The sequence below is a fragment of the Candidatus Blastococcus massiliensis AP3 genome, assembly GCF_000582785.1.
Taxonomy (GTDB): domain Bacteria; phylum Actinomycetota; class Actinomycetes; order Mycobacteriales; family Geodermatophilaceae; genus Blastococcus; species Blastococcus massiliensis.
Genome location: NZ_HG931175.1, coordinates 16,787 through 131,240 on the forward strand (window position 1 = coordinate 16,787; position 114,454 = coordinate 131,240).

General features: G+C 73.2%; 113 protein-coding genes, 2 tRNA genes and 1 pseudogene (1 of these 116 only partly in view). 54 read left to right on the forward strand and 62 right to left on the reverse strand.

The features are described from left to right. From BN344_RS20365 to BN344_RS14260, 6 genes and pseudogenes are all read left to right on the forward strand, one after another. Positions 1–231: pseudogene (locus BN344_RS20365) on the forward strand (murein biosynthesis integral membrane protein MurJ); the annotation flags it as partial. Then, positions 224–1,396, forward strand: coding sequence for a glycosyltransferase family 4 protein (locus BN344_RS14240; RefSeq protein WP_040339306.1), 1,173 nt, complete (start codon positions 224–226; stop codon positions 1,394–1,396). The pseudogene BN344_RS20365 and the gene BN344_RS14240, both read left to right, overlap by 8 nt. After that, positions 1,393–3,780: an alkaline phosphatase family protein gene (locus BN344_RS14245; protein ID WP_040339307.1), complete on the forward strand. Its 2,388-nt coding sequence runs from the start codon at positions 1,393–1,395 to the stop codon at positions 3,778–3,780. Before BN344_RS14240 ends, BN344_RS14245 begins: the two co-directional genes overlap by 4 nt. Next, entirely contained in the window at positions 3,755–5,491 is a 1,737-nt protein-coding gene (locus tag BN344_RS14250) for a CTP synthase (protein ID WP_051515956.1), read from the forward strand. The genes BN344_RS14245 and BN344_RS14250 overlap by 26 nt, the downstream gene beginning before the upstream one ends. Next, on the forward strand, positions 5,491–6,081 hold the full coding sequence (locus BN344_RS14255; RefSeq protein ID WP_040339309.1) for an NUDIX domain-containing protein: 591 nt from the start codon (positions 5,491–5,493) through the stop codon (positions 6,079–6,081). Before BN344_RS14250 ends, BN344_RS14255 begins: the two co-directional genes overlap by 1 nt. A 131-nt stretch (positions 6,082–6,212) precedes the next feature. Then, on the forward strand, positions 6,213–7,682 hold the full coding sequence (locus BN344_RS14260) for an HNH endonuclease signature motif containing protein (protein ID WP_040339310.1): 1,470 nt from the start codon (positions 6,213–6,215) through the stop codon (positions 7,680–7,682). 12 nt (positions 7,683–7,694) lie between these two features. Here the strand turns inward: BN344_RS14260 and BN344_RS14265 are convergent, their stop codons facing one another. After that, a complete protein-coding gene (locus tag BN344_RS14265; RefSeq protein ID WP_051515957.1) occupies positions 7,695–8,348 on the reverse strand; it encodes a hypothetical protein in 654 nt (217 codons plus the stop codon). A 230-nt stretch (positions 8,349–8,578) separates the two neighbouring features. On the opposite strand from BN344_RS14265, the gene ald reads away from it, so the two are divergent. From ald to scpB, 6 genes are all read left to right on the forward strand, one after another. Beyond that, a complete protein-coding gene (ald, locus tag BN344_RS14270; RefSeq protein WP_040339311.1) occupies positions 8,579–9,694 on the forward strand; it encodes an alanine dehydrogenase in 1,116 nt (371 codons plus the stop codon). A gap of 11 nt (positions 9,695–9,705) precedes the next feature. Then, positions 9,706–10,689, forward strand: coding sequence for a site-specific tyrosine recombinase XerD (locus BN344_RS14275; protein ID WP_040339312.1), 984 nt, complete (start codon positions 9,706–9,708; stop codon positions 10,687–10,689). Between the two features lie 212 nt (positions 10,690–10,901). Beyond that, positions 10,902–11,807, forward strand: a complete 906-nt coding sequence (locus BN344_RS14280) for a ParA family protein (protein ID WP_040339313.1) — start codon at positions 10,902–10,904, stop codon at positions 11,805–11,807. Beyond that, positions 11,804–12,331 (forward strand): hypothetical protein, encoded by a 528-nt coding sequence (locus tag BN344_RS14285; protein WP_040339314.1) that lies wholly within the window; start codon positions 11,804–11,806, stop codon positions 12,329–12,331. Before BN344_RS14280 ends, BN344_RS14285 begins: the two co-directional genes overlap by 4 nt. A gap of 73 nt (positions 12,332–12,404) precedes the next feature. Next, positions 12,405–13,283, forward strand: a complete 879-nt coding sequence (locus tag BN344_RS14290; RefSeq protein ID WP_081788649.1) for a segregation and condensation protein A — start codon at positions 12,405–12,407, stop codon at positions 13,281–13,283. Further along, the gene (scpB, locus tag BN344_RS14295; RefSeq protein WP_040339315.1) at positions 13,280–14,116 is read left to right on the forward strand and encodes an SMC-Scp complex subunit ScpB; all 837 of its coding nucleotides are present in this window, start codon (positions 13,280–13,282) and stop codon (positions 14,114–14,116) included. Before BN344_RS14290 ends, scpB begins: the two co-directional genes overlap by 4 nt. A gap of 18 nt (positions 14,117–14,134) precedes the next feature. Here scpB and BN344_RS14300 read toward each other — a convergent pair whose 3' ends face one another. Then, positions 14,135–14,560, reverse strand: a complete 426-nt coding sequence (locus tag BN344_RS14300) for a DUF6281 family protein (protein ID WP_040339316.1) — start codon at positions 14,558–14,560, stop codon at positions 14,135–14,137. 156 nt (positions 14,561–14,716) lie between these two features. Between BN344_RS14300 and BN344_RS14305 the strand changes: the two genes are divergently transcribed. From BN344_RS14305 to der, 4 genes are all read left to right on the forward strand, one after another. Beyond that, entirely contained in the window at positions 14,717–15,562 is an 846-nt protein-coding gene (locus BN344_RS14305) for a pseudouridine synthase (RefSeq protein WP_081788650.1), read from the forward strand. A gap of 96 nt (positions 15,563–15,658) precedes the next feature. After that, the gene (aroH, locus tag BN344_RS14310; RefSeq protein WP_040339317.1) at positions 15,659–16,021 is read left to right on the forward strand and encodes a chorismate mutase; all 363 of its coding nucleotides are present in this window, start codon (positions 15,659–15,661) and stop codon (positions 16,019–16,021) included. After that, a complete protein-coding gene (gene cmk / locus BN344_RS14315) occupies positions 16,018–16,719 on the forward strand; it encodes a (d)CMP kinase (protein ID WP_040339318.1) in 702 nt (233 codons plus the stop codon). Before aroH ends, cmk begins: the two co-directional genes overlap by 4 nt. Then, positions 16,716–18,062, forward strand: coding sequence for a ribosome biogenesis GTPase Der (der, locus tag BN344_RS14320; protein ID WP_040339319.1), 1,347 nt, complete (start codon positions 16,716–16,718; stop codon positions 18,060–18,062). Before cmk ends, der begins: the two co-directional genes overlap by 4 nt. A 35-nt stretch (positions 18,063–18,097) precedes the next feature. Here the strand turns inward: der and BN344_RS14325 are convergent, their stop codons facing one another. Beyond that, on the reverse strand, positions 18,098–20,251 hold the full coding sequence (locus BN344_RS14325) for an MMPL family transporter (protein ID WP_051515958.1): 2,154 nt from the start codon (positions 20,249–20,251) through the stop codon (positions 18,098–18,100). Between the two features lie 211 nt (positions 20,252–20,462). On the opposite strand from BN344_RS14325, the gene BN344_RS14330 reads away from it, so the two are divergent. Next, positions 20,463–20,536, forward strand: a tRNA-Pro gene (locus tag BN344_RS14330). Between the two features lie 214 nt (positions 20,537–20,750). Here the strand turns inward: BN344_RS14330 and BN344_RS14335 are convergent. Further along, positions 20,751–20,954: a hypothetical protein gene (locus tag BN344_RS14335; RefSeq protein WP_040339320.1), complete on the reverse strand. Its 204-nt coding sequence runs from the start codon at positions 20,952–20,954 to the stop codon at positions 20,751–20,753. A 54-nt stretch (positions 20,955–21,008) separates the two neighbouring features. Here BN344_RS14335 and BN344_RS14340 point away from each other — a divergent pair, with 54 nt between their 5' ends. The 13 genes from BN344_RS14340 (at position 21,009) to gcvP (ending at position 33,368) form a co-directional block, all read left to right on the forward strand. After that, positions 21,009–21,542: a DUF2243 domain-containing protein gene (locus BN344_RS14340; RefSeq protein WP_040339321.1), complete on the forward strand. Its 534-nt coding sequence runs from the start codon at positions 21,009–21,011 to the stop codon at positions 21,540–21,542. Positions 21,543–21,605: 63 nt separating this feature from the next. Next, on the forward strand, positions 21,606–21,806 hold the full coding sequence (locus BN344_RS14345; RefSeq protein ID WP_040339322.1) for a DUF1918 domain-containing protein: 201 nt from the start codon (positions 21,606–21,608) through the stop codon (positions 21,804–21,806). Positions 21,807–21,815: 9 nt separating this feature from the next. Further along, a complete protein-coding gene (locus tag BN344_RS14350) occupies positions 21,816–23,894 on the forward strand; it encodes an elongation factor G-like protein EF-G2 (protein ID WP_040339323.1) in 2,079 nt (692 codons plus the stop codon). Between the two features lie 84 nt (positions 23,895–23,978). After that, positions 23,979–24,638, forward strand: coding sequence for a CDP-alcohol phosphatidyltransferase family protein (locus BN344_RS14355; RefSeq protein WP_081788651.1), 660 nt, complete (start codon positions 23,979–23,981; stop codon positions 24,636–24,638). Next, positions 24,635–25,546 carry a DUF881 domain-containing protein gene (locus BN344_RS14360; protein ID WP_051515959.1) on the forward strand — a complete coding sequence of 304 codons (912 nt, stop codon included), beginning with the start codon at positions 24,635–24,637 and terminating at the stop codon, positions 25,544–25,546. The genes BN344_RS14355 and BN344_RS14360 overlap by 4 nt, the downstream gene beginning before the upstream one ends. A gap of 3 nt (positions 25,547–25,549) precedes the next feature. Continuing rightward, complete coding sequence (locus BN344_RS14365; RefSeq protein WP_040339324.1) at positions 25,550–25,882, forward strand: small basic family protein; 333 nt, start codon at positions 25,550–25,552, stop codon at positions 25,880–25,882. Next, a complete protein-coding gene (locus BN344_RS14370) occupies positions 25,879–26,709 on the forward strand; it encodes a DUF881 domain-containing protein (RefSeq protein WP_081788652.1) in 831 nt (276 codons plus the stop codon). Before BN344_RS14365 ends, BN344_RS14370 begins: the two co-directional genes overlap by 4 nt. 86 nt (positions 26,710–26,795) lie before the next feature. Continuing rightward, complete coding sequence (gene gcvH / locus BN344_RS14375; RefSeq protein ID WP_040339325.1) at positions 26,796–27,200, forward strand: glycine cleavage system protein GcvH; 405 nt, start codon at positions 26,796–26,798, stop codon at positions 27,198–27,200. 260 nt (positions 27,201–27,460) lie between these two features. Further along, complete coding sequence (gene odhI / locus BN344_RS14380; protein ID WP_040339326.1) at positions 27,461–27,979, forward strand: oxoglutarate dehydrogenase inhibitor Odhl; 519 nt, start codon at positions 27,461–27,463, stop codon at positions 27,977–27,979. A gap of 39 nt (positions 27,980–28,018) precedes the next feature. Next, positions 28,019–28,750 carry a transcriptional regulator FtsR gene (gene ftsR, locus BN344_RS14385; RefSeq protein WP_040339327.1) on the forward strand — a complete coding sequence of 244 codons (732 nt, stop codon included), beginning with the start codon at positions 28,019–28,021 and terminating at the stop codon, positions 28,748–28,750. A gap of 121 nt (positions 28,751–28,871) precedes the next feature. Next, complete coding sequence (locus tag BN344_RS14390) at positions 28,872–29,372, forward strand: bifunctional nuclease family protein (protein WP_040339328.1); 501 nt, start codon at positions 28,872–28,874, stop codon at positions 29,370–29,372. 250 nt (positions 29,373–29,622) lie between these two features. After that, the gene (locus BN344_RS14395; protein ID WP_040339329.1) at positions 29,623–30,195 is read left to right on the forward strand and encodes a MerR family transcriptional regulator; all 573 of its coding nucleotides are present in this window, start codon (positions 29,623–29,625) and stop codon (positions 30,193–30,195) included. Between the two features lie 152 nt (positions 30,196–30,347). Beyond that, entirely contained in the window at positions 30,348–33,368 is a 3,021-nt protein-coding gene (gene gcvP / locus BN344_RS14400) for an aminomethyl-transferring glycine dehydrogenase (protein WP_197022337.1), read from the forward strand. Positions 33,369–33,404: 36 nt separating this feature from the next. Here the strand turns inward: gcvP and BN344_RS14405 are convergent, their stop codons facing one another. Then, positions 33,405–33,608, reverse strand: coding sequence for a DUF5999 family protein (locus BN344_RS14405; RefSeq protein ID WP_040339330.1), 204 nt, complete (start codon positions 33,606–33,608; stop codon positions 33,405–33,407). Positions 33,609–33,784: 176 nt separating this feature from the next. After that, positions 33,785–34,738 (reverse strand): type I pantothenate kinase, encoded by a 954-nt coding sequence (gene coaA, locus BN344_RS14410; protein ID WP_051515961.1) that lies wholly within the window; start codon positions 34,736–34,738, stop codon positions 33,785–33,787. A 123-nt stretch (positions 34,739–34,861) separates the two neighbouring features. Between coaA and BN344_RS14415 the strand changes: the two genes are divergently transcribed. Then, positions 34,862–35,671 (forward strand): GNAT family N-acetyltransferase, encoded by an 810-nt coding sequence (locus tag BN344_RS14415; protein WP_040339331.1) that lies wholly within the window; start codon positions 34,862–34,864, stop codon positions 35,669–35,671. A gap of 9 nt (positions 35,672–35,680) precedes the next feature. On the opposite strand, the gene BN344_RS14420 is transcribed toward BN344_RS14415, so the two are convergent. Next, entirely contained in the window at positions 35,681–36,226 is a 546-nt protein-coding gene (locus tag BN344_RS14420; RefSeq protein ID WP_040339332.1) for a YbhB/YbcL family Raf kinase inhibitor-like protein, read from the reverse strand. Between the two features lie 175 nt (positions 36,227–36,401). On the opposite strand from BN344_RS14420, the gene BN344_RS14425 reads away from it, so the two are divergent. Both BN344_RS14425 and BN344_RS14430 read left to right on the forward strand, forming a co-directional pair. Beyond that, the gene (locus BN344_RS14425; RefSeq protein ID WP_231486873.1) at positions 36,402–37,145 is read left to right on the forward strand and encodes an HAD family hydrolase; all 744 of its coding nucleotides are present in this window, start codon (positions 36,402–36,404) and stop codon (positions 37,143–37,145) included. Continuing rightward, on the forward strand, positions 37,142–39,499 hold the full coding sequence (locus BN344_RS14430; RefSeq protein ID WP_040339333.1) for a glycoside hydrolase family 65 protein: 2,358 nt from the start codon (positions 37,142–37,144) through the stop codon (positions 39,497–39,499). The genes BN344_RS14425 and BN344_RS14430 overlap by 4 nt, the downstream gene beginning before the upstream one ends. 15 nt (positions 39,500–39,514) lie before the next feature. On the opposite strand, the gene BN344_RS14435 is transcribed toward BN344_RS14430, so the two are convergent. From BN344_RS14435 to BN344_RS14445, 3 genes are all read right to left on the reverse strand, one after another. Then, positions 39,515–40,219 (reverse strand): M50 family metallopeptidase, encoded by a 705-nt coding sequence (locus BN344_RS14435; RefSeq protein WP_040339334.1) that lies wholly within the window; start codon positions 40,217–40,219, stop codon positions 39,515–39,517. Between the two features lie 74 nt (positions 40,220–40,293). Continuing rightward, positions 40,294–40,485, reverse strand: a complete 192-nt coding sequence (locus BN344_RS14440) for a hypothetical protein (protein ID WP_040339335.1) — start codon at positions 40,483–40,485, stop codon at positions 40,294–40,296. A gap of 65 nt (positions 40,486–40,550) precedes the next feature. After that, a complete protein-coding gene (locus BN344_RS14445) occupies positions 40,551–41,198 on the reverse strand; it encodes a response regulator transcription factor (protein WP_040339336.1) in 648 nt (215 codons plus the stop codon). Positions 41,199–41,209: 11 nt separating this feature from the next. Between BN344_RS14445 and BN344_RS14450 the strand changes: the two genes are divergently transcribed. Beyond that, positions 41,210–41,827, forward strand: coding sequence for a hypothetical protein (locus tag BN344_RS14450; RefSeq protein ID WP_051515962.1), 618 nt, complete (start codon positions 41,210–41,212; stop codon positions 41,825–41,827). A gap of 447 nt (positions 41,828–42,274) precedes the next feature. Here BN344_RS14450 and BN344_RS19955 read toward each other — a convergent pair whose 3' ends face one another. Continuing rightward, positions 42,275–43,150 (reverse strand): aminoglycoside phosphotransferase family protein, encoded by an 876-nt coding sequence (locus BN344_RS19955; protein ID WP_208091993.1) that lies wholly within the window; start codon positions 43,148–43,150, stop codon positions 42,275–42,277. Next, a complete protein-coding gene (locus BN344_RS14460; protein WP_051515963.1) occupies positions 43,135–43,509 on the reverse strand; it encodes a hypothetical protein in 375 nt (124 codons plus the stop codon). Before BN344_RS14460 ends, BN344_RS19955 begins: the two co-directional genes overlap by 16 nt. Before the next feature lie 174 nt (positions 43,510–43,683). Here BN344_RS14460 and BN344_RS14465 point away from each other — a divergent pair, with 174 nt between their 5' ends. After that, on the forward strand, positions 43,684–43,917 hold the full coding sequence (locus BN344_RS14465; RefSeq protein ID WP_040339337.1) for a hypothetical protein: 234 nt from the start codon (positions 43,684–43,686) through the stop codon (positions 43,915–43,917). Positions 43,918–43,945: 28 nt separating this feature from the next. On the opposite strand, the gene BN344_RS14470 is transcribed toward BN344_RS14465, so the two are convergent. Next, positions 43,946–44,347 (reverse strand): hypothetical protein, encoded by a 402-nt coding sequence (locus BN344_RS14470; protein WP_231486875.1) that lies wholly within the window; start codon positions 44,345–44,347, stop codon positions 43,946–43,948. Positions 44,348–44,465: 118 nt separating this feature from the next. Between BN344_RS14470 and BN344_RS14475 the strand changes: the two genes are divergently transcribed. Together BN344_RS14475 and BN344_RS14480 are read left to right on the forward strand one after the other, a co-directional pair. Next, positions 44,466–45,239, forward strand: coding sequence for a glycerophosphodiester phosphodiesterase (locus BN344_RS14475; protein WP_040339338.1), 774 nt, complete (start codon positions 44,466–44,468; stop codon positions 45,237–45,239). 215 nt (positions 45,240–45,454) lie between these two features. After that, the gene (locus tag BN344_RS14480) at positions 45,455–45,799 is read left to right on the forward strand and encodes an RNA polymerase-binding protein RbpA (protein ID WP_040339339.1); all 345 of its coding nucleotides are present in this window, start codon (positions 45,455–45,457) and stop codon (positions 45,797–45,799) included. Positions 45,800–45,884: 85 nt separating this feature from the next. On the opposite strand, the gene BN344_RS14485 is transcribed toward BN344_RS14480, so the two are convergent. The 3 genes from BN344_RS14485 to BN344_RS14495 all read right to left on the reverse strand — a co-directional run bounded on the left by BN344_RS14485 (position 45,885) and on the right by BN344_RS14495 (position 50,578). Then, positions 45,885–46,382, reverse strand: a complete 498-nt coding sequence (locus BN344_RS14485) for an FxsA family protein (RefSeq protein WP_040339340.1) — start codon at positions 46,380–46,382, stop codon at positions 45,885–45,887. Positions 46,383–46,405: 23 nt separating this feature from the next. Next, positions 46,406–48,025: an apolipoprotein N-acyltransferase gene (gene lnt, locus BN344_RS14490; protein ID WP_040339341.1), complete on the reverse strand. Its 1,620-nt coding sequence runs from the start codon at positions 48,023–48,025 to the stop codon at positions 46,406–46,408. A 546-nt stretch (positions 48,026–48,571) separates the two neighbouring features. Then, positions 48,572–50,578, reverse strand: coding sequence for a glycosyltransferase family 2 protein (locus BN344_RS14495; protein ID WP_231486878.1), 2,007 nt, complete (start codon positions 50,576–50,578; stop codon positions 48,572–48,574). A gap of 142 nt (positions 50,579–50,720) precedes the next feature. On the opposite strand from BN344_RS14495, the gene BN344_RS14500 reads away from it, so the two are divergent. Together BN344_RS14500 and BN344_RS14505 are read left to right on the forward strand one after the other, a co-directional pair. Further along, entirely contained in the window at positions 50,721–51,821 is a 1,101-nt protein-coding gene (locus tag BN344_RS14500; RefSeq protein ID WP_051515965.1) for a glycoside hydrolase family 26 protein, read from the forward strand. A 46-nt stretch (positions 51,822–51,867) separates the two neighbouring features. Beyond that, entirely contained in the window at positions 51,868–52,404 is a 537-nt protein-coding gene (locus BN344_RS14505; protein ID WP_231486880.1) for a GNAT family N-acetyltransferase, read from the forward strand. A 7-nt stretch (positions 52,405–52,411) separates the two neighbouring features. Here BN344_RS14505 and BN344_RS14510 read toward each other — a convergent pair whose 3' ends face one another. Further along, on the reverse strand, positions 52,412–53,272 hold the full coding sequence (locus tag BN344_RS14510) for a lysophospholipid acyltransferase family protein (RefSeq protein ID WP_051515966.1): 861 nt from the start codon (positions 53,270–53,272) through the stop codon (positions 52,412–52,414). Between the two features lie 311 nt (positions 53,273–53,583). On the opposite strand from BN344_RS14510, the gene BN344_RS14515 reads away from it, so the two are divergent. Beyond that, a complete protein-coding gene (locus BN344_RS14515) occupies positions 53,584–54,405 on the forward strand; it encodes a hypothetical protein (protein WP_231486881.1) in 822 nt (273 codons plus the stop codon). A 9-nt stretch (positions 54,406–54,414) separates the two neighbouring features. On the opposite strand, the gene BN344_RS14520 is transcribed toward BN344_RS14515, so the two are convergent. Genes BN344_RS14520 through BN344_RS14530 form a run of 3 tightly spaced genes read right to left on the reverse strand, consistent with a single transcriptional unit; the run spans position 54,415 to position 58,249 of the window. After that, positions 54,415–56,601 carry an intein-containing Rv2578c family radical SAM protein gene (locus BN344_RS14520; RefSeq protein ID WP_231486883.1) on the reverse strand — a complete coding sequence of 729 codons (2,187 nt, stop codon included), beginning with the start codon at positions 56,599–56,601 and terminating at the stop codon, positions 54,415–54,417. Between the two features lie 30 nt (positions 56,602–56,631). After that, complete coding sequence (locus BN344_RS14525) at positions 56,632–57,048, reverse strand: Lrp/AsnC family transcriptional regulator (RefSeq protein ID WP_040339929.1); 417 nt, start codon at positions 57,046–57,048, stop codon at positions 56,632–56,634. Between the two features lie 46 nt (positions 57,049–57,094). Then, positions 57,095–58,249 (reverse strand): M24 family metallopeptidase, encoded by a 1,155-nt coding sequence (locus BN344_RS14530; RefSeq protein ID WP_051515967.1) that lies wholly within the window; start codon positions 58,247–58,249, stop codon positions 57,095–57,097. A 76-nt stretch (positions 58,250–58,325) separates the two neighbouring features. On the opposite strand from BN344_RS14530, the gene BN344_RS14535 reads away from it, so the two are divergent. After that, complete coding sequence (locus BN344_RS14535) at positions 58,326–59,243, forward strand: 5'-3' exonuclease (protein WP_040339930.1); 918 nt, start codon at positions 58,326–58,328, stop codon at positions 59,241–59,243. Positions 59,244–59,255: 12 nt separating this feature from the next. Here BN344_RS14535 and BN344_RS14540 read toward each other — a convergent pair whose 3' ends face one another. The 8 genes from BN344_RS14540 to BN344_RS14575 form a co-directional block, all read right to left on the reverse strand. Beyond that, entirely contained in the window at positions 59,256–59,615 is a 360-nt protein-coding gene (locus BN344_RS14540; protein WP_040339345.1) for a DUF4333 domain-containing protein, read from the reverse strand. Between the two features lie 35 nt (positions 59,616–59,650). Continuing rightward, a complete protein-coding gene (locus BN344_RS14545; protein WP_040339346.1) occupies positions 59,651–62,488 on the reverse strand; it encodes a DEAD/DEAH box helicase in 2,838 nt (945 codons plus the stop codon). A gap of 62 nt (positions 62,489–62,550) precedes the next feature. After that, entirely contained in the window at positions 62,551–63,438 is an 888-nt protein-coding gene (locus BN344_RS14550) for a diacylglycerol/lipid kinase family protein (protein WP_040339347.1), read from the reverse strand. A 3-nt stretch (positions 63,439–63,441) separates the two neighbouring features. Then, entirely contained in the window at positions 63,442–64,350 is a 909-nt protein-coding gene (gene tatC, locus BN344_RS14555; RefSeq protein ID WP_040339348.1) for a twin-arginine translocase subunit TatC, read from the reverse strand. A gap of 24 nt (positions 64,351–64,374) precedes the next feature. Beyond that, positions 64,375–64,704, reverse strand: coding sequence for a Sec-independent protein translocase subunit TatA (tatA, locus tag BN344_RS14560; RefSeq protein ID WP_040339349.1), 330 nt, complete (start codon positions 64,702–64,704; stop codon positions 64,375–64,377). Positions 64,705–64,768: 64 nt separating this feature from the next. Next, a complete protein-coding gene (locus BN344_RS14565; RefSeq protein WP_040339350.1) occupies positions 64,769–64,975 on the reverse strand; it encodes a hypothetical protein in 207 nt (68 codons plus the stop codon). Positions 64,976–64,984: 9 nt separating this feature from the next. Then, complete coding sequence (locus tag BN344_RS14570) at positions 64,985–65,977, reverse strand: helix-turn-helix transcriptional regulator (protein ID WP_197022339.1); 993 nt, start codon at positions 65,975–65,977, stop codon at positions 64,985–64,987. Further along, positions 65,974–66,954: a helix-turn-helix transcriptional regulator gene (locus BN344_RS14575; protein ID WP_040339351.1), complete on the reverse strand. Its 981-nt coding sequence runs from the start codon at positions 66,952–66,954 to the stop codon at positions 65,974–65,976. The genes BN344_RS14570 and BN344_RS14575 overlap by 4 nt, the downstream gene beginning before the upstream one ends. Positions 66,955–67,018: 64 nt before the next feature. On the opposite strand from BN344_RS14575, the gene BN344_RS14580 reads away from it, so the two are divergent. After that, positions 67,019–68,137 (forward strand): DUF3866 family protein, encoded by a 1,119-nt coding sequence (locus BN344_RS14580; protein ID WP_040339352.1) that lies wholly within the window; start codon positions 67,019–67,021, stop codon positions 68,135–68,137. Positions 68,138–68,143: 6 nt separating this feature from the next. Here BN344_RS14580 and BN344_RS14585 read toward each other — a convergent pair whose 3' ends face one another. From BN344_RS14585 to dop, 10 genes are all read right to left on the reverse strand, one after another. Continuing rightward, a complete protein-coding gene (locus BN344_RS14585) occupies positions 68,144–68,974 on the reverse strand; it encodes an aminoglycoside adenylyltransferase domain-containing protein (protein ID WP_051515968.1) in 831 nt (276 codons plus the stop codon). Beyond that, entirely contained in the window at positions 68,971–69,717 is a 747-nt protein-coding gene (locus BN344_RS14590) for an SDR family oxidoreductase (RefSeq protein WP_040339353.1), read from the reverse strand. Before BN344_RS14590 ends, BN344_RS14585 begins: the two co-directional genes overlap by 4 nt. 40 nt (positions 69,718–69,757) lie before the next feature. Further along, positions 69,758–71,116 carry a Pup--protein ligase gene (gene pafA, locus BN344_RS14595; RefSeq protein WP_040339354.1) on the reverse strand — a complete coding sequence of 453 codons (1,359 nt, stop codon included), beginning with the start codon at positions 71,114–71,116 and terminating at the stop codon, positions 69,758–69,760. Positions 71,117–71,171: 55 nt separating this feature from the next. Further along, the gene (locus tag BN344_RS14600; protein WP_040339355.1) at positions 71,172–71,519 is read right to left on the reverse strand and encodes a hypothetical protein; all 348 of its coding nucleotides are present in this window, start codon (positions 71,517–71,519) and stop codon (positions 71,172–71,174) included. Positions 71,520–71,528: 9 nt separating this feature from the next. Further along, on the reverse strand, positions 71,529–72,188 hold the full coding sequence (locus tag BN344_RS14605) for a Type 1 glutamine amidotransferase-like domain-containing protein (protein ID WP_040339356.1): 660 nt from the start codon (positions 72,186–72,188) through the stop codon (positions 71,529–71,531). A gap of 49 nt (positions 72,189–72,237) precedes the next feature. Continuing rightward, positions 72,238–73,113: a proteasome subunit alpha gene (gene prcA / locus BN344_RS14610; RefSeq protein WP_040339357.1), complete on the reverse strand. Its 876-nt coding sequence runs from the start codon at positions 73,111–73,113 to the stop codon at positions 72,238–72,240. Between the two features lie 4 nt (positions 73,114–73,117). Beyond that, positions 73,118–73,975 (reverse strand): proteasome subunit beta, encoded by an 858-nt coding sequence (gene prcB, locus BN344_RS14615; RefSeq protein WP_197022340.1) that lies wholly within the window; start codon positions 73,973–73,975, stop codon positions 73,118–73,120. Beyond that, entirely contained in the window at positions 73,972–74,736 is a 765-nt protein-coding gene (locus BN344_RS14620; protein ID WP_081788657.1) for an endonuclease VII domain-containing protein, read from the reverse strand. The genes prcB and BN344_RS14620 overlap by 4 nt, the downstream gene beginning before the upstream one ends. A gap of 25 nt (positions 74,737–74,761) precedes the next feature. After that, positions 74,762–74,971: a ubiquitin-like protein Pup gene (locus tag BN344_RS14625; protein ID WP_040339358.1), complete on the reverse strand. Its 210-nt coding sequence runs from the start codon at positions 74,969–74,971 to the stop codon at positions 74,762–74,764. Positions 74,972–75,059: 88 nt separating this feature from the next. Then, positions 75,060–76,565 carry a depupylase/deamidase Dop gene (dop, locus tag BN344_RS14630; protein WP_040339359.1) on the reverse strand — a complete coding sequence of 502 codons (1,506 nt, stop codon included), beginning with the start codon at positions 76,563–76,565 and terminating at the stop codon, positions 75,060–75,062. An 83-nt stretch (positions 76,566–76,648) separates the two neighbouring features. On the opposite strand from dop, the gene BN344_RS14635 reads away from it, so the two are divergent. Further along, entirely contained in the window at positions 76,649–77,224 is a 576-nt protein-coding gene (locus BN344_RS14635; protein WP_040339360.1) for a dienelactone hydrolase family protein, read from the forward strand. Between the two features lie 48 nt (positions 77,225–77,272). Here the strand turns inward: BN344_RS14635 and arc are convergent, their stop codons facing one another. Together arc and BN344_RS14645 are read right to left on the reverse strand one after the other, a co-directional pair. Next, positions 77,273–79,054, reverse strand: a complete 1,782-nt coding sequence (gene arc, locus BN344_RS14640) for a proteasome ATPase (RefSeq protein WP_051515969.1) — start codon at positions 79,052–79,054, stop codon at positions 77,273–77,275. A 132-nt stretch (positions 79,055–79,186) separates the two neighbouring features. After that, on the reverse strand, positions 79,187–80,011 hold the full coding sequence (locus tag BN344_RS14645) for a tRNA (adenine-N1)-methyltransferase (RefSeq protein WP_040339361.1): 825 nt from the start codon (positions 80,009–80,011) through the stop codon (positions 79,187–79,189). 200 nt (positions 80,012–80,211) lie between these two features. Here BN344_RS14645 and BN344_RS14650 point away from each other — a divergent pair, with 200 nt between their 5' ends. Next, positions 80,212–81,165, forward strand: a complete 954-nt coding sequence (locus BN344_RS14650; RefSeq protein WP_155858904.1) for a RecB family exonuclease — start codon at positions 80,212–80,214, stop codon at positions 81,163–81,165. A 2-nt stretch (positions 81,166–81,167) separates the two neighbouring features. Here BN344_RS14650 and BN344_RS14655 read toward each other — a convergent pair whose 3' ends face one another. The 4 genes from BN344_RS14655 to BN344_RS14670 all read right to left on the reverse strand — a co-directional run bounded on the left by BN344_RS14655 (position 81,168) and on the right by BN344_RS14670 (position 83,801). After that, entirely contained in the window at positions 81,168–81,383 is a 216-nt protein-coding gene (locus BN344_RS14655) for a DUF4287 domain-containing protein (protein ID WP_040339362.1), read from the reverse strand. A 74-nt stretch (positions 81,384–81,457) separates the two neighbouring features. Further along, complete coding sequence (locus BN344_RS14660; RefSeq protein WP_231486887.1) at positions 81,458–82,207, reverse strand: HAD family hydrolase; 750 nt, start codon at positions 82,205–82,207, stop codon at positions 81,458–81,460. 47 nt (positions 82,208–82,254) lie between these two features. Then, a complete protein-coding gene (locus BN344_RS14665; RefSeq protein WP_051515970.1) occupies positions 82,255–82,944 on the reverse strand; it encodes a class F sortase in 690 nt (229 codons plus the stop codon). Between the two features lie 80 nt (positions 82,945–83,024). Beyond that, positions 83,025–83,801: a hypothetical protein gene (locus BN344_RS14670; RefSeq protein ID WP_040339364.1), complete on the reverse strand. Its 777-nt coding sequence runs from the start codon at positions 83,799–83,801 to the stop codon at positions 83,025–83,027. Positions 83,802–84,145: 344 nt separating this feature from the next. Between BN344_RS14670 and BN344_RS14675 the strand changes: the two genes are divergently transcribed. Beyond that, on the forward strand, positions 84,146–84,709 hold the full coding sequence (locus BN344_RS14675; RefSeq protein ID WP_051515971.1) for a copper resistance CopC family protein: 564 nt from the start codon (positions 84,146–84,148) through the stop codon (positions 84,707–84,709). Then, entirely contained in the window at positions 84,706–86,121 is a 1,416-nt protein-coding gene (locus BN344_RS19155) for a CopD family protein (protein ID WP_051515972.1), read from the forward strand. Before BN344_RS14675 ends, BN344_RS19155 begins: the two co-directional genes overlap by 4 nt. A gap of 41 nt (positions 86,122–86,162) precedes the next feature. On the opposite strand, the gene metH is transcribed toward BN344_RS19155, so the two are convergent. Further along, entirely contained in the window at positions 86,163–89,978 is a 3,816-nt protein-coding gene (gene metH, locus BN344_RS14685; protein WP_040339366.1) for a methionine synthase, read from the reverse strand. A gap of 212 nt (positions 89,979–90,190) precedes the next feature. Here metH and BN344_RS14690 point away from each other — a divergent pair, with 212 nt between their 5' ends. The 3 genes from BN344_RS14690 (at position 90,191) to BN344_RS14700 (ending at position 93,303) form a co-directional block, all read left to right on the forward strand. Then, the gene (locus BN344_RS14690; protein ID WP_040339367.1) at positions 90,191–91,054 is read left to right on the forward strand and encodes a PAC2 family protein; all 864 of its coding nucleotides are present in this window, start codon (positions 90,191–90,193) and stop codon (positions 91,052–91,054) included. A gap of 115 nt (positions 91,055–91,169) precedes the next feature. Further along, on the forward strand, positions 91,170–91,394 hold the full coding sequence (locus tag BN344_RS14695) for a tautomerase family protein (protein WP_040339368.1): 225 nt from the start codon (positions 91,170–91,172) through the stop codon (positions 91,392–91,394). A gap of 100 nt (positions 91,395–91,494) precedes the next feature. Then, positions 91,495–93,303: a BTAD domain-containing putative transcriptional regulator gene (locus tag BN344_RS14700; RefSeq protein ID WP_040339369.1), complete on the forward strand. Its 1,809-nt coding sequence runs from the start codon at positions 91,495–91,497 to the stop codon at positions 93,301–93,303. A gap of 26 nt (positions 93,304–93,329) precedes the next feature. Here the strand turns inward: BN344_RS14700 and BN344_RS14705 are convergent, their stop codons facing one another. The 7 genes from BN344_RS14705 to BN344_RS14735 all read right to left on the reverse strand — a co-directional run bounded on the left by BN344_RS14705 (position 93,330) and on the right by BN344_RS14735 (position 99,426). Then, entirely contained in the window at positions 93,330–94,364 is a 1,035-nt protein-coding gene (locus BN344_RS14705) for an HD domain-containing protein (protein ID WP_040339939.1), read from the reverse strand. Further along, on the reverse strand, positions 94,364–95,656 hold the full coding sequence (gene mshC, locus BN344_RS14710) for a cysteine--1-D-myo-inosityl 2-amino-2-deoxy-alpha-D-glucopyranoside ligase (RefSeq protein ID WP_040339370.1): 1,293 nt from the start codon (positions 95,654–95,656) through the stop codon (positions 94,364–94,366). The genes BN344_RS14705 and mshC overlap by 1 nt, the downstream gene beginning before the upstream one ends. 183 nt (positions 95,657–95,839) lie before the next feature. Beyond that, complete coding sequence (locus BN344_RS14715; protein WP_040339371.1) at positions 95,840–96,226, reverse strand: VOC family protein; 387 nt, start codon at positions 96,224–96,226, stop codon at positions 95,840–95,842. 88 nt (positions 96,227–96,314) lie between these two features. Further along, on the reverse strand, positions 96,315–97,064 hold the full coding sequence (locus tag BN344_RS14720) for an SCO1664 family protein (protein WP_040339372.1): 750 nt from the start codon (positions 97,062–97,064) through the stop codon (positions 96,315–96,317). Between the two features lie 13 nt (positions 97,065–97,077). Beyond that, positions 97,078–97,629 carry a DUF3090 family protein gene (locus BN344_RS14725; protein WP_040339373.1) on the reverse strand — a complete coding sequence of 184 codons (552 nt, stop codon included), beginning with the start codon at positions 97,627–97,629 and terminating at the stop codon, positions 97,078–97,080. 59 nt (positions 97,630–97,688) lie between these two features. Next, positions 97,689–98,387, reverse strand: a complete 699-nt coding sequence (locus BN344_RS14730) for a histidine phosphatase family protein (RefSeq protein ID WP_040339374.1) — start codon at positions 98,385–98,387, stop codon at positions 97,689–97,691. 157 nt (positions 98,388–98,544) lie between these two features. Further along, entirely contained in the window at positions 98,545–99,426 is an 882-nt protein-coding gene (locus tag BN344_RS14735) for an undecaprenyl-diphosphate phosphatase (protein WP_231486891.1), read from the reverse strand. A gap of 138 nt (positions 99,427–99,564) precedes the next feature. Between BN344_RS14735 and BN344_RS14740 the strand changes: the two genes are divergently transcribed. Both BN344_RS14740 and BN344_RS14745 read left to right on the forward strand, forming a co-directional pair. Further along, positions 99,565–100,545, forward strand: a complete 981-nt coding sequence (locus BN344_RS14740) for an aldo/keto reductase (RefSeq protein ID WP_040339376.1) — start codon at positions 99,565–99,567, stop codon at positions 100,543–100,545. Continuing rightward, positions 100,542–102,494, forward strand: coding sequence for an AAA family ATPase (locus BN344_RS14745; protein WP_040339377.1), 1,953 nt, complete (start codon positions 100,542–100,544; stop codon positions 102,492–102,494). The genes BN344_RS14740 and BN344_RS14745 overlap by 4 nt, the downstream gene beginning before the upstream one ends. A 143-nt stretch (positions 102,495–102,637) precedes the next feature. Here BN344_RS14745 and BN344_RS14750 read toward each other — a convergent pair whose 3' ends face one another. The 4 genes from BN344_RS14750 to BN344_RS14765 all read right to left on the reverse strand — a co-directional run bounded on the left by BN344_RS14750 (position 102,638) and on the right by BN344_RS14765 (position 106,469). After that, the gene (locus BN344_RS14750; protein ID WP_040339378.1) at positions 102,638–103,567 is read right to left on the reverse strand and encodes a glycine betaine ABC transporter substrate-binding protein; all 930 of its coding nucleotides are present in this window, start codon (positions 103,565–103,567) and stop codon (positions 102,638–102,640) included. A gap of 97 nt (positions 103,568–103,664) precedes the next feature. Then, complete coding sequence (locus BN344_RS14755; RefSeq protein WP_197022341.1) at positions 103,665–104,648, reverse strand: ABC transporter permease; 984 nt, start codon at positions 104,646–104,648, stop codon at positions 103,665–103,667. Further along, complete coding sequence (locus tag BN344_RS14760; RefSeq protein WP_051515973.1) at positions 104,641–105,870, reverse strand: quaternary amine ABC transporter ATP-binding protein; 1,230 nt, start codon at positions 105,868–105,870, stop codon at positions 104,641–104,643. The genes BN344_RS14755 and BN344_RS14760 overlap by 8 nt, the downstream gene beginning before the upstream one ends. Positions 105,871–106,205: 335 nt before the next feature. Continuing rightward, complete coding sequence (locus BN344_RS14765) at positions 106,206–106,469, reverse strand: hypothetical protein (RefSeq protein WP_040339942.1); 264 nt, start codon at positions 106,467–106,469, stop codon at positions 106,206–106,208. Between the two features lie 131 nt (positions 106,470–106,600). Here BN344_RS14765 and BN344_RS14770 point away from each other — a divergent pair, with 131 nt between their 5' ends. Then, the gene (locus tag BN344_RS14770; protein WP_040339379.1) at positions 106,601–106,804 is read left to right on the forward strand and encodes a DUF5703 family protein; all 204 of its coding nucleotides are present in this window, start codon (positions 106,601–106,603) and stop codon (positions 106,802–106,804) included. 56 nt (positions 106,805–106,860) lie between these two features. Here the strand turns inward: BN344_RS14770 and BN344_RS14775 are convergent, their stop codons facing one another. After that, on the reverse strand, positions 106,861–107,817 hold the full coding sequence (locus tag BN344_RS14775; protein ID WP_040339380.1) for an NADPH:quinone oxidoreductase family protein: 957 nt from the start codon (positions 107,815–107,817) through the stop codon (positions 106,861–106,863). A 121-nt stretch (positions 107,818–107,938) separates the two neighbouring features. Between BN344_RS14775 and BN344_RS14780 the strand changes: the two genes are divergently transcribed. Further along, complete coding sequence (locus tag BN344_RS14780; RefSeq protein ID WP_040339943.1) at positions 107,939–108,514, forward strand: class I SAM-dependent methyltransferase; 576 nt, start codon at positions 107,939–107,941, stop codon at positions 108,512–108,514. Here the strand turns inward: BN344_RS14780 and BN344_RS14785 are convergent, their stop codons facing one another. The 3 genes from BN344_RS14785 to BN344_RS14795 are packed head-to-tail and all read right to left on the reverse strand — an operon-like array spanning position 108,515 to position 111,103. Then, the gene (locus BN344_RS14785) at positions 108,515–108,955 is read right to left on the reverse strand and encodes an SRPBCC domain-containing protein (RefSeq protein ID WP_040339381.1); all 441 of its coding nucleotides are present in this window, start codon (positions 108,953–108,955) and stop codon (positions 108,515–108,517) included. A 2-nt stretch (positions 108,956–108,957) separates the two neighbouring features. Then, entirely contained in the window at positions 108,958–109,764 is an 807-nt protein-coding gene (locus BN344_RS14790; protein WP_040339382.1) for an SDR family oxidoreductase, read from the reverse strand. 19 nt (positions 109,765–109,783) lie between these two features. Then, positions 109,784–111,103 (reverse strand): M20/M25/M40 family metallo-hydrolase, encoded by a 1,320-nt coding sequence (locus BN344_RS14795; protein WP_040339383.1) that lies wholly within the window; start codon positions 111,101–111,103, stop codon positions 109,784–109,786. Between the two features lie 118 nt (positions 111,104–111,221). Between BN344_RS14795 and BN344_RS14800 the strand changes: the two genes are divergently transcribed. Further along, a tRNA-Leu gene (locus BN344_RS14800) sits at positions 111,222–111,306 on the forward strand. A 101-nt stretch (positions 111,307–111,407) separates the two neighbouring features. Here the strand turns inward: BN344_RS14800 and BN344_RS14805 are convergent. Both BN344_RS14805 and BN344_RS14810 read right to left on the reverse strand, forming a co-directional pair. Next, on the reverse strand, positions 111,408–112,610 hold the full coding sequence (locus tag BN344_RS14805) for a tyrosine-type recombinase/integrase (RefSeq protein WP_051515974.1): 1,203 nt from the start codon (positions 112,608–112,610) through the stop codon (positions 111,408–111,410). 1,148 nt (positions 112,611–113,758) lie between these two features. Beyond that, positions 113,759–114,454, reverse strand: partial view of a DUF262 domain-containing protein gene (locus BN344_RS14810; RefSeq protein ID WP_040339384.1) — the 3' portion only. The gene runs 399 nt beyond the window's last position; 696 of the gene's 1,095 nt are visible here — the last part of the coding sequence; its start codon lies off the right edge, out of view; the stop codon is at positions 113,759–113,761.

Here is a 114,454-nt window from a genome sequence, read left to right on the forward strand (position 1 = left end):
CTCGCCGGGGCGCTGGCCGGCGCCGCCGCCGGGTTCGCCCTCGGCCGCGCGCTGGGCGTCGACCCCGTACCCGAACCGGGAGTGCTGACGGCCATCGGTGCCGGCGCCCTGGTGACGGTCCTCGTGCTGGTGGTGGCGCTGGCGGTCATGATGGGGACCGCGCGCGGCCCGTTGACCGACGCGTTGCGCGCGCTGCGCGCACCCGACCGGCAGGAGGTGCCCAGTGTCTGAGCAGCCCCCGCTGTCGGGCCGACGCGTCGTCGAGGTGCTGGCCACCAGCGCCGGCGGGGTCGGCACCCACGTCCGCGCCCTGGTGGCCCCGCTCCACGAGGCCGGCGCCGACGTGGGCGTCTGCGGGGCACCGGCCACCGAGGAGCTGTTCGCGTTCACCGCGACCGGCGCGGACTTCACCCCGGTCGGCATCTCCTCCGGCATGGCCCCGCTGGCCGACGCCCGGGCGGTCCTGCAGCTCCGCCGGGCGATCGCCGGAGCGGACCTGGTGCACGCCCACGGCCTGCGCGCGGGGCTCGTCGCGGCGGCCGCACTCCGTCTCCCAGGGCAGGGTGGCCCGGGACGTCAGGGGTTCCCCGGGTCCCGGCCCCCGCTGGTGCTCACGCTGCACAACGCGCTCCAGGAGGGCGGCGGACGACTGCGCTCGGCGTGGCAGGCCCTGGAGCGGGTGACCGTCCGGGGCGCCGATCTCGTGCTCGCCGTCTCCAGCGACCTGGCCGCGAACGCCCGCAGCGCCGGCGCCCGTGACGTCCGGGTGGCCCCTGCGCTTGCGCCACCGCTGGCGCCCGCCACCCGGGGCCGGGACGAGGTCCGCGCGGAGCTCGGTCTCCCCGAGGGCCGCCCGCTCGTGGTGGCCGTGGGCCGGTTGCACCCGCAGAAGGGCTACGACACCCTGCTCGACGCCGTCCGGCGCTGGACGGAGCGCGAGGCCCCGCCGCTGGTCGCGATCGCCGGCGACGGGCCGCTGCGGGACGAGCTCGCGGCCCGCATCGCCGCCGAGCGGCTGCCGGTCGTGCTGCTCGGCCGACGCGGCGACGTCGCCGACCTGCTCGGCGCGGCCGACGTCTGCGTCCTGCCCTCCCGCTGGGAGGGCAGTCCCTTCACCGCCCAGGAGGCCCTGCGCGCCGGCACGCCGCTGGTCGCCACCCGCGGGGGAGGCACGCCCGAGCTGGTGGGGGAGGCGGCCGAGCTGGTGCCGGTCGGTGACGACGCCGCGCTGGCCGACGCGCTGGAACGCGTGCTCACCGATCCGGATCGCGCGGCGGCGCTGGCCGAGGCCGGCCGCCGCCGGGCCGAGGAGTGGCCGGACGAGGCCGGTGCCGGTCGCCGCGTGGTCGCGGTCTACCGCGAGCTGCTGGGACCGCCGGCAGCCCCCCTCCCGTGAGCGCCGTCCGGCGGTGGGCGCTCCTGCCGGTGCTCGTCCTCGCCGTGCTGCTCGGGTGGACCCAGCCGGCCGGGGCCGCCGACGACGACACCGCCTCGGCGCAGCGCGTGCTCGTGGTGGGCGTGCCCGGGCTGGTGTGGAGCGACGTCGACCCGGGGACCACCCCCGCCCTGTGGGCCCTGGCGGAGCAGGGCTCGATCGGCGCCCTGTCGGTGCGGGCGGCCCGGAGCACCACCTGCCTGCTCGACGGCTGGGCCACGCTGGGCGCCGGGAACCGCGCCCGGTTCCCCGGGCCGGACGAGGGCCTGCCGCCGGTCCCGCTGCCCACCGTGCCCCTCCCCGAGGAGGGCCCCGGCGCTCCGCTCCCCGAGGCCCCGGAGGACGGGACGGACCCCGGCGGCGAGGAGGAACCGCGGGTGGACACCTCGCTGTCGCACTGCGGGCTCCAGGAGCGGATCGCCACCGTCGCTCTCGACGATCCGGCGGCCACGGTGCAGCGCACCGCCGACGACGGGGGCACCGCCCGTTTCGGGGCCGAGCCGGCGGCGCTCGGCGCAGGGGTGGGTTGCGCGTCGGTGGCCGGCCGGGCGGCCGCGCTCGCCGCGGCCGCGCCCGACGTGCGCCTGGACCGCAGTCCCGCGCTGCCGGTCGAGCCCGCGGCGCTCACGGCTTTCCTCGAGGGCTGCCCGCTCTCCCTGGTGTCGCTGGACCAGCTGACCGTGGCGGGCCGTCCGGGCGCCGAGCAGACCGACGACGGCACCGACCCGGAGCCCCGCGCCGGCGCGCTGAGCCGGATCGATGCCGACATCGACCGCCTGCTGGGCGCAGTGGAGACGCTGCCGGGGGAGACCCTGGTGCTCCTCGCGGGCATCTCCGAGGTCAACGACGGCCGGCCGCAACTGCACGTCGGCATCGCGGCCGGCCCGGGCTTCGACACCGGCGGGTGGCTGCGCTCGGCCAGCACCGGACGGGCGCCCTACGTCCAGCTGATCGACCTCGCCCCGACCGCGCTGTCCGCCCTCGGACTCGACGTGCCCGCCTCCATGAACGGCCAGCCGGTCCGGGTCTCCGGGGACCGGCCGGCGCTGGACGCGGCGGTCGAGGACCTGGTGGACATGAACGTGGCCGGGACGGTGCACCACCGCAACGTCACGGACTTCTTCTGGCTGGTCGTGACTGTCGGCGCCGTCGTCGTCGCGCTCGGCATCCTCGTGCTCGGCCTGCGCCGGGGCGGCGACGGGCCCCTGGGGCGGGTGCACGGGGCCCGCGCGGCGCTCCGCGTGCTCTGCCTGGTGGCCGCCTCGCTGCCCGTGGCCACCTTCCTCGTCAACGTCGTGCCGTGGGAGCGGTCCGGGGAACCGCTGCGCACGCTGGCCCTGGCGATCGTCGGGGTCGTCGTCCTGCTCACCGCGGCCGCGTCGCTGGGCCCCTGGCGAGAGGCGCGGCTAGGACCGCCGCTGTTCCTGCTCGTGGTCACCCTCGGCACGCTCGTCGGTGACGCGCTGACCGGTTCCCGGCTGGAGCTCAACGGCCTCCTCGGGTACAGCGCGATCGTCGCCGGCCGCTTCACCGGTTACGGCAACCTCAGCTTCGGGCTGCTGTCGGTCAGCGGGCTGCTGATAGCCGCGTTGGCCGCCACCGCCGTCGGTCGCCGCGTGGCGCCGGAGCGGCAGCGCGTCGCGACGGCAGCCGTTGTCGTCGTCGCCGGGGTGCTTCTCGTGTACGTCATCGGTGCCCCCGCGCTGGGCCGTGACTTCGGCGGGGTCCTGGCGTCCCTGCCCGGTGTCCTGCTGCTGGCGATGCTCCTCGCCGGCGTGCGCGTGACGGTCGTCCGGCTGGTCGCGATCCTGGCCGCCGCGGTCGTCGCCGTCGGCAGCCTCGCCGTCCTGGACTGGGCGGGCCCCGCCGCCGAACGCAGCCATCTCGGCCGATTCGTCGAGCAGGTGCTCACCGGCGAGGCATGGACGGTGGTCGCCCGCAAGGCGCAGGCCAACCTCAACATCCTGCTGGGCAGCCCGCTGGCCTGGATGCTCCCGGTGGCCCTGGTCGCCGCGGTCTGGTTGCTCCGGCCCGGCGGTCCGCTGCGCACCGCCGGCGGCGTACCGCCCGGCGGACTCCCCCCGGCCGACGCTGCGGTGCTGCGTGCCGGCCTGCTCGCCACGGCGCTGAGCCTGGCCGTGGGAGCCGCGGTGAACGACTCCGGTGTGGCACTGCCGGCGACGGCCGCCGCGCTGCTGGTCCCGCTGCTCGTCTGGCTGGCCGCTGCTCCCGCGAACTCCCCCGGGAAGGGGGAGGACGCGGGTGGCGCCGCTCACTCCGGCCCGGTGGACGACCCGGACCGTGTTACGGTCGTCTCCCGTGGATCGACCGTCTGGAACGCCTGAATCCGTCGCGTCACGCGGCCTCCTCCGCAACTCCCAGCCGACGAAGTTCGTCTTCGTCACCGGCGGGGTTGTCTCCTCCCTCGGCAAGGGCCTGACCGCGAGTTCGCTGGGGGCGCTGCTGTCCGCCCGCGGCCTGCGGGTGACCATGCAGAAGCTGGACCCCTACCTCAACGTCGACCCCGGGACGATGAACCCGTTCCAGCACGGCGAGGTGTTCGTCACCGAGGACGGCGCCGAGACCGACCTCGACGTCGGGCACTACGAGCGCTTCCTCGACATCGACCTGTCGGGCCGGGCCAACGTCACGACCGGCCAGGTGTACTCGGACGTGATCGCCAAGGAGCGGCGCGGCGAGTACCTCGGCGACACTGTGCAGGTCATCCCGCACATCACCAACGAGATCAAGTCGCGGATCCTCGCTGGGGCGGAGGGCCCGGACCGGGTCGACGTCGTCATCACCGAGATCGGCGGCACGGTCGGCGACATCGAGTCGCTGCCCTTCCTCGAGGCCGCCCGTCAGGTGCGGCACGAGATCGGCCGGGACAACTGCTTCTTCCTGCACATCTCGCTGATCCCATACATCGCGCCGTCCGGTGAGCTGAAGACCAAGCCGACCCAGCACTCGGTCGCCCAGCTGCGCAGCATCGGTATCCAGCCCGACGCCCTGGTCTGCCGCTCGGACCGGGACATCTCCGAGGGCCTCAAGCGCAAGATCAGCCTGATGTGCGACACCGACGTCGAGGGCGTCGTCTCCTGCCCCGACGCGCCGTCGATCTACGACATCCCGAAGGTGCTGCACAGCGAGGGCCTGGACGCCTACGTCGTCCGGCGGCTGGGGCTGCCCTTCCGCGACGTCGACTGGACGGTGTGGGGCGACCTGCTCGACCGGGTCCACGCGCCGAAGCAGACGGTCACCATCGCGCTCGTCGGCAAGTACATCGACCTGCCCGACGCCTACCTGTCGGTGACCGAGGCCCTGCGCGCCGGCGGGTTCGCCCACCGCAGCCGGGTGCAGATCCGCTGGGTGCCGTCGGACGACTGCGAGACACCGGAGGGCGCCGCGAAGGCGCTGTCCGGCGTCGACGGCGTCTGCATCCCCGGCGGCTTCGGCGTCCGCGGCATCGAGGGGAAGCTCGGCGCGATCCGGCACACCCGGGTCAACGGCATCCCGACCCTCGGGCTGTGCCTGGGCCTGCAGTGCATGGTCATCGAGTACGCCCGCCACGTCGCCGGGCTGGAGAAGGCGAACTCCACCGAGTTCGACCCGGAGACCCCCGAGGCCGTCATCGCCACGATGGCCACCCAGGTCGACGTCGTCTCCGGGGAGCGCGACATGGGCGGCACCATGCGCCTGGGCAGCTACCCGGCCACGCTGCAGCACGGCTCGGTGACCGCCGGCGTCTACGGCTCCACGGAGATCACCGAGCGGCACCGGCACCGCTACGAGGTGGCCAACGCCTACCGCGACCGGCTGTCCGAGGCCGGTCTGGTCTTCTCCGGCACGTCGCCGGACGGCACGCTCGTCGAGTTCGCCGAGCTGCCCCGGGACGCGCACCCGTTCTTCGTCGGCACCCAGGCGCACCCGGAGCTGAAGAGCCGCCCGACCCGCCCGCACCCGCTGTTCGCCGGGTTCGTGCAGGCCGCGGTCGACTACCAGGAGTCCGCCCGGCTGCCGGTCGTCGTCGACGAGGCGGAGAAGGTCGGCATCTGATGCCGGACGCCCACGACTACCGCGTGCTCGCCAGCGAGACAGTCTTCGAGGGGCACGTCATCTCGCTGCGCCGCGACACCGTCGCGATGCCCGGCGGTGGCGACTCGGTGCGCGAGGTCGTGGCGCACCCGGGCGCGGTGGCCGTGGTGGCACTCGACGACGACGACCGGGTGGTGCTGCTCCGGCAGTACCGGCATCCGGTCGGCGGCTACCTGTGGGAGCTGCCCGCCGGCCTGCGGGACGCCGACGGCGAGCCACCGCTGGAGACGGCGAAGCGCGAGCTCGCCGAGGAGGTCCAGCTCGCCGCCGACCGCTGGTCGCTGCTGACCACCACGTACAACTCCCCGGGCTTCTGCGACGAGCTGGTGCTGGTCTACCTCGCAGAGGGCCTGCGCGACGCGCCCCGGCCCGACGGGTTCACCGCCGAGCACGAGGAGCTGGACATGACCGTCGAGCGGGTGCCCCTCGAGGACGCCGTGCAGCGGGTCTTCGACGGCGACATCCGCAACGCCGCGGCCGTGATCGGGCTGCTGGCCGCGGCACAGGCGCGGTCCGCCGGTCCTCGGCTGCGACCGGTCGACGCGACCTGATCCGCGCGGGCAGGGTGCCCGCGAACGAGGACTCATCGCGTGGGAATCGGCTGGTGGGACGCCGGTGTGGTCGGGCGGACCACTCGCCGGACGGCCGGGAAGTGTCAGTGGTCGCCCGTAGGTTCGGGGCCATGCAGCGGCTGGCGGGCACCTCCGTGGTGGAGGGATTGCTGATCGACTGGGTGTACGCCCAGCCGGAGCCGCGTGCGCTGCCGCCGGTCGAGTGGCTGGACGACGTGCAGGTCGCTGCGGAGCTGGCGCGGATCCAGCGCGACCGGGCGAGAGAGACCGCGCGGGAAGCGGAGCTCATCCTGCGGCTGGCCGAGCTGCGTCCTGACGTGGACGATCCGGCACCGGGTGCACCCGGTGCGCGGCGGCGGAGCTGGCGGAAGACGGATCCGGAGTTCGCCGGGGTCAGCGAGTTCTTCCCCGACGAGGTGGCGCACGCGATCAACCTCGGCCGTGGGACGGCAGCGTTCCGGGCGCGGCGGGCCTTCACCTGGCGGGACAACCTCCCGGCCACGTTCGCGGCGCTGCGGCGAGGGCAGATCGACGAGCGGCGCGCGGGGGTGCTGGCCGACGCGCTGCAGTCCACGACGCCGGAGCTGGCGCAGGCAGTCGAGGCGCTGCTCCTGCCCGAGGCGGGGGAGTCGTCGCCCGCCCGCCTCCGGGACCGGGCTCTCGAGCTGCTGGCCGAGCTGGACGCGACCGCGGTCGATCAACGGCGGGCCGAGGCCCAGCGGGCCGCGGACGTGCGCACCTACCCGACTGCGGACGGGATGGCGGCGCTCACCGCCGAGATGAGTGCGGAGGACGCGGCGGCCTGCTACGCCGTGATCGACCAGCTGGCGGCGAATGCGAAGGCTGACGGCGACGAGCGGCCGATCGGTCAGATCCGATCGGCGATCCACTCGATGCTCGTCCTGCGTCCCGCTGATCACGGCCTGGGCGGGGTGGCGGTGCAGCTGACCGTCAACGCGGCGCTGGACGGGCTCGAAGGGGTCAGCGATCGAGGTGGCGACGTCGCAGGGCTCGTGATCACCGCCGAGCACCTGCGCGAACTGCTGCGACGGGTGGAGGCGCTGGGGCTGACCGCACCGGCCGGTGGATCGCTCACCTTCGCCCTCACCGACGATCGCGGGCAACTGCTGGCCACGGTGACCACCGCCGAGCTCGAGCGGCTCGCCGCAAAGGGCTGCCCTCAGCACTCGGATGCGGGCTGCGACTGCCCGGTTCTCGGCATGCCGGCTCACACCGACAGGTACGAGCCGGGGGCCGGCCAGCGGCGGTTCGTCACGACCCGGGACCGGCGCTGCCGGATGCCGAACTGCGGCCAGCGGGTCGGCCTGGCCGACCTCGACCACGTGGTCGCGCACGCGGACGGCGGGCGGACGACGTGTACGAACCTCTGCTGCGCCTGCCGCTCCCACCACCGGCTGAAGACCTTCGCCCGCGGCTGGGCCTTCCGCATGGATACCGACGGCACGCTCCACGTCACCAGCCCGTCGGGCATCACCCGGACCACCCGCCCTCCCGGGTTGCGACCGCGGGAGTCCACCGCGTCGCCGCCCGATCCGGGGGACGACCTACCACCGTTCTGATTCCCGTCCGGGTCATCCGTGCTCCGGCCACGAACGCGGTCGGTCCGGGCGCGCGCTCGTGCCGTCCAGCCGCAATCCGAGGCGGGCCAGCTCCAGCTCGGCGAGTGCACGGGTGGCCGCGGGGTCGCCGGCGCGCCAGGCGGCACCGGTGCCGGTCGGCAGTGCGGCCAGCCGGGGGAGGGGAGCGGTGGCCAGCGCGCGGGCGGCCAGCAGCTCGACGTCGGGCGACGGCCCCGCGAGCAGCCGGGTGGCCGCACCGGCCTCGCGCACGTAGCGCAGCCGCCACGGCAACCAGCGCAGCAGCATCCAGCCGACCGGCAGCACGACCAGCAGCACCGCGAGGACGGTGGCCAGCGTGTCGACGGCGTCCTGCGCGGACTGACCGGCGCCCCGCACCGACCCGCTCGCCTCGGCCAGCGCGTCGAACGGGGCGGACAGCTCGTCGCCCACCACCGGCAGGTCCTCCGCCACGCCCGCGGCCGACTCCATGGAGCCGCCGACCGACCGGCCCAGGTCCTCGACCGCCCGGCCGGGCTCGGCCAGGACCAGCACGGCTCCGTGCGCCGCTCGTGCGGCGAGGATCCACAGCAGGGTCCAGGCGAGCATGCCGACGTCGGCGACGGCCTGCCGCAGGCGGAGCGCGGGATGCTGGGCGTAGGGGCGCATCGGCCCATCCTTCGATCGGCCACGCCCGGCCGCAGGTCGAAGGCCCGACACGGGCCGCCGCCCGCTCCGAAACGCACCACCGGACGGCGAGGGTCCACCACCGGGCCCCGCCCGCCCGGAGAGATCTGCCGGTCGACCGGCAGATGAGCACCTGTTCGCGGGGTGTCCGTGCCTAGACTCCGGCCGCAGGGCCGCTGCGACCGGCGCGGCCGCGGACAGGAGCGCAGGCGTTGAAGATCGGGGTGCCCCGAGAGATCAAGGACGGCGAGTACCGCGTCGCGCTCACGCCGGCGGGCGTGACCGAGCTGGTGCGCGCCGGGCACGAGGTGCTCGTCGAGAGCGGTGCCGGCGATGGCTCCTCGATCCCGGACGACGACTTCACCGCCGCGGGCGCCCGCATCGCCGGCTCGGCCGACGACGTGTGGGCCGACGCCGACCTGCTGCTCAAGGTGAAGGAGCCCGTCGCGGCGGAGTACGGGCGGCTGCGCACCGGGCAGACGCTGTTCACCTACCTGCACCTGGCCGCCTCGAAGGAGTGCACCGATGCGCTGGTCGCGTCGGGCACCACGGCCATCGCGTACGAGACCGTGCAGACGGCGGACGGCGCCCTCCCGCTGCTGGCCCCGATGAGCGAGGTGGCCGGCCGGATGGCACCCCAGGTCGGCGCGCACGCCCTGGAGCGGGGACACGGTGGCCGGGGCGTGCTGCTCGGGGGCGTGTCCGGGGTGTACGCCGCGAAGGTCGTCGTGATCGGTGCCGGGGTCTCGGGGATGAACGCCGCCGCGATCGCCCTCGGCATGCAGGCCGAGGTGGTCGTGCTGGACCGCGACATCGACAAGCTCCGCGCCGCGGACCGGATCTACCAGGGACACCTGCAGACGGTCGCCTCCACCGCCTACGAGGTGGAGCGGGCGGTCCTGGACGCCGACCTGGTCATCGGCGCGGTCCTGGTTCCCGGAGCCAAGGCGCCGATGCTGGTGAGCAACGACCTGGTGAGCCGGATGAAGCCCGGGTCGGTGCTGGTCGACATCGCCGTCGACCAGGGCGGCTGCTTCGAGGACACCCGGCCCACGACCCACGCCGATCCGACCTTCGGCGTCCACGGCTCGGTCTTCTACTGCGTGGCGAACATGCCCGGCGCGGTCCCCAACACCTCGACCCACGCCCTGACCAACGTGACGCTGCCCTACGTGATGGCCCTGGCGAACGAGGGGACCGTGGCCGCGGTGCGCTCGGACCCGGCGCTCGCCCGCGGGGTCAACGTCGTCGCCGGCGAGGTCGTGCTGCCCGAGGTCGCCCGGGCGCACGGCATGAGCGCCGTCCCGCTGGAGAGGGTGCTGTCCTGACCCTCGCCGACGTGCCGCCCCGGACCGCCGGGCCCGACAGCACCACCGGGAGCATCGCCCGGGCGGTCACCGGGTACCTGGACCACCTCACCGTCGAACGCGGTCTCGCGGCCAACACCATCGCCTCCTACCGCCGCGACCTCCGCCGCTACACCCAGTACCTGGCGGCCACCGGGGTCCGAGGCCTGGCCGAGATCTCCGAGTCCGACGTCGCCGGCTTCCTCGCGGCGCTGCGCCGGGGGGACGACGACCACCCGCCCCTGTCGGAGACGTCGGCCGCGCGGGCCGTCGTCGCGGTGCGCGGTCTGCACCGCTTCGCGCTGCTCGACGGGCTGGTCCCCGACGACGTCGCGCACGAGGTCCGCCCACCCACCCCCGCGCGACGGCTGCCCAAGGCGGTGCCGGTGGAGTCCGTGGTCGCCCTCATCGAGGCGGCCGGCTCGGGGGTGGAGGGCCCGCGGGGGCTGCGCGACCGCGCGCTGCTGGAACTGCTGTACGGCACGGGCGCCCGCATCTCGGAGGCCGTGGGACTGGCCGTCGACGACGTCGACCGCGGGCAGGCCACGGTGCGGCTGGCCGGCAAGGGCGGCAAGGAACGCATCGTCCCGGTGGGCAGCTACGCGCTGCGGGCGGTCGAGGAGTACCTGGTGCGGGCCCGGCCCGCGCTGGCCGGCAAGAGCAAGGCCGGAGTGCGCGGGGGAGCGCTGTTCCTCAACGTGCGCGGCGGCCCGCTGTCCCGGCAGAGCGCCTGGCAGATCCTCCGGACAGCAGCGGAGCGTGCGGGCGGCACGGGCGGCGACCTGGCCCGGTCGGTGTCCCCGCACACCCTGCGGCACTCGTTCGCCACGCACCTGCTCGATGGCGGCGCCGACGTGCGCGTCGTCCAGGAACTGCTGGGTCACGCGTCGGTGACCACGACGCAGGTCTACACGTTGGTCACGGTGGATCGACTGCGCGAGGTCTACGCCACCAGCCATCCGCGCGCGCTGAGCTGACAGCCCCTCAGGGCGACTGTTGGCAGATTATGGCCTCGGCTCGGCTGTAGCAGTCACATGCGTTGTCAGTCGTCGCCATGTCGACAAGTGTCCGGCGCGTCCGCTTGGGCGAGTGCGCCACTCTTCGTAGCGTTCTCATCACCCGAGCGGGCAGGACGGCTGACCGCATCCGGAACCACCGGGATCGGGCACGAGCTGGAGGCGACAGACCCATGGCGATCCGAGCGGACGCGGCCTCTGCCGTCGCGCGCCCGCACGACACCGACCCCGAGATGGGTGCCGCCGCCTCGCGGCTGGACCCCGCGCGTGCCCGGCAGCGCCCGCTGCCGGACCCCAAGCCGCTGACCCAGCACGGGCCGGCGCACGTCATCGCGATGTGCAACCAGAAGGGCGGCGTCGGCAAGACGACGTCGACGATCAACCTGGGTGCCGCGCTGACCGAGTTCGGCCGCAAGGTGCTGCTCATCGACCTCGACCCGCAGGGTGCCCTGTCGGTCGGGCTCGGGATCCCGGCCCAGAACATGGACCGGACGATCTACAACGCCCTGATGGAGCGGAAGACGACGCTGCGGGACGTGCGGGTCCACACCGACATCCCCGGCCTGGACCTGGTGCCCAGCAACATCGACCTGTCGGCCGCCGAGGTGCAGCTGGTCAGCGAGGTCGCCCGCGAGCAGACCCTGCTGCGCGTGCTCGCCGACGTCCGCGACGAGTACGACTACATCCTCATCGACTGCCAGCCCTCGCTCGGTCTGCTGACGGTCAACGCCCTCACCGCCGCCCAGGGCGTGATGATCCCGCTGGAGTGCGAGTTCTTCTCGCTGCGCGGGGTGGCCCTGCTCGTCGACACCATCGACAAGGTCAAGGAGCGGCTCAACCCGCAGCTGGAGATCTCCGGCATCCTCGCCACGATGTACGACGCCCGGACCGTGCACTGCAAGGAGGTGTTCAGCCGGGTGGTCGAGGCCTTCGGCGACACCGTCTTCCAGACCGTCATCCAGCGCACCGTCCGCTTCCCGGAGACCACGGTGGCCGGCCAGCCCATCACCACCTGGGCACCCACCTCGTCGGGCGCCGCGGCCTACCGCGACCTCGCCAAGGAGGTGATCGCGCTGTGACGCGCCGACCGGTGCTGCCCGGCGCCTCGGAGCTGTTCCGCCGCACGGACGCCGCCTCCGCGGAGGCCGAGGTCACCGAGCTGCCCAGCCTCACCACCACGACCAGCTCGCCCGCCCTGCGCGGTGCGACGGCCGGCCGGCGTGCCGAGGAGCCGGCCGCCGAGTCCGCGTCGAACATGCCGCTCACGCTGGTGCCCGGCGGCGCCACCACGTCGTCCTCGGCCGACGACGACCTGGCCGCTTTCCGCGGCACACCGGCCCCGGCTCCCGTGCTGCGGCCCAACGTGCCCACGCGGGGCCGTCCCGCGCGCGGACGCGAGCGGCCCAAGCACGACGAGAAGATCACCGTCTACATCTCGGCCGACGAACTGCTGGCCCTGGAGAGCGCGCGGGTGACCCTGCGCGGCTCGCACGGGGTCGCCGCCGACCGCGGCCGGATCGTCCGCGAGGCGATCTCGGTGATCCTCGCCGACCTCGTCGAGCGCGGCGAGGACTCGGTGCTCGTCCGTCGGCTGAAGGCGTAAGGACCCTCCTGCCCCCCGCCACTCGCACGCTCGCGGCGGGACCCTGCAGGAGAGCCACCCTTAGGCTGCGGTCGTGACGGAGGTGCAGGCGAGCGCGCGCTTCACGGTCCGCCTGACCAACTTCGAGGGCCCGTTCGACCTGCTGCTGCAGCTCATCGGCAAGCACAAGCTCGATGTCACCGAGATCGCGCTGTCGCAGGTCACCGACGAGTTCATCGCGCACCTGCGGGCACTGGGTGGCGAGCTCGACCTCGACCAGGCCAGCGAGTTCCTCGTGGTGGCCTCCACGCTGCTCGACCTGAAGGCCGCGCGGCTGCTGCCGGCCGCCGACGTCGACGACGAGGACGACCTCGAGCTGCTCGAGGCCCGGGACCTGCTCTTCGCCCGCTTGCTGCAGTACAAGGCCTACAAGCAGGCCGCCGCCTTCCTGCGCGAGCGGGAGGGCGAGGCGGCCCGGCGCTTCCCGCGGGTCGTCGGGCCGGAGCCGCGGTTCGCCGACCTGGTCCCGGAGGTGGTGCTCGACCTCGGGCCGGAGGAGTTCGCCCGGCTGGCCGCGCGCGTGCTGGCACCGAAGGCCCCCGAGGTGGTCAGCGTCTCGCACCTCCACGCGCCGCCGGTGAGCGTCAGCGAGCAGTTGATGGCCGTGCGCAACCACCTCGCCCGGGCGGGCACCGTCTCGTTCCGGGCGCTGACCGCCGACTGCTCGCACACCCTCGAGGTGGTGGCCCGGTTCCTGGCACTGCTGGAGCTGTACCGGCAGCAGCGGGTGACCTTCGAGCAGCTGACCCCGCTGGGGGAGCTGCACGTGCGCTGGGCCGGGGGAGCCCTGCCCGGGCCGGTGGACGTGGACGGCGCGCTGCCGGGCGACGCGACCGGCGACGCGACCGGGGACGCCCCACCGGGGAACGACGACGGCGAGCCGGACCACGACATCGACGAGGAGTACCGGTGACCAGCGACCAGGACCGGCCGACCGACGAGCGGGCGCCCATCTCCTGGGACGCCCTCGCCGCCGAGCTCGAGGCCACGCGGCAGGAGGCCGAGAGCCGGGGGGACGCCGACCCCGTCGCGTGGGACGCCGTCGCCGCGGAGCTGGCCGCCCGGGTCTCCGAACGCCCGGCGGAGGAGATCGCGGTCCTGGCGGTGCCGGTCGAGGACGACGTCGCGGCCGCGCCGCCGTCGGTCTCCGAGCCCGAGGGCGAGCCCGAACCGGTCTTGGAGCCGCTGGAGCCGCTCGACCCGGTGGAGCTGCGCGGCGGCCTGGAGGCGCTGCTGTTCGTGATGGACGACCCGGTCGACGAGGACACCCTCGCCGGGGCGCTGCGCTGTGACGTCGACCAGGTGCGCACCGGCCTGGCGGAGCTGGCCGAGGGCTACGACACCCGTTCGGCCGGGATCACGCTGCGCCGGGTGGGGGAGGGGTGGCGCCTCTACACCCGCGAGGAGCACGCCGCCGTCGTCGAGCGGTTCCTGGTCGACGGCCAGCGCAGCCGGCTCAGCCAGGCAGCGCTGGAGACCCTCGCGGTCATCGCCTACCGGCAGCCAGTCACCCGGGCGCGCGTGGCCGCGATCCGCGGGGTCGGCGTCGACGGCGTCATGCGCACGCTGCTCAGCCGCGGGCTCGTGCACGAGGTCGGCAGCGACCCCGACAGCGGGGGAGGGCTCTACGGGACCACGCCGCTGTTCCTGGAGCGGCTCGGGCTCACCGGCCTGGCCGACCTGCCGGAGCTCGCGCCGCTGCTCCCGGAAACCGCCACGATGCTCGAGGAGCACCCGGACAGCTGAGGCGGCCGCTCCCCGCTGTCAGTCCGAGAAGGCGTCCTCCGTGTACGGGCCGCTGCCCGGTTCGACGAGCCCCGAGCGGGCGATCTCGCGCCGCACGTCCTCGGGGACGTCCTCGGCGAACAGCACCGCGGTCGTGTCGTTGATCCGGGCCGCCAGCACCTCAGCGGGGTCGTGGCCCTGGAACTGCGCGACGGCCACCTGTGGCGGGTCGTCGGCGAAGCAGGCGCCTCGTGCGGACGGACCCGTGTCGTCGCAGGAGGCGAGGTCGGCCCCGCCCAGCGGCTCGACGGACAGCGCGGAGGTGCCGCCCTCGACGTAGAGGGTGTCCTGATACCGCACGGCCGTCGCGCAGTCCGCCGTCGACGCCGCCCCGGCGCACGGGGCGTCCCCCGAGCAGGCGGCCGACGCCACCGCCGTCACCAGTGCACAGGCCCACCGCAGCACGGCTGTCCCTTCGGGTTCGTGGGTGCTCGTCCGCGGACCGTACTGCCGAACGGGCGCCGGACCTGTGCGATCGGCCACCCCGGCGCGCTCGTCGTTCCCCTGTTCAGGGGTAGCGACGGTCGGGGGAGTGGCACAGCGGTGGGAGACTGGACGGCGATGAGCGCTGCGACACCGAACGACGAGAGCACCACCGCAGCCGGCGAGGGCTGGTCCGAGGACATGGAGCTCGCGCCGGTCCACCCGAGCGACCGGGCCCCGGAGCCCGGGGACGCCGACCGCCAGGGCGAGCGGCTGCAGAAGGTGCTGGCCCGCGCCGGCGTCGCCTCCCGGCGGGTCGTCGAGGAGATGATCGACGCCGGGCGGATCAGCGTGAACGGCTCGCAGGTGCGGGTGCAGGGCATGCGGGTCGACGCCCACGTGGACAAGATCGCCGTGGACGGCGTCCGGCTGGAGATCCGCGACGACCGGATCACCTACGCGCTGAACAAGCCGCCGGGCGTGATCACCGCCATGAGCGACGACCGCAACCGGCCGACCGTCGGCGACATGGTCGGCGACCTCGCGCCCGGGCTGGTGCACGTGGGGCGGCTCGACCAGGACACCGAGGGCCTGCTCCTGCTCACCACCGACGGCGAGCTGGCCCACCGGCTGGCGCACCCGTCGTACGGCGTGCGCAAGACCTATCTGGCCCAGGTGTCCGGCTCGGTGCCCCGCGACATGGCCAAGCGGCTGCGCGGCGGCATCGACCTGGACGACGGGCCGGTGAAGGTCGACTCGTTCCGGGTCGTCGACACCCACGCCGGTCAGTCGGTGGTCGAGGTCGTGCTGCACGAGGGCCGCAAGCACATCGTGCGCCGGCTGCTGGCCGAGGTGAAGCTGCCGGTGTCGCGGCTGACCCGCACCGCCGTCGGGCCCGTCGAGCTGCGGGCCATGCGCTCGGGCACCATCCGCAAGCTCTCCCGCCAGGAGGTCGGCGCGCTCGAGGAGCTCGTCGGCCTGTAGCGGCGGCCCTCCTGCAGGGGCCGGGGGCAGAAGGGTCCCTTATCTAGACTTGCGCAGGCTCCGTGATGCGGATGCCGCGACGAACGAGGAGTGTGCATGGCCGTCCGAGCCATCCGGGGCGCGACGCAGGTCGACGCCGACGACCGGGAGCAGGTGCTCGAGGCGACCCGCGAGCTGGTGAGCGCCGTGCTGGAGCGCAACGCCCTGGCGCACGACGACGTCATCAGCGTCCTGTTCACCGCCACGCCCGACCTGGTGTCGGAGTTCCCGGCCCTCGCCGCCCGCGAGCTCGGCATGGGCGACGTGCCGCTGATGTGCGCCACCGAGATCGCCGTTCCGCACGCGCTGCCGCGGGTGCTGCGGCTCATGGCGCACGTGGAGACGATGCGGCCGCGAGCCGAGATCCAGCACGTGTACCTCCGCGGTGCCGCGGCTCTGCGCCGGGACATCGCCCAGTGAACCGGCGGAACCCCTTCCGCGGGGCGGTCACGCTCGACGGCCCGTCGGGCACCGGCAAGTCGAGCGTCGCCCGCGGCGTGGCCGTCGCGCTGGACGCCGCCTACCTCGACACCGGTGCGATGTACCGCGCCGCGACCGTCGCGGTCCTGGACGCGGGAGCCGATCCCGAGGACGCCGCGGCGGTCGAGCGGATCGTGGCCGGAGCCCGCATCGAGGTGGGGACCGAGGCCGGTACCGAGCGCGTCGAGGTCGACGGGGTCGACGTCGCCGTCCGCATCCGGAGCGCCGAGGTGACCCGGGCGGTCTCCGCGGTCTCCGCAGTCCCCGCCGTCCGTCGCCGGCTGGTGGACCAGCAGCGCGCACTCGTGGCCGGCGCCGAGGCCGTCGTCGTCGAGGGCCGCGACATCGGCACCGTCGTCCTTCCCGACGCCACGCTCAAGATCTACCTGACCGCGGCCCCCGAGGTCCGGGCGCAGCGGCGCGCCGGCCAGCTCGGGATCACCGACGCCGCGGCGATCGACGACCTGGCCGCGGACCTGCGCCGCCGGGACGAGTACGACAGCAGCCGCGCCGACAGCCCGCTGCGGCCGGCGGCCGACGCCGTCGTCGTGGACAGCAGCGACCTCACCCAGCAGGACGTGGTGGACCACATCGTGGCGCTCGCCCAGGCGCCACTCATGACGGGGGACCGCACGTGACCGAGAGCCAGACCGGGCCGCTGCCGGTCGTCGCGATCGTCGGGCGACCCAACGTCGGCAAGTCCACGCTGGTCAACCGCATCCTCGGACGGCGGGCCGCCGTCGTCCAGGACACCCCGGGGGTGACCCGGGACCGCATCTCCTACGAGGCGCTGTGGAACGGCAAGCGCTTCACCGTCATGGACACCGGCGGATGGGACCCGAGGGCCACCGGCATCGGCGCGTCGATCACCCGCCAGGCCGAGTACGCGATGCGGACCGCCGACGTCATCGTCCTCGTCGTCGACAGCCAGGTGGGTGCCACCGACACCGACCTGGCCGCCGCCCGCGTCCTGCGCCGCAGCGACCGCCCGGTGATCCTGGTGGCCAACAAGGTCGACGACGAGCGCAGCGAGGCGAACGTCGCCGAGCTGTGGAGCCTCGGCATGGGGGAGCCGCAGCCGGTCAGCGCACTGCACGGGCGGTCCAGCGGTGACCTGCTCGACCTGATCCTGGACTCGATGCCCGAGGCACCGCGCGAGCAGGAGCACGAGGAGGGTCCGCGCCGGGTCGCCCTGGTCGGTCGGCCGAACGTCGGCAAGTCCAGCCTGCTCAACCGGCTGGCGAAGGACGAGCGCTCCGTGGTCGACTCCGTCGCCGGGACGACCGTCGACCCGGTCGACTCGATCGTCACCATCGGCGGCGAGGAGTGGCGCTTCGTCGACACCGCCGGCCTGCGCCGCAAGGTGAACACCGCCAGCGGCATGGAGTACTACGCCAGCCTGCGCACCGAGGCCGCCATCCAGGCCGCCGAGGTCTGCGTGGTCCTGCTGGCCGCGGACGAGGTCATCAGCGAGCAGGACCAGCGGGTCATCACCCAGGTCGTCGAGGCCGGTCGCGCCTTGGTCCTGGCCTTCAACAAGTGGGACACCCTCGACGAGGACCGGCACGACCAGCTCGAGCGCGAGATCGATCGCGACCTCAACCACGTGAAGTGGGCGACGCGGGTGAACATCTCCGCCACCACGGGCCGCGGCGTCGGCAAGCTGGCCGATCACCTGCGCGCCGCCCTGGCGTCGTGGGAGCAGCGGGTGCCGACCGCCGAGCTCAACCAGTTCGTCCGGGCGCTGGTGCAGGAGACCCCGCCGCCCGCGCGGGGTGGCCGCGCGCCCAAGATCAAGTACGTGACGCAGGCCGACGTGCGCCCGCCGCGGTTCGTGGTGTTCTCCACCGGCTTCCTCGAGGCCGGCTACCGGCGCTTCCTGCAGCGCAAGCTGCGCGAGCAGTGGGGCTTCGCGGGCACGCCGATCGAGATCTCGGTCAAGGTCCGTGAGGGCCGGGACAGGGACGCCAAGCGGAGCTGAGGGGGAGGGCCGGTGCGTGCCGGCCCTCCCCGCGGTCAACTCGTGGGTCGGACGTCCTGCGGGGCGTCCTGCCGGGTCCGCGGCGTGGGCACCCGGACGACGTCGTCGCCTCCTGCCGTGTCGGGCTCGTCCCGCACCTGCGCGAGCCGGCTGGGCCACCACATCCACCGGCCGAGGTCGAGGTTCAGCGCGGTGACCAGCACCGACCGCACCACGATCGTGTCCAGCAGCACCCCCAGCGCGACGGCGATGCCGAGCTGGGTGAGGAACGTCAGCGGCAGCGTGCCCAGCACCGAGAACGTCGCGGCGAGCACGAGACCGGCCGAGGTGATGACGGCGCCGGTCGCGCCGAGGCCGATCACCGCCGCCCGTCGGGTGCCGTGGTCGAACGCCTCCTCCCGCACCCGGGTCATGAGGAAGATGTTGTAGTCGATGCCCAGGGCGACGAGGAACACGAACACGAACAGCGGGAACGAGCTGTCCGTCGTCCCGACCCCGAGCGTCCAGTCGAAGATCAGCGCGCTGATACCCAGCGCGGCGCCGTAGGACAGCACCACCGTCGCGATGAGGATCAGCGGTGCGACGACCGCCCGCAGGAGCAGGCCGAGCACGAGCAGGACCACCACCATGATCAGCGGGATGATCACGCGGTTGTCGCGCTGCGAGGCGGTCTGGACGTCGAGGTTGACGGCGGTGTTGCCGCCGACCAGGGCCTCGCCGTCCCCGACGTCGTCCAGGCCGGCGCGCAGCCGGTCGATGGTGTCGTAGGCGGCCTGGCTGTCCGCGGGGTCGGCGAGCGCCGCCTCGATCAGCGCCGCGTCGCCGGTGACCTCGGGTGGCTCGACCGCGCCGATGCCCTCGGTGCCGGTCACCGCGTCGGCGACCTCGTCGGCGTCGGCTGCACCGGCCAGGACGTAGACCGGGTTGCCGGCGGTGGCCGGGAAGTGCCGGGCGGCGACCTCCTGGCCGGTGATCGACTCCGGGGTGCCGCGGAAGCCGTCGGCCTGGCTGAGACCCTTGGCGTTGAGCCCGAACATGCCCAGGCAGGCCGCCAGGAGCAGCAGGCTGGTGACCACCCACACCGCGCGCGGACGGGGCCTGATCAGGCCTCCCACGCGAGCCCAGAAGCCGGTGGCGCTGGGTTCCGGGCTGCCGAACTTCGGGCGCACGGGCCAGAACACCCAGCGGCCGCAGATGACCAGCATCGCGGGCAGCAGCGTCATGAGGACGACGAGGCTCACGCCGACGCCGATCGCCGCCACCGGGCCCAGCCCGGCGGTGGAGTTCATCGTCGCGAAGACGAGGCAGAGCATGCCGAGGATGACCGTGCTCCCGCTGGCCAGCACTGCCGGACCCGCCCGGTGGACGGCCTCGGTCATCGCCTCGTGCCGGTCTCCGTGCAGTCGCAGCTCCTCGCGGTAGCGGGCGACCAGCAGCAGTGCGTAGTCCGTCCCGGCCCCGATGACCAGGACGGTCAGGATGCTGGCGCTCTGCGCGTTGACGGTGAGATCGGCGTGGCGGGCGAGCAGGGTGATCAGCGCCTGCGAGCAGAACAGCGCGACGACCGCGGAGAAGATCGGCAGGATCCACAGGACCGGGCTGCGGTAGGTGAGCAGCAGGATGAGGATGACCACGCCCAGAGCGGCGAACAGCAGCGCACCGTCGATGCCCTCGAACGCCTCGGAGGAGTCGGCGGCGTTGCCGGCCGGGCCGGTGATCCAGGTCTCCAGGCCGGCGGGACCGTCGGTGGCGACGTCCCGCATGTCGTCGACCAGCGGGGCGATCGCCTCCCAGCCCCCGTCACCCATGTCCAGCGGCACCACGAGCTGCGCGGCCTGCCCGTCCTCGGACGGGATCGGGCCGGTGACCTCGCCGGAGAGCGCGTCGATCCCGTCGAACTGCGCGCGGTCGTCCTCGATGGCGGCGAGGTCGGCGGCGGTGAGGCCGTCCTCCCGCTCGTAGACCACCACGGCCGGGATCAGGTCCGGATCGGAGCCCAGTGCGGCCTGCTGCTCGAGCGCCCTCGTCGACTCGGCGTCCGCGGGCAGCCACGACGAGATCTCGTTGTCCTGCTCGTCGGTGAGCCCCCCGGCCAGCGGTCCCGAGGCGGCGGCGAGCACCAGCCAGAAGACGAGGATGACCCACTTGAATCGACGGTGGCTGACTGTGGATGCGTACGTCCTGCCCATGACGCAGTCCCTCCGGCACCTCGGTGCCCTGGTCGAGGAGGATGGCGACGGCCCGTGCGGAAGAGGCTGGCACCGCCGTCGTCAGCTGTCACCGGGTTCGACTCCGCGGTCGCGCGGAACTGAGCGGGGGTCGCCGGATGGTCGGCGGGGGTGCGGTAACCTTCCGGGGCGGTCGTCGCGCTGCCGGAGAACCGGCGAGGCGGACGGCACGCGGGCTGTAGCGCAGCTTGGTAGCGCACTTGACTGGGGGTCAAGGGGTCGCAGGTTCAAATCCTGTCAGCCCGACAGCGTGATGTCCCAGGGCATCCCGGAGGCCCGGACCCACGGATCGTGGGTTCGGGCCTCCGTCATGGGCGGTGTGCGCACGCGCGCCATTCGAGGCGCAGCCACGCCGCGCCCGCGCACGACGACGCGACGATCCGGCGACGACCGTTATCCCCAACAGCAGCGTCCGAACGGATGACCGGAAGACTCCGCGCCGGAGCGCCGGGGAACCGGCTCAGGACTCGGCGATGCGCCGGCACTCAGGGCAGGGGGCGGACGAACCGAGACCGCGTGGGCCGTTCCACTTCCCCTGGACCACGTCGACCGACACACCGCAGATCGCGGCCCAGGGCGCCGGCAGATCCGCGGTGGATGCGAGGACGGCGTGTGCCACCCCGGTGCTCTGCTCGCGGCCGGCGGCGTGGTCGACGGTGCTCATGGGCACAGCATGCGCGCGCGGGTGCGCGCCCTGCCGGTGGGGTAGCGGTGGGTCGTGGCGACGACGGCAGGCACAGCGGTGGGGGAGCGGCTTCCCTCGCGGGCGGCCGGGCTGCTCTACGGCATCGGGTTCGGCGGCTTCGTCGACGGCATCGTGCTGCACCAGATCCTGCAGTGGCACCACATGACCAGCGCCGTCGAGGGGCGCAGCCCACGCACGCTGGCCGGGCTCGAGGCCAATACCGTCGCGGACGGGTTCTTCCACCTGGGGACGTGGGCCGCCGCCGTGGCCGGGATGGTCACGATGCTGCTCGCCTGGCGGCAGGGCCGGGTCGCCCCGAGCTGGAGCTTTCACGCCGGGCTGGTGCTCGCCGGGTGGGGAGTCTTCAACCTCGTCGAGGGGCTGATCGATCACCAGATCCTCGGTGTCCATCACGTCCGTGACGATCTGGGCGCGCCGCTGAGCTGGGACATCGCCTTCCTGGCCTCCGGCGTCCTCCTGACAGCCGTGGGCTGGTGGATGCACCGGCGCGGGCTGCGGACCATGGCGGGGCGGGCCGTGCGCCCGATCCGGGCCGAGGGCCCTTGATCGAGCCGGTGCGGCGCGGCAGGCTGTGACTCAGACCACAGTTCCGCCCCGCAGGAGGTCGCCATGGAAGCGCACGTGGGGGACCGCATCGTCGTCCGCTCCACCCACCAGGGGGAGCCCGACCGCATCGGCGAGGTCGTCGAGTGCCACGAACCCGGCGGGGGACCGCCGTACCGCGTGCGCTGGGAGGCCGACGGTCATGTGGGCCTGTTCTTCCCTGGAGGCACCGTCACGGTGCTCCACGCCGCGGGCTCGCAGAGCTGAGCCGGGTAGATGGCGAAAGAAGCGTCTCCCGCACCGGCCCCGCGACCGGCGGAGCGGGTGCGCAACGTCGCCCTGGTCGGCCACTCGGGGGCGGGCAAGACCACTCTCGCCGAAGCGCTGCTCGTCGCCACCGGGGCCGTGCCCCGTCCCGGTCGGGTCGAGGACGGCACCACCTGCCTGGACACCGAGGACGTCGAGATCCGTCAGCGGCGCTCGGTCTCGTTGGGCGTGGCGACGGTCGAGCACGCCGACCACCGGATCACCCTGCTCGACACCCCCGGTTCGCCGGACTTCGTCGGGGAACTCCGCGCCGGGCTGCGGGCCGCCGACGCGGCCCTGTTCGTCGTCTCCGCCGTCAACGGGGTGGACGCCACCACGGTCCAGCTCTGGGAGGAGTGCGCGGCCGTCGGGATGCCGCGGGCGGTGGTGATCACGCAGCTGGACAAGCCGCGCGCCGACGTCGGGGAGGCGGTGCGGTTGTGCCAGATGCTGCTCGGCGACGGGGTGTTCCCCGTGCACCTGGCCGACCGCGGCCCCGACGGCTCGGTGCGTGGCCTCGCCTCGCTGCTCGATCCGGCGGCCGCGCCCGGGCCGGCGGACGACGAGGCCGACCGGCTCCGGTCCGAGCTGATCGAGGGCATCATCGGCGAGAGCGAGGACGAGGCGCTGATGGAGCGCTACCTCGCCGGTGACCTGCTGGTCCAGGCCGACCTGATCGCCGACCTCGAGACCGCCGTCGCCCGCGCGCACTTCCACCCGGTGCTCCTGGCCGCGCCGCTGACCGGGGTCGGCATCGCCGACCTGCTGGAACTGATCGTCGCCGGCTTCCCCAGCCCGCGGGAGCACGGCTGCCCGCCCGTGACCCGGCCGGACGGCTCGCCGGCACCGCCGCTGGCCTGCGACCCGGACGGGCCGCTCGTGGCGGAGGTGGTCAAGACGACGACCGACCCCTACGTCGGGCGGGTGTCCCTGGTCCGCGTCTTCTCCGGCACGCTGCAGCCCGACGTCGCCGTCCACGTCTCCGGGCACGGGCTGGCCGACCGCGGCCACCCCGACCACGACGTCGACGAGCGGATCGGCGCGGTCAGCGCCCCGCTCGGGCCGACCCTGCGGCCGGTGGCGGCGTGCCCGGCCGGCGACATCTGCGCCATCGCCCGGCTGACCAGCGCCGAGTCGGGCGACACGCTCTCCTCGCCCGACGACCCCCGGCTGGTGCCGCCGTGGGAGCTGCCCACGCCGCAGCTCCCGGTGGCCGTGGAAGCGGCGTCCCGGTCGGACGACGACCGCCTGGCCACGGCGCTGTCCCGGCTGGTCGCCGAGGACCCCACCGTGCGGCTGGAACGCCGTGGGGAGACCGGGCAGCTGCTGCTCTGGTGCGTCGGGGACGCGCATGCGGAGGTGCTGCTGGAGCGACTGCGCACCCGGCACGGCGTCACCGTCGTCCCTGTCCCGGTACGGGTGCCGCTCGTGGAGACGCTGGCCGGCCCCGCTCAGGTCACCGCCCGCCACGTCAAGCAGTCCGGCGGACACGGGCAGTACGCCGTCGTCGTGGTGGAGGGGGAGCCGGGCCCGCCCGGGAGCGGCATCGTCTTCGAGCAGCGCATCGTGGGCGGCACGGTGCCGAGCCAGTTCCACGGCAGCGTGGAGAAGGGCATCAGGGCGCAGGCCCAGCGGGGCATCAGCGGGGACCGGTCCGTGGTCGACGTCCACGTCACCCTCGTCGACGGCAAGGCGCACTCCGTGGACTCCTCCGACGCCGCCTTCCAGGCGGCCGGGGCCCTGGCCCTGCGCGAGCTCGCCGCCGCGGCGGGCACCCGCGTCCTGGAGCCGTGGTGCGAGGTCGCCGTGCAGGTGCCGGCCGAGTACGTGGGACCGGTGATGAGCGACCTGTCCTCCCGACGGGCCCGGGTGACCGGCACCGAGGCCGACACCGGTCGCGACCGGACGACGGTCCGCGCCGAGGTGCCCGAGGCGGAGCTGCTCACCTATCCGGGCGCGCTGCGCTCGATCACCCACGGCACGGGTTCCTTCGATCGCCGCCCGCTGGGCCACGAGCCGGCGCCCGCCAGCGTCTCGGTCCCCGCCTGAGGCTCGCCGCGAGCCTTCGAGCGGTGAGGAGGACGGGGTCCTTCGACTAGCCTCGGCCCAGGTGATCAGCGGGCTGGAGGGATCGTGACGTCGTCGAACGGGCCGTCGGCCGAGGCGACGGCGTCGGGCAGGCCCGACTTCGTCGGGCGCGACGACCTGCCCGACCGGATCTGGACGGTCCCCAACGCGCTGTCGGTGCTCCGCCTGCTGGGCGTGCCGCTGTTCCTCTGGCTGCTGCTGGGCCCGGAGGCCGACGGCTGGGCGGTGATCGTCCTGATGATCTCGGGCATCACCGACTGGGCCGACGGCAAGCTCGCCCGCTGGCTGGACCAGAGCAGCCGGCTGGGGGCCCTGCTCGACCCGGCGGCCGACCGGCTCTACATCGTCTGCACGCTGGTGGCCCTCGCGCTGCGCGACATCGCGCCCGTCTGGCTGGTCGCGCTGCTGGTCGGGCGCGAGCTCGTCCTCGGCGTCATGCTCCTGGTCCTGCGCCACCACGGCTACCCGCCGCTGCAGGTGCACTACCTCGGCAAGGCCGCCACGTTCCTGCTGCTCTACGCCTTCCCCGGACTGCTGCTGGCCGACGGAAGCGGCTGGCTGGCCACGGCGATCGAACCCTTCGCCTGGGCGTTCACCATCTGGGGCACCGCTCTCTACCTGCTGGCCGGCATCCTCTACGTCGTCCAGGTGCTGGGCATCGTGCGGGCAGAGCGGGCCGCCTCCACGGTCGGCCCGGTGCGGTGAGCGAACAGCCCCCGGGCGGGGGCCCACGGTCGCTGGGTGCCTCGCTGCTCGACGACGTGCTCGCCGAGACCCTCGATCCCGCCTACGTCCAGGCCGCGCAGGCCCGGGCGGCCGCGACCGACAGCGCTCCCCGGCGACGGTGGAAGGGGCGGGTGCTGGTCGCGCTCACGATGGTGGTCGCCGGTCTCCTCGCTGCCGTGACCTACGACCTGGCCGCCGCGCGCGTGCAAGGGCGGCAGGAGATCCGCGAGGCCCTGGTCGCCGACATCCGGGCCGAGTCCGAGGTCAGCGACGAGCTCGCCGCCGAGCTCGAGGAGCTGGGCGCCGAGGTCACCGTCGCCCGCGACGAGCTGCTGGCCTCCTCCACCACCGGCCAGCGGGCGCTGGATGCGCTCGCCCGTGCCGAGGAGGCCGCGGCCGCGGTGCCGGTCACCGGCCCGGGTCTGCTCGTCACGCTCGCCAACGCCGCGCCGAACGCCGACGACGACCCCGTCGGCGGCGGCACCGAGGCCGACCCCCGCGGCCGCGTGCGGGACGGCGACCTGCAGCAGGTGGTGAACGCGCTCTGGGCCGCCGGCGCGGAGGCGATCAGCATCAACGGCCAGCGGCTGGGCCCGACCAGCGCCATCCGGTTCGCCGGCGAGGCCGTCCTGGTCGACTTCCGCCCGGTCACGAACCCCTACGAGGTGCGCGCGATCGGTGCCCCCGACACCCTGTCCGGCGCCTTCCTGGCCAGCCCCGAGGTGCGTGCCCTCGCCCTCGTCTCGGAGTCCTTCGGGCTCCGGTTCGACTTCTCGCGGAAGGACGAGCTGACCCTTCCCGCCGCGACCACCCCTGAGCTGCGCTCGGCCCAGCCGGTCACCGACGAGGACCCCGTCCTGCCGTCCGACCCCGCTCCCGGAGACTGACCCGTGATCCCCATCCTCGGCCTGGTAGCCGGAGTCCTGCTCGGTCTGCTGTTCGATCCCACCGTGCCGCTGGGCCTCCAGCCGTACCTGCCGATCGCGGTGGTCGCCGCCCTCGACGCGGTCTTCGGCGGTCTGCGCGCCCGGCTCGACGGCATCTTCGACGCCAAGGTCTTCGTCATCTCGTTCGTCTCGAACGTCGTCGTCGCGGCCCTCATCGTCTTCCTCGGTGACCAGCTCGGCGTGGGGGCGCAGCTGTCCACCGCCGTCGTCGTCGTCCTCGGCATCCGCATCTTCGGCAACGCCGCGGCCATCCGCCGGCACGTCTTCCGCGCATGACCATGCCGCCGGAGGACACCGGGCCGCCGGAGGGCACCCGGCCGTCGGAGGACACCCGGCCGTCGGACGAGGGCGACCCGGCCGCCGCGCCCGAGGTTGGGGCCGCCGCGCCCGAGGTCGGGGCCGCTGCGCCTGGACCGCGGCGCCGCGACCCGCTCGCGGCCGCCCTGATCGGCGTGCTCACCCTGCTGCTCGGCTTCGCCTTCACCGTCCAGGTGCGCAACGCCGACGACGACCAGCTGCTGGCCGGGGCGCGCGAGGAGGACCTCGTGCGCATTCTCGACGAGGTCAGCTCCCAGGGCGCCCGGCTCCGCCAGCAGATCGCCGACCAGCGCGCCGCCCTGCGCGAGCTCACCAGCTCCGACAGCCGGTCGGCCTCGGCGCTCCAGGAGGCCAGGGACCGGGCGGCGTCGCTCGGCGTCCTCAACGGGACCGACGCCGCCCAGGGTCCGGGTCTGCGCATGACCGTGCGGGATCCCGACGGGGAGCTGCGGGTCGCCGACCTGCTCGACGTGATCCAGGAGCTGCGCGGCGCCGGCGCCGAGACGATGCAGATCGACGGTGTCCGCGTCGGCCTCACGACGGCGGTCACGGGCACGCAGGGCGAACTGCTCGTGGACGGCCGGCCGATCACGGCCCCCTACGAGTTCCTGGTGCTCGGCTCGCCGCAGAACATCGAGACGGCCCTCAACATCCCCGGGGGAGTGGTGCAGCACGTCGCCGGCCGGGGCGGCTCGGTGGTCGTCGAGCAGGTGCCCGATCTCGTCGTCGACGCGTTGCGGCCCCTGCCCGAGGCTCAATACGCTGCGCCGGACGTCGACGACTGATGAAGGACCTCCCTGCCCCCCCCGCCACTCGCACGCTCGCGGCGGGCCCCTGCAGGGAGGCCGTCACCACCATGGAGACTCTCCGTATGAGCACGCCTGATGACCGCCGCTACACCGACCAGCACGAATGGGCGCTGGTGCAGGGCACCGACGGCACGTCGACGGTCGTCCGCGTCGGCATCACCGACCACGCGCAGGACGCGCTCGGGGACATCGTCTTCGTGCAATTGCCCGCCGTGGGCGACGAGGTGACGCCCGGGACGCCGATCGGCGAGGTCGAGTCCACCAAGTCGGTGTCCGACGTCTACGCACCGGTGGCGGGGGTCGTGGCCGCCGTGAACGAGGCGCTGACGGACGCACCGGAGACGGTCAACGCCGATCCCTACGGTTCCGGCTGGCTGGTCGACATCAGCGTGCCGGCCGAGGGCGGCGACCCGATCGGCCAGCTGCTCGACGCCGACGCCTACCAGGCGCTCGTGGCGGGTTCGTGACGGCCCTGCCTGACAGGCTGTCGACGACGCCGCTCACTATGATCACGACAGGACACGGGGTCCGCTTCTGCCCATCGCGGAACTCTCGTCCCTGACCCTGCACGCGTGGTTGACCCTCGGGTCCACCGCTGGTTCCATGACCACGGCCCGCCGCACCCGCGGTGGCCGACACTCGACGGGCCGTCCGGTCCGTCGTCAGCCGGCCGCCCGCGGCCCGTCAAGGCTCGCGGCGACGCCCCTCGCACCGGAGGAGACGCAACGTGCACTGCACTCGATGTGGACACGAGAACCCCGAGGGCAGTCGCTTCTGCGCGCAGTGCGGCTCGGCGCTCTCCCCGGAGCGGGTCGGTGAGTCGACCAGCGTGATCCCCAAGGTGGGGGGCGAGGACTCCGGGGACCAGCCGGAGGTCGCCGAGGCCGCGGCCGACGCGCACGCCGGGGCCGTCGAGTCCCTGCCGGCCGGGTCGGCGCTGCTGGTGGTCAAGCGTGGCCCGAACGCCGGCAGCCGGTTCCTGCTCGACCAGGACGTCACCACCGCCGGACGCCACCCCGACAGCGACATCTTCCTCGACGACGTGACCGTCAGCCGCCGGCACGTGGAGTTCCACCGCGAGGGTGGCGGCTTCTCGGTGCACGACGTCGGCAGCCTCAACGGCACCTACGTCAACCGCGAGCCGGTCGACGTCGCCTCCCTCGCCGGAGGCGACGAGGTGCAGATCGGGAAGTTCCGCCTCGTCTACCTGACCGGTCCGCGCACCGGCGAGCCGGCCGCTCGCTGATGGTGGCGCGTGCCGTGCACGCGCCGGCGTGAAGGAGGCATGACCGCGGTGCCCGAGCGCGAGAGCGCGCTCGGGGACGCCGTCGACCAGCACACGCCTCGGCTGACCATCGGCGAGGTGCTGGCTGTGCTGCGCGACGACTTCCCCGACGTGACCATCAGCAAGATCCGCTATCTCGAGTCCGAGGACCTCGTCCACCCGCAGCGCACCCCCTCGGGCTACCGCAAGTTCTCCCGGGCCGACGTGAGCCGGCTGCGGTACGTGCTCGCGGCCCAGCGCGACCACTACCTCCCGCTGAAGGTCATCAAGGAGCACCTCGAGGCGCTCGACCGGGGCGAGCCGGTCCCGGGGACCGGCGGCCCGGCTGCCGTGCCCCCGCCCGCACCGGAGGGCGGGACCGAGACCCCGCTGACCCCCGAGCAGTTCGCGCGGGCCGCGGGACTGGAACCCGAGCAGCTCGCCGACTGCGTGCAGTTCGGTCTCCTGGCCACCGACGCCGAGGGCCGGCACCCGGTAGCCGACCTCGCCGTCGCCCGCGCGGCGGCCGGACTGGCCCGCCACGGGATCGAGCCGCGGCACCTGCGGGTCTACCGCAGCGGCGTGGAGCGGGAGGCCGGGCTGGTCGAGCAGCTCGTGGCGCCGGTCCTGCGGGCACGCTCGGAGGAGGCGCGGACCCGCGCGACCGAGAAGCTGCGGGAGCTGGCCGGCCTGTCCGCCCAGCTGCACACCGCACTGCTCGAGGCTCGGCTCCGGGACCTGCTGCGCCCCTGACTCCGGGCGTACGGTGAACCTGTCGCCGTCCCGGCGCCCGCCGCCCGCATCCGACCAGACATCGCCCCGCCCGACCGCCTCCCGGGACGGTCGCCGGGGCCGCAGCCGAGGGAGCCGTACCGTGCAGGAGCTTCGAGTCGTCGGTGTCCGCGTCGAGCTGCCGGGCAACCAGCCGATCCTCCTGCTCAAGGAGACGCAGGGGGAGCGCTACCTGCCGATCTGGATCGGCGCGGTCGAGGCCGCGGCGATCGCCTTCGAGCAGCAGGGTGTGCGGCCCGCCCGCCCCATGACCCACGACCTCCTCCGCGAGGTGATCACCGCGCTGGGAGCCGAGCTCGAGGCGGTCAACATCACCGAGATGCGCGACGGCATCTACATCGCCGAGCTCGTCCTGGGGGAGGAGCGGGTGGTCAGCGCCCGCCCGTCGGACGCGGTGGCGCTGGCCGTGCGCACCGGGGCACCGATCTTCGGCGCGGACGACCTGCTCGACGAGGTGGGCATCGAGATCCCCGACGAGCAGGAGGACGAGGTCGAGAAGTTCCGCGAGTTCCTCGACCAGATCTCCCCGGAGGACTTCGGCGCCGGTTCGGGTTCGGGCGGCGGCTCCGGCGGACCCGCCTGAACCCGGCCAGAGGAGACTTTCGGCAGGGCCGGGCGGCACTCCACTCGAAATGATGAGCGGGGCGACACGCCGCCCTGCTCAGTTGACCGACCACCGGGCCCGGCTTACGGTCGGCGAACAACAACGGTGTGACACCTGAGGTCAGCGGGCGCGAGTCCCGCCGACATGCGAGGCCCGTCGCGGGCGGAGCACAGGGAGAAAGCCGTCGACCGGACCGCGCGAGCGGTCCGGGACAGAGGAGGACGCTGACGTGAGCGACGAGGACCTGAGCTCCCAGGGTCAGCTGTTCAGCGACGCCGCGGTCGGCGCCCCTGCCTACGACGAGGTGGACACCGACCTCGTCGGCTACCGCGGTCCCACGGCCTGTGCGGCAGCCGGCATCACCTACCGGCAGCTCGACTACTGGGCCCGTACCGGCCTGGTCGCGCCCTCGGTCCGCAGCGCCACCGGCTCGGGTACGCAGCGGCTGTACTCCTTCCGCGACATCCTGGTCCTCAAGGTCGTCAAGCGACTGCTGGACACCGGCGTCTCGCTGCAGAACATCCGCAAGGCCGTCGACCACCTGCGCAACCGCGGCATCAGGGACCTCGCCAACGTCACGCTGTTCTCCGACGGTGCCACGGTCTACGAGTGCACCTCCGCGGAGGAGGTCGTCGACCTGCTCGCCGGCGGGCAGGGCGTCTTCGGCATCGCCGTCTCCGGTGCGCTGCGCGAGCTCTCCGGTGAGCTCGCCGAGCTGCCGGCCGAGCGCCTCGACGGCGCGCCCATGGCCGCTGCCGACGACGAGCTGTCGCTGCGCCGCCGTCGCCGCGCCGCCGTCTAGCCTCCGCGCGGTCGCGCCGAGTGGGCCCCGGAGGGGTCCGCGCAGGCGCGACGACGGGGCTCCACCCTGTGGGGGACGGCACCTGATCGCGTTGTCGTCCGGCAGGACGACAATGTTGTAGCGTTCTGCCAGTGGCAGACCGTGCTCAGTCCGTGGCCGCACCGGTAGGGGAGTCCCTCCCGCCGTTCGCCGGGCCGCTTCCCTCGCTCACTTCGCTGAACCCTGCCGGCTCCTTCGCCGCCCGCCACATCGGGCCTCGGGCCGGGGACACGGCCGCGATGCTGGCCACCGTCGGCTATCCGACGCTGGAGGCACTGGCCGACGCCTGCGTGCCCGAGCAGGTCCGCGACCGGACGCCGCTGGCCGTGCCTGCTGCCGCGGACGAGGCCGCCGTCCTGGCCGAGCTGCGCGAGCGCGCCGCCCAGAACGACGTCTTCACCTCGATGATCGGCCTGGGCTACTACGGCACCGTCACGCCGGCCGTCATCCAGCGCACCGTGCTGGAGAACCCGGCCTGGTACACCGCGTACACGCCGTACCAGCCCGAGATCAGCCAGGGCCGGCTCGAGGCGCTGATCAACTTCCAGACGATGGTCGCCGACCTCACCGGCCTCGACGTCGCCGGGGCCTCCATGCTCGACGAGGCCACCGCCGCGGCCGAGGCGATGACCCTGGTCCGCCGGGCGGGCCGGACGAGGACGGACGCCGTGTTCGTCGTCGACGCCGACACGCTGCCGCAGACGCTGGCCGTCCTCGAGACCCGCGCCGAGCCGCTGGGCATCGCGCTGCACGTGGCCGACCTGTCGCAGGGCTGGCCCACCGATCTGCCCGACGCCGGCGCCTTCGGCGTGCTGCTCTCGTACCCGGGCGCCAGCGGCGCCGTCCGCGACCACCGCGCCCTCGCCGCGGCCGCGCACGAGGCCGGTGCCTCGGTCGTCGTCGCCGCCGACCTGCTGGCCCTCACCCTGCTGGAGGCGCCGGGGGAGTGGGGCGCCGACGTCGCCTGCGGCACCACCCAGCGCTTCGGTGTCCCGATGGGCTACGGCGGCCCGCATGCCGGCTACCTGTCCGTCCGCGAGGGCCTGGCCCGGCAGCTGCCCGGCCGGCTGGTCGGTGTCTCGGTCGACGCCGACGGCGACGTCGCCTACCGGCTGGCGCTGCAGACCCGCGAGCAGCACATCCGCCGCGAGAAGGCGACCAGCAACATCTGCACCGCCCAGGTGCTGCTGGCGGTCATGGCCGGCGCCTACGCCGTCTACCACGGCCCCGAGGGGCTGGCGGCGATCGCGGCCCGCGTGCACCGGAGCGCGCTCGCGCTGGCCGCCGCCCTCCGGGCGGGTGGGCTCACCCTGGCCTCCGAGCACTTCTTCGACACCCTGACCGTCGCGGTGCCCGGTCGCGCCGCCGACGTGGTGGGCGCGGCGGCCGAGCGGCGGATCAACCTGCGGCTGGTCGACGCCGACACCGTGTCGGCAGCCTGCGACGAGACGACGACGCCGGACACCTTGCGGGCCGTCGCCGAGTCGTTCGGCGTCGCCTTCGACGACGCGGCGCTCGACGACGAGGGCAGCGACGCGCTCCCCGCCGACCTGCGCCGGCAGACCGCCTACCTGACCCACCCCGTCTTCTCCGCGCACCGTTCCGAGACCGCGATGCTGCGCTACCTGCGCATGCTCAGCGACAAGGACCTGGCGCTGGACCGCACGATGATCCCGCTCGGCTCGTGCACGATGAAGCTCAACGCCGCCACCGAGATGGCCGCCATCACCTGGCCGGAGTTCGCCGGCCTGCACCCGTTCGCCCCGGCCGGGCAGGCCCAGGGCTACACCCGGCTGATCGACGAGCTGTGCGGCTGGCTGGCCGAGGTGACCGGCTACGCCGCCGTGAGCGTGCAGCCCAACGCCGGGTCGCAGGGCGAGTTCGCCGGCCTGCTCGCCATCCGTGGCTACCACCGCTCCCGCGGCGAGGACCAGCGTGACGTCTGCCTGATCCCCAGCTCCGCCCACGGCACGAACGCCGCCAGCGCGGTCATGGCGGGCATGCGGGTCGTCGTCGTCGCCTGCGACGAGGCCGGCAACGTCGACCTCGGCGACCTGCGGGCCAAGGTGGACCAGCACGCCGACCGGCTGGCGGCGATCATGCTGACCTACCCCTCGACGCACGGCGTGTACGAGACCGAGGTGCGGGAGATCTGCGCCGCGGTGCACGACGCCGGGGGACAGGTCTACGTGGACGGGGCCAACCTCAACGCGCTGGTCGGCCTCGCCCGTCCGGGCCGGTTCGGGTCCGACGTCAGCCACCTGAACCTGCACAAGACCTTCTGCATCCCGCACGGCGGCGGCGGTCCCGGCGTCGGCCCGATCGGCGTCGCCGAGCACCTGGTGCCCTTCCTGCCGGGTCACCCGCTGGTCGACACCGGCACGGCGGGTCCGGCGGTGTCCGGCGCCCCGTACGGGTCGGCGGGCATCCTCCCGATCTCCTGGGCCTACGTCCGGCTCATGGGCCCGGACGGCCTCACCAAGGCCACCGAGCACGCCATCCTGGGCGCCAACTACCTGGCCACGCGGTTGCGCGAGCACTTCCCGGTGCTCTACACCGGCGCGGGCGGCATGGTCGCCCACGAGTGCATCCTCGACATCCGCCCGCTGACCAAGGCGACCGGGATCACCAACGACGACATCGCCAAGCGGCTCATCGACTTCGGCTTCCACGCGCCGACGATGAGCTTCCCGGTCGCCGGCACGCTCATGGTCGAGCCGACCGAGAGCGAGGACAAGGCGGAGCTGGACCGCTTCGTGGAGGCGATGGTGACCATCCGCGGCGAGATCGAGAAGGTCGCCACCGGCGAGTACGACGCCACCGACAACCCGCTGCGCAACGCTCCGCACACCCTGGCGATGCTGGCGGGGGAGTGGGAGCGGCCCTACCCGCGCACGACGGCGGTCTACCCGGTGCGTGGCTTGCAGGGGCGGGGCTACCTCAGCCCGGTCCGGCGCATCGACCAGGCCTACGGGGACCGCAACCTGGTCTGCGCCTGCCCGCCGATCGAGGCGTTCGCCGAGCACGACTTCGGAGAGCACGCGCCGCAGGAGAACGGGTCGACCCCGGACCGGTCGACCGGAGCACCGGACGACCTGGGGACGACGGCCGACGTGGTCGGCGCCCAGGCCTGACTCCCGGCCGTCGGTGCCGGGGCGCGGGCGGGTCGCTCAGGCGCTGAGGGGTTCGGGGGTCAGCCAGGTGTGCGGGTCGGCGAAGGCGCGGCCGTCGGGCAGCAGCTCGCCGTCGTCGTCGAAGAGGACGACGCCGTTGCACAGCAGGCTCCAGCCCTGTTCGGGGTGGCTGCTGACGACGGCGGCGAGGTCACGCGCCTCGCTGGAGACGTCGGGGCACGGGGTTGCGTGAGCGCACATGGGATGGATCCGTCCGTCTGGGTCGGCAGGAGCCGGCTGTAGCTGATGGTGAGCGTCCGATTACCGAACGCTGCCTAGTGTGCGCGCCGATCGACCACTCGGATAGTGATGCAGGTCACCAGATCACTCCGAGGAGTGGTGCAGAGTTGCCAGTGCCCGTCGGCGGACCGGATGGGTCAGAGCTTGCGCAGCAGGATCCGCCGGACGGAGTGGTCGGCGGCCTTCTGGAGCACCAGTCGGGCGCGTGACCGGGTCGGCGCGATGTTGGTGCGCAGGTTGGGCCCGTTGACCGCGGTCCAGATGCCCAGGGCCGTCTCCTGGGCCTGCTCGTCGGTCAGGTCGGCGAACCGGTGGAAGAACGCGGAGGTGTCCGCGAACGCGGTACGCCGCAACGCGAGGAAGCGCTCGACGTACCACCGCTGGATGTCGGCCTCGGCAGCGTCGACGTAGACGGAGAAGTCGAAGAAGTCCGAGGCGAACACCTCGGGAGCGGTGCCGTCGGCACGACGACCCGCCTGCAGCACGTTGAGACCCTCGACCACGAGGATGTCCGGACGGTCCACGGCCTGCCGCCGGTCCGGGACGATGTCGTAGGCGCGGTGGTCGTAGACCGGCGCGAACACCTCTTCCCGCCCGCTCTTCACATCGGCGAGGAAGCGCAGCAGCGCCCGCCGGTCGTAGCTCTCCGGAAAGCCCTTGCGCGACATCAGACCGCGGGCCTCGAGCACCGCGTTGGGGAGGAGGAACCCGTCGGTGGTGACGAGGTCCACCCTCGGCGAGCCGGGGCTGGCCGCGAGCAGCGTCTGCAGCAGCCGCGAGGTGGTGCTCTTGCCCACCGCGACGCTGCCGGCGACCGCGATGACGAAGGGCACCTTGGCCGTCGAGTCGCCCAGGAAGTCGCTCTGTGCTGCCCAGAGGCGCTTGCTGGCGGTGACGTGCAGGCCGAGCAGCCGGGCCAGCGGCAGGTAGACCGTGGCCACCTCGTCCAGGTCGATCCGGTCGCCGAGCGAGGCGAGCGCCGAGAGGTCCGCCTCGTCCAGGGGTAGCCGGGACCCGGCGGCGAGCGCCCGCCACGAGTCGCGGTCGAACACCGCGTAGGGCGAGATGGAGCCGCGTGTCCCTGCCGTCACGCCCCCATCGTGCCGTCCGGCCCCCGGGCCTCCTACGCGCGGGTCACCCATGGGGGTGGGCCGGGACCCGCGGGGACGTCCGCGCGACCGTTCCCCGGACAGGGGCGGTCTAGGGTTCCCGGTGTGTCAGCCCGCCCGGGACTGCTCGAGTGCATCGAGCGCTACTACGCCGCCGCGCCGCTGCCGGACGCGCGGATCGAGCGCGCGGGCGCCCTCGACGTCCCCGTGGCCGATCCCGCCTGGCCCTACCCCGCGCGCCCGGCACGGGGGAGCGACTCCCGGGTGACCGTGGCCGACGTCCGCCGCGCCGTCGAGCTCCAGCAGGCCGCCGGGCTGCCGGCCGCCCTGGAATGGATTCCGGAGTGCACCCCGGAGGTGGCGGGCGCCGCCCGCGCCGCGGGGCTGGTCGTCGAGGAGCTGCCCCTGCTGGTGGCGGACGAACCGGTCGAGCTGCTCTTCCCCGCCGGGGTGCGGCTGTACCTGGTGGGCGCCGAGGACCCCGAGCTGCCGCACTACCTGGCGGTGTCGGCGGTCGCCTTCGCCCACCCCGGGGGGCCGGCCGACGTACCCGCCACCGTGCCCGCCCCGGAGCCGGAGAGCGGCCCCGGGACGGCGGCCCTCCGCGAGCGGATCGCGTCCGGCCGGACCGTGATGATGGTGGCGATCGAGCGTGGCGTCCCCGTCGCCGTCGGGCTGCACCAGCCCGTCGACATCGACGGCGCGGTGGTCAGCGAGATCGTCGGCCTGGCCACCACGCCGCGCCTGCGCGGCCGGGGGCTCGGCGCCGGGATCGCCTCCGCGCTCGTCGCGCACGCCCGGGAGACCGCGGACCTGGTGTTCCTGGCGGCCGGCGACGACGACGTCTCCCGGGTGTACGAGCGGATCGGCTTCGCCCGCGTGGCGACCACCGGCGCCGCCGGACCGCCCGAGTAGGTCGTCCGGCTACCGCTGCTCGTAGGTGGCGACCAGGGTGGCCCGGGCCACGGTGTGGAAGAACAGGTTGAAGCCCAGGACGGCGGGTCGGGTGTCGCCGTCGACGTCGAGCGTCTCCGTGTCGACGGCGTGGACGACGACGAAGTAGCGGTGCGGGCCGTGGCCGGACGGCGGAGCGGCACCCACGTACCCGGCGAAACCGCCGTCGTTGCGGAGCTGGACCGCGCCCGCGGGCAGGTCGGGGGAGTCCTTGCTGCCCGCATCGGCGGGCAGCTCGGTGACCGTGGCGGGGATGTTGGCCACGGCCCAGTGCCAGAAGCCGCTGGCGGTCGGCGCGTCGGGGTCGAAGACGGTCACCGCGAAGCTGCGGGTGCCCTCCGGGAAACCGGACCACGACAGCTGCGGCGAGCGGTCCTCTCCGCCGGCACCCATCACGCCGCTGACCTGCGGCATGGACAGGGAGGCGCCGTCGGTGACGTCCCCGCTGGTGACGGTGAACGACGGCACCCGCGGCAGGAAGTCGTACGGGTTGGGCGGCAGCGGCCGGTCGGCCATGTCGGTCCTCTCGACGCAGGGGCGGGAACGGACGCCGTCCGCGCAGGGCAGGCGTCCTCGTCGCGACACTAGGCAGGAGCGGTGCGCCGCGCGCGTCGGCATGCGAGCGACCCGGTACACGAGCGACCCGGCGTCGGAACGGTGCTGCAACGGCCGCGCCGGTAGCGTCGTCGCCGTGCCTGTATCCGGCCTGGGGCTGCCCGAGTCCATCCGCGCCTGCCTCTTCGACCTCGACGGTGTGCTGACCCGCACCGCCACCGTGCACATGGCCGCGTGGAAACGCACCTTCGACGAGTTCCTGGATCGCTTCGACCCCGGACAGCCGGAGTTCAGCCAGTCCGACTACAACAGCTTCGTCGACGGCAAGCACCGGGCCGACGGCGTGCGCGGCTTCCTGGCCAGTCGCGACATCACCCTCCCCGAGGGTGGCCCCGAGGACCCGCCCGACGCGGCGACCGTCCAGGCGATCGCGAGCCGCAAGAACGAGCTGGTGCTGCGCGAGCTCGAGGAGCACGGCGTGGAGGTCTATGCCGGCTCGGTCCGCTACCTCCGCGCGGTGAAGGAGGCCGGTCTGCCGGCCGCGGTGGTGACGGCGTCGGCCAACGGTGAGCAGGTGATCGCCGTCGGCGGGTTCGCCGACCTCATCGATGCGCGGGTGGACGGCGTCGTGGCCTCGCGCGAGGGGCTGCGCGGCAAGCCCGAACCCGACACCTTCCTCGCGGGGGCCCGGCTGCTCGGGGTCGAGCCCGCCGAGGCCGTCGTCTTCGAGGACGCGCTGTCCGGCGTGGCCGCCGGGCGCGCGGGCGGCTTCGGCTACGTGGTCGGCGTCGACCGGGTGGGGCAGTCCGACGCGCTGGCAGAGGCCGGCGCCGACATCGTGGTGGACGACCTGGAGCTGCTGCTGGAGGACGCGACGTGACCGAGGGACGTCCGGCTTTCCCCGTCGAGCCGTGGTCGCTGACCGAGATCGGGCTGGACCATTCCTCCCTCGGCGTGCACGAGTCCCTCTTCGCGCTGGCGAACGGGCACATCGGCATGCGCGGTTCCTTCGACGAGGGGGAGCCCGTCGTCTTCCCGGGCACCTACCTCAACGGGTTCTTCGAGGAGCGTCCGCTGCCCTACGCGGAGGCCGGCTACGGCTATCCGGAGCAGGGCCAGACGGTCGTCAACGTGACCGACGGCAAGCTCATCCGGCTGCTGGTCAACGACTCGCCGATGGACCTCAACTACGGCGAGATCCTCTCGCACCGGCGCACCCTCGACCTGCGGGCAGGGGTGCTCCGGCGGGTCACCGAGTGGCGCTCGCCGGGCGGGCGCTGCGTCCGGGTGACCAGCACCAGGCTGGTGTCCCTGACCCGGCGGTCCATCGCGGCCATCGAGTACCAGGTCGAGGTCATCGACGACGAGGGCGACCTGTACGTCGCCCTCCAGTCCGATCTGCTGGCCAACGAGGTCAACCGTTTCGACACCGGAGACCCCCGCGCGGCCGCGGCCCTCGACCGGCCGCTGCAGGCCGAGTTCTCCGTCGGCCGCGGTCGGCACGCCGTCCTGGTCCACCACACCGCCCGCAGCCGGCTCCGGATGGCCGCCGGCATGGACCACCTCGTCGAGATCCCGGACACCAGCACCGAGGACATCGAGGCCAACGGTGACCTCGCCCGGTACACGCTGGCCGCGCGCATCCCGCCGGGCGGTTCCCTGAAGCTGGTGAAGTTCCTGTCCTACGGCTGGTCGTCGCGCCGCTCGGGTGCCGCCCTGCGCGACCAGGTCGACGCCGCGCTCGCCACCGCCAAGCTGGCCGGTTTCGAGCGGCTGATGCGCGAGCAACGCGACCTGCTCGACCGGCACTGGGACGACGCGGACGTCGAGATCGAGGGCGACGACCAGCTGCAGCAGGCGGTCCGGGTGGGCATGTTCCACGTCCTGCAGGCCGGTCTGCGCGCCGAGCGGCAGGCGATCGGGGCCAAGGGGCTGACCGGGCCCGGGTACGACGGGCACAGCTTCTGGGACACCGAGACCTACCTGCTCCCGGTGCTCACCTACACCGTGCCGCGGGCCGCCCGCGACGCCCTCCGCTGGCGTCACTCGACCCTGGAGCTGGCCCGCGAGCGGGCGCGCGTGCTCGGCCTGCGGGGCGCGGCGTTCCCCTGGCGGACCATCCGCGGCGAGGAGACCTCCGGGTACTGGCCGGCCGGGACGGCGGCCTTCCACATCAACGCCGACATCGCCGACGCCGTCATCCGGTACTACAACGCCACCCTGGACGAGGACTTCGACCGGGACATCGGCGCCGAGCTGCTCATCGAAACCGGGCGGCTGTGGGCGGCGCTGGGTCACTTCGACCCCGAGCACGGCTTCCGCATCGACGGCGTGACGGGTCCGGACGAGTACACCGCGGTGGTCGACAACAACGTCTACACCAACCTCATGGCCCAGCGGAACCTGCGCGAGGCGGCCCGGGCCGTGGGCCGGCACCCCGACGTCGCCGCCCGGCTCGGGGTGGACGACGACGAGGTGGAGATCTGGCTGCGGGCGGCCGCGCTCATGGCGGTGCCCTACGACACCCAGCGCGGCGTGCACATGCAGTCCGACGGCTTCACCCACCACGAGGAGTGGGACTTCGCGGGCACCCCGGCCGACCACTACCCGCTGCTGCTGCACTACCCGTACTACGACATCTACCGGAAGCAGGTCGTCAAGCAGGCAGACCTCGTCCTGGCCCTGCACCTGCGCGGGGACGCGTTCACCCTCGAGGAGAAGATCGCCAACTTCGCCTACTACGAGGCGCGCACCACCCGGGACTCGTCGCTGTCGGCCAGCGAGCAGGGCGTCGTCGCGGCGGAGACGGGGCACCTGGACCTCGCCTACGACTACTGGGCGGAGACCGCGCTCACCGACCTGCAGAACCTGCACCAGAACTCGGGCCACGGGCTGCACATCGCCGCACTGGCCGGCAGCTGGACGGTCGCCGTCGCGGGATTCGGCGGGCTGCGCGACCACGACGGGGAACTGATGTTCGCCCCGCGTCTGCCACCCCGGATCGACCGCCTGCGCTTCCGGGTGGTCTACCGGGGCCGCAAGCTGGTCGTGTCGGTGACGCCGTCGTCGGCGATCTACCGGCTGGCCGACGGCGAGCCGCTCGAGATCCTCCACCACGGTCGCCGGGTGACCGTCGACCAGACCGACCTCGAGCTCGACGTCCCGGCGGCGCCACTGGCGAAGCCGGTCCGGCAGCCGTCCGGCTGCGAACCCCGTCGGCGGGAGCGGATCTGAGCCCGAGGAGCGGGGTCAGGCCAGCAGCCAGCGGCCGCCCAGCACCAGGGCCCCGACGTCCACGACGAGGAAGAACCCCACCCACAGCACCGCCGGGAGCCGCGTCAGGCGGGCCAGCTGATCGGCGTCGGAGTCGCGGGCCCCGCGACGACGGCGGGCCGCCTGCAGCTCCAGCACGGTGCGGGGCGCCGCGAGCAGCAGGAACCAGGTGGCGACCGCCGCGAACGCGGCCTGCCCGCCGGGCGGCAGCCACCACGTCGCGGCGAGCACGGGTCCGCCGGTGAGCAGCACCGACCACAGGCCGTACCAGTTGCGGATCTGCACCAGCAGCAGCGCCAGGAGACCCAGCAGGGCCCAGAGCAGCCCGATCGCATGGCCGGCGGCGAGCAGTGCGGCGGCACCGAGGCCGAACAGCGCCGGACCCGTGTAGCCCGCGGCGCAGGTGAGCACCATGCCGAGCCCGGTCGGCCGCCCCGAGGACAGGGTGAGCCCGGAGGTGTCCGAGTGCAGCCGGATGCCCGACAGCCGGCGCCCGACCGCGAGCGCGACCAGACCGTGCGCGCCCTCGTGCGCGATCGTCACCGCGTGGCGGGCCCGCCGCCACGCGGGAGGCCAGAGGACCAGCAGGGCGGCGACCGCCGCGGTGCCGACGAGCAGCTCGGGGGAGAGGTCGGGAACCGGGGCGGTGACGCGCTCCAAGAACCGCTGCAGCCCCGCCACGTCGGGCAGTCAACCGTACGGTCCCGGGAACGCCCCGCACGTGCCGGCGACGGCGGGGCGACCCCGGCGCCGGGTCAGTTGCCGGGCTTGACCGCCCTGCCGCGCTCGCGCTCGTCCTCGTCGGCCTCGTAGGCGCCGGGTACGGGGGTGGCCGCGCCGGCGTCCTCGCCGGGGGAGAGCGGCTTGCGGATCAGGTTGCCCTGGCCGTGCGACGGCGAGCCGCCCGGCTCGTCCTTCTCGTCGGTGTCGGGACGCGGATCTGCCACGGGGTCCTCCTGGGGTCGTCGTCCTCGGCCGCTACCCGTCGACCGGGGATCGAAGCCGCGGAGCCTCACACCAGTCCGGCGTCGTGCACCACCAGCGCCACCTGCACGCGGTTGGCCGCCGCGAGCTTGGTGAGCAGCCGGGACACGTGCGCCTTCACCGTCGCCACGCTCATGTAGGCCTCGGCGGCGATCTGCGCGTTGGACAGCCCCCGGCCGACGGCGAGGGCCACCTCGCGTTCCCGCTCGCTGAGCCGTTCCAGCAGCGCCAGCGCGGCGGCCCGCCGCTCGTCGGGTTCCGCGGTCGGGCCCTCGGCGTCGGCGACGTGCGCCATCAGCTGGCGGGTCACCGTGGGGGAGAGCATCGGCTCGCCCGCCGCCACCCTGCGCACGGCCTCGACGATCGCGGCCGGCGGGGTGTCCTTGAGCAGGAAGCCACTGGCACCGGCCCGCAGGGCCCGCAGGACGGAGGCGTCGGCGTCGAAGGTGGTGAGCACGATGACCTCGGGCCCGTCGGCGCGCGCCCGCAACCGCTCGGTGGCGGTCAGGCCGTCGACGCGCGGCATCCGGATGTCCATCAGGACGACGTCGGGTGCGTGCTCCGCGACCGCGGCCGGCACCTCCTCGCCGTCGGCGCCCTCGCCGACCAGCACGCAGTCCCCGGACCCGCCGAGGACCATGGCCAGCGCGGCCCGCACCACCGGATCGTCGTCCACGACGAGGACCCTTGCTCTTCGCCGAGGAACCGGACAAGACCTTCGCCATGTTCTTCGCCACGACGCAGCTGCCCGTCGGGATGCTGCTGCCCGTGGTCGGCATCCTGCTGGTGACCAGCGAGTGGTCGCAGCGCACCGCGATGACGACGTTCGCGCTGGTGCCGGCCCGCTCGCGGGTGCTCACCGCCAAGGTGCTCGCCGGCGTCGTCCTCGGCCTGCTCGGGGTCGCGGCAGCCGCGGTCGCGTCGGCGCTCGGGGCGTTGCTGACCCCGGTGTTCACGAGCGACACGTCGGACTGGGGGGTCTCCGGGGACCACGTCGTGCAGGCCGTGCTCGTCCAGGTCGTCACGATCCTCATCGGCATCGCGTTCGGCATGCTGCTGTTGAGCTCGCCGCTGGCGATCGTCCTGTACTTCGTCCTGCCGACGATCGTGACCATCGTCGCGAACACCGTCGGCGCCCTCAGCTGGATGCGCGACTGGCTGGACCTCAACACGACCCTGGCGCCGATGTACGACGGCTCGCTGGACGGCCAGGGCTGGGCGCAGGTCGGGACGTCGGTGGCGCTGTGGGGAGTGCTGCCTCTCGTGGCGGGCTGGATCCGCATCGAGCGCAGCGAGATCGGCTGACGTCGTCCTACCGCGCTATCCGGTGGCGCACCCGGACGGCGGACGATCCGTCACAGTGACGTATTGAGCCGGGTTTGGCTGGGTGGACCGCCGTCCATCGGGGACGCGCATCAGCGCGATGCGGCAAACGGCGGGGGATGCGTCACAGTGACGCAATAGGGCCAGCCGGCCCCGGCCGGCGAGAGGGGCCCGGTGGCGGCCCGGCCGGACGGCCGACGGTTCGCCGCGGGGTCGGCCGACCGGGGCGAGGTGGCGGTGCGACGACGACACGGCGGTGCCGGCTCGACGGGCTTCGGGAGACGTCGTCGACGTCGCGGTGAGGGTCGGTCGCGGGCGATGTCGTCGGCGGGGAGGGCTCCGGGCCGTCAGGAGCGGGGCACCCCTCGGCTACTTGACATAATGTGCATTATCGGCGCACGACCCAGGTGGGTGGGCGCTGCTGCGGGATCAGCTCACGTCCCCGCTCGCCGGGTGCAACGCCCGCAGCAGGTGGTGCCCGAAGCGCTCGAAGTCCTCGGCGCCGACCTCGTAGGCCCAGACGGCCGTGCCGACGGCTTCCCCGACGAGACTCCGGCGCCACTCCTCGGGGTCCCGAGGGTCCCCGCCGTACCCGTCGAAGAACGCCGCCTCCAGTCGTGGGTCGCGCGCGAAGTCCTGCCGCGCCAGCCGCACGAAGTCCTCGGTCGGCGGCCGCAGGTCGGCCCGCCCGAGGTCGATCACCCGGACGACCCCGTCGTCGATGAGCCAGTTGCGAGGCTGCCAGTCGCCGTGCGTGGGGACGACGGTCGCGCCCCCGCCCGGCCAGGTCGAGACCTCCGCGCGCAGCACCCGTTCGATCTGCGGGTCGATCCGGTGCGGCTCGTCGAGACGGCGCTGGACCCGTGCCCGCAGCTTGTCGTGCCATCCGGGGTCGTGTGCCTGCGTCTGGCCGTGGAACCGGGCCAGCAGCGCCCCCGCCAGGCGGTAGACCTCCGGGTCGTCCTGGGCCGGCGTCCCCTCCAGGAGCCGGCCGGGCAGGTACCGGGTGACCAGCACCTTGGCCGGTCCGTCCGCGTGGAGCAGTGCCGGGGCATGGCCGGTCGACACCCAGGGGGCCAGCCACTCCCTGTGCGCCCGCAGTTCGCGCGCGATGTGACTGTCCGCCGGTCCCCCGGCCTTGACGATCAGCCGCCCCTGTTCGCTCTCCACCTCGAGGACGACCGTCTCGACCAGGCCCCAGCTGTGGTCGGCGATGACCCGTGCGTCAGGGATCCACCCCGCCACCAGGTGACGCTGCTCGGGTCGCAGCCGGTCCAGTCCCGAGCGGTTCACCGGCTCAGCCACCGGGCCGCCGCGTCGAAGGTGCCGTCGGGTGTGCTGTTGAAGGCGATCGCCGCCGTGGGCGCCGCGCGGTGCACGAGGTTGAGGACCCGCTCGAACAGGTCCAGGTCGTTGCGGACCCCGCCGCCGATGACGACGACCTCCCAGGGCCGGCTCGTGACCGCCCGGGTCACCACGTCCTCGATGTCGTCGCTGCCGTCCAGCCCGACCAGGCAGCTCTCCGCGCCGACCCCGGCGTCGGCGAACCGGGCCATGCCTGCGGCGATGCCCTCGGCGACGGGTGCGGGGTCCCACGGCCCGGGCACCCGGTACGGGTCGAGACCGATCACCAGCACGCGGGGCCCGTCGACGACGTCGTGCACCGGGCGACCGTAGCGCCCGGGACGGTCCCGAGTCCCACGACGACTCCCCTCGTCCCCGGATTCCCCTCCTGCCCCATCCGGGCACACCGGCGGCATTACGTAACAGTGACGCAAGGCGGGTGTTCGTCGCCGATTCGACGGGCGGGCACGACGAGGTCTTCGTAGGGTCGAGGCATGGAGATCCGACGCCCGCTCGCCGCGTTGTTCGCCGCTCTGACCCTGTTCGGCGGAGGCGCCACGCTGACCGCCTGTGGCGACCCGACGACGCCGAACGAGGGGACGACGGACGACGACAGCGAGAACACCGGCGGCAGCGAACGCGGCGAGGACGAGCGCGGCAACCTGCCGGACAACACCGACCCGGAGAACGAGGACGACGGGGACGAGGACACCACCGATCCGGACTGATTCCCGGTGACGCCGGCCGGCGTGGCGGTCAGCCGCGTTCGGTGACCCACAGGCGGTCCAGGCGACCGGTCGAGTGGACCAGGTCGGCCAGTGACCGCTCGAGCTCTGCCTTCGTCGGCTTCTCGGTGAGCAGCGTCTGGACGTCCTCGAGGGCGCAGCGCAGCTGGTAGAGCCGGTCCTGCAGGCCGTCGAGCTCGGCACGCGAGACCAGGACGACGTCGTCGGGCAGGCCGGCCTTCGCGGTGGCGGAGCGCTGCTCGTAGGCGCGTTGCCGGCAGGCCTGGCCGCAGTAGAGCCGCGGCCGCCCCACGCTGCCCTGCTCGGGCAGCACCCGGCGGCACCAGCCGCAGCGACGCTCCTCGCCGCTCCCCCGGTTGGGTGCGGGGGAGAGCCGGGTCTGCGTCACCGTGCCGGTCGCGTGCTGTGCCACGTCCGGCACGCTAGACGCCGACGGCGACAGGACCGACGGAACACGCCCGGAACACCTCTCGATCGACACCGGCCGACCCGACCCGACGGCCGTCCGGGCGCCTGACTAGCGTGTTCCCGTGGCCCCCGCGCGCTTCGCCTTCCTCGATGCGCCCACCCCGCTGGCCATGGCCCACCGCGGTGGGGCGATCGAGCACCTCGAGAACACGATGCCGGCGTTCCAGGCGTGCGTGGACCTCGGCTACCGCTACATGGAGACCGACGTCCAGATCACCGCCGACGGAACCCTCGTGGCCTTCCACGACACGGTGCTGGAGCGCGTGACCGACCGCAGCGGCCGGGTGGACGCCATGACCTGGCGGGAGCTCTCCGAGGCCAGGATCGGCGGGCGCGAACCCCTCGTGCGGCTGGAGGACCTGCTCGGTGCCTGGCCCGACGTCCGGTTCAACCTCGACATCAAGACCGCGGGTGTCCTCGCCCCGCTGGTGAAGCTCGTCCGCCGGATGGGCGTGGTCGACCGCATCTGCCTCGCCTCGTTCTCCGACGCGCGCATCGCCGCGGCCCGCCGGCTGCTGCCCGACGTCTGCACATCACTCGGCCCCCGCGGGGTGGCCGCGCTCCGGTTGTCCTCCTACTCCCCCCGTGCGGCCGGTCTCGTGCGCATCCAGGCCGGCTGTGCCCAGGTGCCGCTGCAGCTGGGCGGCCGGGCGCTGGTGGACGAGCGGTTCCTCGCTGCCGCGCACGCCCGGGGCCTGCAGGTGCACGTCTGGACCGTGGACGACCCCGACGAGGCGCGGGCGATGCTGGACCTTGGCGTCGACGGGATCATGACCGACCGTCCGGCCATGCTGCGGGAGGTCCTGGAGCAGCGCGGGCAGTGGTCGCCGGGCTGATGTCGGGCAGCCCTGACGGGCGGCTCAGCTGGCGGCTCACCCCTCCGAGGGGTGGAGGAGGCCAGGACACCCCCCCATGCGATGATGGGAAGCCATTTCGGCGGAATCTCTTCGCCACATCTGTCGTTCATCTCTGTGACTCCTCGGTACGTGGGTATGGGCCCGCTACCGGCGTCGAGTCCCGACCGACACCACGTACGAGAGGACGGTGTGCAATGGGCGAGCGTTCACTGCGCGGCAGCCGACTGGGCAGCGTCAGCTACGAGACCGAACGGAACACCGCGCCCATCGAGCGCCAGTACGCCGAGTACCGGTGCCCGTCCGGCCACCTGTTCACGGTGCCCTTCGCTGACGACGCCGAGCTCCCCGACACCTGGGAGTGCAAGTTCGACGGCGCCGCCGCGAAGCTGGTCGGCGGCTCGGAGCCGGCTCCCAAGAAGGTCAAGCCGCCGCGCACCCACTGGGACATGCTGCTCGAGCGTCGTTCCGTGGAGGACCTCGAAGAGGTCCTCGCCGAGCGCCTCGAGGTGCTCCGCGGCCGGCGGACCCGCGCCAGCTAGACGAAGGACCGCCTCACGGAGGCGGGCCGAGTGCGAACGGCCCCGGTGGGATCTCCCACCGGGGCCGTTCGACGTCTTCCGGAGTTCAGCTCAGCGGGCGCCCGTCCGGGCCGCGGAGCACCTCGCCCTCGATCACCAGGGGTGTCGTGCCGACGTCGTCGCGCTGCGGCATCTCCGCCGTGCGGACGCTGTCCACCCGCACCGGCGGGCGCAGCCCGCCCGGCAGCCGCGAGGCGATCAGCGCGGTCAGTCCCGCGCGGACCAGCGAGCGGGTGCCCGGCAGGAGGCACAGCAGGCCCAGCAGGTCGCCGATGAACCCGGGCAGGACCATGAGCAGACCACCGACGGCCACGAGGCCGGCGTTGCCGAGCTCGCGTCCGGCGGCGCGGCGCGTGCGCGCGCTCTCCCGAAGCTCCAGGAGCGCCTTGGTTCCCTGCCGGGCGAGCAGCGCCCAGCCCAGCACGGTGGTGGCCAGCGCGGCGAGCACCGTGACCCCCGCGCCGACCCACTGGGCGACGAGGACGAACACGACGATCTCGGCCAGCGCGAACAGGCCTGCGGCGATGCGTATGCGACGTCCCACGCCGGTTCCAACGCTCCGGGAGCTCATCGTGCTCCCGATGCGGGCTGCGACTTCCGCCGCAGCCGCACGGCGGCCCCGACGGCGAGGACGCCCACAGCCGTGAGCAGCCACTCCGGACCGGCTCCGAGCCGGCTCGCCACGCTGCGCGAGTCCCGCTGCGCGATCTCCTCGACGAGGACGTCCGGGGTGAACAGCTCGGAGGAACGGACGATCGTGCCGTCCGGCGCCACGATCGCCGAGATGCCGCTGGTGGCCGCCACGGCGACCGTGCGGCCGTGCTCCACCGCCCGCAGCCGGCTCATCGCCAGCTGCTGCTCGCTCTCGTCGGTGTAGCCGAAGGTGGCGTTGTTGGTCTGCACGACCAGCATGCCGGCTCCGGCCACGTCGGAGACCAGCCCGTCGTAGACGACCTCGAAGCAGATGAGGTTGCCCACGCTCGTCCCGCCGAGCTCCAGCACCCCCGGGTCCTCCCCCGCCCACTGGTCGCTGACCCGGTCGACGAGCGGGCTGAAGAAGCGGAAGAAGCCGCGTGCGGGCACGTACTCGGCCAGCGGGACGGGGTGCCGCTTGACGTAGGTGTCGCCCGGGCCCTCGTCGGGGTCCCAGACGACGGCGGTGTTGCTGATGTACCGGCCCGGACCCTGGACGATGGCCCCGACCAGGATGGGGGCGTCGATCGCCCGGGCGGCCCGCTCGATCTGCCCGGCGGCGTCGTCGTTGGTGTACGGGTCGATGTCGCTGCTGTTCTCCGGCCACAGCACCAGGTCCGGCTGCGGCTCCTCCCCCGCTGCCACCGCGTCGGCCAGTTCCAGCGTCCGCTGCACGTGGTTGTCCAGGACGGCCCGGCGCTGGGCGTTGAAGTCCAGACCGGCCCGCGGCACGTTGCCCTGGATCACCGCGACCATGGAGGTCGGACCCCCCTCGGCCAGGGACGGCCCGGGCAGGGGCAGCCAGGCCACGGCGCCGACGAGCGGGATCGCGACGAGCCCGGTGAGGGCCCCGGCGAGGGGACGCACGGCCCGGCGTCGCTCCGGCCCGGTCGAGCGGACGAGGCGGACGAGGGCGAGCGCCGCCGCGGCGAGCAGGGTGCCCAGGAGCGCGACCGAGAAGCTGACGAGCGGTACTCCCCCGTAGGCAGCCAGGGCGAGCAGCGGGCCGTCGGTCTGGCTGAAGCCCAGCCGTCCCCAGGGGAAGCCGCCCAGGATGAAGCGGCCGCGGAGCGCCTCGTCGGCCACCCAGAGGGCCGCCGCCCACAAGGGCCACCACCGCAGGCGGGACGTCAGGGCCGTGGCGGCCCCGAGGACGGCGAGGTGCAGCGCCTCGAACACCGCGAGCGCCAGCCACGGGAAGGGACCGACGTAGATGCCGGTCCACGACAGCAGCGGCACGAAGAAGGCCAGGCCGAGCACCAGGCCCAGCCAGAGGCCCGACCGCACCCGCTGCCCGTGCACCGCCAGCGCGAGGGCCGCGGGTCCGAGGACGGCCAGCGGGAGGACGCCGTAGCCCGGGAAGGACAGCATCATGGCCACGCCCCCGAGGACGGCGAGCAGCGTGCGCCACGGCAGGCGCGGCGAGGGCCGGCCGGAGGGTCGGCTGTCGGGCTCGGGAGCCGCTCGGAGCAGCGCGCCGGGTGCTGCCGCCACGCGTGCCCTCCCGGAGGACGTCGTCCCGGTCGCGTGGGGCGTGCCCTGCGGGACCGGTGGTCTTCCCCCGGCCCGGTCGGACGGGGGGTCGGGGCCGCGGCACTCGCCGCTGCGGCCCTGACCAGCATCCCACTCCCGGGCACTCCGGGGACCGGCTGCATCGCTGCGGGCCCCGGACGTGCCGGAGTGCTCCTCCCCCGGTGGCGCCGGCGGACTGCCCGTGCGGCTCGGCGTCTTCGGGCCGGACGGCCGGTCGTTGGGTGCGACCGGCGCGACCGTTGTCTGATGACGCGGTCCTCGCGGGCTCCGCCGGGGTGGCCGGACGCTCCCCCGGTCTCCCGTCGGCCCCCGCGGCCCGGTTGTGCACGGCGCGGCCCCTGGCCGCACCGTGCCGGCCGGAGGGCCCGCACGTTCGATCCGGAGAGGCACGCCGCGGTGCTCCCGGTGTGGAACTGACAGGGACTGTAAGAACAGTCAGCGCCCGTTCAGGTACTTACGGTGACCATGAGAGGGACTGTGACCTGATCGTTACATTCGGTCCGGAGGTCACGCCGGCTGCGGTTCCAGCTGCGCGCGCCGGGGTCCCGGGAGCAGGCCCCTGCCCGCCTGGTCAGGGGTGATGAAGCCTTCGACCACCGCGAGCTCGCCGAGCGGCAGCCAGCCCTCCTCGCGCACGGCCTGGAGGTCCAGCAGGTGGCGGAGCTGCTCGCGCGTGAGCACGCCCTTGGCCACCAGCACCTCGCCGATGCGGCGGGCCGGCACGACCGGAGCCCTGGTGACGCTCCGCCCCGACAGGGCGTGGACCAGGGCGATGACCGTGACGTGGGTGAGCGGCGCGAGGCTGATCAGCGCCGTGACGGCCGCCCACACGTACAGGGCCGGGTAGTGGTGGTCGAGCAGGACACCGGCGGCCATGGCTCCCAGCGCCGTCCCGGCCCACAGCAGATGCGGCCGGAAGGTGCGCCAGGTGTCGCGGGTCGCCGCGCTGCCCTTGGCGGTCACCACGTACACCAGCGGGCGGCCGGCGAGCTGGGCCGCCGCGGCCGCCACGTAGACCGGCGCCGTGACGAGGTCGAGCGCCAGCCCCGAGAGCCCCCACGACCGGCGCTCGTGCTCGACCAGGTTGAAGCGGCGCATGCCGACGGTGAACGCCAGACCCAGCGCCATGTTCGCGGCGAACAGCAGGCTCCACTGCACCAGCGGCAGATGCGTCACCGTGACGCCGCCGACCAGGTACAGGACCGAGAGCAGCACGCCCCCCACCCACACGAACGCCGTCGTCGGGTAGTGGCTCTGCAGGGCCAGGAAGGAGCGGCGCTGCTGCGGCGAACCGAGCAGCGGGAGGACGCGCGGCGAGTGCTGGCGGGCGATCTGCCAGATGCCGTAGGCCCAGCGCTTCTGCTGGCTGAAGAAGTCCGAGTAGGTGGCGGGCCCCTCCCCCACGGCCACGATGTCCGGGGTGTAGACGCCCTTCCAGGTGCGGCCGGTCTCCGGGTTGGCCGCCGCGTACAGGGCCATCGACGTCAGGTGGTCCTCGATGATGCTGTCCTGGTAACCGCCGATCTGCCGGAAGGCGGTGGGCCGGTACAGGTGGTTCGTCCCGATCAGCAGCGGGGCGTCGTGCCCGTTGCCCCCGCGCTGGATGACCCCGTGGAAGAGGTAGGCGAGCTCGGCCGCGCCCCGCACCACGAAGGACTCGTCGAGATTGCCGTAGACCTGCGGTGCGACGACGAACGCGACGTCAGGATCGGCGAAGTAGCCGAGCGTCCGCTCGAGGAAGTTCGGGAACGGCACGTGGTCGGGGTCCATCTGCGCCACGACGTCGTAGTCCAGTTCGTGGTCGGCCCGCCACGAGTTGTGGTTGCCGTGCTTGGTCCGGGCGCGGTACGGCCCACCGGGCCGGTTCCACTCGAACCGCCCCTTGCGACTGAAGTGCCGGACGCCGAGCTCCTCGCATCGGCGGCGGATCTCCGGGTCGTCGCCCTCGTCCAGCAGCCAGACGTCGAGCACGCCGTCGTGGCGGATCCGCCGCATGGCGCGCAGCGTCGCCATGACCAGCTCGACCGGCTCCTTGCCCGGGACGATCGTGGTCAGCACCGCCACCCGCAGGCCGGCCGGTGGGCGCATCGGGATCGGGTCGAGTGCCCGCCCGGCGTGGTACGCGATCGTCCAGGTCCGCCACGCGGCGACCAGCTGCAGCAGGACCATGACGACCACCCCGCCCACGGCGAGGGCGTCGACGAGCGGAGCGCGTCCGAGCAGCGGCAGGTTCTGCGGCAGCAGGACGACGACGGTGAGCGCGAGCGCCGCCGTCATGTGCGTCCCGCCGAGGGCCAGGACGCCGAACCGCTGCCGGGGGGTGAGCGCCTCGCGGTACCGCACCCGGTCGCCGGTCGGCTGGAGAGGACCGGTCACCTCGGTCGCGGTGCGCCCGTACAGGCGGCCGCTCTCCCGCCGCTCGTAGGCGGGCGCGCGACCGGTCGACGGAACCGGCACCTGCGGCGTCCCCTCGCCCGGACGCGCGGTGCGCCCGGACGTCTCCGCAGCGGTCACGACGTCCACTCTCCGGGCACTCCTCGCGCGCGAACAGGACGAACGGGGGCGGCACCACCCCAAAGGGGGCCAAGGACCGGCCCTACGGGCCGTTCGGGGCGCTTCGGCTCATGTCCACCCCCGGGGGTGCCGATGGGGCAGCGTGGACACCCGCGCCTCCCGTGCCCGGCGGCGGCCGTACCGACGCCGGCCCGGCCGGCTGCTCACCGGGTCCGTCGTCGCCCTGGCGAGCCTGGTCACCTACGTGGTCGTCGCCTCCGGGCGGGTGCCGGACCCGGTGGCCGCTGTCCCGGCCGGGCCCTCGGTCGTCGAGCCCGGTCCGCCGCCGGCCGTCGTCCCGCCGGAGATCGTCCGGACACCGGTGCTCGGGCTCTCCACGCCGACCATCGCGGAGCTGGACGACTTCATCCGCACGACCGGCACGGTCCCGGAGGTGTTCGACGTCTTCGAGTCGTGGAGCCGGAACCGACCCCTGGACCCGGTCGTCGCCGACGCCGTGGCCGCCCGGGGGGCGAAGCTGTCGATCACCTGGGAGCCGTGGGACCCCGACGTCGACGATCCGCGGCAGCCGGACTACGCGCTGAGGACGATCCTGCGCGGCGAGCACGATGCCTACATCGACAGGTTCGCCGACTCCGTGGCCGCCTACGGCCGGCCGGTCACGATCCGGCTCATGCACGAGATGAACGGCAACTGGTACCCCTGGAGCGGCACGGTCAACGGCAACCGGGTCGCCGAGTTCCCCGCTGCCTGGCGGCACGTGCACGACCGGTTCACCGCCCGCGGGGTCACCAACGTCGAGTGGCTGTGGGCGCCGAACGCCGTCTACACCGGCAGTGCTCCGCTCGCGCCGCTCTACCCCGGCGACGAGTACGTCGACGCTGTCGGGGTCAGCAACTACAACTGGGGCGACGACCGCCGTGACGGCTGGAACACCAGCTGGGCGGCCTTCGGGGAGCTGTTCGACCAGTCCTTCGCCGAGCTGCGCACGATGACGACCCGGCCGATCTGGGTGACCGAGACGGCCAGCTCCAACCGCGGCGGGAACAAGGCCGAATGGCTCGCCGCCATGCTCGTCGAGGCCTCCGCGCGGCCCGACCTCGCCGGGATCATCTGGTTCGACCACGTCGACAAGGCCCGTGGCGTCGACTGGCGGATCGAGGACGAGCCCGACGCCGTCGAGGCGTGGCGGCGAGGGTTCGAGGCGCGTCCCGCCGTCACCGGTCCCGTCGTCCCTGACTGACGGTTTCCGCGTGTCCTGCCCCCCGCTCCCGGGGTAGCCCTTCCCCGTGCGGGCGAGGGTGGAGGAACTGCTGCGGACCGAGCGGTTGCTGCTGCGCGCCTGGACCACCGACGCGGCCGACCTGGCGCGGCTGGCCGACATCTACGGCCGGCCGGAGGTCACCCGCTGGCTGGGCGGGCCGCCGAGCGTCCCGCCCGACGAGCTCGTGGCCCGCTGGGCAGAGGTCCACGCTGCGGACGACCGCTTCGGCTGCTGGGCGATCCAGCCGGCGCCCGGCGAGGCGGGGCCCGCGGGCACCCTGCTGCTCAAGCCGCTGCCCAACGGTGTGGGTGAGGTCGAGGTGGGCTGGCACCTGCATCCGGACTCCTGGGGACGCGGGTACGCCACCGAGGCCGCCGCCGCCGTGATCGACCGCGCGTTCCAGCGCGGTCTGCCGGAGGTCTACGCCGTCGTGCGGCCGGCCAACGAGCCCTCCCTGGCCGTGTGCCGCCGGCTGGGCATGGCGCCCCTGGGCCGGATGACCCGCTGGTACGGCGTCGAGCTGGAGGCGTTCCGGCTCATGGCGCCGGTGGTGGTCGAGTAGCGCGGGCTCAGCGGCGGCGCAGCAGGCCGGTGACGCGCTGCCCGAGGGACTTCTTCGGCGCGGTCGGTCCGTGCCCCGCGGCCCGCACGGCGTCGGTGACGGCGGCCTCCTCCGGGGTGGGGGCGGTGCCGCCGAGGTGGACGGGGAGCCACCAGCGGTCGTCCGGCCCGGCCGGCTGGTCGGGGTAGGCCTGCTGGGCCTCGTCCAGCAGGGCCTCCATCGCAGCCCGGGTGCGGCGGAGCAGCGGCTGCACCTTCTCCCCCGGCTCCGGGACGATGGGCTCACCGAGGAACACCATGACCGGAACTCCGCGGCGCAGCTGCACCTTGTGGCCCTTGGTCGCCACCCGGTGCCCGCCCCAGACGGCGGCCGGGATGATCGGCACCCCCGCGTCGATGGCCATGCGCGCCGCACCGGCCTTGAGGTCCTTCACCGTGAAGCTGCGGCTGATGGTCGCCTCCGGGAAGACGCCGACCACCTCGCCGTCCTTGAGGGCGCGCACGGCGGCCTCGAAGGCGGCGGACCCTGCCTTGCGGTCGACGGGGATGTGCTTCATGGCGCGCATGAACGGGCCGGCGAACCAGTGGCCGAAGACCGCCGACTTGGCCATGAACCGCACCAGGCGGTGCTGGGAGATCGCGCCCAGGCCCAGGAAGGTGAAGTCGAAGAAGCTGACGTGGTTGCTGCAGATGATGGCGCCACCGCTCGCCGGCACGTGCTGGCCACCGCGCACGTCGAAGCGGAAGCGGAACAGGTGGAAGACCACGAGGGTCAGCCGGATCACGAACCGGTAGGGCCGGTCGCTCCGGCTCGGGGAGGCGCCGAAGAGGTCACGCCGTACGACATCGCCCCAGCCCGCGGTGTACATGAGCGGACCCTAACCGGCCTGGCCGGCAGCCGCGCCCCCGGTGCCGCGGATGGCGCAGGGGCGACCGTCCTCCTCGTCCCCTCATGAGCCGTTATGCCCAAGGCGCCTGCGGGATGGCGGCATCTGCGGGTGCCGCCATTCCCTCTGCTCCCCGTCCGACATCCCTCGCGGGGCCGGCTGTTGCTGCGTGGCCGCCCGGAGGGCGGCTGGGCATTCGTTCGGCGAGTGACCACACATCAAACGCGCACCATTGTTGGGGATAACGGTAGTGTCACGTCATGAATGGTGTGTGGCAGCAGCCATTGCCCGACATGCCGGTCCCCCCGCCGGAGCGTGCGTGGCGCCGATGGTCGCCGCCGCCCGGGTACGAGACGCAGTGGCGCCGCCTGGCAGAGGCCGCACTCGAGCTGGATCTCGGGCCCGATGCGCTCGCCGAGACCGGGCTGGAACCGATCGCCACCGCGCGGGACTGGAAGCCGGCGACGGTGGCGCTGTACAGCAAGGTCGCCCGGTACGGCGGCCTGGCGCTCCCCCGAGTCCCGACGCCGGAGCCGGACCCGCCCGAGCTGGATCTGCGGCCGCTGACCGAACTGCGTGCCTCGGATCCCGAGCACGTCCGGGCCGTGGCCTGGTGCGCGCTCGCGCTGGCGTGGCCCGCGCCGGTCGGGATGTTCCGCTCGCTGCGTCGCGACCAGGTCCACGCCGGGGCCCGGCGTCTGGTCGTGCGTACCGACGAGGGCGAGTGGGCGGTGCCCGGTGCCCGAACCGCCTGGTTCGCCTGGGAGGCGGTGCGCGAGCGGTACCCGGCGCTGGCGGTCAGCCCGTGGGTGCTGCCGGCGCTGCGTCGCGGGCCCGGGCTGGACTCGCGGATCGGCGGCCGGCTGTCCAACCAGGCGCTCCAGGTGACGTTCGCCAAGCACGCGGGGCGCACTGCCCAGTACCTGCGGGCGACCGCTCCCCCGACGCGGGAGGAGGCAGCGGCCGGGCTCGCGGCCGCCTACCGCGAGCTCTCCTACGACTCCTTCCGCCGGCTGGCCCTCGCTGCCGGGGCGCCGCCGGTGGCCGCACGCGGCGTCGTGCGCGCCGCACGGTCCGTGGCCCGTACGGCGCGCGCTCCGCGCCTGGCGGGCTGATCCCCGGCGTCAGAGCAGCGAGAGCTGCTCACCGGTGGCGCTGGACGGCTCGGGCTCGACCGCCGTCGCTGACCGCTCCCCCTTCGGCCGCACCCCCGGCATACCCCCGGTCGGCAGGCTGCCGGCCGGGAAGCCGACCTCCTCGTCCCCGGGGACGCCGGTGGCGATGCGGCCGTCCGCTCCCCGTGCCGCTCCCCCGGACTGCCGGTCGAGCCCGTGCCGGGCGAGCAGCGGCGCGACGCGTCCCGCGAGCCAGGTGCGGTACTCGGCGGAGACGTAGGCCCGGCGCGCGTACATGCGCTCGTACCGAGGCACCAGTTCGGGGTGGGCGCTCCGGAGCCAGGCCATGAACCATTCCCGCGCGCCGGGTCGCAGGTGCAGCGGGATGACCGTGACCCCGCTCGCGCCGGCGGCCGCGATGGCGGCGAGGGCCGCGTCCAGGGAGGCCTCGTCGTCGGTGAGGCCGGGCAGGACCGGAGCGAGGAACACTCCGCACGGCAGCCCGGCGTCGGCCAGCGCACGGACGAGGTCCAGCCGGGCCCGCGGTGTGGGGACGCCCGGCTCGAGCGCGGCGTGCAGGTCGTCGTCCCAGATGGCCACGGACACCCCGAGGCCGAGCGGGACGTCACGGGAGGCCTCCGCCAGCAGTGGGACGTCACGGCGCAGCAGGGTGCCCTTGGTGAGGATCGAGAACGGCGTCCCGGAGTCGGCGAGCGCCCGGATCACTCCCGGCATGAGCCTGTAACGGCCCTCGGCGCGCTGGTACGGGTCGGTGTTCGTGCCCAGCGCGACGTGCTCCCGCTGCCACGACGGGCGGACCAGTTCGCGGCGGAGCACCTCCACCAGATTGGTCTTCACGACCACCTGGCTGTCGAAGTCCTTGCCGGAATCGAACTCGAGCCATTCATGCGTCTTGCGAGCGAAGCAGTTGTGGCTCACCACCCCGTTCGCGACGAAGTCGCCGGTGCCCGTCGTGATGTCGTACATCGGCATCTCGAGGCCGAGCGACTCGATGGAGCGAACGCGGAGGTCGGCGTCGCTCTTGATCGCCATGCCGGTGACCGAGCACTTCCTGCGGATGGCCGGATCGACGAGGTGGACGAAGCGCAGGTGCTCCCGCAGCCCGCCGCGCAGGCGAACGGCGCAGACCCTCGTCGGAAGTCCGCGGTCCTCGAGAACGGCATCGAAGTCGAAGGATGCGAACGCCTGGCGGGTGTACGTCAGCATCTCGGTGTCCGCATTCGAGATGCGGAGGACGCCGCAGCTCCGACTTCCCTCCGCGTCGAAGATTCCGGCGAGGAAACCGCGTCTCCAGGCACTGGACACATCGTCCGGCCATTCGACGATCCGTCGTATCGCAGCCACTCGGGCAGCTGACTGCGTGCGGATGCCGGTCATTGCTCGTCGCCGGTCGGTCGCGGGCGAGAAGTCGAAGCGGTCGGTGGGGATGCCCTCCATCGCGAGGTACGCCTGGGTCCGGGTCAGCGCATCGATGTCCGCGAGCGCCAGACGGAAGCGGTGCACATCGCCAGGATTTCGGTCGACGCGCTCGTACCGGTAGGTCTTCAGCAGCGCATCGCCACGGATCATCCCGGTCAGGTATCCCCGTCGGTAGTCAGCGCAGGCGCCGAGCGACTCCACGGTTCGTCCGAAGCCGAGCAAGGTGTCGTTGGTGGTGAGGTACGGACGCTGGTGTGCGCCACTCATCGCACCGCTGACGTGCTTCCAGCCTCGTCCGGTGAGGAACCGGTGGTCGCCGCTGGCCACGAGTGTCGTTCCGTCAGCGAGCGTGACCCGATGGGCCGGTTTCACCGACGACCAGTGGGCCTGTACCTCCGTCTCGACGTAGTGGCGGTAGGAACCCCGGCGCTCCGTGCCGATGATCCTGTCCCCGACGCGCAGGTCCGCGATCGCCTTCTGCCGGCCGTCCGCCATCAGCACGCGGGTGTCGCCCGCCAGGCAGTACACGCACGAATGACTACAGCCCCTGTAAGGATTGATCGTCCAGGGGAACGGCATCGCGGAGTCGCCCGGCACGTGGTTGAGGGCGCTGCGCGCCCTGACCTCGTGGAACGTCAGCCCCGGGAACTCCGGCACCTGCACGCTGCGCAGCAGGCCACGGATGCTCGGCATGCCCGGCAGTGCCGACGGGTCCTCGAGGTCGAGCTGCTGCGCTTCCCACCGCATGACGCTCATACGAACACCTGTTCGAACAGATGTCCAGTCTCAGACGGGTGGGCGGCCCTCGTAGCTCGTGGAGAGGACCACCGTCGTCCGGGTGGAGACCTGTGCGGTGGCCCGGATCTCGCGGAGCAGCTCCTCGAGCGCGTCCGGCGAGGGGACGCGGACCTTGAGGATGTAGCTCTCCTGCCCGGCCACCGAATGGCACTCCTCGATCGCCGGCAGGTGCGCGAGCAGGGCCGGCGGGTCCTCCGACTGGACGCCGATGGGGGTGATGGAGACGAAGGCGGTCAGCGGCAGACCGAGCAGCTTGGGATCGAGGGTCGCCCGGTATCCGGTGATCAGGCCGCGCTGCTCCAGCCGCCGCACCCGCTGGTGCACGGCGGAGACCGACAGACCCACCTTCTCCGCCAGTTCCGTGTAGCTCGCCCGCCCCTCGCGGGCCAGAGCGGCCAGGAGCATGCGGTCGACGTCGACAGCAACCGGAGCGGCGGTGACGCCTCCCGTCTCAGCCCGGGAGTTCGACGAGCTCACGGGGACCGAGGTTCAGCGAGCGGACGCCGTCGTCGGTACAGACGACGATGTCCTCGATGCGGGCGCCACAGCGCCCCGGCAGGTAGATGCCCGGTTCGACCGAGAAGGCCATACCCGGCACGAGCGGCAGGTCGTTGCCCTCGACGATGTAGGGCGCCTCGTGGGAGTCCAGCCCGATGCCGTGCCCGGTGCGGTGGATGAAGTGCTCGCCCCAGCCGGCGTCGGCGATCACCTGACGCGCGGCGGCATCCACCTGCTCGGCGGTGACGCCGGGACGCACCACCGCGACGGCCGCCTGCTGGGCGGCGTGCAGGACGCCGTACCACTCGGCCACCTCCGGCGACGCGCTGCCGCCGACGACGTAGGTGCGGGTGCAGTCCGACCGGTAGCCGGTCGCCGTCTCCCCGCCGATGTCGATGACGACGACGTCGCCGGCCTCCACCGTGCGGTCGGACAGCTCGTGGTGCGGGCTGGCGCCGTTCGGGCCGGAGCCGACGATCGTGAAGTCCACGCCGACGTGCCCCTCCTCGAGGATCGCGGCGGCGATGTCGGCGCCCACCGCGGCCTCCGTGCGCCCGACGGCGAGGAATTCGGCCATCCGGGCGTGCACGCGGTCGATCGCCGCCCCGGCCGACGCCAGCTCCTCGACCTCCGCGGCGGACTTGACCATGCGCAGCCGGTCGAGGACCGGTCCGGCGAGCTCCAGCGCCGCTCCCGGCAGCGCCCGCTGGACCCCGAGCGCGTGCTCGGCCCACGTGCGGGCGCTCACCGCGACCCGGGACGGGGCCGAGCCCAGCCGCCCGAGCGCGACATCGGCGAGCAGCGCGAACGGGTCGTCGGTCTCGTCCCACGCCAGGACCTCGAGGCCGAGCGCACCGGCGGGGCTCACCTCGACCATGGGCGCTTCCAACCGCGGGACGACGAGGAACGGCTCGCCCCGGCTGGGGACGGCCAGCGCCGTCAGCCGTTCCATGGCGTGCGCGTCGTACCCGGTGAGGTACCGCAGGTCCGATCCCGGCGTCAGCACCAGCAGGTCGGCACCGGTCTCCGCGGCGAGGGACCGGGCGGCGTGCACCCGGTCCACGGTCACGAGCGGGCCGGTCCGCACGGGCGCTGTGTCGGTTCCCACTCGGGCAGACTAGCCAGCGGGGCCGTCGCTGCCCGCATGCGTGCGCCGACCGCTAGCGTCCGCTCCCGTGACGACCATGCTGCTGGACGCCGCCTCGCTGTACTTCCGCGCCTTCTACGGCGTACCGACCAGCGTGACGACCCCGGACGGACGGCCGATCAACGCGGTGCGCGGGTTCCTCGACATGACCGCGCGGCTGCTCACCGCCCACGGCCCCGACCGGCTCGTCGCCTGCTGGGACGACGACTGGCGCCCCGCCTTCCGGGTCGAGGCCCTGCCGTCCTACAAGGCACACCGCGTGGCGCCCGAGGGCGGCGAGGAGACCCCCGACGAGCTGGGTCCCCAGGTGCCGATCCTGGTCGACGTCCTCGCCGCGACGGGCATCGCACGGGTCGGCGCACCGGGCTACGAGGCCGACGACGTCATCGGGACGCTCGCCACCCGGGCCCGCGGACCGGTCGACATCGTCACCGGTGACCGCGACCTGTTCCAGCTGGTCGACGACGGTCGCGGCCTCCGGGTGCTCTACACCAACCGGGGCATCGCCGACATCGAGACCGTCGACGAGGCCGCCGTCGCCGCCAAGTACGGCATCCCAGGGCGCGCCTACGCCGACTTCGCGGTGCTGCGCGGCGACCCGAGCGACGGGCTCCCCGGCGTCGCCGGTGTCGGCGCCAAGACAGCCGCGGCGCTGATCAACGAGTTCGGCGACCTGGCCGGCATCCGCGCCGCGGCCGCGCGCACCGTCGTGCCCCGTGCTCCGCTGACCGCGGCGGTGCTGAAGAAGCTGCACGCGGCGGAGGACTACCTCGACCGCGCGCCGGTCGTCGTCGCCGTCGCGACGGACATCGACATGCCCGCCGTGGAGGGCCCGCTCCCCCGCTCGCCGGCCGACGCCGGCGCCCTCACCGACCTGGCCGAACGGCACGGGCTGCAGTCGTCGCTGCGGCGGCTGGGCGCCGCGCTCGGCTGGCCCGCCGACGCCGCCGGCTGACCTGCCGACGGCTCACTCGACGTCCCACACGTAGGCGGGGGGCTCCTCGTCCGTGATCGTGAGGACGAGGGTGAGCTCCTCGTCGTCGGTGACCGCCTCGCACTCGTACTCCCGGCCCTCGATCACACCCATGCCGCGGGGACAGTCGACGTCCACACCGATCTCGTAGCGCTCCTCGAACTGCTCGGCGATGTCGCTCTCCACCCGGGCCCGGTCCAGGAACGTCGGGCCCAGGCCGGCCCATCGGGCGACCGCCAGTCCGGCGACGACCACGGCCACCAGCAGCCACCCGTAGAGCGGGCGGAGGCGGCGCCGCGCCCTCGGCGGAGCCGCCGGCGGGGACTCGGAGCCCGCCATGTCCGGGTCGCTCACGCCGGTCCCTCCCCGCCCCTGCGCACGTTCATCGGTCAGCCGCCCACCGCGACGGCGACCACGCCGCGCCGGACCCGGCCCACCGCGGTCCGCGCCACCGCGGCCACGTCGTCGTCGGCCACCTTCCCCACCTGGTCGAGCAGGTCGATCAGCTGGCGCATCCAGCGGACGAAGTCCCCGCCGGAGAGCTCGGTACCGGCCTGCTCGGCGCCGGCGAGCACCCGGTCGAGGCTCTGCCCGTCGGCCCACCGGTAGGCCGCCCAGGCGAATCCGAGGTCGAGGTCGCGGGTCGCCCGGACCCCGTGCGCGGCCTCGACGTCCTCCAGGCGGGCCTTCACCTGGCGCATCTCCGCCACGGCCGCCGTGACCTTGCCGGTCGGGATCGCCGGCAGCGCGGGCAGATCCCGCCGAGCCTCGAAGACGACGGTGGAGACGGCGGCGGCCAGTTCGGCGGCGTTCAGCCCGCGCCACGCACCGGCACGCAGGCACTCGGCGACGAGCAGGTCGGCCTCGGACCAGATCCGGGCGAGGCGCCGTCCGTCGTCGGTGATGAGCGGCAGGTCGTCGGCCACCCCGATCACCGCGGTGTCCGCCGGCACCAGCGGGGCCGGCTCGGGCACCAGGTAGCCGAGCTCCTCGAGGACGTCGCAGGTCGCATCGAACTGCTGGGTGAGCGAGCCGGTCCGCTCGGCCATCGTCCGGTGCAGCGCCTCGGCCTCCCGTACCGAGCGCAGCCAGCGCTCGGCCACCCGCACCCGTTCCTCGCGGTCGGGCAGCGCGTGCACGGGGTGGCGGCGCAGCAGGGCGCGCAGATCGGCCAGCACCGGGTCGTCGGCGGCGGCGGACCGGCCCTTGGCGATCCGCCGCGCCCCGAGATCGTTCTCCACGCGGGCGTTGCGCAGGGTCGAGGCGAGATCACGGCGGGCGTGCGGGCTGCGGTGGTTGAAGTTCTTGGGCACCCGCACGCGGGCCAGCGCGGACACCGGCGTCGGGAAGTCGGCCGACCCCAGCCGGCCGGCCCACTTGTCCTCGGTGAGGACGAGCGGACGCGGGTCGGCGAGGTCGGTGACGCCGGGGTCGAGGACGACGGCCAGGCCCTGCCGGCGTCCTGACGGCACCCGGATGACGTCGCCGGGCCGGAGGGCGGCCAGCGCGTCGGCGGCGTCCATCCGGCGCTTGGCCTGCGAGTCGCGGGAGAGCTCCTTCTCCCGGTCGGAGATCTGCCGGCGCAGCAGTGCGTACTCCCCCACGTCGCCGCGTTCGGACCGCATGTCGGCGGCGAACTTCTCGGCCTCCCGCTCGTGCCGGGCCGCGGCCCGCGCCAGGCCGACCACCGACCGGTCGGCCTGGAACTGGGCGAACGACGAGGCCAGGAGCTCGCGGGCGCGCGCCCGGCCGAAGGAGCTGACCAGGTTGACGGCCATGTTGTAGCTCGGCCGGAAGGAGCTCTTCAACGGATAGGTGCGGGTGCTGGCCAGCCCGGCGACGACGGAGGGGTCCATGCCCGGCGCCCAGATCACCACCGCGTGGCCCTCCACGTCGATGCCCCGGCGTCCGGCCCGCCCGGTGAGCTGGGTGTACTCCCCCGGCGTGACGTCGACGTGCGCCTCGCCGTTCCACTTCACCAACCGCTCGAGGACGACCGTGCGGGCCGGCATGTTGATGCCCAGCGCCAGCGTCTCGGTGGCGAACACCGCCTTGACCAGACCGCGGACGAAGCACTCCTCGACGGTCTCCTTGAAGGCGGGGACCAGCCCGGCGTGGTGGGCGGCGAGCCCGGCGAGCAGCCCTTCGCGCCACTCCCAGAACCCGAGGACGTGCAGGTCTTCCTCCGGCAGCGACCCGGTGCGCTCGTCGATGATCGCCGCGATCTCGGCGCGCTCGGCCTCGTCGGTCAGCCGCAGTCCGCTCAGCAGGCACTGGTGGACGGCGGCGTCGCAGCCGTTGCGGCTGAACACGAAGGTGATCGCCGGCAGCAGCCCGGCCTTGTCCAGCCGCTCGATGACGTCGGAGCGGGCCGGGGGCCGGTGGCGGGGCCGGAAGCCCGAGTCGCGGCGGCGGTCGCCGCCCCAGCCCTCGATGCGCCTCTCGTGCTCGCGGACGTAGCGCACCAGCTCGGGGTCGACCACCGAGGCGCCCCGCTCCCGGGTGGTCAGCTGGCGCGGTGCGTCGCCCTGGGCGTCGGAGTGCGCGGCCGGGCGGAGGGCGAACAGGTCGAACACCCGGTTGCCCACCAGCATGTGCTGCCACAGCGGGATCGGGCGGACCTCGCTGACGACCACCTCGGTGTCCCCGCGGACGGTGACCAGCCAGTCGGCGAACTCCTCGGCGTTGCTGACCGTCGCCGACAGCGAGACCAGCGTGACCGATGGCGGGAGGTGGATGATCACCTCCTCCCAGACGGCGCCGCGGAAGCGGTCGGCCAGGTAGTGGACCTCGTCCATGACGACGTAGCCGAGCCCGGTGAGCGCCGGCGACTCGGCGTAGAGCATGTTGCGCAGCACCTCGGTGGTCATCACGACCACGGGGGCGTCCCCGTTGACCGCGTTGTCACCGGTGAGCAGGCCGACCCGCTCGGGGCCGTAGCGCTGCACCAGGTCGTTGTACTTCTGGTTGGACAGCGCCTTGATCGGCGTCGTGTAGAACGCCTTGCGGCCCTCGGCCAGTGCCTTGTGCACGGCGAACTCCCCGACGACGGTCTTGCCGGCGCCGGTGGGTGCGCACACCAGGACTCCGGAGCCCTCGTCGAGGGCTTCGCAGGCCTCGACCTGGAACGGGTCGAGGGAGAAGCCGAGCTCCGCGGTGAAGTCCGCCAGGGCCGGGTGGGCGGTCCGGCGCCGGGCGGCGGCGTACCGCTCAGCGGGGCTGGACATGCCCCCACGTTATGCCCGCGATCAGGGACTCGCCGGGAGGGGCCACGACGGCCGTTTCGGCCCTAGGCGCGGGCGGTGCCGACGACGGTCAGCGCGCCGGGGACGCACTCGACGACGACGGGCAGCGGGGCCACCGGCTCGCCGTCGGCGTACGTGGTGACGCCGGGGCACGCCAGCTCCACCCGCGAGGCCCGGAACACCGACACCGACGGGTGCTCGACGTGCGTGCCGTCGGCCAGCCGGGGCCGGGTGCGGATCAGCTCGCCGCGGCTGGTCGGCCCGACGACGGTGACGTCGAAGAGCCCGTCGGCGGGGTCCGCTCCCGGGCAGATCCTCAGGCCGCCGCCGTACCAGGCGGTGTTGCCGACGGCGATCATCGTGGCGGGCACCGTGCGGACCTCGCCGTCCAGACCGAGGGTGATCTCGTACGGGCGCAGACGGGCCAGTTCCAGCAGCACCGCCACGTCGTAGCGACGGCGTCCGCGCGGCCAGCGCAGCCGGTTGGCGCGGTCGGTGACCGCGGAGTCGAAGCCGCAGCAGAGCACCGTGGCCCACCAGCGCTCGCCCACCCGGCCGGCGTCGAGGGTCCGGGCCGCGCCGGCTCGCAGGTCGTCGGCGAGCGCCCGGGTGGCCGCCCGTGCGTCCGCGGGGACGCCGAGGGCGAGAGCCAGGTCGTTGCCGGTGCCGGCGGGGACCAGCCCCAGCGGGGTGCCCGTCCCGGCGATCGCCTGCAGCGCGGCGTGGGCGGTGCCGTCACCACCGACCGCCACGACGGCCGCCGCGCCCCCCGAGACCGCCGCACGCGTCTGGACCTCGGCCTCGGCGCCGGTGACGGCGGGCAGCACCTGCGGGCGCAGACCCGCCGAGGTCAGCTCCGCGAGCACGACGTCCGCCCACCCGCGAGCCCGGCCACGGCCCGCGGCAGGGCTGACGAGAACGGCGACGTCCACCGGTCAGCCGCGGGTGGGCGCCGCGGTGGAGCCCTGTGGTTCGTCGAGCGTGGACGGGCGGGCGTCGAGGGGCGAGGCGTCGTCGTCGGACAGGTCGTGGAAGTGCTCTGCGGCCTCACGCCGGGCACGGCGCCGGTCGACGAACCGGGCGATCTGGATGGCGATCTCGAACAGCAGGATCATCGGACCGGCCATGAACAGCATCGTGAACGGGTCCTGCGTCGGGGTCACGAACGCCGCGAAGACGATCGTCAGGAAGAAGATCCAGCGCCGGCTCCTGCGCAGCACGTCGTAGCTGAGGATGCCCACGAGGTTGAGCGCCACGGCGATCAGCGGGATCTCGAAGCTGGCGCCGAAGGCGATCAGCAGCGAGATCATGAAGCCGATGTAGTCGGGTGCGGTGAGCGCGATGATCGTGCCGTCGCCGGCGAGCGACAGCAGCAGCTCGAGGCCCTTGGAGAGCGCGACGTAGGCGAGCACCGCTCCCGCGACGAAGAGCAGGCTGGAGACGGCGACGAACGCGATGCCGTAGCGCTTCTCGTTGCGCTTGAGGCCGGGCGTGATGAAGGCCCAGAGCTGCCAGAGCCACAGGGGTGCGGAGAGCACGGCTCCGGCGAGCATCGAGACCTTGAGCCGGATGAAGACTCCGCCCCACACGTCGGTGATCAGCAGGCCGCACTCGGTGTCACCGCCGCCGTAGCGGAGCTCGGGGTCCAGGTTGCAGTAGGGGGCGCGGATGAACTCACCGAGACCGTGCTCGTACCACCAGAACGCGATCACGGTGCCGACCAGCAGGGCGAGCAGCGCCTTGCCGATCCGGTTGCGCAGCTCGGTGAGGTGGGCGACCAGGCTCATGGTCGCCGTCGGGTCACGCGGCTTGCGCCGCCGCCGCCGGACCGCCCCCTCGCTCACGCCTGGACTTGTTCTCGGGAGAGGTCAGCGGGGGCCGTCGGCCGCGCGCGCACGCTCGGCCTGGGCGCGCAGCTCGGCAGCGCGCAGCTCGGCCGCGCGCGCCTCCGCCTCGAGCTCGGCGGCGGCGTCGACCGGCGTCACGATCTCGCCGCGCACCGGCGTGGTGCGGGCAGCCTCCTTCGCGCGGAGGTCGACGGCCGCGGCGTCGTCGTCCTTCATGCCCTTCATCTCGCCCTTGAAGATGCGCAGGGAGCGGCCCAGCGATCGGGAGGCGTCGGGCAGCTTCTTGTAGCCGAACAGCAGCAGGATGACCACAAGGATCACGATCAGTTCCGGTGCGCCGAGTCCGAGCATCAGGGGTCCTCCAAGGTCGTGGCACCGGCGATGCTACGCCGGAGGGGGGCGTCGCCCCCGTCCATCAGCGGCTGCCGACGGGCCCGTCGTCGGTGCCCGCGGCCCGGCCGGTGGCCCGTTCGAACTGCTCGAGCACGGGGCGGACCTCGCGGTCGAACGCCGCGACCTCGCGGGCCAGCCGCGCGCGGGCGCCGAGGACGCCGTACGCGAGGGCACCCAGCACGACGACGGCCAGGGCCACGACGACGATCCACACCACGAGCAGCAGCACGGCCCGACCCTAGCCGGTGCCCTCCGTGGCGGACGGCACCTCGACGCCGTAGCGGGCCAGCGCGGCCCGGGCGTCGGAGGCGACCTGCGCCGCGAGCTCCGCCGGCTCGTCGACGGTCGCGCCGCCGCCGAGCGAGGCCACCAGCCGGCGCGCCCAGGCGAGGTCGGCGGTGCGCAGGGTGACCGCCAGACCGCCGGGCGGGTCGTCGACCGGGCTGGTGGTGTCGACCGGGTAGTAGTCGGCCACCCAGCGCGCGCTGCGGTCCAGCCGCAGCCGGACGGCCGGTGAGCCGGCCTCGGGCTGGTAGATGCCGTTCTGCACGTCCCGCTCGTGTGCCTGGGGTGGCGGCGCGGCCGGCTCGTCGAGGACAGCGACGTCGTCGACCCGGTCGAGGCGGAACAGCCGCACGCCCTCGGACCGGCGGCACCACGCCTCCAGGTACCAGCGGCCCTCGACCAGCAGCAGCCGCATCGGGTCGACCGTGCGCTCGGTGCGCTCGTCCCGGGTGGGCACGTAGTAGTGCAGGTGCAGCGCCCGCTTCCGCTCCAGCGCGTCGCGGACGACGGCGAGGGTCTCCTCGCGGGCGTCGACGCTCACCGCCACGGGGGTGACCTCGGCGGCGTGCCCGGCCGCGGCCGACACCTTCGCCAGGGCGGTGGACACCGCCGCGCGCTCGGCCAGGCCCGGCAGCTCCAGGAGGGTCCTGAGGGCCACGACCAGGGCGACGGCCTCGTCGGTGGTCAGCCGCAGCGGGCGCACCATGCCGGCGGTGAACGTGACCCGCACGCGGTCGCCCTCGAAGGAGAGGTCGATGAGATCGCCCGGTCCGTGGCCGGGCAGACCGCACATCCAGAGCAGCTCCAGGTCGTTGCGGAGCTGCCGCTCGGTCACCGAGAAGTCGCGGGCGGCCTCGGCCAGGGCCACGCCCTCGGGGCGGGCGGTGAGGTACGGGACGAGCGCGAGCAGGCGCGTCATCCGGTCGGTCGTGCCGGTGACGGTCACGCGGTCTCCCCCATGGCGGCCAGGCGGGTGAGCCGGGCGATCACCGCCTCGCGGATCTCGGCGGGCGACTCGACCAGCACGTCGGCCCCGTGGCCGGCCAGCCGGTCGGCCAGGGACCACGGCTCGGTGGTGCGCAGCTCCAGCCGGTCCTCCTGCCCGTCGTCGGTCGGTCCGAGCGGCGTGGCCCAGCGGCGCAGGCCGATCGCCGTGCCGGGACGGGCGCGGACGACGACGACGTGCTCCTGGCCGCCGTACTGGCCGGCGACCATTGCACCCAGGTCGAGGTCGGCGGGCGGCTCGAACGCCCCGGCGGGGCCGGTGATCTTCGGGGTGCCGACCACCCGCGAGAGCCGGAAGACGCGGGGCTGCTGCCGGTCGAGGTCCTGGCCGCCCAGGTACCAGCGCCCGTGCCAGGCGACGACGCCCCAGGCCTGGACGTGCCGGCGGGTGGGTGCGTCCTCGTCGGGGCGCCGGTAGTCGAACTCGACGACCCGGCGGTCCCGGGCGGCGGCGTAGCAGGGGTCGAACGCCGGCTCGCCCGCATCGAGCCGCGGCTGGAGCGGGATGCCGCGGGAGGAGTCGACGTCCACGCCGGCGGCCTTGAGCTTGACCAGGGCGCTGTGCGCGGCGCCGGCGAGCTGCGCCGACTCCCAGAGCCGCAGGGCCAGGCCCACCGCCGCTGCCTCCTCGCCGTTGAGCTGGATCTCGGGCAGCTCGTAGTCGGCGCGGGCGATGCGGTAGCCGTCCTCGGTGTCGAACACGCTGGTGCGGCCGGTCTCCAGCGGCACGCCCATCTCGCGGAGCTCCGCCTTGTCGCGCTCGAACATCCGCTTGAACGCCTCGTCGGCGCGCTCGGTGCCGTCGTCGGCCTCGTATCCGGGGACGGTGGACCGGATGCGCGCGGCGGTCACGAACTGACGGGTGCTCAGCAGCGCGATGACCAGGTTCACCAGTCGTTCCGCCCGCTTGGCCGCCATGGGCACCAGGCTATCCAGGTTCGGCCGGACAGCCGTCCCCCGGGACGCTGGATAGCCTGCGGACATGAGCTCCTCCCCCTCGTCCCGCATCCGCTGGCGACGTGGGGAGGTGACCGCGGTCGGCCGCGCCTGGCGCGACGCGCTGGAGCTCACGGTGGCGGTGCCCGACGACGGCGACGTGCGCGCGCTGGCCTACCCGTCGCTGGTCGGCGTCCCCGAGGTGGGCGACTCGGTGCTGCTGAACACCACGGCGTGGGCGCAGAACCTCGGCACCGGCGGCTACGCACTGGTGGTCGCCGTCCCCGACCGGCTGCCCGAGGACCCCACCGGCCCGGGCCACCTCGTGAAGGCCCGGTACACGCCGCTGCAGGTGACCGTCCAGGGCGTCGACGAGCAGGACACCGAGCACCACGCGACGCTCGCCGAGGCCGACTCGCTGGACGGGATGCCGGTGGTCGTCGCGGACCTGCACTCCGCGCTGCCCGCCGTCCTCATCGGCGCGCTGGCGACCGACCCCGACCTCAAGGTTGCCTACGTGATGACCGACGGCGGCGCGCTGGCGGCCGGGTTCTCCCGGACGATCGACGCGCTGAAGCGGTCGCTGGCGGGTGTGATCACGGTGGGGCAGGCCTTCGGCGGCGACCTGGAAGCGGTGACCGTGCACACCGGGCTGCTGGCCGCCAAGCACGTGCTGGGCGCCGACCTGGCCATCGTCACGCAGGGACCGGGCAACCTCGGCACCGGGACGCCGTGGGGTTTCTCCGGTGTCGCGGCCGGCGAGGCCTGCAACGCGGTGAGCGTGCTCGGCGGGATCCCGGTCGGCGCGCTGCGCATCTCCGACGCCGATCCGCGGCCGCGCCACCGGGGCGTCTCGCACCACTCGCTGACGGCGTTCGGGCGGGTGGCGCTGGGCGGGGTCACGCTCGTGGCGCCGCGCGGCCTGGGCTCGGAGCTCGGGGCGCAGGTCGACGAGGACCTGGCCGGCCAGCCCCAGCGCAACCCGGTCGTGTGGGTGGACACCGACGGGCTGGAGGCGGCGCTGGGCCTCTCCCCCGTGCCGCTGCGGACGATGGGCCGCGGTTTCCCGGAGGAGCGCGCCTACTTCCTCGCCGCCGCCGCGGCCGGCCGGTACGCGGCGCTGGAGGTCCCGGTGCCCGCGGAGGCCGGGAGCGACGGCTCCTGACCCGGCTCAGCGGTCCCGCCGAGGCAGCGTCGGGGCCGCGGCGAGCTCCTCGGCGTAGCGCGCGAACCGCAGCGTCTCGGCCACGCTGCCGGGCCGCGGCGGGGCGTCCCACGGCAGCGGACGGTCCTCGAGGACCTGGGTGAGCAGCGGCTCCCACCCCGGGTCCAGTGCTTCCCGGCCCCACAGCAGCGCCGCCCGCTTGGACGTGACCCTGCCGGAGTGCAGGGTCTGCAGCATCCGGCAGTAGGTGGCCACGGCGTAGCGCTGCGCCCAGGCGATGTCGAACGTCGTCCAGGTCTGCAGCTCGGTCAGGAACCGCGGGATCTCGGTGCGCATGCGCGCCCGGAGGAGGTCGCCGGGTACCTCGTCGACCAGGGTGCGCGGGTCGGGCCCGGCCAGGGTGATCCCCCGCTCGCGCAGGATCCACCGGACGACCTCGGTGTTGCAGTGCGTCGACCACTGCATCTCCCGGGAGCCGCGGTCGATGTACAGCCACGGCCGCCCGAGGCTGCGCACGCTGCGCAGCTCGGTCTCCTCCGGGTAGGAGCCCTCCAGCTCGGTGGACCACTGACCCAGGCGGGTGGGGATCTCGTCGTGCAGCCGTCGCAGGCCCGCCTCCTGCTCGGGGTCGATCGGCCCCCGGACCGGCACGAGGAAGTCGCAGTCGCTGGCCTCGTCGAGGTCGCCCAGGGCGGCGGATCCCTGCAGGTAGGCGCCGACGAAGCTGCTGCCCAGGATCTCCCGGGCGCGCTCGACGAGCTCGACCACCAGGGCGTCGAGCTCGGGGAACGGGGTGGGGTGCTGCTCGACGGGGCCCCACGGGTCGCGGTGGGTCATCGGCGGAAGCCGCCCTCGGCGTCGATCGTCTGGCCGGTCACCGACCGCGCGTCCGGCCCGGTCAGCCAGGCGACGACGGCGGCGGCCTCGTCCGGGGTGCCCCAGCGGCCGCGAGGCAGGGCGCCGGCCAGCGCGGCAGCCAGGTCCGGCGTCGCCCAGCCGGTATCGGTGGGTCCGGGATTGAGGCAGTTCACGGTGATGTCCCGGCCGATCAGCTCGTCGGCGAGGGTCGCGGTGATCTGCTGGACCGCACCCTTGCTGAGCGCGTAGGCGACCTCGCCCGGCATGGGGCCGCGGTGCTGTCCGGAGGTGAGCAGGACGACCGAGCCCGGTCCTGCGGCGGGTTCGTACTGCGCCGCGAACGCCTGGGTGAGCAGGACTGCCGCGCGGGCGTTCACGGCGAAGGAGAGGTCGAGCTCGGCGGCGGTCACCTCTGCCAGCCGGCCCGACGAACTGCGCGCGTGGTTGACCACGAGCGTGATCAGCGGACCGATGGCGTCCCGGGCGAGGGCGACCAGCTCCGCTGGCGCCTCCGGGTCGGCGAGGTCGACCTCGAAGGACGGCGGGTCGCCCAGCTCGGCGAGCACTGCGGTGGGGTCGTCGGCGCCCCACGGCTGCTCGCCGTCGTGCGGCGCCCAGGAGGAGACCGCGACGCGGTCACCGCGTGCCAGGAGCCGGCGGGCGACGGCGAAGCCGATGCCGGCCCGGCGGCTGACGCCGGTGACGAGGACGTTGCGGGTCACAGTCTGCACACTGCAGCAACGGGCAAGCGGATTTCTCCGCCTACATGCTGGCGATGAGCTTCTCGACGCGGTCGTCGACGGACTTGAACGGGTCCTTGCACAGCACGGTGCGCTGGGCCTGGTCGTTGAGCTTGAGGTGCACCCAGTCGACGGTGAAGTCGCGGCGCTTCTCCTGGGCCTTGCGGATGAACTCGCCGCGCAGCCGGGCTCGGGTGGTCTGCGGCGGCACGTTCTTGGCCTCGAACACGCGCGGCTCGTGGGCCACGCGCTCCACCTGGCCGGCCCGCTCCAGCAGGTAGTAGAGCCCCCGGGTACGGCTGATGTCGTGGTAGGCGAGGTCCATCTGGGCGATCCGCGGCGAGGACAGCGTCAGGTCCCGCTTGACGCGGTAGCGCTCCAGCAGGCTGAACTTGATCGCCCAGTCGATCTCCCGGTCGATGAGGCTCAGGTCCTCGCTGTCGACGGCCTTGAGCACCCGGCCCCACAGCTCCAGCATCTGCCGGTGCACCGGGCTGACGCCCTCGCGGTCGGCGAACTCCAGTGCGCGGTCGTGGTACTCGGACTGGATCTCCAGGGCCGACATCTCCTTGCCGCTGGAGAGCCGCACCTTGCGCCGTCCGGTCATGTCGTGGCTGATCTCGCGGATGGCCCGGATGGGGTTCTCCAGCGTCATGTCCCGGATGGGGACGCCGGCTTCGATCATGCGCAGGACGAGGTCGGTCATCGCGACCTTGAGCAGCGTGGTCGTCTCGCTCATGTTGGAGTCGCCGACGATCACGTGCAGCCGGCGGTAGCGTTCGGCGTCGGCGTGCGGCTCGTCGCGGGTGTTGATGATCGGCCGGGAGCGGGTGGTGGCGCTGGAGACGCCCTCCCAGATGTGCTCGGCGCGCTGGCTGACGCAGTAGATGGCCCCGCGCGGGGTCTGCAGCACCTTCCCGGCGCCCACGACGATCTGCCGGCTCACCAGGAACGGGATGAGGACGTCGGCCAGCCGGCTGAACTCGCCGTGCCGGCCCACCAGGTAGTTCTCGTGGCAGCCGTAGCTGTTGCCCGCGGAGTCGGTGTTGTTCTTGAACAGGTAGATGTCGCCGGCCACGCCCTCCTCGGCCAGGCGCTGCTCGGCGTCGACCAGCAGCCCCTCGAGGATCCGCTCGCCGGCCTTGTCGTGGACGACGAGCTCGGTGACGTCGTCGCACTCGGCGGTGGCGTACTCGGGGTGGCTGCCGACGTCGAGGTAGAGCCGCGAGCCGTTGCGCAGGAAGACGTTGGAGCTGCGGCCCCACGAGACCACGCGGCGGAACAGGTAGCGGGCGACCTCGTCCGGGGAGAGGCGTCGTTCTCCCTTGAAGGTGCACGTGACGCCGTACTCGGTCTCGATGCCGAAGATCCGTCGGTCCACGATCCGAGCCTAGGCCGCTTCGCCGACCGGAGCCCGGTCCGCAGCGCCCAGCGCCTCAGCCGTCGCCGTCGACGCGCTGCAGGAGCTCGTCGAACGCCTTCTCGATGTCGTCGTGCCCGTTCTGCGACGCGCGCTGCTTGCCATGGATGAGGGCGGCCCGGTTGACCTTGGTGAAGTCCCCGTACGGGAACCGGTAGCGGGCCTTGGTCGCCTCATTGGCGTCCTGGTCGAGCGCGAGGTGCCAGGCGGCGTAGCCGCCCCAACCGTGCTTCTCGATCTCGGCGTTGCCGTCGTCTGCCGAGGGTGCGGCGTCGGACCACTCGGTGTCCGCGTCGACCGTGCCCGCATCGATGAGCTTCCGGGCCTGCGTCAGCGCGTCCTGGTTCACGCGGTAGGTGGGCATGCCGCTCCCCTACCCCGCCGGCCGGCCCACGATCGTCCTGACGTCGTCGCGGATGACGAGGGCCTCGCCGTCGCGGAGCGGCAGGTGTGGGATCCCCTCCCGCCGGTAGCGCTCGGCGATCCGGTCCAGCGCCGGGCTTCCCGGATGGCCGGGCGACCGGACGTGCGGGACGACGCGTTCGGTGAGAACGCCCAGACCGGACCAGGTCGGGGCCGCGCCGTAGAGACGCTGGACCGCCGCTGCGTCGTCCACGGCCTCGAGACCGCGGAGGGAGGGGCCCAGGACGCACGGCCCGGCGCTGTACCCGGCGTAGACGATGCGGTCCGAGCGGAGCAGCTCGGTCAGGACGTCGTCGGCCCCCGACCGCGCCAAGACGTGCCGCAGCACGAACACGTTGCCGCCGCGCACCCACACCGCGTCGCAGCCGGCGAGGACGGCGCCGACCGCCGGGCCGCCTGCACCGGCGTGCTCGCGCAGGTCGAGCTCGAACGGGCGCAGCCCCAGTCCGGTGAGGGCGTCCACCTCGGCGCGGACCTTCTCGCGGCGCACGTCGGGCGGCTCCGCGTCGACGGCGTTCGCGATCACCGCGGTGCGCGCCCCCTCCCCCGCCAGGCGGACCAGCCACGTGGGGTCGGTGCCCAGCCGGAAGGACGAGAGGTACAGCCTCATGCTGCGACCGGTCCGCGACGTCAGCTGCCGGTGGGCCTCTCGGCTCCCGTCAGCCCTCGCCGCCGTCCTCGGCGTGCCGGGCCTCGTACTCAGCGCCCCCGGCGGTGTCCGGGTTGGCCGGGTCCCCGAGTCCCGCGGGCGTGCCCGGTTCGGAGACGCTGGGCGCGTGCGCCGTGGTGGCAGGTGCGTCGTCGGTCGCGTCGGGGGTGGGGTCGTCACCGAGCAGGGTGCGCAGCGCCGACCCGGTGATCCGCCGGAAGGCCCGCTTGGGGCGCCGCCGGTCCAGCACGGCGACCTCGAGCTGGGCGCCGGTCAGCCGGGTGGGGCCGCCGTTGGTGGCGCCGGCCGTGACCGGGCTGACGGCCGAGAGCGCGCGGACGCCCACCTCGAGGGCGTCGGACAGACCCATGCCCTGGTGGAAGTGCTCGCGCAGGTTGCCGGTGACCGCCTCGGCCTGGCCGCCCATGACGACGAAGTCGGGCTCGTCCACGATGGAGCCGTCGAAGGTGAGCCGGTAGAGCTGGTCGTCCTCGGGCCGGATGCCCACCTCGGCCACGCAGAGCTCGACCTCGAAGGGCTTGGTCTGCTGGGTGAAGATCTCGCCGAGGGTCTGCGCGTAGGCGTTGGCGATGACACGGCCGGTGACGTCGCGGCGGTTGTAGGAGTAGCCGCGGACGTCGGCCATGCGCACGCCGGCCACCCGGAGGCTCTCGAACTCGCTGTAGCGGCCTACGGCGGCGAAACCGATGCGGTCGTAGAGCTCCCCCACCTTGTGCAGCGTGGAGCTCGGGTTCTCGGCGATGAAGAGGACGCCGTCGGCGTAGGTGAGGACGGCGACGCTGCGACCGCGGGAGATCCCCTTACGGGCGTACTCCGAGCGGTCCCGCATGAGCTGCTCGGGCGAGGCGTAGTACGGCATGGTCATGGCGTCACACCTCCCGGTCGACGTTGCGGCGGTCGGCGTCGGCCCGTTCGGTGACGATCGTGTCGGCGACGGCGGCGACCTCGGCGTCGGTGAGCCGGACGGCACCCTCGGCGTCGACGCGGTAGACGATCGGGTAGAGCCGGCGGACCGGGTCGGGGCCACCGGTCGCGGAGTCGTCGTCGGCGGCGTCGTAGAGGGACTCGACGACGGTGCGGGTCGCGGCGCCGGCGTCCAGGCCGCTGCGCCAGGTCTTCTTCAGCGAGTTCTTGGCGAACAGGGAGCCGGAGCCCACGGCGGCGTAGCCGCGCTCCTCGTAGTTCCCGCCGGTGACGTCGTAGCTGAAGATGCGGCCCGGGCTCGCGCCCTGCGCCGCGTCGAGGTCGAAGCCGGCGAACAGCGGGACGACGGCGAGGCCCTGCATGGCGGCGCCGAGGTTGCCGCGGATCATCTGGGCGAGCCGGTTCGCCTTGCCGTCGAGGCTCATCGTGAGCCCTTCGATCTTCTCGTAGTGCTCGAGCTCGACCTGGTAGAGCTTGACCATCTCGATGGCGATGCCCGCCGCACCCGCGATGCCGATGACGCTGTAGGAGTCGGCCGGGTAGACCTTCTCGATGTCGCGGCTCGAGATCAGGTTGCCCATGGTGGCGCGCCGGTCGCCGCCCATGAGGACGCCGCCGTCGTAGGTGACGGCGACGATCGTCGTGCCGTGCGGCGCGAGGTCTCCCACGGGCATGGTCGGGACGGGGCGGCGGCCGGGGAGCAGGTCAGGCGCGGTGGCGGACAGGAAGTCGGTGAACGAGGAGCCCACCCGGTCCAGGTAGGCGGGCGGGAACCCGCTCCGGCCAGCTGACGACTCGTTCACTCATCCGCCTCTCCCGCCTGCTCGCGCCGGCGTGACCCACTGGTCCGCCCGGTGCTCCGCCTGCTGGTGCGGGGCGCCTCCGGGCGTCGTTGCGACCCTACCGGCGGCTCCCCCGGCCGGAGGGCTCGGACCGATCCGAGGCCGGCAGCCGCGGCTGCAGCGAGGACGCGCTGCCTCAGGCTGTGGAACTGAACGTACTCGGCCGCGGCGCGCAGTACGTCGGGGTCGTCCCTGAACTGGCCGAGCCCGCCATTGCAGTTGAAACACAGCAACGCTCGCACAGCACCGGTCGAATGATCATGATCAACGTGATTCGCCGGCGCGGACCGGCAGATCGCACACAACCCGTCCTGCGTACGAAGTATGTGATCGGCCTCCGCGGCCGTGATCCCGTACCGGCGCGTCAAGTGGTAGGTGCGTGCGCCGCCCACTTTCTCCAGCGCCCGCTTTCCTCTCGCGTTGTGACACGGCTTGCAGTATGAGCCGTAACCACTCTTCGAGGCGACGTTCCTGGCGAACTCCTCTATGCGCAGGACGGCGTCGCAGTCCGGGCACCACTTGTGCCCCTCGGCGACGACGAGCCCCTCCGGTGGACGCCGCTGCACCCGGGGCTTCGTGCGTCGCGCTTCCCGGCTACGCAGGGAACGCTCGGCAAGATGGTCACGACAATAGAACGCGAGGCCATCCTTGTTGCGAGCATTCTTGGAGAATGCCGATACCGGACGATAGTCGTCGCAATCCTTGCAGTACTTCGAGTTCATTGCGCGGCGTTTGGCACAAAGATATTCACTCGCCGCCTTTTTGTACAAAACCCCTCACGAAGGCCTCGCTGTTCTCCTCGAGCACCTCGTCGATCTCGTCCAGGATCGCGTCGAAGTCCTCGGTCACCTCCTTGTGGCGCTCGGCCACCTCGGTGTCGACCGAGGCTTCGACCTCGTCGGTCTCCTCGCGCGAGCGCGTCGCTTTCTGCTGCCCGCCGGTGTCCCTGGTGGCCATGCTGCCCTCCGGTCCTTCAGGTGACTGCTGTTGATCCGCAAGCTACCCGCCAGGTGTGACAGATCGCCTCACACAGCCGGGCGCAGGATCACGATCCAGTGATGGTGTCGACCAGCTGCTGAGCTGTCGCCGACGCCTCGAACAGGGCGCCGACGTGCTCCCGGGTGCCCCGCAGCGGCTCCATGGTCGGGATGCGCACGAGGTTCTCCCGGCCGAGGTCGAACACCACCGAGTCCCACGACGCCGCGGCCACCTGGGCCGGGTACCGCCGCAGGCACTCGCCGCGGAAGAAGGCCCGGGTGTCGTCGGGTGCGTGGATGACCGCCCGCTCGACCTCCTCGTCGGTGAGCAGCCGCTGCATCGAGCCGCGCGCGACGAGCCGGTTGTAGAGCCCCTTGTCGGGCCGTACGTCGGAGTACTGCAGGTCGACCAGCTTGAGGCGCGAGTCGCCCCAGTCCAGCCCGTCCCGCGAGCGGTACCCCTCCAGCAACCGCAGCTTGGCCGGCCAGTCCAGCCGGTCCGCGCAGCGCATGGGGTCGATCGCGAGATCCTCGAGCACCTCGGCCCAGCGGCGCAGCACGTCGGCGGTCTGCTCGTCGCCGTCGCCCTGCTGGGCCACGAACTTCTGCGCCTGCTCCAGGTAGAGCTCCTGCATCTCCAGGGCCGTCATCTTCCGCCCGTCGCGTAGCCGGATCGTGTGCGTGAGCGACGGGTCGTGGCTGATCGCCTGCAGCGCCTGGACCGGCTCCTCGAGCGCGAGGTCGTGCGAGAGGGCCCGCGCTTCGATCATCGCCAGCACGAGCGACGTCGTCCCCACCTTGAGGTAGGTGGACAGCTCGGCGAGGTTGGCGTCGCCGATGATGACGTGCAGGCGGCGGTACTTGTCCGCGTCGGCGTGCGGCTCGTCGCGGGTGTTGATGATCGGCCGCTTGAGCGTCGTCTCCAGGCCCACCTCGACCTCGAAGAAGTCCGCTCGCGAGGAGATCTGGAAGCCGGCCGTCCGGCTCTCCGTGCCGATGCCCACCCGGCCCGCGCCGGCGAAGACCTGCCGGGTGACGAAGAACGGGATCAGCCCCCGGATGATGTCGATGAACGGCGTCCGGCGGTCCATCAGGTAGTTCTCGTGGGCGCCGTAGGAGGCGCCCTTGCCGTCGGTGTTGTTCTTGTAGAGCTGGATCGGGCTCGTGCCCGGCACCTGCGCCGCTCGCCGGGTGGCCTCGGCCATCACCCGCTCCCCCGCCTTGTCCCAGAGGACGACGTCGCGCGGGTTGGTGACCTCCGGCGAGGAGTACTCCGGGTGGGCGTGGTCCACGTAGAGCCGCGCGCCGTTGGTGAGGATGACGTTGGCCATCCCGGTGTCCTCGTCCAGGTCGTTGTGGTCCAGCGCCTGGGCCGGGGTGAGGTCGAACCCGCGGGCGTCGCGCAGCGGCGACTCCTCCTCGAAGTCCCACCGGGGACGCCGCCGCGTCGGGGCATCGGCCACAGCCCAGGCGTTGACCACCTGGCTGGACAGCGTGGTGGGGTTGGCCGTCGGCTGCCCCGGCACCGAGATGCCGTACTCGACCTCGGTGCCCATGACCCGCCGCACGCTCATGACCCAACCCTAGGCGGCCCGGCAGAACACGGTGGCGCGACGACGACCCGCCGCGACGGCACCGCGCCCCCTAGCCTTCCTCCGTGGCCGAGGTGTTGCTGTTCCACCATGCCCAGGGACTGACCGACGGGCTCCTGGCCCTCGCCGACGACATCCGGGCGGGCGGGCACGTCGTGCACACGCCGGACCTCTTCGACGGCGCGACGTACGCCACCCTGGACGAGGGGATGAACCACGTCCGGCGGCTGGGGTTCGGCACGGTCGTCGACCTCGGCCGGCAGGTGGCGGAGACGCTGCCGAGGCACGTCGTCTACGCAGGGGCGTCCCTCGGGGTCATGCCGGCCCAGGCGCTGGCCCAGAACCGCCCGGGCGCCCGCGGTGCCCTGTTCCTCCACGGCTGCGCTCCGCCGTCCGAGTTCGGTGGCTCCTGGCCGCCCGGGCTGCCGGTGCAACTGCACACCACACAGGACGACGAGTGGGGTGACCTCGACGTCGCCCGGGCGCTCGCCGCGGAGGTCGACAGCGCGGAGCTGTTCGTCTATCCCGGCGACGCCCACCTGTTCACCGACCGCAGCCTGCCTGACCACGACGCCGAGGCGGCCGCCCTGGTCCTGCGCCGGGTGATGGACTTCCTGGCGTCGCTCGACCTCCGCGAGTGACCCGGCACGACGACGGCCCGGCCCTCGCGGACCGGGCCGTCGTACCGACTACAGGTACTGGCCGGTGTTCGTCGCCGTGTCGATCGCCCGGCCCGACTCGTTCCCCTTGCCGCTGATGAGCGTGCGGATGTAGACGATCCGCTCGCCCTTCTTGCCCGAGATGCGGGCCCAGTCGTCGGGGTTGGTGGTGTTGGGCAGGTCCTCGTTCTCCTTGAACTCGTCCACGCACGCCTGCATCAGGTGGCCTACCCGGAGGCCTCCGGTCCCCGTCTCCAGGCGCTCCTTGATGGCCATCTTCTTCGCGCGGTCGACGATGTTCTGCAGCATCGCGCCGGAGTTGAAGTCCTTGAAGTACAGGACCTCCTTGTCACCGTTGGCGTAGGTGACCTCGAGGAAGCGGTTCTCCTCGACCTCGGTGTACATGCGCTCGACGGTGCGCTGGATCATCCCGGCGATCGTCGCCTCGCGGCTGCCGCCGTGCTCGGCCAGGTCGTCGGGGTGCAGCGGGAGCGTCGGCAGCAGGTACTTGCTGAAGATGTCCCGCGCCGCCTCGGCGTCCGGTCGCTCGATCTTGATCTTCACGTCGAGCCGGCCGGGCCGGAGGATCGCCGGGTCGATCATGTCCTCGCGGTTCGAGGCGCCGATGACGATGACGTTCTCCAGGCCCTCCACGCCGTCGATCTCGCTGAGCAGCTGCGGGACGATCGTCGACTCGACGTCGGAGGAGATCCCGGAACCCCGGGTGCGGAAGATCGAGTCCATCTCGTCGAAGAACACGATGACCGGTGTGCCCTCGCTGGCCTTCTCGCGCGCCCGCTGGAAGACCAGGCGGATGTGCCGCTCGGTCTCGCCGACGTACTTGTTGAGCAGCTCGGGGCCCTTGATGTTGAGGAAGTAGGACTTGCCCTGTCCCTCCCCCTTGAGCGCCGACACCTTCTTGGCCAGCGAGTTGGCCACGGCCTTGGCGATCAGCGTCTTCCCGCAGCCGGGCGGGCCGTACAGCAGGATCCCCTTCGGCGGGCGCAGCTGGTACTCGCGGAACAGGTCGGCGTGCAGGAACGGCAGCTCGACGGCGTCGCGGATCTGCTCGATCTGCCGCGAGAGACCACCGATGTCGCCGTAGTCGATGTCCGGGACCTCTTCGAGGACGAGCTCCTCGACCTCGCTCTTCGGGATCCGCTCGTAGACGTAGCCCGACCGCGACTCCAGCAGCAGCGAGTCCCCGGCCCGCAGCGGCTGGTCGGCCAGCGAGTCGGCGAGGTAGACCACGCGCTCTTCGTCGGTGTGCCCGATGACCAGCGCCCGGGGGGTGACGCCGTCGATCGGCTCCAGCAGCTCCTTGAGCATGACGACGTCGCCGGCGCGCTCGAAGCCCCGCGCCTCGACGACGTTCATCGCCTCGTTGAGCATGACCTCCTGGCCGGGCCGGAGATCCAGCCCCTCCACGTTCGGCGAGAGGGACACCCGCAGCTTGCGGCCACCGGTGAAGACGTCGACCGAGCCGTCCTCGTGCCGCTCCAGGAAGACGCCGTAGCCGGACGGGGGCTGCCCGAGCCGGTCGACCTCCTCCTTCAGCGTGATCAGCTGCTCGCGAGCGTCCCGCAGGGTCGAGGACAGCTTGTCGTTGCGCTCGGAGAGGAACGCCGCGCGGCCTTCCGCCTCGGCGATCCGCTCCTCCAGCGCCCGCGACTGGCGGGGGCTGTCGGCGACCTTGCGGCGGAGCAGACCGATCTCCTCCTCGAGGTAGGAGATCTGGGTGAGCAGCGAAGCGACGTCACGCTCGCGCCGCGCCTTCGACTCGTCGGGACCATCGATCGGACCTGGGCCCATCGCGCACCTCCGCACACATCGGGAGAGCCAGGAGCCAAATCTATACACGCGCGCCGACAGTCCGCCTCGGGCTCGCGGGCGGGCCCGGGAACGTCGGCGTGAACCCCCGTCCCACCCGTCCCAGGTCCTTCCTCAGTGCTTCTGCGCGCGCCGCTGCCGGATGGGGGCGACGGCGCCCTCGGCGAGCCGCCGGGCGGTCACGAGGAACGCGGTGTGCGCCACCATCCGGTGCTCGGGGCGCACCGCCAGGCCGACCGCGTGCCACGGCCGCAGCAGCGACTCCCACGCGTGCGGCTCGGTCCACACGCCCTGCGCGCGCAGCGCCTCGACGTAGGTGGACAGCTGCGTCGTCGTCGCCACGTAGCCGACGAGCACGCCGCCCGGGCGCAGGGCGGCGGCCACCGTCGGCAGCACCGCCCAGGGCTCCAGCATGTCGAGGACGACGCGGTCCACGACCTCATCGGCGGGGTGGTCGGCCAGGTCGCCCAGTCGCAGGCTCCAGTTCGAGGGCACCTCGCCGAAGAAGGCCCCGACGTTGCCGCGGGCGACGTCGGCGAAGTCCTCGCGGCGCTCGTAGCTGGTCAGGGAGCCGCTGGAACCGACGGCCCGGAGCAGCGAGCAGCTGAGCGCGCCCGAGCCGGCCCCGGCCTCCAGCACGCGCATGCCGGGGCCCACGTCGCCGAAGCCGACGATCTGGGCGGCGTCCTTCGGGTAGATGACCTGGGCACCGCGCGGCATGGAGAGCACGAAGTCGGCCAGCAGCGGCCGGAACGCCAGGTACCCGGTGTTGGCGGTCGAGTGGACGACGGAGCCCTCGGGCGCGCCGATGAGGTCGTCGTGCTCGATCGCGCCGCGGTGGGTGTGGAACTGCTTGCCGGCCTCGAGGACGACGGTGTGCATCCGCCCCTTCGGGTCGGTCAGCTGCACCCGGTCGCCGACGACGAAAGCGCCCTCCACCGTGGAAGGACCCTCCTGCCCCCCACCACTCGCAGGCTCGCGGCGGGCCCCTGCAGGAGGGCCATCGGTCGAGGGGTCCATGTCGGCAGCCTGCTGGGTGTCCACGGGCGCCGAGCGTACGGACGGGACCGGTGTGACCCGTGTCCCCAGTGCGGCGCGGGCACTCGGAAGTGTCAGGGCACCGACCTAGCCTCGGGTGCATGACGGTGACGGTGGAGAACGACGGGACGCTCGCGAAGGCTCCGGAGCCCCCTGCGGAGGGCTCCGCCCTGCCCGAGCAGGCGCCCCGTCGCCCCTCGTTGTCGCCGAGCCGCGCGGCCGACTTCAAGACCTGCCCGCTGCTCTACCGCTTCCGGACCATCGACCGCCTGCCCGAGCGCAAGAGCCTCGCCATGGTGCGCGGGACGCTCGTCCACTCGGTGCTCGAGCGGCTGTACGACCTGCCGCCGGCGCAGCGCACCGTCGACGGCGCGCTGGAGCTGCTGGAGCCGGCCTGGACGGACCTGCAGGCCGAACCGGAGGTTGCGGAGCTGTTCGCGACCACCCAGGGCGAGGGGGCCGAGACCGACGTGAACGCGCCCGAGTCGGTGGATGCCTGGCTGGCGTCGGCCGGGAAGCTGGTCGAGCGCTACTTCACGATCGAGGACCCGACCCGCATCGAGCCCGCCGGACGGGAGGAGCTGGTCGAGGTCACCCTGCCCGATGGCCTCCTGCTCCGCGGCTTCGTCGACCGGCTCGACATCGCGCCGAGCGGCGCGCTGCGGGTGGTCGACTACAAGACCGGCTCGATGCCCCGCGAGGCGTTCGAGAACAAGGCGCTGTTCCAGATGAAGTTCTACGCACTGGTGCTCTGGCGCACCCGTGGCGTGGTGGCCGCCCAGCTGAAGCTGATCTACCTGGGCGACGGCGACGCGCTCACGTACTCCCCCGACGAGGAGGAGCTGCTCCGGTTCGAGCGCACCCTGCTGGCGATCTGGTCGGCGATCGAGCGTGCGGTCAGCACCGGCGACTTCCGCCCGAACAAGAGCCGGCTGTGCGGCTGGTGCGACCACCAGGCGGTCTGCCCGGCGTTCGGTGGCACTCCGCCACCGTTCCCCGCGGACGCCGCCGCGGCGGCGGGCTGGCAGACCCTCCCCGTCGTCGAGCGCGATTGAGGTCAGCGCTGGGCGCGCACGTGGGCGACCAGTGCGTTGGCGTGTCCGTGGCCGAGGCCGTGCTCGGTCTTCAGCCAGCTCACGAGGGCCATGTGCGTGTCCAGCGGTGAGCTGCGGACGAGGTCGAGCCACTCCCCCACCGGACGCCCGTACTTCTTCTCGATGGAGGGGAAGTAGGACGCGGGACCCTTGACGCTGCCGCCGTCTGCCGTGCTCATGCGCTCTCCTGCCGTGGCTGGGGGTCGGCTCCCCGGCCGCCCTCACCAGCACAGACGCCGGAGCCGCGCGGAACTCATCGGGCGGTCGCGTCCACCGGCTCCCGCGCGGCCAGCACCTCGGCGAGCTCGGGCAACCCGACACCGGCCAGGGTGTCCACCTGCGTGAGCCCGGGCGCGGGCGGGACCGGCTGGAACCCGGCCACGCCCAGAACGGCGGCGCCGGCGGCCAGCCCGGACGTGACGCCGACCAGCGAGTCCTCGATCACCACGCACTCCCCGGGGACGACGCCCAGGGCGCCCATCGCCTGCAGGTAGGGCGCGGGATCGGGCTTGCGCGCGGGCACCTCGTCACCGCACACGGTCAGGTCGAACGGGTCGCCGCCCAGGTCGGCCGTGATGCGGCCGAGCACGATGTCGGTGAGCCGGCGCGGCGTCGTCGTCACCAGGGCGCTGCGCAGTCCGGCCGCGTGGACCGCCGTCACCAGTTCCTGGGCGCCCGGCCGCCACGGGATGCCGGCGGCCATGAGCTCGGCCACCCGCTCCTCCACCCGGTGGGCGTCGGCCTGCAGCTGCTCCTCGCTCCGGACCACGCCCAGGTCGGCGTACAGCACGCCCATCGCCCGCCGCATGCTCGTGCCGACCGTCGACGCCCGGGCCTCGGCGGACATCCGCCCGCCGAGCGTGGCGGCGAGCTCGAACAGCGCCTCGGTCCAGTACTCCTCGGTCTGCACGAGCGTGCCGTCCATGTCGAACAGCACCGCCCGGAGCCCGTGGTCCGTCGAGGGACTGCCGGAGTCCCCTTCAACTCCCGGAGCCCCCGACACACCCGGCAGTCTATGGCGCGGGCAGGCACCGCCCGGCCGGCGCCGTGTCAGACCGGACGGATGTCGACCAGGGTGGCGAAGGCGATCACGTTGTCCTCGTAGCTGCGCGCCGCGGAGTCGAAGTCGCCTCCGCAGGTGATCAGGCGTAGCTGCGCGTCCGCGGTGTCGCCGTAGACCGCGATGGTCGGGAACTCGTCCTTCCGGTGCCGCTCCACCCGGTCGACGGCGAACACGGCCACCGTGCCGTCGGCGCGGGCCACCGTGACCTCGGCGCCCGGCCGCAGCGCGCCGAGGTCGAAGAAGACGCCCGGCCCGTGTTCGGCGGAGTCCACGTGCCCGAGGATCACCGCCGGGCCGACCGCTCCCGGTGCGGGGCCGCGCTGGTACCAGCCGGCCTGGTCGTCGGGCTCCAGCGGCGGTACCTCCACGCTGCCGTCGTCGTTCAGGTCCAGGCGCAGCAGGTCGCTGGTCACGTCGATCGCCGGGATCGCGACCGAGACCGGGTCGGGTACGACGGCCGCCTCGTCGACGGCTGCCGTGGGCTGCCCGGGCACCGTGGCCGGGGCGCGCTCGGCCGACGGCGACGAGGACCGGTCCGCCGTGGTCGCGGCCGGCTGCGGGGCCCGCTGCTGCCCGGTCACCGCCACCACGAGGGCGACGGCCGCCACGACGGCGAGGGCTACCGCCAGGGCGACCCAGGTTCGGGTGCTCGGCCGGCGGGCGCTCTGCTCCGTCATGGGTGTCCTTCCGAGAAGAGGGGTGGGGGAGCCCGGTGGCGCGGGCGGCGTGCGGCCTCCCGCGCCACCGGGCAGCCGGATCAGGCCTGGTCGGCCTGACGACGGCGGTAGGCCACGGCACCCGCGGCAGCCGCACCGACGGCGGCCAGCGCGCCGACGCCGATGGCGCCCTGGTTCTCCAGGCCGGCCGTGCTTCCGGCGCCCGTCTCGGCGCCACCGGAGGGCGTGGTGCCCATCTGCGCGGCCTTCAGACCACCACAGGCGGCCGGGGCGGTGGCCTCCATGGGCAGCGACTCGTCGAGGTCGCTCACGACGTCGCCGTCGTAGGCGCCGCTGCCGTCCTTGTCGATGCCGTGCAGCACGATGACGGCGGTGCCGGCCTCGAACGCCTGGTGCACCTCATCGGTCACCTCGAAGGTGCGGTCGTAGCTAATCGAGCCACCCTCGGCGGTCGGGAAGCGGTCGACGGCCAGGCCGCTGTCCGGGCTGGTGTCGCCGTCGAGGGTCAGCGACGTCCCGATGGCGCCGTAGTACTTGGCGGCTTCGGTGACGCTCACGAAGCCGTCGCCGTCCGCGTCGTCCTCGAGGCCGTTCGTGGGACAGGTGCCCTGCGCGCCGATGTGGAAGTGCTGGGCGTGCGGGGAGCCGGCGAGCAGGCCGGACGCCTGGATCTTCACGGTTGCCGTGTTGCCGTCCAGGGTCACCATCCCGGTACCGGAGACACCCGATCCGTTCACGGAGGCGAGGTTGGCCTGGTAGCTCGAGCTGCCCTCGTGCGCCGAGGCGGCGGACATGGCGAACAGCGGGAAGGCCGCGGCGGCGATGGCGACGGTCGGGAGTGCGAATGCCTTGCGCAAGGTGTGCTCCTCGTCGGTTCGGTAGAACCGGCAGCACCGCGGTGGTGATGCCGGCAGGCTGCGGTTGGTAACCACCGCCCGTCGTGCTGACGAGTGCGCTGGTGCGCTCGCCTCGAGCAGGTCCCCTGGGACCTCGGCCGGATGGCGGTTCCCCCGGCGGAGGAACTCCCCGCCACCGCGTCGACCCATCCGGTGTTCGGCGTGCCTGCCCCGGGTGGTTCATTCCGATGTCCGATTCACACGATCGTTATCTTGTTGTGCACCGTTGGGTTGCCCGTGACCTATCCCGCCGCGAGGCTGGGCGGATCGCCATCCGGGAACCGGGCCGCCGACGAAGGACGGGTATGACTGCTTCGAGTGGCGCGTTCGTGGGGCCGGCGTTCCGGCGAGCGAAGACGGTGCTGGTCCTGCTCGCCGGGGCCGTGATGATGGTCCTGGGCACGTCGACGTCCGCGCTCGCGCACGACGGCCTGGTCGGCACCAGCCCGGCGACTGGCAGCACGGTCCCCGCTGCGCCCAGGTCGGTCGAGCTGGAGTTCACCGGCGAGCCGCTCCCCCTGGGCACCGTGGTCGCGGTGACCGGGCCCGTCGGCGACTCCGTGTCCTCCGGCGCCACGGAGATCCGGGGCACGACGGTGGTGCAGGCGATCGCCGGCGACCCGGCCCCGGGCATCTACCGCGTCGAGTGGCGCAGCACGTCCTCCGACGGGCACCCGCTGTCGGGCACCTTCGAGTTCACGGTGGCCACGGGCAGCGCACCGGCGGAAGCCACGTCCGAGGTGTCGTCGTCGGCCGCGGAGCCGGCCCCGGCCGAGCCGGTGATCGCGCCGGTGTGGCTGGTGGTCGGTGCCGTCGTCCTCGTCGGGCTCGGCCCGGTGCTCGTGACCCGGGTGCGGCGACACACGTGAGCAGCGCCGCGCCGGGCGCCCTGGCGCCGCCCCCTCCCCCGGTCACGGACGGCCGGTTGCGGGCAGGCCGGCACCGCCGGTACGCGCTCGCGGCGACCCTCGGGGCGATGGGGCTGGGGGCGCTGCTGTTCTGGGCGACCGCCGTCGGTGCCGGCGAGACTGCGGACGCTGCCACCGCGCTGCCCTCGGCCGGTCGGATCGTCGAGTGGGGCCTCCCACTGGTCACGCTGGCCGGCCGGATCGCAGCCGTGGGAACGGTCGGAACGCTGCTGTTCGCCGCGGTCCTGCTGCCCGGCCGCGACGGTGCGCTGCCCGCGGAGTCGCGGAGAGCGCTCCGTGCCGCTTCCATCTGGGCGCTGACGTGGACGGCAGCCACCGCGCTGGGCGCCGTCCTCACCCTGAGCCGGCTCCTGGGCACCTCACCCACGTCGGTGTCCTGGGCCTCGCTCCAGGTCTTCCTCGAGGACACAGGCGCCGGCCGCGCCGCGCTCCTGGGGACGACGCTCGGCCTCACCCTGTTCGTCGCGGCACGCCGCTGCACCCGTGCGACCGGCGCCCGGATCCTGCTCGCCGTCGCGTCGGCGGCGGTTCTCCTCCCGGTGGCGCTCGCCGGTCACTCCGCCGCGTCCGAGGACCACCTGCTCGCCGTCACCACGTTGGGTATCCACGTCGTGGCCGCCACCGTCTGGGTCGGAGGGCTGCTCGCCCTGCTCGTCCACGGTCGTGGGAGGGCAGCGACCACGACGGCCGCACCCCGGTTCAGCCGCCTCGCCCTGGTCTGCTTCCTCGCGACGGCGGTGTCCGGCGTCGTCGCCGCGGTGCTGGTGCTGGGCGGAACGGGCGCGGTGCTTCCCGCGCTGGGTACCGGCTACGGCGCGCTGCTGGTGGCGAAGACCGCGGGGCTGACAGCGATCGGGCTGCTCGGCCGGCAGCACCGCCGGCGCACCCTCCCCCGGCTCCGCGCCGGCGACGGCCGCGGCTTCCGCCGGTTCGCCGCCGGGGAAGTCGGGCTGATGCTGGCGACCGTGACGCTCGCGGTCGCGCTCGCAGCGTCGCCACCCCCGGCCGGCGGCGCGCCCTCCGGCCCCGCGACCAGCGCGCCCGCAGCGGAGACGCCGGTCCCGGACGCGGCGGCCGACCCCATGGCCGGGCACGACCACGGCGACCTGTCGGTCGGCATCCTCGTCGACGACAAACGCTTCCACGTCGCCCGGCCGGTGGCTGCCGGTTCCCGGGTCACGGTGCTCAACGACTCCGGCGGCGAGGTGACGCTGACGTCGGCCGACGGCTCCTTCGACGTCGCCGTCCCGGCGGGGACGCTGTCGTCCTTCGTCGCTCCTCAGCGGCCGGGCGAGTACCCGTTCACCGGCCGCCCGTCGACGTCCTTCGCCGACGTCCTCGTGGTCGAGTGAGGTGACGTGATGAAACGGCCGCGGGGGGCACCGGGGTCCTTCTATTCGTCCTCGGTCCGGTAGCCCAGGTTCGGCGACAGCCACTTCTCTGCCTCGTCGACGGTCCAGCCCTTGCGGCGGGCGTAGTCCTCGACCTGGTCCCGGCCGACGCGGCCCAGCAGGAAGTACTGGGACTCCGGGTGGGAGAAGTACAGCCCGCTGACCGCCGCGCCCGGCCACATGGCCATGCTCTCGGTCAGCTCGATGCCGGCATTGGCCTCGACGTCGAGGAGCTCCCAGATCGTCTGCTTCTCGGTGTGCTCGGGGCACGCCGGGTAGCCCGGTGCCGGGCGGATGCCGCGGTACTTCTCGGCGATCAGCGCCTCGTTGTCGTGCGTCTCGTCCGGGGCGTAGCCCCAGAACTCCTTGCGCACCCGCTCGTGCAGCCGCTCGGCGAACGCCTCGGCGAGCCGGTCGGCCAGCGACTCCAGCAGGATCGCGCTGTAGTCGTCGTTGTCCTTCTTGAACTGCGCGATCCGCTCGGTGGAGCCGAGTCCCGCGGTCACCGCGAACGCGCCGACGTAGTCGGCCAGCCCGGTCTCCCTCGGCGCGACGAAGTCCGCGAGCGACTTGCGGGGTGATCCGTCACGGCCCTCGGTCTGCTGCCGGAGCTGGTGCAGCACGGTGCGCACCTCGGCGCGCGACTCGTCGGTGTAGACCTCGATGTCGTCGCCCTCGACCTGGTTCGCCGGGAACAGCCCGAACACCCCGTTGGCCCGCAGCCACTTCTCGGCGATGACCCGGTCGAGCATCTCCTGGGCGTCCTCGTACAGCCGCCGGGCAGCCTCACCGGTGGTCGGGTTGTGCAGGATGTCCGGGAACCGGCCCCGCATCTCCCACGCGTTGAAGAACGGCTGCCAGTCGATGTACCCGCGCAGCTCCTCGAGCGGGTAGTCGGTCAGCGTCTTCACGAACTGGGTCGCCCGGTGCTGGACGTGGTCGCAGGCGGGGCCGGTGCAGAGGGCCCCCGTGTCCGCCTGAGCGGCCTGCTGCAGCAGCATGTGCGGCCGCGGCGGCGTGTAGCCGCTCCAGTCGATCGCCGGAGCCGCGGCACGCGCGGTTGCGATCGGCAGCATGGTCCGCGAGTCCTGGCGGGCGGCGTGCCGCTCCCGGAGACGCTCGTACTCCGCCGCGGTCTCCTCGAGCAGCGCGGGCCGCTGCTCGTCCGACAGCAGAGCGGCCACGACCGGCACCGACCGGGACGCGTCCTTCACCCAGATGACCGGCCCGTGGTACTTCTGCGCCACCTTGACCGCGGTGTGCGCGCGCGACGTCGTCGCCCCGCCGATCAGCAGCGGGATCTCGAAGCCCTGCCGCTCCATCTCGGAGGCCAGGTTCACCATCTCGTCCAGCGACGGCGTGATGAGGCCGGACAGCCCGATGACGTCGGCGCCCTCCTCCTTGGCGGCGTCCAGGATCTTCTGGGCGGGCACCATCACGCCGAGGTCGACGACGTCGTAGTTGTTGCACTGCAGGACGACGCCGACGATGTTCTTGCCGATGTCGTGGACGTCGCCCTTGACGGTGGCCATGACGACCTTGCCGTTGCTGCGCTCCACGTCGCCGGGCTTCTTCTCCGCCTCGATGTACGGGATCAGGTGGGCGACGGCCTTCTTCATCACGCGGGCGGACTTCACCACCTGGGGCAGGAACATCTTCCCGGCCCCGAACAGGTCGCCGACGACGTTCATGCCGTCCATCAGCGGGCCCTCGATGACCTCGATCGGCCGGCCGCCGCGCGCCGCGATCTCCTGCCGGAGCTCCTCGGTGTCGCTCTCGGCGAACTCGTCGATGCCCTTCACCAGCGCGTGGGTGATCCGCTCCCCCACCGGCAGCGACCGCCACTCCTCGGTCGCGACCTCCTTCACGCTGCCATCCCCGGCGTAGTCGCCGGCGATCTCCAGCAGTCGCTCGGTGCTGTCGGGACGGCGGTTGAGGATCACGTCCTCGATCCGGTCGCGCAGCTCCGGGGGCACCTCGTCGTAGACCTCGAGGGCACCGGCGTTGACGATGCCCATGTCCATGCCGGCGGCGATCGCGTGGAAGAGGAACACCGCGTGGATCGCCTCGCGCACGGGGTTGTTGCCGCGGAAGGAGAACGAGACGTTCGAGACGCCGCCGGACACCAGCGCGCCCGGCAGGTTCTGCTTGATCCAGCGGGTCGCCTCGATGAAGTCCACGCCGTAGTTGGCGTGCTCCTCGATGCCCGTGGCGACGGCGAAGACGTTCGGGTCGAAGATGATGTCCTCGGCCGGGAACCCCACCTGCTGGGTCAGGATGTCGTAGGCCCGGCGGCAGATCTCCTTGCGCCGCTCGAGGTTGTCGGCCTGGCCGTCCTCGTCGAAGGCCATGACGACGACGGCGGCGCCGTACTTGCGGCACAGCCGCGCCTCGCGGACGAACTTCTCCTCGCCCTCCTTGAGGGAGATCGAGTTGACGATGGACTTGCCCTGCACGTTCCTCAGGCCCGCCTCGATGACCTCCCACTTCGAGGAGTCGACCATCATCGGGACACGGGAGATGTCCGGCTCGGAGGCGATCAGCTTGGTGAAGCGGTCCATCGCCTCGACGCCGTCGATCATCCCCTCGTCCATGTTGACGTCGATGACCTGGGCACCGGCCTCGACCTGCTGGCGGGCCACGGCCAGGGCTGCCGGGTAGTCACCGGCCTTGATCAGGTTCCGGAAGCGGGCCGAGCCGGTGATGTTGGTGCGCTCGCCGACGTTCACGAACAGCGTGTCCCCGTCGACGACCACCGGCTCGAGTCCGGACAGCCGCAACGCCGGCCGCACCTCCGGGACCGAGCGCGGGAGCTTCCCCGCGACGTCGCGGGCGATGGCGGCGATGTGCGCGGGCGTCGTTCCGCAGCAGCCGCCGACGACGTTGACGAACCCGGCCTCGGCGAACTCGGCGACGATCGCGGACGTCTCGTCGGGCGACTCGTCGTACTCACCGAACGCGTTGGGCAGGCCGGCGTTCGGGTAGGCGGAGACGAACGTGTCGGCGATGCGGGACAGCTCGGCGATGTAGGGCCGCATCTCCTTGGCGCCCAGCGCACAGTTCAGCCCGACCATCAGCGGGGCCACGTGCCGCACGGAGTGCCAGAACGCCTCGGTCACCTGGCCCGACAGGGTCCGGCCGGAGGCGTCGGTGATCGTGCCCGAGATCATCACCGGCCACCGGCGCCCGCGCTCCTCGAACAGCGTCTCCAGCGCGAAGATCGCCGCCTTGGCGTTCAGGGTGTCGAAGATCGTCTCGATCAGCAGGATGTCGGCCCCGCCGTCGACGAGGCCGTTGGCCTGTTCGAGGTAGGCCGCGACGAGCTCTTCGTAGGTGACGTTGCGGGCGCCCGGGTCGTTGACGTCGGGCGAGATGGACGCCGTCCGGCTGGTCGGCCCGATGGCGCCGACGACGTACCGGGGCTTGTCCGGGGTGCGCTCGGTCATCGCGTCGCACTCGCGCCGCGCCAGCCGCGCGGAGGCGACGTTCAGCTCGTAGGCGAGGTCGGACATGCCGTAGTCGCTGAGCGAGATCGACGTCCCGTTGAAGGTGTTGGTCTCGAGGAGGTCGGCGCCGGCCTCGAGGTACTCGCGGTGGATGCCGGCGATGATCTCCGGCCGGGTGATGCTGAGCAGGTCGTTGTTGCCCTGAACGTCGCTCGGCCAGTCCGCGAAGCGCTCGCCGCGGTAGCCGGCCTCGTCGGGGCGGTCCCGCTGGATGGCGGTGCCCATGGCGCCGTCGAGCACGAGGATGCGCTGCTCGAGCAGCGCCGTCAGCTCGGCCGTCGCGTCGGGACGGAGGGTGGGTGACTCGGACACAGGTGATCCCCAGTGGTGCTCGGCTGTGGGTGTGCGGGCTGTCGCTCTGGCTGTGCGAGCTCCGGCACCCCGGCGGGTGGGCCCAGGCTTGGGCGGTCCCGATGTCACCCCCATCGTCTCACTTCCGGGCTCCGAAGCCGACCCGATGGCCCGCTTCACCCTCCGGAGCGGTCCGCCGCGCCACCCGGGCGGATCGACGTAGGCTCGGAGGGGTGATCGACCCGACGTCCCGCGCAGAGGACCTGCCCGAGCTCACCGACCCCCTGGTGGTCGTGGCGTTCGAGGGCTGGAACGACGCGGGGGACGCCGCGACGGGCGCGGTCGAGCACCTCGAGCTGATCTGGGACGCGCAGCCGCTGGCCGCCCTGGACCCCGAGGACTACTACGACTTCCAGGTCAACCGCCCCACCGTCTCCCTGGTGGACGGGGTGAGCCGGCGCATCGAGTGGCCCACCACGCGGATCTCGGTGGCCCGCCCGACGGGCAGCGAGCGCGACGTCGTCCTCATCCGCGGCATCGAGCCCAACATGCGCTGGCGCTCGTTCTGCGAGGAGCTCATCGGGCTGCTGCACGAACTCGACGTGCAGACCGTCGTCGCCCTGGGCGCGCTGCTCGCCGACACACCGCACACTCGCCCGACGCCGGTCACGGGCTCGGCCTACGACCAGGAGTCGGCGCAGGCCTACGGACTGGAGACCTCCCGCTACGAGGGGCCCACCGGCATCCTCGGCGTCTTCCAGGACGCCTGCGTGCAGGCCGGGCTGCCGGCGATCAGCTTCTGGGCCGCCGTCCCGCACTACGTGTCGCAGCCGCCCTCGCCGCGCGCGACGGTCGCCCTGCTGCAGCGGGTCGAGGAGGTGCTGGAGCTCGCGGTGCCCCTGGGCGCCCTCCCCCAGCAGGCCGACGACTGGGTGACCACGGTCGACGAGATGGCCAGCGAGGACGAGGAGGTCGTCGAGTACGTCCGCTCCCTCGAGGAGAGGGCGGCCGAGGTCGACCTCTCGCAGGCCAACGGCGACCAGATCGCCCGCGAGTTCGAGCGCTACCTCAAGCGCCGCGGGACCTCGGGCGGCTGACTCGGGAACCACTCCCGCCCTTACGACTTCCTCTGCTCACACGCTCCGTCACACCCCCGCGGTGCACGGTCGGACCGCGCGGCGCACAGCGTGCCGACGGAGCAGAGGAGAGGTCATGCCGTTCATCAACGTCAAGGTCATCCAGGGCGTGTTCACCCCCGACCAGAAGCACGCCATCGTCGAACGACTGACCGACGCGATGGTCGCGATCGAGGGCGAGGCCATGCGCGGCGTCACCTGGGTCGTCGTCGAGGAGGTCGCGAGCGGCGACTGGGGCATCGGCGGCACCTGCCTCACGACGACCGACGTCAAGGCGCTCGCGGCCCCCGCCGGGGTGTGAGCCTCGGGGCGGCGGCCCCGGCATCCCGGTACCGCCGCCCGCCGGGGCCCATCGCGGCCCTTCCGCCGCTACCGTCGGATCCGTCGGAGGAGGCGATGCCATGACCGCCTCCGTCCGCGTGCTCGGTAGCCGGCGGATCGAGTGCGATGGCATCTCCACCCCGCTGCGTGGCAACAAGGCATGGGCGTTGCTCGCTTACCTGTTGCTCGCCGAGCGTCCGCCGTCACGACGGCACCTCACCTCGCTGCTGTTCCCCGAGGCCGAGGATCCGTTGCGGGCCCTGCGCTGGAACCTCAGTGAACTGCGGAGGGCACTGCGAGGAGTCGCCACCGTCGACGGCGATCCGGTCGTGCTCGATCCCGTTGCCGGATGCGACATCGACGTGCGCCGGTTGACCGCCGGCCAGGCCGGCCACGCTCTTTCCCTGACCGGCTCCGGCCACGAGTTGTTGGAGGGCCTGTCGATCCCCGATTCGCCGGCGTTCGAGGCCTGGCTCGCCGCCGAACGCTGTCGCATCGCCGTGTGTGCCGAGACCGTGGTGATCGAGCAGGCGCTCGATCTGCTGGCGGCGGGCGAGCCCGGAGCCGCCGCGCGGCTCGCAGCGCGAGCGGTGGCGATGAACCCGCTGGAGGCCGACCACCACGCCGTCCTGGTGCGCAGCCTGACGGCGGCCGGCGACCGGCAGGGCGCACGCCGGCAGGCCGATCGGTGCGCCGACCTGTTCCGGCGCGAACTGGGCTGTGCTCCGCCGGCCGAGGTGGTGGCCCTGGCGCGGGCCCCGATCGTCCTCCGACGTGGTCCCGCCGCCACTCCGGCGAGCGCCGCCACGACGCGGTCGTACCTCGATGCGGGGCACGCCTCGCTGGACTCCGGGGCGGTGGCTCGTGCGCTGGACCAGTTGCAGTGCGCCGTCGCCGTCGCGAGCGAGGTCGGTGACCCCCTGCTGCGGGCTACCGCCTGCGTGGCACTGGCCGGAGCGCGCGTCCACGGTGCTGGTGAGCGGGGTACCGCCGTCCGCGGGCTCCTCCACGAGGCAGCGGTCCTGGCCCGGCAGGCCGGGGCCGGTGACGTGGCCGCTGCCGCCTGCCGCGAGCTCGCCTTCCTGACCCTGCAGCGGGGGCCTTCCGAGCGCGCCCTCGTCTGGCTGGACCGGGGGCTGCAGCTCACCGACGACGACGGTGAGCGGGCCCGGCTGCTCGGCGTGCGCGGCATGTGCCTCAGCGACGGAGCCCACTACACGGGGGCGCTGGCCGCACTGGACGCATCGGCATCGTCAGCACGGAAGGTCGCCGACGGGCGCCAGGAGGCGTGGTCCCTGTCCATGTCGGGCCGCCTGCACGTGGTGCGCGGCGACCACTCCCGCGCAGCCGCTGTGCTCGACCGCGCGCTCGGGCAGGTCAGCGGCCTGGGCTGGACCGGCTTCCTCCCGTGGCCCGAGTCGTTCAGGGCCGAGGCAGCGATCGGGCTCGGGGACCTGGACACCGGTCGCGCACTGCTCGACCACGCCTGGGTGCTGGCGACGGAGAGCGATGACCACTGCTGGATCGCTGCGGTCGCCCACGGCCAGGCCGTGTTGGCCGTGGCCGAGGGCGACTGGCTGCGCGGCAGGCACTGGTGCGACCAGGGCCTCGCTCCCGCGCCCTGGTACCTGTGGCCGTACGCGCGCCTGCTCGACATCGCGTGCGCGATCGGCTTCCGCGCGGGCTCGACAGCAACGGCGGCGGGGATCGATCGCCTGGAGGACGTGGCGGCCCGTGGTGGCATGCGCGACCTCGTCGTCCATGCCCAGCTCCACCGGGCGAGGGCCGGATCGCCGACGGCGCTCGCGACCGCCGGCGCCCTTGCCGCCGGCATCGACGATCCCGCACTCCAGCGCAGGATCCGTGACTGGACGCCCACTCCCCGATGAGCCAGGACGGCCCCTGCGCCGGCCGGCTATCGCAGCAGGGGCGTCAGGCGGGAGGACGCGTCGTCGTCGAAGAGGCGGTCGTGCGTGGACAGCGCGAAGCGGTCGGTCATCCCGGACACGTAGTCGACGACCTGGGTGACGGCGTCGGCCTCGGTGTCGCGGTAGCTCGCGGGGATCAGGTCGGGGTGCGCGAGGTGGTGGTCGACCAGCCGCCGGATGACGTCGATGGCAACCTGCTTGGCCCCTGCGGCGGTCTCGGAGTTGTAGACGCGTTCGAACATGAACGACCGCAGCTCGTGCATGGCCTCCAGCGGCTCGGCGGCCATCACCACGGCCTCGCTGCCCGGTGCCAGGGACCCGTCGACGACGGCGTCGATCATGGCGCCGACCATCTGGCTGCCCGGCTCCCCGAAGACGGCGCGGGCGCGGGAGGGCAGGTCGGCGGGCCGCAGGACGCCGGCGCGGACGGCGTCCAGCGCGTCGTGGGAGAGGTAGCCGATGCGGTCGGCGTACCGGACGCACTCGCCCTCGCGGGTCGCCGGCGGCGGGCTGATCTTCCAGCTGTGCGCCCGGACGCCGTCGCGGACCTCCCAGGTGAGGTTGAGGTCCTCGAGCACCTCGACGATCCGGACCCCCTGGGCGGCGTGGTGCCAGCCGCCGGGCACGTACGGGTCGAACGCCTCCTCGCCGATGTGCCCGAACGGTGAGTGGCCGACATCGTGGGCCAGGGCGATCGCCTCGGCGAGGGTCTCGTTGAGTCCTAGCGCCCGGGCCAGCGATCGCGCCACCTGGGTCACCTGCAGCGTGTGCGTCAGCCGGGTGACGAAGTGGTCGCCGTCGGGGTTGAGGAAGACCTGTGTCTTGTGCTTGAGCCGGCGGAAGGCCTTCGCGTGCAGGATGCGGTCGCGGTCGCGCTCGAACGCCGTCCGCAGGGCGTCCTCCTGCTCCGGACGTGCGCGGCCCCGGCTCGCGCCCGACCGGGTCGCGGCCGGGGCGAGCTCCTCCTCGGCCCGTTCGCGCGCGGGCCGGTCGGTGAAGCGGAAGGGAGCGCCGGCTGCCATCAGCGGTCCCGGGGCGTGGGCGTTGCGGCGCACGTCTCCAGGGCCACGCCGAGCAACGCGTCGACGGCGTCGCACACCACCGCCGGCGCCTGCTCCTCCCGCTCCCCGGCCGCCGACAGGGTGGCGGCCGCCCAGGCGTCGACCACCGCGATGGCCCCGGGGCTGTCCAGGTCGTCGGAGAGCCGCTCGCGCAGGCCGTGCAGCACCGGCCCGGCCGGCGCCCCGGCGTCCTGGGCGACGGCACGTCGCCAGGTGTCCAGCCGCTCGTGCGCCTCGTGGAGCAGTGCCGGCGTCCACGCGCGGTCGGTGCGGTAGTGCCCGGACAGCAGGGCCAGCCGGATCGCCATCGGGTCGACGCCCTCGCCGCGCAGCTTGGAGACGAAGACCAGGTTGCCCCGGCTCTTGCTCATCTTCTCGCCGTCGAGGCCGATCATCGCCGCGTGCACGTACGCCCGGGCGAACGGCCCCTTCTCCCCCGTCGCCGTGGCGGTCAGCGCCTCGGCGTGGACGGCGGAGTACTCGTGGTGCGGGAACACCAGGTCGCTGCCGCCGCCCTGGACGTCGAAGCCCATGCCGATCGTGTCCAGGGCGATCGTGGCGCACTCGATGTGCCAGCCGGGCCGGCCCTCGGTGCCGCGCGGCCCGGGCCAGGTCGGCTCGCCGGGGCGGGCACCCCGCCAGAGCAGCGGGTCCAGGGGCTGCCGCTTGCCCGCGCGCTCGGGGTCGCCGCCGCGCTCGGCGATGAAGCCCAGCATGGTCGCCTCGTCGTAGCGGGACTCGCTGCCGAAGCCCGGCGCCTTCGCGACGTCGTGGTAGACGTCGCCGGTGCCGTCGTCGAGCACGTAGGCCAGGCCCTCGTCGAGCAGGGTCTCGATGTGGGCGACGATCCGCGGGATGGACTCGACGGCCCCCACGAAGTCCTCCGGCGGCAGGACGCGCAGCGCCGTCATGTCCTCGCGGAACAGCGCCGTCTCGCGCATGCCCAGGACGACCCAGTCCTCGCCGTCGCGGTCGGCGCGCTCGAGCAGCGGGTCGTCGATGTCGGTGACGTTCTGGACGTAGTGCACGGCGTGGCCGGCGTCCCGCCAGACCCGGTTGACCAGGTCGAAGGCCAGGTAGGTGGCGGCGTGGCCGAGGTGTGTGGCGTCGTAGGGCGTGATGCCGCAGACGTACATGCGCGCCGTCCGGTCCGGGCTGGTGGCCACGACCTCGCCGCGGGCGGTGTCGTGCACCTTGAGCGCGGGGCCGGTCCCGGGCAGGGTCGGCAGGAGCGGAGCGGGCCAGGAGAGCACGACCCGAGCCTAGAAGGACCCCGTCCACGCCACCCCGCTCGGGCCCGGGACGAGGCCGGGAGGCCGACGCGTCGGCGGTGGGCCGTGCGAGCCACCGCAATGATCACCGCACGCCCACGGTTGCCTTCGGCCCCGGAACCACCGCCCTCAGCGGGTGGTGATCTTCCCGTCGGACCTCGCGGCTCAGGGCCAGGTGACGGCGTGCCGGTCGAACTGCTCGCCGGTCTGGATGCCGACGACGCAGAAGACCATCCCCGACGGGTCGAGCAACTGCCAGAACGACCCCATGTCGCGGTGCCGGGTCGCACCGAGCGCCTCCAGCCGGGCCACCTCCGCGGGGATGTCGTCGGTCTCGATGTCGACGTGCCAGCGGGGCGCCGTGCCCTCGCCGGTCCGCTGGATCTCGACGTGCCAGCCCTCGGCGAACGAGCCCAGCGACGCCCACTTCTCGTCGTCGCCGTCGGGCTCGGCCGTCCGGCCGGTGGCCCCGGCCCAGAAGGCGGTGCCGGCCGCATGGTGCTCCGGCGGCAGGTCCAGCAGCAGGATCGACAGACGCGAGCGGTGCGGCATGGCGCTCATCCTGGATCACGCCACCGACGAGATCGGCCCGGTCGCCCGGATCAGCGTGCCGAAGGGGGCGGGTGTGCAGATCTCGTCGTCAGAACGGCGGCCATGGCAGGGCGGGCCAGTCGCCGCTGGGTTCCGGGTGCCGGCCGGTGCGCAGCATCTCGGCCACCCGCTGCTGGGTGCAGCGGACCTCGCGCCGGGTGAGGTGCTCGTGCAGCCGCTCCCCCAGGTCCCCGCGCAGCCCGTCGGCCAGCCCCTCCAGCACCCGCACAGCCTCGGCCGGCAGCTTCGTGCCCGCCCAGCGCCAGAGCAGGGTCCGCAGCTTCGGGTCCACGGAGAAGCAGATGCCGTGATCGACGCCGTACACGTGGCCGTCGGGCACCGGGATGATGTGCCCGCCCTTGCGGTCGGCGTTGTTCACCACCGCGTCGAAGACGGCCATCCGGCGCAGCGCCGGATCGTCCCGGCGCACGAACTCCGCGAGGTCGACCTCGTCGTCCCCGTCGATCCAGAGCTGCACCATGCCGGGGCCGAACGGGCCGTCGCGCAGCACGGTGGGCGGCACGACCCGCCAGCCGGTGGCCTCGGAGACCAGGTAGGCCGAGATCTCCCGGCCGGCGAGCGTGCCGTCGGGAAAGTCCCAGAGCGGCCGCTCCCCTGCCACCGGCTTGTAGACGCACTCGGCGGCGAGCGACTCCGTCCGGATCGCGCCGACCAGGGTCACGTTGGAGGCGTCGAGCATCCGCCCCTCGAGGTCGATCTCGCCGGTCTGCAGCAGCTGCAGGGCCTCGGCGTCGTCGGCGGGCGCGCGGAGGACGGGTTCGACGGGTCGCTCGCTCATCGCTCGCCGCCGGTCAGCGGCGGTACCCGTTCTGCCGGGGGCAGACGTGCCCGGTCGCGTCCAGCGGCAGCGAGCACAGCGGGCAGGAGGGGCGGCCCGCGGCGATGACACGGCGGGCCCGCGCGATGAAGGCCCGAGCGGCCATCGGCGTGATGGTCACGCGCAGCGCGTCAGGCCCCTCGTCGCTGTCGGAGAGGATCGCGTCCTCCTCGATCGGTTCCTCGCCGGCGGCCACCGCTTCCACGACGACCGCCTGCGCGGCGCCGTCCCAAGCCAGGCCCATGGCCGCCACCCGGAACTCCTCGTCCACGGGCGGGGTGAGCGGTTCGAGGTCGTCGACGTCGGCGTCCGGCGGGATGACCGCGTCGGCACGCCCGGAGACCTCGTCGAGGAGCTCGGCCATGCGGTCGGCCAGCACCTGGACCTGCGTCTTCTCCAACGCGACGCTGACCGTGCGGCCGGCGTCGTCGGAGGCCTGCAGGTAGAAGGTGCGGTCTCCTGGCTGGCCCACGGTTCCGGCGACGAATCGGCTCGGACGGTCGAAGAGATGGACCTGGCGGGGCACGCGCCCAGGTTACGCGGGCGCGCCCGCCGTCCGTCCCGGCCACACCGCCCGCAGGGGGCTCAGGCCCCCGAGCCGGCCCCGCCGCCGACGACGGCGTCCGACGACGCCTTCTTCCGCCGGCGCTTGCGCGGCGGAGGGATGAGTGCCGCGACGTCCCCGCCGGAGTCGTTGACCCGGACGACGAACGGACGGGTGTCGGTGTAGGTGACCACCGAGATCGACGCCGGGTCGACGACGATCCGCTGGAACTGGTCCAGGTGCAGGCCGAGCGCGTCGGCGAGGATCGCCTTGATCACGTCGCCGTGGCTGCAGGCCAGCCACACCGCGTCGGGTCCGAGCTGGGCGTTCCAGGCGCGCACCGCGGCCACCGCCCTGGTCTGCGTCTGCGCCAGCCCCTCGCCCTCCGGGCCGGGGAACACCGCGGCCGAGGGGTGCTGCTGCACGACCTTCCACAGCGGCTCCTTGACCAGCTCCTTGATCGCGCGGCCGGTCCAGTCGCCGTAGCGGGCCTCGCCGAGCCGGTCGTCGGTGCGCAGCTCCAGGTCCCGGCCCTCCAGCACCGCCGAGGCCGTCTGCACGCAGCGCTCCAGCGGGCTGCTCACGACGGCGGCCAGGGGCACCGTGGCCAGCCGCTCCCCCAGCGCGCGCACCTGCGCCTGCCCCGTCTCGTCGAGCTGGACAGCGGGGGTCCAGCCGGCGAGGATCCCGCCGGCGTTGGCCGTCGTCCGGCCGTGCCGGAGCAGGATCACCGTGGTCACCGGCGCAGCCTATGCGGGTGGCCCGGTCAGGCCCCGTCCCGAGGCTCGCCCCGAGCGTGCGGGGTCCTTCTGGGGGTCCTTCCACCGACGCGAGCTCGCGAGCGGTCGGGGGCTCGGGGGTCCTGTCGCACGACCGCGGAGCCTACGGTGGCGCCGCTCAGCGCGGCGCCGGCGAGGGGCTGACCTCGATGGTGCCCACCGGGTCGAGGACACCGGTCCAGACCAGCACGAGCAGCAGCGTGCCGAGCGCGATCCGGTAGACGACGAACGGCGTGAAGCTGCCCCGGTCCAGGTAGCGCAGCAGCCAGGCGATGACGGTCAGCCCCACGCCGAAGGCGATGACGGTGGCCAGGATCGTCGGCCCCCACGAGATCGACTCGCCCTCGACGTCGCCGGTCAGCGCCTCGTAGGCCTGGAAGAACCCCGAGCCCAGGACGGCGGGGATGGCGAGCAGGAAGGAGTACCGCGCCGCCGCCGAGCGGGAGTAGCCGAGGAAGAGCCCCATCGTGATGGTGCCGCCGGAGCGGGAGACGCCGGGGATCAGCGCCAGGGCCTGGGCGAAGCCGTAGCCGAGGCCGTGCGGCACGGTGAGGTCGGCGAGCTGCCGCTGCTTGGCGCCCACCCGGTCGGCCCAGTAGAGGATCAGCGCGAACACGATGAGCGTCGTCGCCACGATGCGCAGGTCGCGGAGCGTCGTCTCGATGGAGTCCTGGAACAGCAGCCCGAGGATCACGATCGGCAGGCTGCCGATGATGATCAGCCAGCCCATGCGGGCGTCGGGGTCGCCCTTCCGGCGGCCGCCGAGCGACGCCACCCAGGCGGTGACGATCCGCCAGATGTCCTTCCGGAAGTACAGGAGGACGGCGGCCTCGGTGCCGATCTGGGTGATGGCGGTGAAGGCCGCGCCGGGGTCCTGCCAGCCGAAGGCCTCCCCCACGACACGCAGGTGGGCGCTGGAGGAGATCGGCAGGAACTCGGTCAGCCCCTGGACCACTCCCAGGACGACCGCTTCGAACCAGCCCATCTCTTCCTCTCCCACCGGGGAACCACGGTCAGCCGCCCACGACGGGCACGAGCGGTCACCCTAGGCGGAGGCGCCGACGGGTTCCGCCGCGCCGCTCCGAGGCGGCGCATGCTCACGCGTGGCAGTCCCCCGGCGCCGGTAGGTTGGCCGGTCGTGGAACAACGGGCACTCGGGCGCAGCGGTCTGGTCGTCAGCAGGCTGGCGCTGGGCACGATGACCTGGGGCCGCGACACCGACGAGGACGAGGCCGCGATGCAGCTCACGGCGTTCGTCGACGCCGGCGGGACGCTCGTGGACACCGCGGACGTCTACTGCGACGGGGACAGCGAGCGCATCCTGGGCCACCTGCTCGCCGACGTCGTGCCGCGCTCCGACGTCCTCGTCTCCACCAAGGCCTCCGGCCGCACCGGCAAGGGCCCGATGGGCCGCGGCGCCTCCCGCGGGCACCTGCTCGCCGCTCTCGACGCGTCCCTGGAACGGCTGGGCCTCGACCACGTCGACCTGTGGCAGGTGCACGCCTGGGACGATGCCACCCCGATCGAGGAGACCCTGGCCGCCTGCGACCTCGCCGTCTCCTCCGGCCGGGCCCGCTACATCGGCGTCAGCAACTTCTCCGGCTGGCAGACCGCCCAGGCCGCCACCTGGCAGCGCGCCTGGCCCGGCCGCACGCCGATCGTGAGCACCCAGGTCGAGTACTCCCTGCTGCAGCGCGGCGTGGAGCGCGAGGTCGTGCCGGCCGCCGAGGCGCTGGGCCTGGGCGTGCTGGCCTGGTCGCCGCTCGGCCGCGGCATCCTCACCGGCAAGTACCGGCACAGCACGCCCTCGGAGTCCCGCGGCGCCTCCCCGCAGTGGCAGGCGTTCATCGACGGGCTGCGCTCCCCCACCTCCGACCGCATCGTCGAGGCGGTCATCACCGCCGCCGAGGGGCTCGGCACCAGCCCGCTGGGCGTGGCACTGGCCTGGGTGCGCGACCGCCCCGGCGTCGTGGCGCCGGTCGTGGGCGCGCGGACCGCGCAGCAGCTGCAGGCCTCGCTGGACGCCGACGGCGTCCGGCTGCCCGCGGCGATCCGCACCGCGCTGGAGGACGTGTCCGTTCCCGCCTCCGGCTATCCCGAGCGCAGGGCGGACCGATGACGGCGGCACCCGTGCCGGTGCCGGGCGGCGACCCGGTCTTCGCCGCCTTCTGCGCGGCGGGTCTGTGGCCGGGCCTGGGACGGCGGACGGCGGCGGAGCTGCCGGGCGTGAACATCACCGCCCCCGACGACGTCACCGCCGACCGGCTGCTGAAGCTGCCCCGCGTGGGACGGCAGCGCGCCGAGCGGCTCTTCTCCAGCTTCCTCGCCGCCCAGCCCACCTACGAGGTCGTCGAGCTGCTGGTCGCCGCGGGGCTGCAGGCCAAGCTCGCCGCCGGCGTCGCCGACACGCTGGGGCCCGACGCCGCCCGGCGGCTGCGGGACGACCCGTGGGCGCTGCTGAGCCTGCCCGGGGTGTCGCTCGGCGACGCCGACCGGCTCGCGATCGCCGTCCTCAAGGGCGCCGACCGGCAGGACGGCCGCCGCGGCCGTGCGATCGTCGGGCTCACCCTGCGGACGGCGACCCGCGACGGGCACACGGTGCTCCCCGCCGACCTCGTCGTCGCCGCACTGCAGGCCGAGGGCATCACCGATCCGGCGTCGGCCGTCGTGGCCGCGGTCGAGTCCGGCGAGGTCCTCGAGCACGAGCCGCCGGAGCGGGAGGACTCGGACGCGGAGCCGGACCCGGCGCTGCGCGCCCTCTCGCTGGCCCGCTACGGCATGGCCGAGGAGGCCGTCGCCGAGAACATCGCCCGGCTGGCCGCGGCCGCGGGGCGGATCGCCGACCCCGCGTCGGTGCGCGCGGTGGCCAAGGGGCTCGACGACGCCCAGAAGCGGGCGGTGGCGCAGGTCCTGGGCGCCGGGGTGAGCCTGCTGACCGGCGGACCCGGCACCGGCAAGAGTCGCACGGTCGCCGCCGTCGTCAAGCTGCTCCGCACCAAGGGGACCGAGGTGGCGCTGGCGGCGCCCACCGGCCGGGCGGCGAAGCGGCTGGAGGAGCTCACCGACCACCCCGCGGTGACCGTGCACCGGCTGCTCGGCGCGCAGGGCATGACCGGCGGGTTCGCGCGCAACGAGGAGTGGCCCCTGGACGCCGACGTCGTCGTCGTCGACGAGGCCTCGATGCTCGACGTCGAGCTCACCGCCGCGCTGCTCGAGGCCTGCCCGGACGGCACCCACCTGCTGCTGGTGGGCGATCCGGCCCAGCTGCCCTCGATCGGTCCCGGCCACGTGCTGGGCGACCTCATCGACTCGGGCGCCGTGCCGGTCACCGAGCTGACCACGCTGTACCGGCAGGCCGAGGGCGGCGCCATCGCACGGCTGGCGACCGGGGTGCGCGGCGGTGAGCTCCCACCGGTCGACTCACCCGACCGCGAGGTGGTGATCGTGCCGGCGACCGGCTCGGCCGAGGCCGCCCGGCGGGTCGTCCAGCTCGTCACCGACTCCATCCCGCGCGCGCTGGGCATCGATCCGGGCGCGGTGCAGGTGGTCACGCCGGTGCACCGCGGGCCGGCCGGCACGATCGAACTGAACAAGGCGCTCAAGGCCGCGCTCAACCCCGGCGAGGGCACGGTGTTCGGTTTCGACGTCGGCGACCGCGTCGTCGCCACCGCGAACCACCTCGACCTCGAGCCGATCGGCTTCGCCAACGGCGAGGTCGGCACGGTGACGAAGGCCGGCGACGGCTCGCTGGGCATCGACTTCTCGTCCGGACCGGTCACGGTGACCGGCACCGCGCTGTCGGACCTGCGGCACGGCTGGGCGATCACCGTGCACCGGGCGCAGGGCTCGGAGTGGCCGGGCGTCGTCGTCGTGCTGCCGCCCGAGGCCGGCGGCATGCTGTCGCGGCCGCTGGTCTACACCGCGCTCACGCGGGCGCAGCGGCACCTGTCGATCGTGCATGCCACCGGCTCGGCGCTGGTCCGCGCGGTGCGCGAGGTCGACGTCCGGCCGCGGCGCACGCGGCTGGCCGCACTGCTGGCCGAGTACGCCGCCGACCTCGCCGACTGACACCTCTTCGACGAGATCTGCACACTGGTCGTCTTCAGGACGCCGATGGGGGCGAGTGTGCAGATCTCGCGGCGCGAACGCGACGGGCGCGGCCCCCGCCCGGAGGCAGGGACCGCGCCCGCGCGCGGTGCGGAGGAGCGAGGTCAGCCCTTCAGGGACTCCTCGACATCCGGGTTCTCCTCGAAGAAGGCCTCGACGGCCTCCTCGTACTGGCCCTCGCCGTACTCGTTGACGACGAGGTTCTCGAGGCTCCCGTACTGGTCGTCGGTGAGCTCGAAGCCCTCCATCAGCTCGGCGACCTCGGAGCAGTCGTCGCCGAAGCCGGTGCGGGCCAGGGTGTGCAGGCCCTCGGCCTCGCCGAGCGCGCCCTCCGGGTCCTCGAGGTCCTTGATCGGGAACTCGCTGTTGGCCCAGAACGGACGCCACAGGGTGACGACGATGTCCTCCTCCGCGTCCACGGCGGCCTGCAGCTCGGTCAGCATCGCGGTGGTGGAGGACTCGACCAGCTGGTAGGAGTCGGTGAGGCCGTAGGTCGGCATCACGTCCTCCTTGGTGATGCGGGTCAGGCCCGCGCCGGGCTCGATGCCGACGATCCGTCCGTCGAAGCGGTCGGCGTTGTCGGCCAGGTCGGCGATCGACTCGATGTCGACGTACTCGGGCACGGCGAAGGTCAGCCGGGCGCTGCCGTACCAGGCACCGAGGTCCTCGATGTCGTCGCCGTACTCCTCCATGTAGTCGGCGTGGGTCGCCTCCGACCAGGCCGAGGGGTAGACGTCGACGTCGCCACCGGCCAGGCCCGCGTACAGCGGCGCCGCGTCGGCGATCTCCTCGAACTCGACCTCGTAGCCCTTGTCCTCGAGGACGTTCTGCCACAGGTAGGCCATGCTCAGGCCGTCGGTCCAGGAGGGGATGAACCCGAGGGCGACCGACTCGCAGCTGCTGCTGCTGCCGCCGTTCCCGGAGGCGTTGGTGTCGTCGCCTCCGTCGTCACCGCCGCAGGCCGTGGCCGTCAGGGCGACGGCGGCCAGACCGGCCGCCACCTTCATGCTGCGGCGCTTTCGCTGCCCCGTCATGTCGTGCTCCTCTCGTCGTGTCGGCCCGCGTCGGTGCGGACCGTCGTACGTGTTCGACCGGCGGGCGCCCTACGGCGTCCGCTCGGTGACGTGCTGATCAGCTGCCGGTCCCCGCGGGGATCCGGCCCGGCTCGGCTGCGTCCGGGGAGGCGGCGACCGGGGTGCCCACCGCCGGCGCGGTCCGCCGGCGGACGAGCGCCGACCGCCAGCCGCCGGTGCCCTTCCGCTCGCCGAAGGAGGCGGTCAGCCGGTCCAGGAAGATCGCCAGGATCACCACGGACAGTCCCGCCTCGAACCCCAGCCCGAGGTTGAGCCGGGAGATGCTGGTGACGACGACCTGGCCCAGGCCGGGCGCTCCGATGAGGCCGGCGATGACGGCCATGGACAGCGCGAGCATGATCACCTGGTTGACGCCGGCCATGATCGTCGGCCGCGCCAGAGGCAGCTCGATGCCGCGCAGGATCTGCCACGGCGAGCTGCCGAACGCATGCCCCGCCTCGACCGTCTCCCGGTCCACCTGGCGGATGCCGAGCTCGGTCAGCCGGACACCCGGCGGCAGCGCGAAGATGATCGTGGTGACGACGCCGGGGACCAGTCCGATGCTGAAGAAGGTCACCGCGGGGATCAGGTACACGAACGCCGGCATCGTCTGCATGAGGTCGAGGACCGGGCGGACGGCAGCGCTGACCCGCGAGCTCTTCGCCGCCGCGATGCCGACGGGGATCGCGATGACCACCGACACCACCGTGGCGAACAGCACCAGGGCGAGGGTGTCCATCGCCTGCTCCCAGAGCTCCATGCTCTGGATCAGCAGCAGGCCGGCCAGCGACCCCACGGCGAAGACGACCGAGCGGACGAACAGCGCCAGCACCGCGAGGAGCGCGGCGAACAGCAGCGGCGGCAGCACCAGCAGAGCGTCGGTGACGCCGTCGACAGCGCTCTCGGTGCCGGAGCTGATGGCGTCGAAGACCGGGTCGAGGTTGTCCTTCAGCCAGTCGATGGCGGAGTCGGCCCAGTCCCCCACCGGGATGCGGGGAAGGGGGCCCTCGTCGACGGCGAGCAGCGTGGTCGGCTCAGCCACGGGAGCCCTCCAGCTGGTCGGCGCGGTCACCGACGGACCCGGCGGGAGCGCGGCCGTCGGACGGCGTGCCGGCCAGCGCGGCGAGGACGGCCCGGGAGTCGACCAGCCCGCAGGGGCGCCCCGCGTCGTCCACGACGATCACGGGCGCGTCGCTCGCGCCGGCCGGGGCCAGCACGTCGGCCAGCGACGTCGTCGGGGTGACGCGGGCGGCCGGCGGGCGGACCGCGGCGGCGACGTCGCCGGAGGAGGTCATGAGGTCGGCGCCGGTGGCCACGCCGACGAGGCGGCCGTCCCGGTCCACGACGACGAGTGCCGTGAGGTTTCGCTCGCGCAGCGTGGCCAGGGCGGCCGGCGGGGCGAGATCAGCGGGCACCGTCGTCACCGGCACCATGACGTCGCCCACGGCGAACACCCGCGAGCGGTCGACGTCGGCGAGGAACCGCTCGACGTACTCGTCGCCGGGGTTGGCGAGGATCGACTCGGGCGTGCCGAGACGCACGATCCGGCCGTCCCGCATGATCGCGATCCGGTCGCCCAGGCGCATGGCCTCGTTGAGGTCGTGGGTGATGAAGACGATCGTCTTGCCCAGCCGGGCCTGCAGCTCCAGCAGCTGGTCCTGCATCTCCCTGCGGATCAGCGGGTCGAGGGCGCTGAACGCCTCGTCCATGAGCAGCACGTCGGCCTCCGAGGCGAGCGCCCGGGCCAGGCCGACCCGCTGCTGCATGCCACCGGAGAGCTGGTCGGGGCGCTTGTCGCCCTGACCGGCGAGCCCGACCATCTCCAGGGCCTCGCGAGCGGCGGCCAGCCGGGTCCGCCGGTCGACCCCGCGCACCTCGAGGGCGTAGGCGGCGTTGTCCGCCACGCTGCGGTGCGGCAGGAGGGCGAAGTGCTGGAAGACCATGCTGATGCGGCGCTGACGGACGTCGCGGAGGCGCTTGCCCCTGAGTGCGGTGATCTCGTCGTCACCGACGTGGACGGTGCCCGCCGTCGGCTCGAGCAGGCCGTTGAGCATGCGGATGAGGGTCGACTTGCCCGAGCCCGACAGCCCCATGACGACGAAGATCTCACCGGGCTCCACCCGCAGGTCGACGTCGATCACCGCGGGGGTGGCTCCCGAGGCACGGATCTCGTCCGCGGAGGCACCGGCGCGCAGTCGCTCCACCGCGTCGCCCGGGGTCCTTCCGAAGACCTTGAAGAGGCCCTCGACTCGTAGTGCGGTCACATGTCCCTCTCGCCTGGGTTCCGTCGGCCGTTCGCTCGACGGAGCCGGTGTGCCGGGTGGGCTCTCTCCGCGCTGCCCGGTGGAACGACGAACGGACCGCCTTCCACCCATACCCGGCCGGCCTCGCTGGTCGAGGCACGCCCGTCGCACGGCGCGGTCGGACCGCGTCGTGCCGTTATCCGACGAGCCAACCTACCGGCGGTTCACTGCCCGGAACCCCGCCGAACGGGCAATCGATAAGTACCTGTAACCCGATCGTCACACCGCTGCGCCGGCCGGACACGCCGTGTCACGACCCCTGGAGCTCGGTCGTCCGCGGGGTGCACCCGGTGCTCTCAGCCGGGGATGTCGTCCTCGTCCGGAGGGACGTCGGCCTCCTGCTCGAGGAGGTCCGCCTCGTTCGCCTCGCGATCGCCGACGGGCCGCAGGGGGCTACCCGCCTCCCCCGGCCGCGCGGACAGCTGCTGCTCGAGGGCGTCGGCCTCCGGCACACCGTCGCCGGGCGTCGCGGCGTCGCCGGCCACGGTCACCGCCGGTGGGACGAGCAGCGCCTCCTGCTCCGCGCGGTCGGCGTCGTTCGCAGTACCGGGATCGGTCACGTCGTCCTCCCTCGGGATGCGGTCGGGTCCGGTTCCCATCCTGCCGTCCCCGCGCCGGTCCGGCAGGCCGGCGGTGGAAGCCGTGGGTCGATCGCGTGACCGAGCGGCGACGGGCAGGCACAATCGGGCTGATGGAGGCGGCCGCGGATTACGAGTTCGCGCCGCTGCGGATCCCGCCGGGCACGTCCCGGTCCGCGGCGGCGACCATGCTGAGTCTTCAGGCCGACGTCGGCGGCTGGGAGCTCGCTCGGCTGCAACTGCACGCCGACGGCACCCGCAAGGTGGTCCTGCGACGCCGCTCGCGCCTCTCCTACCTGCCCGGCCCGGTCGTCTAGGCCCTCGCAGGGTCCCGCCGCGAGCGTGCGAGCGGTGGGGGCGAGGGGGTCCTCTTTCAGGGAACGAGGACGACCTTGCCGACGGTGCCGCGGTCGGCGAGCCGGGCCAGCGCCTGCGGCGCCTGGTCCAGCGGGAGCACGTCGCCCACCAGCGGGTCGATGTGCCCCTCGGCGACCAGTCGCAGGAGCTCCTCGTGCGTGCGCCAGAACAGCGCCGGCTCGTGCTTGCGGTACAGCCCCCAGTGCAGGCCGACGACGCTGTAGTTCTTCACCAGCACGTGGTTGGCCGGCGCGTCCGGCAGCCGGCCGCTGGTGAAGCCCACGACCAGCAGTCGCCCCTCGAACGCGATGCACCTGCGCGACTTGTCGAACACGTCGCCGCCGACCGGGTCGTAGACGACGTCGGCGCCGTGCCCGCCGGTGATCTCCTTGACGAGCGGGACGAAGTCCTCGGCCGTGTAGTCGATGACCTGATCGGCCCCGAGCTGCCGGCAGACCTCCGTCTTGTCCGGCCCGCCCGCGGTCGCGATCACCCGCGCGCCGGCGGCCTTGCCCAGCTGGATGGCGGCCGAGCCCACGCCGCCCGCGCCCGCGTGCACGAGCAGCCACTCTCCCGCCTGCAGGTGGGCACGGCGGTGCAGGCCGACGTGACCCGTCGAGTAGGTGAGGTACAGCGACGCGGCCTTCTCGTCGGAGAGTTCCTCGGGCGCGGGATAGGCGGAGGCGGCATCCATGAGGGCGTACTCCGCGAAGGCGCCGGGGCCGCCCGACGGCGAGCCGATCACCCGCTGGCCGGTGCCGACGACCTCGCCGCACAGCTCCACGCCCGGGGTGAACGGCAGCGGTGGCCGCTCCTGGTACTTGCCCTGCGCCATGAGCACGTCGGGGAAGTTGAGCGCGGCCGCCCGGACCTTCACCAGGACCTGCCCGTCGCCGGGGGTGGGCGTCTCGACCTCGTCGAAGCTCATGACGTCCGCAGGATCGCCGAGCTCGTGGACCCGCCATGCGCGCATGTCCCCGACCCTGCCAGATGCGGGGTGACGACCGTCACCTGCCCCTGACCAGCGTTCGCTGACCGCCGGGGGTCGTGACAAGGTGCTGGCGACGACGCCCGGCCCGAACGGTGAGGACCGCATGAGACAGCACCTGACGGACCCGCTGCGATTCTTCGCCGCCTTCGTCGCGCATCCGCGCCAGATGGGCGCGGTCCTGCCCACGTCCCGCAGCGCCGTGCGCGACATGCTCGACCTGGCCGACGTCCCCGCCGCCGACCTGGTCGTGGAGCTCGGGGCCGGCACCGGCGTGCAGACCGGCGAGATCCTGGCCCGGCTGAAGCCGGACGCCCGGCTGGTGGCCGTGGAGATCGACTCCAAGCTGTCCTCGCTGCTGCGGGAGCGCTACGCCGGGGACGACCGGCTGCTGGTCGTGACCGACTCGGCCGAGAAGGTGGATGCCTACCTGGACGGGCAGCGGGCCGACGTGCTCGTCTCCGCGATCCCCTTCACCTCGCTCGACGGCAAGCTGCGGAAGCGGATCCTGGACGCGCTCCCGGGCCTGCTCGCACCGCAGGGCGTCATGGTGATGATCCAGTACTCGCCGCTGATGCTGGGCGAGCTCCGCCGCCGGTTCCGTTCGGTGCGCTGGCGGATCACGCCGTGGAACGTCCCGCCGGCCTTCCTCTTCGCCTGCTCCCAGGACGACGCCGCCTGATCAGGCGCGGGACTCGAGCACCCGCTGCCGAAGGGCGTCGTTCATCGCGCGGAACCCGGCCAGCGTGCCGCCGTCGAGGAAACCGCGGAGCGGCCGCACGAGCACCCCGCTGAAGTCCTCGCTCTGCACGAGGCGGGTGCCCTGCCCGGTGGGGTGCAGCTCGAAGCGGTGCCGGCCGTCGAAGATGCCGGCGACCCCGAGGTGCCCGAGCCATTCGAGGACGGCGCCCTCCGTCGCTTCCGTGACCGTCGGCTTGATCGGCAGCGCGCGGCCACCGGGGGGCTGCAGTCGCAGGGTGAGCCGCTCCCCCGGCGCGACGGCGCCGGAGGCGGACGGGATGAAGGGGTTCCACTCGGCGTAGCCGGGCAGGTCGGTCAGCACCGCCCACACGGACCCCGGGGGCGCCTCGATGTCGATCTCGGTGCTGATGCGGTGCCGCACGGTCAGCTCGCCGCGCCCGGCCGCAGGGCTCCGGGGACGGCGGCGGTCTCGCCGCTGGTGGTCTTCGCCGAGGGCACGCCCTTGAACTTGTACGGGATCGCGCCCAGGCCCGGCTGGATGACGTAGGCGGCGCCCGGCTCCCCCGACGTCCAGGCCGCGAGCATCGCGTCGGCGACCTCCTCGGCGCTGAGCACCGGGAAGCCGGCCTGCTGGAACGTCTCGCGGATGCCGTCGATGATCGCGGTGTCGGCGAAGCCCGGGCAGATCGCGGTGACCTCGATGTTCTCACCGATGAGCCGCGGGGCCATGGAGCGGACGAAGGCGATCGCGCCGGCCTTGGCGACGCCGTAGCCGGGGTCGGTGGCCATGGGCGCCAGGCCCGCGAGCGACGCCGTCACCACGATCGAGCCGCCGCCGGCCCGGCGCAGGGCGGGCAGCGCGGCCTCGGTGCCGTAGACGACCCCGAGGAGGTCCACGTCCAGGACGTGCAGGAACTCGTCGACGTCGAGGGACTGGCGGGACTTCCCGGCGATGCCGGCGTTGAGGAAGGTGGCGTCCAGGCGGCCGTGCTCGGCCTCCACCTGGTCGACGACGGCCTGGTTGGCGGCGCGGTCGGTGACGTCGAGGGCGACGAAGGGGCAGCCCAGCTCCTCGGCGACGGCGCGGTTGCGCTCGCTGTCGAGGTCGGCGAGGACGGCGGTGACGTCGAGCGCCTCCAGCTTCGTGGCGAGGGCGCGGCCGAAGCCACCGGTCCCTCCGGTGATGAGCGCGACGGAGCCGGGACGGGGAGCTGCAGTGGTGGAGGTCACCCCTGCATCACACCACGGCTCAGGCGCTGCGCAGGAACCGGTCGAGCACGCGGACGCCGAACGTCAGCGACTCGACCGGCACCCGCTCGTCGATGCCGTGGAAGAGCGAGGCGAAGTCGAGGTCCGCGGGCAGCCGCAGCGGCGAGAAGCCGAAGCAGCGCATGCCCAGGCGCTGGAAGCTCTTGGCGTCGGTGCCGCCGCTCATCGTGAAGGGCACGGGGCGCGCGCCGTCGTCCTCGGCCTTGAGAGCGGCGACCATCGAGTCGACCAGCGGCCCGTCGAACGTCGTCTCCACCGCCTGGTCGTGGACCAGCCACTCCCGCTGGATCCCCTCGCCGACCAGGGCGGCCAGCTGGCGCTCGAACTCCTCCTCCTGGCCGTAGAGGAACCGGCCGTCGACCGTCGCGCTGGCGGTGCCCGGGATGACGTTGGCCTTGTAGCCGGCGTCGAGCATCGTGGGATTGGCCGTGTTGCGCAGGGCGGCCCCGATCATCCGGCTGATGCTGCCCAGCCGGGCCAGGGCCTGCTCCGGCTCGGCCGGGTCCAGCTCGATGCCGTAGGCGTCCTCGACCGCGGCCAGGAACTCCCGCATCGGCGAGGTCAGGGTGAGCGGGAAGCGGTGCGACCCGAGCCGGGCGACGGCCTCGCACAGCCGCGTGACCGCGTTGTCGTCGTGGACGAACGAGCCGTGCCCCGGCTTGCCACCGGCGGTCAGGCGCATCCAGGCCAGGCCCTTCTCCGCCGTCTGCACGAGGTAGAGCCGCAGGTCGTCGCGGACGGTGATGCTGAAGCCGCCGACCTCGCTGATCGCCTCGGTGCAGCCCTCGAGGAGGTCGGGGTGCTGGTCGACGAGGAAGTGCGCGCCGAGCTTGCCGCCTGCCTCCTCGTCGGCGACGTACGCCAGCACGATGTCGCGCGGCGGCTGCACGCCCGTGCGGGCCCACTCCCGCACGAGAGCCAGGACCATGGCGTCCATGTCCTTCATGTCCACCGCGCCCCGGCCCCAGATGTAGCCGTCGCGCTCCTCGCCGGAGAAGGGGTGGACGCTCCACTCGGAGGGGTCGGCGGGGACGACGTCGAGGTGGCCGTGCACGAGCAGCGCGGGGCGGCTGCGGTCGGCGCCGGGGATGCGGGCGACGAGGCTGGCCCGGCCGCGCTCGGACTCGACGATCTGCGACCCGATGCCGACCTCGTCGAGCTTGCCCGCCACCCACTCCGCGGCGACCCGCTCCCCCGCGCTCGTGGCCGTGTCGCCGGTGTTCGTCGTGTCGATCCGGATCAGGTCGGAGAGCAGTTCGGCGACCTCGTCCTGTGCCGTCACCTGCGGGTTGCTGTCCACCCGTCGAGCCTAGAGCCGCCTTCTCCGCGCGCCAGCGGGCGCGGCAGAACCCGGCCGACGACGGCGTCGGGGGGTGCGTGATCGGCCCCGCGGGCTCGGGTAGTCTTGCCCCGCACTCGTCCGGGTGGCGGAATGGCAGACGCGCTAGCTTGAGGTGCTAGTGCCCTTTATCGGGCGTGGGGGTTCAAGTCCCCCCTCGGACACAACATCGCCCCGGTGTTCCTGCACGTCAGGAGCCCGGGGCGTTCTGCTGGAACGGCCTCCTAGGGCCTCGTGATACCCGCGTGATACTTCGCGCACCGGATCACCCTTCGAGCAGGGCAGCGAAGCGGTCGGCCGCCTCGCGACCCATGCCGGGGTGCACGTGCTGGTAGACGGTCAGCGTGATCGTGGCGCTCGCGTGGCCCAAGCGCTCTGAGACGACCTTGACCGGCACGCCGTCGGCCAGCAGGAGCGTGGCGTGGGTGTGGCGGAGGTCGTGCAGCCGGATCACCGGCAGCCGCTCCTCCCCCAGCGCTCGACGCGCCCGCGCGATATGGCCGGCGAAGTGGCGGGAGAACCGCTCAGGGTGCCGATGGGTGCCGTCGAAGTTGCTGAGCACGAGCGCCGAGTCGCGCACGAGATCGAGCGCCAACAGTCCGCGAGCGGCCCGGTAGGCACGAAGCGCGGCCACGGTGCCGGAGTCCAGGTCGACAACGCGTGACCGGCCCGTCTTGGTGGGGCCCTCGACCAAGCGCTCGCCGGCGCCCTTGGTCTTCACGACGCCGACGCTGCGGCGGATGGCGAGGCGGCCGGCGTCCAAGTCGATGTCGCGCCAGCGCAGGGCCAGCGCTTCTCCGCGGCGCATCCCGGTGGCCGCTAGCAGCCGCCAGCCTATGGCGAGGTCCTCGTCATAGGCCTCCGCCCAGCTGAGGAACCGGCCAAGCTCGGCCGCGGTCCACGCCTGCATCTCCGGAGGACGCGCCTCCGATGGGCTCGGCGGTGTCGACCGGTCGGTCGGGTTGACCGAGAGCCGTCCCTGTGTGACCGCGTCACCCAGCGCCGACCGCAGGATGGTGTACACGTAGCGCACCGTTCGGGCGGAGAGACCGCCTTGGCCGTCCGCGCGGCCGGATTCCTCCAGTCTGCGCATCCATACGTCCACCGCTGGACCGGTGAGCCGGGCGACGGGCTGAGCGCCGAGGTACGGATCGATGTGCAGCCGGATGTTCTTCCGGTAGGAGGCGAGCGTGGCCGGGCCGAGCCGTTGGCCCTGGATCCACTCGGCGAGGTAGGCGTCGAGACGCTGCTTCGACGGCTCGACCCACTCCCCTACTTCGGTCTTGCGGATCTCCGCCCGCAGAGCCACCGCGGCGTCCTTCCTGGTCTTGAAGCCGCGTTTGAGGACGACGCGCTTCGTCCCGTCCGCCCGCTGGGCCGTGAACTTGATCAGAAAGCGGGGACCAGCCTTGGTCATGTATTCGCTGATGCCGCCCTCGCCCGCCTGACGTCGCCGTGGCTTCGCCATCGCAGACCTCCATCTTCGACCCCGCGAACCCGCTGTCAGCCGGATAACTGCTGCGGGCAGCCACTTGTAATGACCACAGAACAACCAGGTGTAGTCGGCCGAACGGCACCGGCTTGCATCTGTGGACACGCTTCGACGCTGTGGACGACGGTCAGGACGCAACCGCGTGGTGGAACGCCAATGCCCGTGCAACCTTCACGGGCGGCCTACCGAGCTCCTCGAGTCCTTCTCCGGTACGGCCACCCAGGGATGGTTCTCGCGCGGACGAAGTCGATCGCCTTGCCTCGGACCTCGTTGACGCGACGAAGAGTGCGGACATGAGGGAGCGCGGTGAGATACCCGGACTTCCAAGCTGGCCATGCCGGTTCGATCCCGGTCACCCGCTCCACGTCCTGACCAGCTCGGATGCCCGTTTACGCAGCTCAGCCGGGCAGTGCCGCTCCTTCCGTGCCTTTACGGTGCCGACCCCTGTTGACCGCTGACCACCAGCTTTGGCCGGTGCTTAAGGCACGGATAAGGCACGAACACCGACTCCACGGCTGAGCCAGCCGGACGCGCGGTGGGGACACGCAGCTTGCCCCGGCGTCACCGCGACCGACTCAACGGTTCCGCGGGGTCCGCCCTTTCGAACAAGGCGCTGCGATCGCGATCCGACTCGCAACCCTGCCCAACCGGCGGATGCTTCGACGGCGCAGGAGTGGTGCCCTGGTGACCCATCCTGTCCCGCTCTGGGTTCGGTGGGGCACCGCCGGTGGACGCCCGTTGCACGCTCTGAGGAGGTCGGCCCGTGCGGTGGGTGCGAGCACCAATTTCTTCACTGGGAAAGGGCAGGAGTTCGGGAGGTCCATGCCGTACAACCCCTCGATCACAGGATCGTCGCCGCGAGTGACTGCGGCACCGGTCCGGACGCGGCCAAGCGATGGGCGTCCGGCAGCCCACGGGTGTCCGCGCCGGCGAACGCGACAAGCCCGCCGTCTTAGGGTCCCGTCGTGTTGGTCGAGGCGCTAGATGTCGTGACCGCGGACGTTGTTTACAGTCGGCGTGGTGGCTTGATCACGAAGGAGACCTCCGGAAGGAGTGGCGATGTCTGACGTAGCAATTCCAACCGGTGGTGGGGTCTCACCAAGCCGATTCTCGCCGACAAACTGTCACATGCCGTTCGACGACGACCCGTCCTGCCCAGCAGGTTCTAGCGGCCGCCCCAGGTACTCAAGAAGCACGTCCCGACGAAACCTAAGGGCGACGGCATCGTTTGGGCTCTGGGCGTACCTATCGAATTCCAGCATGTTGTAGTTCGCGGCGGGGTCTTCCTGCAGAGCCTTGGCGCGGTTCTCCTGACGTTCACGATCGAACTCCTCGAACTGCTCACGCTGGAGATCGCTCGCCCATCCGTCCTCCATAGCCTGACGAACTACGAGGTAGTAAATGCTGGCCATGCCCACGGCCGAAAGCAGCTTGTCACGAGTCAGAAAGATGTCAGCCATCACGTCCATGACGGCGACGACACTCTGGCGCCATTCATCGAGCACGGTCGGGGCGGACTGCCGGGCGCCGCGCACGAAGCGGTCCAGGTAGGTCCTCTTTGTGTCCGCGACTCCACCGCGTTCTTCGAAGTGCAGGAACTTGGTTGCTATGTCGAAGTGGCGGTAACGGCGGTTGGCGTAAGGCAGCCGATCAACAAAGAATGTGTGAGAACTCAACTCCCTCGTGATCGCCGGAACGGGTCCGCCGAAGGCATTTCGCTTCTCGGCGGCATTAAGCGCCGAAGCCTCGTTCAGACGCAAGAACATGTCTTCTATGACGTCGAGATCGTCAGTTTCGATTGTGACGACGTCCAGCTGATA

Bases quoted from the DNA above. Each gene is read 5' to 3' on its own strand.
- BN344_RS14255 (WP_040339309.1), top strand. From the start codon at position 5,491: ATGCCGGACGCCCACGACTACCGCGTGCTCGCCAGCGAGACAGTCTTC.
- BN344_RS14260 (WP_040339310.1), top strand. From the start codon at position 6,213: ATGCAGCGGCTGGCGGGCACCTCCGTGGTGGAGGGATTGCTGATCGAC.
- BN344_RS14265 (WP_051515957.1), bottom strand. From the start codon at position 8,348: ATGCGCCCCTACGCCCAGCATCCCGCGCTCCGCCTGCGGCAGGCCGTC.
- BN344_RS14280 (WP_040339313.1), top strand. From the start codon at position 10,902: ATGGCGATCCGAGCGGACGCGGCCTCTGCCGTCGCGCGCCCGCACGAC.
- BN344_RS14305 (WP_081788650.1), top strand. From the start codon at position 14,717: ATGAGCGCTGCGACACCGAACGACGAGAGCACCACCGCAGCCGGCGAG.
- aroH (WP_040339317.1), top strand. From the start codon at position 15,659: ATGGCCGTCCGAGCCATCCGGGGCGCGACGCAGGTCGACGCCGACGAC.
- BN344_RS14325 (WP_051515958.1), bottom strand. From the start codon at position 20,251: ATGGGCAGGACGTACGCATCCACAGTCAGCCACCGTCGATTCAAGTGG.
- BN344_RS14335 (WP_040339320.1), bottom strand. From the start codon at position 20,954: ATGAGCACCGTCGACCACGCCGCCGGCCGCGAGCAGAGCACCGGGGTG.
- BN344_RS14345 (WP_040339322.1), top strand. From the start codon at position 21,606: ATGGAAGCGCACGTGGGGGACCGCATCGTCGTCCGCTCCACCCACCAG.
- BN344_RS14350 (WP_040339323.1), top strand. From the start codon at position 21,816: ATGGCGAAAGAAGCGTCTCCCGCACCGGCCCCGCGACCGGCGGAGCGG.
- BN344_RS14370 (WP_081788652.1), top strand. From the start codon at position 25,879: ATGACCATGCCGCCGGAGGACACCGGGCCGCCGGAGGGCACCCGGCCG.
- gcvH (WP_040339325.1), top strand. From the start codon at position 26,796: ATGAGCACGCCTGATGACCGCCGCTACACCGACCAGCACGAATGGGCG.
- ftsR (WP_040339327.1), top strand. From the start codon at position 28,019: ATGACCGCGGTGCCCGAGCGCGAGAGCGCGCTCGGGGACGCCGTCGAC.
- BN344_RS14405 (WP_040339330.1), bottom strand. From the start codon at position 33,608: ATGTGCGCTCACGCAACCCCGTGCCCCGACGTCTCCAGCGAGGCGCGT.
- BN344_RS14420 (WP_040339332.1), bottom strand. From the start codon at position 36,226: ATGGCCGACCGGCCGCTGCCGCCCAACCCGTACGACTTCCTGCCGCGG.
- BN344_RS14465 (WP_040339337.1), top strand. From the start codon at position 43,684: ATGGAGATCCGACGCCCGCTCGCCGCGTTGTTCGCCGCTCTGACCCTG.
- BN344_RS14480 (WP_040339339.1), top strand. From the start codon at position 45,455: ATGGGCGAGCGTTCACTGCGCGGCAGCCGACTGGGCAGCGTCAGCTAC.
- BN344_RS14510 (WP_051515966.1), bottom strand. From the start codon at position 53,272: ATGTACACCGCGGGCTGGGGCGATGTCGTACGGCGTGACCTCTTCGGC.
- BN344_RS14515 (WP_231486881.1), top strand. From the start codon at position 53,584: ATGCCGGTCCCCCCGCCGGAGCGTGCGTGGCGCCGATGGTCGCCGCCG.
- BN344_RS14520 (WP_231486883.1), bottom strand. From the start codon at position 56,601: ATGAGCGTCATGCGGTGGGAAGCGCAGCAGCTCGACCTCGAGGACCCG.
- BN344_RS14525 (WP_040339929.1), bottom strand. From the start codon at position 57,048: ATGCTCCTGGCCGCTCTGGCCCGCGAGGGGCGGGCGAGCTACACGGAA.
- BN344_RS14535 (WP_040339930.1), top strand. From the start codon at position 58,326: ATGCTGCTGGACGCCGCCTCGCTGTACTTCCGCGCCTTCTACGGCGTA.
- BN344_RS14545 (WP_040339346.1), bottom strand. From the start codon at position 62,488: ATGTCCAGCCCCGCTGAGCGGTACGCCGCCGCCCGGCGCCGGACCGCC.
- tatA (WP_040339349.1), bottom strand. From the start codon at position 64,704: ATGCTCGGACTCGGCGCACCGGAACTGATCGTGATCCTTGTGGTCATC.
- BN344_RS14575 (WP_040339351.1), bottom strand. From the start codon at position 66,954: ATGGCGGCCAAGCGGGCGGAACGACTGGTGAACCTGGTCATCGCGCTG.
- BN344_RS14580 (WP_040339352.1), top strand. From the start codon at position 67,019: ATGAGCTCCTCCCCCTCGTCCCGCATCCGCTGGCGACGTGGGGAGGTG.
- BN344_RS14585 (WP_051515968.1), bottom strand. From the start codon at position 68,974: ATGACCCACCGCGACCCGTGGGGCCCCGTCGAGCAGCACCCCACCCCG.
- BN344_RS14600 (WP_040339355.1), bottom strand. From the start codon at position 71,519: ATGCCCACCTACCGCGTGAACCAGGACGCGCTGACGCAGGCCCGGAAG.
- BN344_RS14605 (WP_040339356.1), bottom strand. From the start codon at position 72,188: ATGAGGCTGTACCTCTCGTCCTTCCGGCTGGGCACCGACCCCACGTGG.
- prcA (WP_040339357.1), bottom strand. From the start codon at position 73,113: ATGACCATGCCGTACTACGCCTCGCCCGAGCAGCTCATGCGGGACCGC.
- BN344_RS14620 (WP_081788657.1), bottom strand. From the start codon at position 74,736: ATGAACTCGAAGTACTGCAAGGATTGCGACGACTATCGTCCGGTATCG.
- BN344_RS14625 (WP_040339358.1), bottom strand. From the start codon at position 74,971: ATGGCCACCAGGGACACCGGCGGGCAGCAGAAAGCGACGCGCTCGCGC.
- dop (WP_040339359.1), bottom strand. From the start codon at position 76,565: ATGAGCGTGCGGCGGGTCATGGGCACCGAGGTCGAGTACGGCATCTCG.
- arc (WP_051515969.1), bottom strand. From the start codon at position 79,054: ATGGGCCCAGGTCCGATCGATGGTCCCGACGAGTCGAAGGCGCGGCGC.
- BN344_RS14650 (WP_155858904.1), top strand. From the start codon at position 80,212: ATGACGGTGACGGTGGAGAACGACGGGACGCTCGCGAAGGCTCCGGAG.
- BN344_RS14655 (WP_040339362.1), bottom strand. From the start codon at position 81,383: ATGAGCACGGCAGACGGCGGCAGCGTCAAGGGTCCCGCGTCCTACTTC.
- BN344_RS14665 (WP_051515970.1), bottom strand. From the start codon at position 82,944: ATGACGGAGCAGAGCGCCCGCCGGCCGAGCACCCGAACCTGGGTCGCC.
- BN344_RS14675 (WP_051515971.1), top strand. From the start codon at position 84,146: ATGACTGCTTCGAGTGGCGCGTTCGTGGGGCCGGCGTTCCGGCGAGCG.
- BN344_RS14695 (WP_040339368.1), top strand. From the start codon at position 91,170: ATGCCGTTCATCAACGTCAAGGTCATCCAGGGCGTGTTCACCCCCGAC.
- BN344_RS14700 (WP_040339369.1), top strand. From the start codon at position 91,495: ATGACCGCCTCCGTCCGCGTGCTCGGTAGCCGGCGGATCGAGTGCGAT.
- BN344_RS14705 (WP_040339939.1), bottom strand. From the start codon at position 94,364: ATGGCAGCCGGCGCTCCCTTCCGCTTCACCGACCGGCCCGCGCGCGAA.
- BN344_RS14715 (WP_040339371.1), bottom strand. From the start codon at position 96,226: ATGCCGCACCGCTCGCGTCTGTCGATCCTGCTGCTGGACCTGCCGCCG.
- BN344_RS14720 (WP_040339372.1), bottom strand. From the start codon at position 97,064: ATGAGCGAGCGACCCGTCGAACCCGTCCTCCGCGCGCCCGCCGACGAC.
- BN344_RS14745 (WP_040339377.1), top strand. From the start codon at position 100,542: ATGACGGCGGCACCCGTGCCGGTGCCGGGCGGCGACCCGGTCTTCGCC.
- BN344_RS14750 (WP_040339378.1), bottom strand. From the start codon at position 103,567: ATGACGGGGCAGCGAAAGCGCCGCAGCATGAAGGTGGCGGCCGGTCTG.
- BN344_RS14770 (WP_040339379.1), top strand. From the start codon at position 106,601: ATGGAGGCGGCCGCGGATTACGAGTTCGCGCCGCTGCGGATCCCGCCG.
- BN344_RS14775 (WP_040339380.1), bottom strand. From the start codon at position 107,817: ATGCGCGCATGGCGGGTCCACGAGCTCGGCGATCCTGCGGACGTCATG.
- BN344_RS14780 (WP_040339943.1), top strand. From the start codon at position 107,939: ATGAGACAGCACCTGACGGACCCGCTGCGATTCTTCGCCGCCTTCGTC.
- BN344_RS14805 (WP_051515974.1), bottom strand. From the start codon at position 112,610: ATGGCGAAGCCACGGCGACGTCAGGCGGGCGAGGGCGGCATCAGCGAA.